The organism is Piscinibacter gummiphilus (assembly GCF_002116905.1).
GTDB classification, from domain to species: domain Bacteria; phylum Pseudomonadota; class Gammaproteobacteria; order Burkholderiales; family Burkholderiaceae_C; genus Rhizobacter; species Rhizobacter gummiphilus.
Window position 1 is genome coordinate 4161960 of sequence record NZ_CP015118.1, and the last position, 107688, is coordinate 4269647.

General features: G+C 69.0%; 121 protein-coding genes (1 of these 121 cut by a window edge). 52 read left to right on the forward strand and 69 right to left on the reverse strand.

The window, feature by feature from the left end; genetic code table 11:
• Window positions 1-21: 21 nt before the first annotated feature.
• On the reverse strand, window positions 22-609 hold the full coding sequence (locus A4W93_RS18775; RefSeq protein ID WP_085752053.1) for a YceI family protein: 588 nt from the start codon (window positions 607-609) through the stop codon (window positions 22-24).
• A 30-nt stretch (window positions 610-639) separates the two neighbouring features.
• Complete coding sequence (locus tag A4W93_RS18780; protein WP_085752054.1) at window positions 640-1131, reverse strand: hypothetical protein; 492 nt, start codon at window positions 1129-1131, stop codon at window positions 640-642.
• 220 nt (window positions 1132-1351) lie between these two features.
• On the opposite strand from A4W93_RS18780, the gene A4W93_RS29740 reads away from it, so the two are divergent.
• Complete coding sequence (locus A4W93_RS29740; protein WP_157131695.1) at window positions 1352-1522, forward strand: hypothetical protein; 171 nt, start codon at window positions 1352-1354, stop codon at window positions 1520-1522.
• A 21-nt stretch (window positions 1523-1543) separates the two neighbouring features.
• Here the strand turns inward: A4W93_RS29740 and A4W93_RS18785 are convergent, their stop codons facing one another.
• Window positions 1544-1954, reverse strand: a complete 411-nt coding sequence (locus A4W93_RS18785) for an OsmC family protein (protein ID WP_085752055.1) — start codon at window positions 1952-1954, stop codon at window positions 1544-1546.
• A 200-nt stretch (window positions 1955-2154) separates the two neighbouring features.
• Here A4W93_RS18785 and A4W93_RS18790 point away from each other — a divergent pair, with 200 nt between their 5' ends.
• Window positions 2155-3351 (forward strand): AGE family epimerase/isomerase, encoded by a 1197-nt coding sequence (locus A4W93_RS18790; protein WP_085752056.1) that lies wholly within the window; start codon window positions 2155-2157, stop codon window positions 3349-3351.
• 2 nt (window positions 3352-3353) lie between these two features.
• Window positions 3354-3848: a heme-degrading domain-containing protein gene (locus A4W93_RS18795; RefSeq protein WP_085752057.1), complete on the forward strand. Its 495-nt coding sequence runs from the start codon at window positions 3354-3356 to the stop codon at window positions 3846-3848.
• Between the two features lie 19 nt (window positions 3849-3867).
• Here the strand turns inward: A4W93_RS18795 and A4W93_RS18800 are convergent, their stop codons facing one another.
• Window positions 3868-4143 (reverse strand): metal/formaldehyde-sensitive transcriptional repressor, encoded by a 276-nt coding sequence (locus A4W93_RS18800; RefSeq protein ID WP_085752058.1) that lies wholly within the window; start codon window positions 4141-4143, stop codon window positions 3868-3870.
• Between the two features lie 44 nt (window positions 4144-4187).
• On the opposite strand from A4W93_RS18800, the gene dmeF reads away from it, so the two are divergent.
• Complete coding sequence (gene dmeF / locus A4W93_RS18805; protein WP_085752059.1) at window positions 4188-5147, forward strand: CDF family Co(II)/Ni(II) efflux transporter DmeF; 960 nt, start codon at window positions 4188-4190, stop codon at window positions 5145-5147.
• On the opposite strand, the gene A4W93_RS18810 is transcribed toward dmeF, so the two are convergent.
• Complete coding sequence (locus A4W93_RS18810) at window positions 5139-6200, reverse strand: DUF4126 family protein (protein ID WP_085752060.1); 1062 nt, start codon at window positions 6198-6200, stop codon at window positions 5139-5141. The genes dmeF and A4W93_RS18810 overlap by 9 nt on opposite strands.
• Before the next feature lie 31 nt (window positions 6201-6231).
• Between A4W93_RS18810 and A4W93_RS30095 the strand changes: the two genes are divergently transcribed.
• Complete coding sequence (locus A4W93_RS30095) at window positions 6232-6396, forward strand: hypothetical protein (protein WP_157782189.1); 165 nt, start codon at window positions 6232-6234, stop codon at window positions 6394-6396.
• A gap of 18 nt (window positions 6397-6414) precedes the next feature.
• On the opposite strand, the gene A4W93_RS18815 is transcribed toward A4W93_RS30095, so the two are convergent.
• The 3 genes from A4W93_RS18815 to A4W93_RS18825 all read right to left on the reverse strand — a co-directional run bounded on the left by A4W93_RS18815 (window position 6415) and on the right by A4W93_RS18825 (window position 8942).
• Window positions 6415-7560 carry an ABC transporter substrate-binding protein gene (locus A4W93_RS18815; RefSeq protein ID WP_085752061.1) on the reverse strand — a complete coding sequence of 382 codons (1146 nt, stop codon included), beginning with the start codon at window positions 7558-7560 and terminating at the stop codon, window positions 6415-6417.
• Between the two features lie 145 nt (window positions 7561-7705).
• Window positions 7706-8404, reverse strand: a complete 699-nt coding sequence (locus A4W93_RS18820) for an MOSC domain-containing protein (protein WP_085752062.1) — start codon at window positions 8402-8404, stop codon at window positions 7706-7708.
• A complete protein-coding gene (locus tag A4W93_RS18825; protein WP_085752063.1) occupies window positions 8397-8942 on the reverse strand; it encodes a thioredoxin domain-containing protein in 546 nt (181 codons plus the stop codon). Before A4W93_RS18825 ends, A4W93_RS18820 begins: the two co-directional genes overlap by 8 nt.
• A 169-nt stretch (window positions 8943-9111) precedes the next feature.
• Between A4W93_RS18825 and A4W93_RS18830 the strand changes: the two genes are divergently transcribed.
• Window positions 9112-10296 (forward strand): NnrS family protein, encoded by a 1185-nt coding sequence (locus tag A4W93_RS18830; protein ID WP_085752064.1) that lies wholly within the window; start codon window positions 9112-9114, stop codon window positions 10294-10296.
• A 7-nt stretch (window positions 10297-10303) separates the two neighbouring features.
• Window positions 10304-10711, forward strand: a complete 408-nt coding sequence (locus A4W93_RS18835; RefSeq protein ID WP_085752065.1) for a SirB2 family protein — start codon at window positions 10304-10306, stop codon at window positions 10709-10711.
• Window positions 10712-10824: 113 nt separating this feature from the next.
• On the opposite strand, the gene A4W93_RS18840 is transcribed toward A4W93_RS18835, so the two are convergent.
• On the reverse strand, window positions 10825-12399 hold the full coding sequence (locus A4W93_RS18840; protein ID WP_085752066.1) for an OpgD/OpgG family glucan biosynthesis protein: 1575 nt from the start codon (window positions 12397-12399) through the stop codon (window positions 10825-10827).
• Between the two features lie 198 nt (window positions 12400-12597).
• Here A4W93_RS18840 and A4W93_RS18845 point away from each other — a divergent pair, with 198 nt between their 5' ends.
• The 6 genes from A4W93_RS18845 to A4W93_RS18870 all read left to right on the forward strand — a co-directional run bounded on the left by A4W93_RS18845 (window position 12598) and on the right by A4W93_RS18870 (window position 19053).
• Entirely contained in the window at window positions 12598-13908 is a 1311-nt protein-coding gene (locus A4W93_RS18845) for an ABC transporter substrate-binding protein (protein ID WP_085752067.1), read from the forward strand.
• A 109-nt stretch (window positions 13909-14017) separates the two neighbouring features.
• Window positions 14018-14848: a carbohydrate ABC transporter permease gene (locus A4W93_RS18850; protein ID WP_237357808.1), complete on the forward strand. Its 831-nt coding sequence runs from the start codon at window positions 14018-14020 to the stop codon at window positions 14846-14848.
• 10 nt (window positions 14849-14858) lie between these two features.
• A complete protein-coding gene (locus tag A4W93_RS18855; RefSeq protein WP_085752069.1) occupies window positions 14859-15677 on the forward strand; it encodes a carbohydrate ABC transporter permease in 819 nt (272 codons plus the stop codon).
• Window positions 15678-15691: 14 nt separating this feature from the next.
• The gene (locus A4W93_RS18860) at window positions 15692-16735 is read left to right on the forward strand and encodes an ABC transporter ATP-binding protein (protein WP_085752070.1); all 1044 of its coding nucleotides are present in this window, start codon (window positions 15692-15694) and stop codon (window positions 16733-16735) included.
• Between the two features lie 2 nt (window positions 16736-16737).
• Window positions 16738-18132, forward strand: a complete 1395-nt coding sequence (gene dalD, locus A4W93_RS18865) for a D-arabinitol 4-dehydrogenase (RefSeq protein ID WP_174694890.1) — start codon at window positions 16738-16740, stop codon at window positions 18130-18132.
• Window positions 18133-18135: 3 nt separating this feature from the next.
• Entirely contained in the window at window positions 18136-19053 is a 918-nt protein-coding gene (locus tag A4W93_RS18870; RefSeq protein WP_085752071.1) for a helix-turn-helix domain-containing protein, read from the forward strand.
• Between the two features lie 22 nt (window positions 19054-19075).
• Here A4W93_RS18870 and A4W93_RS29745 read toward each other — a convergent pair whose 3' ends face one another.
• Entirely contained in the window at window positions 19076-20245 is a 1170-nt protein-coding gene (locus tag A4W93_RS29745; RefSeq protein WP_157131696.1) for an energy transducer TonB, read from the reverse strand.
• Between the two features lie 199 nt (window positions 20246-20444).
• Here A4W93_RS29745 and A4W93_RS18885 point away from each other — a divergent pair, with 199 nt between their 5' ends.
• From A4W93_RS18885 to A4W93_RS18895, 3 genes are all read left to right on the forward strand, one after another.
• Window positions 20445-21407 carry an alkaline phosphatase D family protein gene (locus tag A4W93_RS18885; RefSeq protein ID WP_085752074.1) on the forward strand — a complete coding sequence of 321 codons (963 nt, stop codon included), beginning with the start codon at window positions 20445-20447 and terminating at the stop codon, window positions 21405-21407.
• Window positions 21408-21426: 19 nt separating this feature from the next.
• Window positions 21427-21912: a hypothetical protein gene (locus tag A4W93_RS18890; RefSeq protein WP_085752075.1), complete on the forward strand. Its 486-nt coding sequence runs from the start codon at window positions 21427-21429 to the stop codon at window positions 21910-21912.
• 81 nt (window positions 21913-21993) lie between these two features.
• On the forward strand, window positions 21994-22281 hold the full coding sequence (locus tag A4W93_RS18895) for a hypothetical protein (RefSeq protein ID WP_085752076.1): 288 nt from the start codon (window positions 21994-21996) through the stop codon (window positions 22279-22281).
• Window positions 22282-22287: 6 nt separating this feature from the next.
• On the opposite strand, the gene A4W93_RS18900 is transcribed toward A4W93_RS18895, so the two are convergent.
• The 3 genes from A4W93_RS18900 to A4W93_RS18910 form a co-directional block, all read right to left on the reverse strand.
• Window positions 22288-23679, reverse strand: coding sequence for a M6 family metalloprotease domain-containing protein (locus A4W93_RS18900; RefSeq protein WP_085752077.1), 1392 nt, complete (start codon window positions 23677-23679; stop codon window positions 22288-22290).
• A gap of 94 nt (window positions 23680-23773) precedes the next feature.
• Window positions 23774-25576, reverse strand: coding sequence for an NAD(P)/FAD-dependent oxidoreductase (locus A4W93_RS18905; protein WP_085752078.1), 1803 nt, complete (start codon window positions 25574-25576; stop codon window positions 23774-23776).
• 148 nt (window positions 25577-25724) lie between these two features.
• Window positions 25725-27611: a sigma-54-dependent Fis family transcriptional regulator gene (locus A4W93_RS18910; RefSeq protein ID WP_085752079.1), complete on the reverse strand. Its 1887-nt coding sequence runs from the start codon at window positions 27609-27611 to the stop codon at window positions 25725-25727.
• Window positions 27612-27784: 173 nt separating this feature from the next.
• Between A4W93_RS18910 and A4W93_RS18915 the strand changes: the two genes are divergently transcribed.
• Window positions 27785-28762, forward strand: a complete 978-nt coding sequence (locus A4W93_RS18915) for a lysylphosphatidylglycerol synthase domain-containing protein (protein ID WP_085752080.1) — start codon at window positions 27785-27787, stop codon at window positions 28760-28762.
• Between the two features lie 7 nt (window positions 28763-28769).
• Here the strand turns inward: A4W93_RS18915 and A4W93_RS18920 are convergent, their stop codons facing one another.
• Together A4W93_RS18920 and A4W93_RS18925 are read right to left on the reverse strand one after the other, a co-directional pair.
• Complete coding sequence (locus A4W93_RS18920) at window positions 28770-30023, reverse strand: cation:proton antiporter (RefSeq protein WP_085752081.1); 1254 nt, start codon at window positions 30021-30023, stop codon at window positions 28770-28772.
• Between the two features lie 43 nt (window positions 30024-30066).
• The gene (locus A4W93_RS18925; RefSeq protein WP_085752082.1) at window positions 30067-30864 is read right to left on the reverse strand and encodes a plasmid replication/partition related protein; all 798 of its coding nucleotides are present in this window, start codon (window positions 30862-30864) and stop codon (window positions 30067-30069) included.
• A gap of 157 nt (window positions 30865-31021) precedes the next feature.
• On the opposite strand from A4W93_RS18925, the gene A4W93_RS30720 reads away from it, so the two are divergent.
• The 4 genes from A4W93_RS30720 (at window position 31022) to A4W93_RS18945 (ending at window position 36590) form a co-directional block, all read left to right on the forward strand.
• Window positions 31022-32575 (forward strand): methyl-accepting chemotaxis protein, encoded by a 1554-nt coding sequence (locus A4W93_RS30720; protein ID WP_085752083.1) that lies wholly within the window; start codon window positions 31022-31024, stop codon window positions 32573-32575.
• A gap of 162 nt (window positions 32576-32737) precedes the next feature.
• A complete protein-coding gene (locus A4W93_RS18935) occupies window positions 32738-35002 on the forward strand; it encodes an esterase-like activity of phytase family protein (RefSeq protein ID WP_085752084.1) in 2265 nt (754 codons plus the stop codon).
• A 78-nt stretch (window positions 35003-35080) separates the two neighbouring features.
• Window positions 35081-35413, forward strand: coding sequence for a cupin domain-containing protein (locus A4W93_RS18940; protein ID WP_085752085.1), 333 nt, complete (start codon window positions 35081-35083; stop codon window positions 35411-35413).
• 88 nt (window positions 35414-35501) lie between these two features.
• Entirely contained in the window at window positions 35502-36590 is a 1089-nt protein-coding gene (locus A4W93_RS18945; protein ID WP_085752086.1) for a cytochrome P450 family protein, read from the forward strand.
• Here the strand turns inward: A4W93_RS18945 and A4W93_RS18950 are convergent.
• Window positions 36581-36790, reverse strand: a complete 210-nt coding sequence (locus A4W93_RS18950; protein WP_085752087.1) for a hypothetical protein — start codon at window positions 36788-36790, stop codon at window positions 36581-36583. The two genes, A4W93_RS18945 and A4W93_RS18950, sit on opposite strands and share 10 nt — an antisense overlap.
• A gap of 197 nt (window positions 36791-36987) precedes the next feature.
• Here A4W93_RS18950 and dbpA point away from each other — a divergent pair, with 197 nt between their 5' ends.
• Both dbpA and A4W93_RS18960 read left to right on the forward strand, forming a co-directional pair.
• A complete protein-coding gene (gene dbpA, locus A4W93_RS18955; RefSeq protein ID WP_085752088.1) occupies window positions 36988-38379 on the forward strand; it encodes an ATP-dependent RNA helicase DbpA in 1392 nt (463 codons plus the stop codon).
• Between the two features lie 111 nt (window positions 38380-38490).
• Window positions 38491-38688: a hypothetical protein gene (locus tag A4W93_RS18960; RefSeq protein ID WP_157131697.1), complete on the forward strand. Its 198-nt coding sequence runs from the start codon at window positions 38491-38493 to the stop codon at window positions 38686-38688.
• Window positions 38689-38710: 22 nt separating this feature from the next.
• Here the strand turns inward: A4W93_RS18960 and A4W93_RS18965 are convergent, their stop codons facing one another.
• The 4 genes from A4W93_RS18965 to A4W93_RS18980 form a co-directional block, all read right to left on the reverse strand.
• On the reverse strand, window positions 38711-39547 hold the full coding sequence (locus tag A4W93_RS18965) for a metallophosphoesterase family protein (RefSeq protein WP_085752090.1): 837 nt from the start codon (window positions 39545-39547) through the stop codon (window positions 38711-38713).
• Window positions 39544-40506, reverse strand: a complete 963-nt coding sequence (locus A4W93_RS18970; RefSeq protein ID WP_085752091.1) for a diacylglycerol/lipid kinase family protein — start codon at window positions 40504-40506, stop codon at window positions 39544-39546. The genes A4W93_RS18965 and A4W93_RS18970 overlap by 4 nt, the downstream gene beginning before the upstream one ends.
• Window positions 40507-40772: 266 nt before the next feature.
• A complete protein-coding gene (locus A4W93_RS18975; protein ID WP_085752092.1) occupies window positions 40773-41420 on the reverse strand; it encodes a TetR/AcrR family transcriptional regulator in 648 nt (215 codons plus the stop codon).
• A gap of 255 nt (window positions 41421-41675) precedes the next feature.
• Window positions 41676-42170: a BON domain-containing protein gene (locus A4W93_RS18980; RefSeq protein WP_085752093.1), complete on the reverse strand. Its 495-nt coding sequence runs from the start codon at window positions 42168-42170 to the stop codon at window positions 41676-41678.
• Between the two features lie 113 nt (window positions 42171-42283).
• Here A4W93_RS18980 and A4W93_RS18985 point away from each other — a divergent pair, with 113 nt between their 5' ends.
• The 4 genes from A4W93_RS18985 (at window position 42284) to A4W93_RS19000 (ending at window position 45921) form a co-directional block, all read left to right on the forward strand.
• Window positions 42284-42922, forward strand: coding sequence for an RluA family pseudouridine synthase (locus A4W93_RS18985; RefSeq protein WP_218919154.1), 639 nt, complete (start codon window positions 42284-42286; stop codon window positions 42920-42922).
• A gap of 62 nt (window positions 42923-42984) precedes the next feature.
• On the forward strand, window positions 42985-44163 hold the full coding sequence (locus tag A4W93_RS18990) for an MFS transporter (RefSeq protein WP_085754237.1): 1179 nt from the start codon (window positions 42985-42987) through the stop codon (window positions 44161-44163).
• Window positions 44164-44239: 76 nt separating this feature from the next.
• Complete coding sequence (locus A4W93_RS18995; protein WP_085752094.1) at window positions 44240-45163, forward strand: Tim44 domain-containing protein; 924 nt, start codon at window positions 44240-44242, stop codon at window positions 45161-45163.
• 14 nt (window positions 45164-45177) lie between these two features.
• Window positions 45178-45921, forward strand: coding sequence for an SDR family NAD(P)-dependent oxidoreductase (locus A4W93_RS19000; protein ID WP_085752095.1), 744 nt, complete (start codon window positions 45178-45180; stop codon window positions 45919-45921).
• 41 nt (window positions 45922-45962) lie between these two features.
• Here A4W93_RS19000 and A4W93_RS19005 read toward each other — a convergent pair whose 3' ends face one another.
• Together A4W93_RS19005 and A4W93_RS19010 are read right to left on the reverse strand one after the other, a co-directional pair.
• Window positions 45963-46265 carry a hypothetical protein gene (locus A4W93_RS19005; RefSeq protein ID WP_085752096.1) on the reverse strand — a complete coding sequence of 101 codons (303 nt, stop codon included), beginning with the start codon at window positions 46263-46265 and terminating at the stop codon, window positions 45963-45965.
• 66 nt (window positions 46266-46331) lie between these two features.
• The gene (locus A4W93_RS19010; protein WP_085752097.1) at window positions 46332-47087 is read right to left on the reverse strand and encodes a 2OG-Fe dioxygenase family protein; all 756 of its coding nucleotides are present in this window, start codon (window positions 47085-47087) and stop codon (window positions 46332-46334) included.
• A gap of 76 nt (window positions 47088-47163) precedes the next feature.
• On the opposite strand from A4W93_RS19010, the gene trhA reads away from it, so the two are divergent.
• The gene (trhA, locus tag A4W93_RS19015) at window positions 47164-47778 is read left to right on the forward strand and encodes a PAQR family membrane homeostasis protein TrhA (RefSeq protein WP_085752098.1); all 615 of its coding nucleotides are present in this window, start codon (window positions 47164-47166) and stop codon (window positions 47776-47778) included.
• Window positions 47768-48061 (forward strand): VF530 family protein, encoded by a 294-nt coding sequence (locus A4W93_RS19020; protein ID WP_237357578.1) that lies wholly within the window; start codon window positions 47768-47770, stop codon window positions 48059-48061. Before trhA ends, A4W93_RS19020 begins: the two co-directional genes overlap by 11 nt.
• A 12-nt stretch (window positions 48062-48073) precedes the next feature.
• Here the strand turns inward: A4W93_RS19020 and A4W93_RS19025 are convergent, their stop codons facing one another.
• The 23 genes from A4W93_RS19025 to A4W93_RS19130 all read right to left on the reverse strand — a co-directional run bounded on the left by A4W93_RS19025 (window position 48074) and on the right by A4W93_RS19130 (window position 60561).
• Window positions 48074-48562: a hypothetical protein gene (locus A4W93_RS19025; protein WP_085752100.1), complete on the reverse strand. Its 489-nt coding sequence runs from the start codon at window positions 48560-48562 to the stop codon at window positions 48074-48076.
• A gap of 1 nt (window position 48563) precedes the next feature.
• Window positions 48564-49073, reverse strand: coding sequence for an HD domain-containing protein (locus A4W93_RS19030; protein WP_085752101.1), 510 nt, complete (start codon window positions 49071-49073; stop codon window positions 48564-48566).
• A 14-nt stretch (window positions 49074-49087) separates the two neighbouring features.
• The gene (locus A4W93_RS19035) at window positions 49088-49318 is read right to left on the reverse strand and encodes a DUF7661 family protein (RefSeq protein WP_085752102.1); all 231 of its coding nucleotides are present in this window, start codon (window positions 49316-49318) and stop codon (window positions 49088-49090) included.
• Window positions 49315-49770, reverse strand: a complete 456-nt coding sequence (locus A4W93_RS19040) for a GNAT family N-acetyltransferase (RefSeq protein WP_157782190.1) — start codon at window positions 49768-49770, stop codon at window positions 49315-49317. Before A4W93_RS19040 ends, A4W93_RS19035 begins: the two co-directional genes overlap by 4 nt.
• Window positions 49771-49796: 26 nt before the next feature.
• Window positions 49797-50468, reverse strand: a complete 672-nt coding sequence (locus A4W93_RS19045) for a phytanoyl-CoA dioxygenase family protein (RefSeq protein WP_085752104.1) — start codon at window positions 50466-50468, stop codon at window positions 49797-49799.
• Window positions 50469-51068 carry a hypothetical protein gene (locus A4W93_RS19050; protein WP_157131698.1) on the reverse strand — a complete coding sequence of 200 codons (600 nt, stop codon included), beginning with the start codon at window positions 51066-51068 and terminating at the stop codon, window positions 50469-50471.
• 13 nt (window positions 51069-51081) lie between these two features.
• Window positions 51082-51339 carry an Imm32 family immunity protein gene (locus tag A4W93_RS19055; protein ID WP_085752106.1) on the reverse strand — a complete coding sequence of 86 codons (258 nt, stop codon included), beginning with the start codon at window positions 51337-51339 and terminating at the stop codon, window positions 51082-51084.
• A gap of 118 nt (window positions 51340-51457) precedes the next feature.
• The gene (locus A4W93_RS19060; RefSeq protein WP_085752107.1) at window positions 51458-51868 is read right to left on the reverse strand and encodes a DUF3052 family protein; all 411 of its coding nucleotides are present in this window, start codon (window positions 51866-51868) and stop codon (window positions 51458-51460) included.
• 40 nt (window positions 51869-51908) lie between these two features.
• Window positions 51909-52499, reverse strand: a complete 591-nt coding sequence (locus A4W93_RS19065; RefSeq protein WP_237357579.1) for a 3-demethoxyubiquinol 3-hydroxylase — start codon at window positions 52497-52499, stop codon at window positions 51909-51911.
• A 132-nt stretch (window positions 52500-52631) separates the two neighbouring features.
• Window positions 52632-53333 carry an energy transducer TonB gene (locus tag A4W93_RS19070; protein ID WP_085752108.1) on the reverse strand — a complete coding sequence of 234 codons (702 nt, stop codon included), beginning with the start codon at window positions 53331-53333 and terminating at the stop codon, window positions 52632-52634.
• Window positions 53330-54031 (reverse strand): penicillin-insensitive murein endopeptidase, encoded by a 702-nt coding sequence (locus tag A4W93_RS19075; protein ID WP_237357580.1) that lies wholly within the window; start codon window positions 54029-54031, stop codon window positions 53330-53332. The genes A4W93_RS19070 and A4W93_RS19075 overlap by 4 nt, the downstream gene beginning before the upstream one ends.
• On the reverse strand, window positions 54028-54309 hold the full coding sequence (locus A4W93_RS19080; RefSeq protein ID WP_157131699.1) for a hypothetical protein: 282 nt from the start codon (window positions 54307-54309) through the stop codon (window positions 54028-54030). Before A4W93_RS19080 ends, A4W93_RS19075 begins: the two co-directional genes overlap by 4 nt.
• Window positions 54310-54398: 89 nt before the next feature.
• A complete protein-coding gene (locus A4W93_RS19085) occupies window positions 54399-55148 on the reverse strand; it encodes a CPBP family intramembrane glutamic endopeptidase (RefSeq protein WP_157782192.1) in 750 nt (249 codons plus the stop codon).
• Window positions 55149-55456: 308 nt separating this feature from the next.
• Complete coding sequence (locus A4W93_RS19090; protein WP_320409200.1) at window positions 55457-55915, reverse strand: GNAT family N-acetyltransferase; 459 nt, start codon at window positions 55913-55915, stop codon at window positions 55457-55459.
• Between the two features lie 15 nt (window positions 55916-55930).
• Window positions 55931-56188, reverse strand: coding sequence for a hypothetical protein (locus A4W93_RS19095; RefSeq protein WP_157131700.1), 258 nt, complete (start codon window positions 56186-56188; stop codon window positions 55931-55933).
• Window positions 56189-56246: 58 nt separating this feature from the next.
• Window positions 56247-56660: an excalibur calcium-binding domain-containing protein gene (locus tag A4W93_RS30630; protein ID WP_169726561.1), complete on the reverse strand. Its 414-nt coding sequence runs from the start codon at window positions 56658-56660 to the stop codon at window positions 56247-56249.
• Between the two features lie 50 nt (window positions 56661-56710).
• A complete protein-coding gene (locus A4W93_RS30100) occupies window positions 56711-57040 on the reverse strand; it encodes a hypothetical protein (protein ID WP_169726562.1) in 330 nt (109 codons plus the stop codon).
• 19 nt (window positions 57041-57059) lie between these two features.
• Complete coding sequence (locus tag A4W93_RS19105) at window positions 57060-57548, reverse strand: nucleoside 2-deoxyribosyltransferase domain-containing protein (protein ID WP_085752115.1); 489 nt, start codon at window positions 57546-57548, stop codon at window positions 57060-57062.
• 54 nt (window positions 57549-57602) lie between these two features.
• Complete coding sequence (locus tag A4W93_RS19110; RefSeq protein WP_085752116.1) at window positions 57603-58103, reverse strand: GNAT family N-acetyltransferase; 501 nt, start codon at window positions 58101-58103, stop codon at window positions 57603-57605.
• 63 nt (window positions 58104-58166) lie between these two features.
• Window positions 58167-58484, reverse strand: coding sequence for a hypothetical protein (locus tag A4W93_RS19115; RefSeq protein ID WP_085752117.1), 318 nt, complete (start codon window positions 58482-58484; stop codon window positions 58167-58169).
• A complete protein-coding gene (locus A4W93_RS19120) occupies window positions 58481-58975 on the reverse strand; it encodes an SMI1/KNR4 family protein (RefSeq protein ID WP_157131701.1) in 495 nt (164 codons plus the stop codon). The genes A4W93_RS19115 and A4W93_RS19120 overlap by 4 nt, the downstream gene beginning before the upstream one ends.
• A gap of 594 nt (window positions 58976-59569) precedes the next feature.
• Window positions 59570-60046: a GNAT family N-acetyltransferase gene (locus A4W93_RS19125; RefSeq protein WP_085752119.1), complete on the reverse strand. Its 477-nt coding sequence runs from the start codon at window positions 60044-60046 to the stop codon at window positions 59570-59572.
• Between the two features lie 89 nt (window positions 60047-60135).
• Window positions 60136-60561 (reverse strand): hypothetical protein, encoded by a 426-nt coding sequence (locus A4W93_RS19130; protein ID WP_085752120.1) that lies wholly within the window; start codon window positions 60559-60561, stop codon window positions 60136-60138.
• Between the two features lie 229 nt (window positions 60562-60790).
• Here A4W93_RS19130 and A4W93_RS19135 point away from each other — a divergent pair, with 229 nt between their 5' ends.
• On the forward strand, window positions 60791-61744 hold the full coding sequence (locus A4W93_RS19135) for an IS110 family RNA-guided transposase (protein WP_085752121.1): 954 nt from the start codon (window positions 60791-60793) through the stop codon (window positions 61742-61744).
• Window positions 61745-61810: 66 nt separating this feature from the next.
• Here A4W93_RS19135 and A4W93_RS19140 read toward each other — a convergent pair whose 3' ends face one another.
• From A4W93_RS19140 to A4W93_RS19175, 12 genes are all read right to left on the reverse strand, one after another.
• Window positions 61811-62395, reverse strand: a complete 585-nt coding sequence (locus tag A4W93_RS19140; RefSeq protein ID WP_085752122.1) for a 3'-5' exonuclease — start codon at window positions 62393-62395, stop codon at window positions 61811-61813.
• Between the two features lie 56 nt (window positions 62396-62451).
• Window positions 62452-62886 carry an ankyrin repeat domain-containing protein gene (locus A4W93_RS19145; protein ID WP_085752123.1) on the reverse strand — a complete coding sequence of 145 codons (435 nt, stop codon included), beginning with the start codon at window positions 62884-62886 and terminating at the stop codon, window positions 62452-62454.
• Between the two features lie 597 nt (window positions 62887-63483).
• Window positions 63484-63825 (reverse strand): hypothetical protein, encoded by a 342-nt coding sequence (locus A4W93_RS29750; RefSeq protein ID WP_157131702.1) that lies wholly within the window; start codon window positions 63823-63825, stop codon window positions 63484-63486.
• A gap of 66 nt (window positions 63826-63891) precedes the next feature.
• Window positions 63892-64269, reverse strand: a complete 378-nt coding sequence (locus tag A4W93_RS29755) for a hypothetical protein (RefSeq protein ID WP_157131703.1) — start codon at window positions 64267-64269, stop codon at window positions 63892-63894.
• Window positions 64270-65871: 1602 nt separating this feature from the next.
• Window positions 65872-66240, reverse strand: a complete 369-nt coding sequence (locus A4W93_RS29765) for a hypothetical protein (RefSeq protein ID WP_157131705.1) — start codon at window positions 66238-66240, stop codon at window positions 65872-65874.
• A 631-nt stretch (window positions 66241-66871) separates the two neighbouring features.
• Entirely contained in the window at window positions 66872-67222 is a 351-nt protein-coding gene (locus tag A4W93_RS30790; protein WP_085752124.1) for a YrhB domain-containing protein, read from the reverse strand.
• A 1179-nt stretch (window positions 67223-68401) separates the two neighbouring features.
• On the reverse strand, window positions 68402-68896 hold the full coding sequence (locus A4W93_RS29770; protein ID WP_157131706.1) for a hypothetical protein: 495 nt from the start codon (window positions 68894-68896) through the stop codon (window positions 68402-68404).
• 912 nt (window positions 68897-69808) lie between these two features.
• Window positions 69809-70114 (reverse strand): hypothetical protein, encoded by a 306-nt coding sequence (locus A4W93_RS19155; RefSeq protein WP_085752125.1) that lies wholly within the window; start codon window positions 70112-70114, stop codon window positions 69809-69811.
• 55 nt (window positions 70115-70169) lie between these two features.
• A complete protein-coding gene (locus tag A4W93_RS19160) occupies window positions 70170-70409 on the reverse strand; it encodes an RNA-binding S4 domain-containing protein (RefSeq protein WP_085752126.1) in 240 nt (79 codons plus the stop codon).
• A gap of 2 nt (window positions 70410-70411) precedes the next feature.
• On the reverse strand, window positions 70412-71407 hold the full coding sequence (locus A4W93_RS19165) for an LLM class flavin-dependent oxidoreductase (RefSeq protein ID WP_085752127.1): 996 nt from the start codon (window positions 71405-71407) through the stop codon (window positions 70412-70414).
• Window positions 71404-72240: an S-formylglutathione hydrolase gene (gene fghA, locus A4W93_RS19170; protein ID WP_085752128.1), complete on the reverse strand. Its 837-nt coding sequence runs from the start codon at window positions 72238-72240 to the stop codon at window positions 71404-71406. The genes A4W93_RS19165 and fghA overlap by 4 nt, the downstream gene beginning before the upstream one ends.
• A gap of 1 nt (window position 72241) precedes the next feature.
• The gene (locus A4W93_RS19175; protein WP_085752129.1) at window positions 72242-73348 is read right to left on the reverse strand and encodes an S-(hydroxymethyl)glutathione dehydrogenase/class III alcohol dehydrogenase; all 1107 of its coding nucleotides are present in this window, start codon (window positions 73346-73348) and stop codon (window positions 72242-72244) included.
• A gap of 289 nt (window positions 73349-73637) precedes the next feature.
• On the opposite strand from A4W93_RS19175, the gene A4W93_RS19180 reads away from it, so the two are divergent.
• A complete protein-coding gene (locus A4W93_RS19180) occupies window positions 73638-73853 on the forward strand; it encodes a cold-shock protein (protein ID WP_085752130.1) in 216 nt (71 codons plus the stop codon).
• Between the two features lie 68 nt (window positions 73854-73921).
• On the opposite strand, the gene A4W93_RS19185 is transcribed toward A4W93_RS19180, so the two are convergent.
• Window positions 73922-74536, reverse strand: a complete 615-nt coding sequence (locus tag A4W93_RS19185) for a lipocalin family protein (protein ID WP_085752131.1) — start codon at window positions 74534-74536, stop codon at window positions 73922-73924.
• 177 nt (window positions 74537-74713) lie between these two features.
• On the opposite strand from A4W93_RS19185, the gene A4W93_RS19190 reads away from it, so the two are divergent.
• Complete coding sequence (locus A4W93_RS19190; RefSeq protein ID WP_085752132.1) at window positions 74714-75745, forward strand: NADP-dependent oxidoreductase; 1032 nt, start codon at window positions 74714-74716, stop codon at window positions 75743-75745.
• Between the two features lie 184 nt (window positions 75746-75929).
• Window positions 75930-79019 carry a PAS domain-containing protein gene (locus tag A4W93_RS19195; RefSeq protein ID WP_169726563.1) on the forward strand — a complete coding sequence of 1030 codons (3090 nt, stop codon included), beginning with the start codon at window positions 75930-75932 and terminating at the stop codon, window positions 79017-79019.
• Here the strand turns inward: A4W93_RS19195 and A4W93_RS19200 are convergent.
• Window positions 79009-79377 carry a VOC family protein gene (locus A4W93_RS19200; protein ID WP_085752134.1) on the reverse strand — a complete coding sequence of 123 codons (369 nt, stop codon included), beginning with the start codon at window positions 79375-79377 and terminating at the stop codon, window positions 79009-79011. The two genes, A4W93_RS19195 and A4W93_RS19200, sit on opposite strands and share 11 nt — an antisense overlap.
• Window positions 79378-79452: 75 nt before the next feature.
• Here A4W93_RS19200 and A4W93_RS19205 point away from each other — a divergent pair, with 75 nt between their 5' ends.
• Together A4W93_RS19205 and A4W93_RS19210 are read left to right on the forward strand one after the other, a co-directional pair.
• Window positions 79453-80277 (forward strand): acyl-CoA thioesterase, encoded by an 825-nt coding sequence (locus A4W93_RS19205; RefSeq protein WP_085752135.1) that lies wholly within the window; start codon window positions 79453-79455, stop codon window positions 80275-80277.
• A 71-nt stretch (window positions 80278-80348) separates the two neighbouring features.
• Window positions 80349-80768 (forward strand): ubiquitin family protein, encoded by a 420-nt coding sequence (locus A4W93_RS19210; RefSeq protein WP_085752136.1) that lies wholly within the window; start codon window positions 80349-80351, stop codon window positions 80766-80768.
• Between the two features lie 9 nt (window positions 80769-80777).
• Here the strand turns inward: A4W93_RS19210 and A4W93_RS19215 are convergent, their stop codons facing one another.
• Window positions 80778-81050 carry a hypothetical protein gene (locus tag A4W93_RS19215; RefSeq protein ID WP_085752137.1) on the reverse strand — a complete coding sequence of 91 codons (273 nt, stop codon included), beginning with the start codon at window positions 81048-81050 and terminating at the stop codon, window positions 80778-80780.
• Between the two features lie 102 nt (window positions 81051-81152).
• On the opposite strand from A4W93_RS19215, the gene A4W93_RS19220 reads away from it, so the two are divergent.
• From A4W93_RS19220 to A4W93_RS19235, 4 genes are all read left to right on the forward strand, one after another.
• Entirely contained in the window at window positions 81153-81707 is a 555-nt protein-coding gene (locus tag A4W93_RS19220; RefSeq protein WP_085752138.1) for a YaeQ family protein, read from the forward strand.
• Between the two features lie 101 nt (window positions 81708-81808).
• Window positions 81809-82093 (forward strand): GNAT family N-acetyltransferase, encoded by a 285-nt coding sequence (locus A4W93_RS19225; RefSeq protein WP_085752139.1) that lies wholly within the window; start codon window positions 81809-81811, stop codon window positions 82091-82093.
• Window positions 82094-82190: 97 nt separating this feature from the next.
• Window positions 82191-84266 carry a prolyl oligopeptidase family serine peptidase gene (locus A4W93_RS19230; protein ID WP_099960076.1) on the forward strand — a complete coding sequence of 692 codons (2076 nt, stop codon included), beginning with the start codon at window positions 82191-82193 and terminating at the stop codon, window positions 84264-84266.
• A gap of 112 nt (window positions 84267-84378) precedes the next feature.
• Window positions 84379-85956: a carboxylesterase/lipase family protein gene (locus tag A4W93_RS19235; protein WP_157782195.1), complete on the forward strand. Its 1578-nt coding sequence runs from the start codon at window positions 84379-84381 to the stop codon at window positions 85954-85956.
• Window positions 85957-86147: 191 nt separating this feature from the next.
• On the opposite strand, the gene A4W93_RS19240 is transcribed toward A4W93_RS19235, so the two are convergent.
• Window positions 86148-86306, reverse strand: a complete 159-nt coding sequence (locus A4W93_RS19240) for a DUF3309 family protein (RefSeq protein WP_085752142.1) — start codon at window positions 86304-86306, stop codon at window positions 86148-86150.
• A 233-nt stretch (window positions 86307-86539) separates the two neighbouring features.
• On the opposite strand from A4W93_RS19240, the gene A4W93_RS19245 reads away from it, so the two are divergent.
• Together A4W93_RS19245 and A4W93_RS19250 are read left to right on the forward strand one after the other, a co-directional pair.
• Window positions 86540-87070 (forward strand): chemotaxis protein CheW, encoded by a 531-nt coding sequence (locus tag A4W93_RS19245; RefSeq protein ID WP_085752143.1) that lies wholly within the window; start codon window positions 86540-86542, stop codon window positions 87068-87070.
• A gap of 166 nt (window positions 87071-87236) precedes the next feature.
• Complete coding sequence (locus A4W93_RS19250) at window positions 87237-88994, forward strand: methyl-accepting chemotaxis protein (protein WP_085752144.1); 1758 nt, start codon at window positions 87237-87239, stop codon at window positions 88992-88994.
• Window positions 88995-89025: 31 nt separating this feature from the next.
• Here the strand turns inward: A4W93_RS19250 and A4W93_RS19255 are convergent, their stop codons facing one another.
• Complete coding sequence (locus tag A4W93_RS19255) at window positions 89026-90744, reverse strand: long-chain fatty acid--CoA ligase (protein ID WP_085752145.1); 1719 nt, start codon at window positions 90742-90744, stop codon at window positions 89026-89028.
• 208 nt (window positions 90745-90952) lie between these two features.
• Between A4W93_RS19255 and A4W93_RS19260 the strand changes: the two genes are divergently transcribed.
• Window positions 90953-92464: a PQQ-dependent sugar dehydrogenase gene (locus tag A4W93_RS19260; RefSeq protein WP_085752146.1), complete on the forward strand. Its 1512-nt coding sequence runs from the start codon at window positions 90953-90955 to the stop codon at window positions 92462-92464.
• 33 nt (window positions 92465-92497) lie between these two features.
• Window positions 92498-93064 carry a 3'-5' exonuclease gene (locus A4W93_RS19265; RefSeq protein ID WP_085752147.1) on the forward strand — a complete coding sequence of 189 codons (567 nt, stop codon included), beginning with the start codon at window positions 92498-92500 and terminating at the stop codon, window positions 93062-93064.
• A gap of 1 nt (window position 93065) precedes the next feature.
• Here A4W93_RS19265 and A4W93_RS19270 read toward each other — a convergent pair whose 3' ends face one another.
• The gene (locus tag A4W93_RS19270; protein ID WP_085752148.1) at window positions 93066-93413 is read right to left on the reverse strand and encodes a hypothetical protein; all 348 of its coding nucleotides are present in this window, start codon (window positions 93411-93413) and stop codon (window positions 93066-93068) included.
• A 46-nt stretch (window positions 93414-93459) separates the two neighbouring features.
• On the reverse strand, window positions 93460-95310 hold the full coding sequence (locus tag A4W93_RS30290) for a serine/threonine protein kinase (protein WP_218919155.1): 1851 nt from the start codon (window positions 95308-95310) through the stop codon (window positions 93460-93462).
• A 116-nt stretch (window positions 95311-95426) separates the two neighbouring features.
• Here A4W93_RS30290 and ppnP point away from each other — a divergent pair, with 116 nt between their 5' ends.
• On the forward strand, window positions 95427-95747 hold the full coding sequence (gene ppnP, locus A4W93_RS19280) for a pyrimidine/purine nucleoside phosphorylase (RefSeq protein WP_085752149.1): 321 nt from the start codon (window positions 95427-95429) through the stop codon (window positions 95745-95747).
• Between the two features lie 101 nt (window positions 95748-95848).
• Here ppnP and A4W93_RS19285 read toward each other — a convergent pair whose 3' ends face one another.
• Window positions 95849-96382, reverse strand: a complete 534-nt coding sequence (locus tag A4W93_RS19285; RefSeq protein ID WP_085752150.1) for a VUT family protein — start codon at window positions 96380-96382, stop codon at window positions 95849-95851.
• A 2-nt stretch (window positions 96383-96384) separates the two neighbouring features.
• Window positions 96385-97401, reverse strand: a complete 1017-nt coding sequence (gene murB, locus A4W93_RS19290; RefSeq protein WP_085752151.1) for a UDP-N-acetylmuramate dehydrogenase — start codon at window positions 97399-97401, stop codon at window positions 96385-96387.
• Between the two features lie 40 nt (window positions 97402-97441).
• Here murB and A4W93_RS19295 point away from each other — a divergent pair, with 40 nt between their 5' ends.
• The 8 genes from A4W93_RS19295 to A4W93_RS19330 are packed head-to-tail and all read left to right on the forward strand — an operon-like array spanning window position 97442 to window position 104664.
• Window positions 97442-97930 carry a YajQ family cyclic di-GMP-binding protein gene (locus A4W93_RS19295; protein ID WP_085752152.1) on the forward strand — a complete coding sequence of 163 codons (489 nt, stop codon included), beginning with the start codon at window positions 97442-97444 and terminating at the stop codon, window positions 97928-97930.
• Window positions 97923-98573 carry a retropepsin-like aspartic protease family protein gene (locus tag A4W93_RS19300; RefSeq protein WP_237357582.1) on the forward strand — a complete coding sequence of 217 codons (651 nt, stop codon included), beginning with the start codon at window positions 97923-97925 and terminating at the stop codon, window positions 98571-98573. Before A4W93_RS19295 ends, A4W93_RS19300 begins: the two co-directional genes overlap by 8 nt.
• Window positions 98574-98621: 48 nt before the next feature.
• Window positions 98622-101525 (forward strand): monovalent cation/H+ antiporter subunit A, encoded by a 2904-nt coding sequence (locus A4W93_RS19305; protein ID WP_085752153.1) that lies wholly within the window; start codon window positions 98622-98624, stop codon window positions 101523-101525.
• Window positions 101525-101869: a Na+/H+ antiporter subunit C gene (locus A4W93_RS19310; protein ID WP_085752154.1), complete on the forward strand. Its 345-nt coding sequence runs from the start codon at window positions 101525-101527 to the stop codon at window positions 101867-101869. Before A4W93_RS19305 ends, A4W93_RS19310 begins: the two co-directional genes overlap by 1 nt.
• Entirely contained in the window at window positions 101866-103569 is a 1704-nt protein-coding gene (locus A4W93_RS19315) for a monovalent cation/H+ antiporter subunit D (RefSeq protein ID WP_085752155.1), read from the forward strand. Before A4W93_RS19310 ends, A4W93_RS19315 begins: the two co-directional genes overlap by 4 nt.
• The gene (locus tag A4W93_RS19320) at window positions 103566-104054 is read left to right on the forward strand and encodes a Na+/H+ antiporter subunit E (RefSeq protein WP_085752156.1); all 489 of its coding nucleotides are present in this window, start codon (window positions 103566-103568) and stop codon (window positions 104052-104054) included. Before A4W93_RS19315 ends, A4W93_RS19320 begins: the two co-directional genes overlap by 4 nt.
• Window positions 104051-104329, forward strand: a complete 279-nt coding sequence (locus A4W93_RS19325) for a K+/H+ antiporter subunit F (RefSeq protein WP_085752157.1) — start codon at window positions 104051-104053, stop codon at window positions 104327-104329. Before A4W93_RS19320 ends, A4W93_RS19325 begins: the two co-directional genes overlap by 4 nt.
• Window positions 104326-104664, forward strand: a complete 339-nt coding sequence (locus A4W93_RS19330; RefSeq protein ID WP_085752158.1) for a Na+/H+ antiporter subunit G — start codon at window positions 104326-104328, stop codon at window positions 104662-104664. Before A4W93_RS19325 ends, A4W93_RS19330 begins: the two co-directional genes overlap by 4 nt.
• On the opposite strand, the gene A4W93_RS19335 is transcribed toward A4W93_RS19330, so the two are convergent.
• The 3 genes in view from A4W93_RS19335 to A4W93_RS19345 are tightly spaced (each overlapping or abutting the next) and all read right to left on the reverse strand, a layout consistent with a single transcriptional unit that may run on beyond the window.
• Window positions 104661-105062, reverse strand: coding sequence for a DUF2894 domain-containing protein (locus tag A4W93_RS19335; protein ID WP_085752159.1), 402 nt, complete (start codon window positions 105060-105062; stop codon window positions 104661-104663). The genes A4W93_RS19330 and A4W93_RS19335 overlap by 4 nt on opposite strands.
• A complete protein-coding gene (locus tag A4W93_RS19340) occupies window positions 105059-105709 on the reverse strand; it encodes an OmpA family protein (RefSeq protein ID WP_085752160.1) in 651 nt (216 codons plus the stop codon). The genes A4W93_RS19335 and A4W93_RS19340 overlap by 4 nt, the downstream gene beginning before the upstream one ends.
• Window positions 105706-107688, reverse strand: the 3' portion of a protein-coding gene (locus A4W93_RS19345) for a DUF802 domain-containing protein (protein WP_085752161.1). The gene runs 102 nt beyond the window's last position; only the last 1983 of its 2085 coding nucleotides appear in the window; its start codon lies off the right edge, out of view; it ends in the stop codon at window positions 105706-105708. Before A4W93_RS19345 ends, A4W93_RS19340 begins: the two co-directional genes overlap by 4 nt.

Consider the following 107688-nt stretch of genomic DNA (forward strand, 5'->3'; position numbering starts at 1 on the left):
TGACAAGCCGATCCGTTTGGCTCATTCAGCGGCGATGGCCTCGACCTGGATGCGCAACGTGACATCCATGCGGAAACCGTAGGGTTTGCCGGCATCGATGCCGAACTCGTCGCGGTTGAGCGTGCCGACCACGTCGGCACCACACAATTCGCGCTTGAGCATCGGGTGCGGAAGGCACTTGAACGAGTTGATCTTGAGCGCCACCGGCTTCGTCACGCCATGCAGCGTGAGGTCGCCCACCAGTTGCGTGGGCACGCCGTTGGTGAAGCCGTCGAGCTTGCCCTTGTAGGTGGCCTTCGGGTACTTCGCGGCGTCGAACAGCGTGGGCTTCTTCGCCTCGGCGTTCATGATGTCGAGGCCGAAGTCGATGCTGTCGATGTCGACGGTGAGGTCCACCTGGCCGGTGCCGGCGGCCTTGTCGAGCACGACCTTGCCCTCGGTCTTGTTGAACTTGCCGCGCCACACCGAGATGCCCATGTGGTCGGCCTCGAAGCTCGGGAACGTGTGCGTGGGGTCGAGGTTGTACGTGACGGGGGCCGCGGAAGCGGACGCGGCCGCGGCCGCGAGGGCGGTGGCGACGGATGCGGCGAGCAGGCTGACCTTGATCATCGTGACTCCAGAAGCGTGACGGGTCCGCGATTATCCGGCCGCCACGAACCGGTCCAGCCGCGCGGCGGCCACCACGTCGTCCGGGGTCACGTCGATCACCTGCACGGGCGCGCGCCCGCGCAGGCTGCAGTTCGACTGCAGGAACCACCGCGACAGCGTGACGCGGTCGAACACGCGCGAGAGTTCCGCGAGCACTTCCTGCATGCCGGGCTTCGGGCTCATGTCGGCCAGGTTGAACTGGAACAGCGGCAGCCACCACGTGCCCTGCCACGCGAATGCGAGCAGCGACCGCGCGGCGATGGCCGCCGCGGTGGGCACGGGCCGGCCCCGGGTCGCGGCGATCGACGCCACCTCGGCGAGGTTGGCCAGGCCCCCGCTGTCGCGGAAGCGCCCCAGCAGCTCGATGAATTCGGCATCGTCCGCCTCGTCGAGCAGGTGCGCGGGGGACGTCGCCGGCGGCACGAGGTGCAGCGCGGCGTGGGCAGGGTTGCGGTCGGCGGTGGACGGGAGGGGCGAGGGCATGGCGGGGCTCCGGCGGTGTGCCGCCACTGTGCGCGGCCGGCTGCCGCGCCGCACCACCCTTGCGGTCTCGCCGCGCCCCCCTCTTTCGGCGGACCGGGCGGTGCCCCGCAGCCAGTGCCTAGGCCTGAAGAGGGAGTTGTCAACACCCTGTGCGCTGGATGCGACACGCGAGACGGCGCGCGATGCTGTCGTCACTCGCCGTCATCCCGAAAGGGCTGCCATGAAACTCGTCCAGAACACCGTCCCGACCCCGTTCACCGCCCCGCAAGGTCCCGCCGCCCGGCGCACGCGCTCGAAACTCGTGCCGCGCCGCACGTTGCCCACGCTCACCCACATCCACGTGGGCGGCGGGCTGCTGGGCAAGCTGGCCGCGCTGTTCAGCCGGCGCTGACCTCGCGCGGCCGCGGCGCCGTCAGCCGGCGGCGCCCACCACCCGCGTGAGGGTGACGATCGACGACCCGGCCGTGAGCGTCTTGTGCACCGGGCACGCCTCGGCGATGCGCAGCAGGCTCGCCTGCTCTTCCTCGGTCAGCGTGCCGGTGACCTGCAGCGAGCGGGTCATCACGTTCTGGTTGCCGTTCTTCGCGTGCGACACCTCCACCCGCAACTGCTGCACCGCCATGCCCTTGCGGGCGATGTAGAGCTGCAGGGTCAGCGTGGTGCAGGCCGCCAGCGCGGCATCGAGGATGTCGTGGGGCGTGGGGCCGCCCAGGCCACCCACCGCCGGCTCGAGGTCGGCCGACAGTGTCTGTTGATCGGAGAAGGACACTTCGCAGGCGGTGGCGCCCGAAGCTTTGTCCCAGAAGGCTTGTGTGGTGGTCATGGCGGCGATGTCCGTCGTGTGTGGGGGCCAGGAGGGTCCGACTGTAAACCCGGGGCCAGGGCTCGACTGTCGCGCCGCCCGCCCCGACCCGCGCCCCCCTCACGGGACTTCCCCTGCCTGTCCGGAAGGGGGAGACCGGCCGCCGAGGAACGCTGCCGGCGGCTATGCTACGCAGCTTCCCTCCCTACCGTGGCCCACCCATGCCCGACTTCCGCAGCCCTGACTTCCTGCTGGCCCATGTCCGCCGCACCCTGGCGTTCTACGACGGCCGCGCCCTCGACCCGAGCGGCGGTTTCTTCCACTTCTTCAAGGACGACGGCACCGTCTACGACCGGCGCACGCGCCACCTCGTCAGCAGCACCCGCTTCGTCTTCAACCACGCCACGGCGTACCGCCGCTTCGGCCGCCCCGAGGACCTGCAGGCCGTGCGCCACGGCCTCGCCTTCCTGCAGACGGCCCACGCGCAACCCCAGGGCGGCTACGCGTGGCAGATCGACTGGCACGATGGCGTGGCCACCGTCCAGGACGGCACGAACCACTGCTACGGCCTCGCCTTCGTGCTGCTGGCCCATGCCCATGCGCTGAAGGCGGGCGTGACCGAGGCCGCCGCCGGCCTCGACGCCACATGGCGCCTGATGGAGCAGCGCTTCTGGGAACCGGCCCACGGCCTGTACGCCGACGAAGCCACGCCCGACTGGCAGGTGCTGCCGTACCGCGGCCAGAACGCCAACATGCACGCGTGCGAGGCCCACCTCGCCGCGTTCGACGCCACCGGCGACCGCAAGTACCTCGACCGCGCGCTGCTGCTCGCGCAGAACATCACCGGCCGCCAGGCCGCGCTGGCCGACGGGCTCGTCTGGGAACACTACGGTCCCGACTGGCAGGTCGACTGGGAATACAACCGCCACGACAAGACCAACATCTTCCGCCCGTGGGGCTTCCAGACCGGCCACCTCACCGAGTGGACGAAGCTGCTGCTGCAGCTCGAGGCCCACCTGCCCGAGGCCGAACGCCCCGACTGGCTCGTGCCCCGCGCCCGCCACTTCTTCGACACGGCGATGCGCCACGGCTGGGACCTCGGGAACGGCGGCCTCGTCTACGGTTTCGAGCCCGGTGGCCAGGTGTGCGACGCCGACAAGTACTTCTGGGTGCAGGCCGAAAGCTTCGCCGCCGCGGCGCTGCTGGCCGTGCGCACCGGCGACGCCGCGTACTGGGACGCGTACGACCGCCTCTGGACCTACAGCTGGGCCCACTTCGTCGACCACGACCACGGTGCGTGGTACCGCATCCTCACGCCGGACAACCGCAAGTACGGCGACGAGAAGAGCCCGGCCGGCAAGACCGACTACCACACGATGGGCGCCTGCCACGACGTGCTGCGCGCACTGGAAGCCTGACGATGACGATCACCCGCGACCTCGAACGCCTCGCCCTGCAGGAGCAGCGCCTGCAGTTCAAGCACTTCGACAACGACACCGCCTGGGCCCTCGGCACCCGATTGCGCGCCGACGCCGAGGCGCGTGGCACGCCCGTCACCGTGGAGATCCGCCTCGGCGGGCACACGGTGTACTTCCACGCGATGGCCGGCACGCAACCGGTCAACGCCGACTGGGCCCGCCGCAAGCGCAACACCGTCGAGCTGATGCACCGCAGCTCGTACCGCGTGGGCCGCGAGTTCGAACACGGGGGCAGCTCGCTCGAAGCACTGATGGGCCTGCCCACGCGCGACTACTGCGACCACGGCGGCGGGGTGCCGCTGGTGGTGGAAGGCACCGGCGTGGTGGGTGTCGTGACCGTCTCGGGCCTGCCGCAGCGCGAGGACCACGAGATGGCCGTGGCGGCCATCGCCGCGCTGTGCGGCGTGCCGCTCGACGGGCTCGCGCTCGACGACTGAGCCGGCCGGCCCGGGAGGGCTACTTCAGGTAGGAACGCACGGCGCCGGCGAGGGTGTCCACCTCCGCCAGGCGTTCCTCGGCCGTCAGCGTCTCCGAGCCCAGGTGCTCGCGGATGTGGCCTTCCAGCACCTCGGCCATCAGGCCGTTGACCGCGCCGCGCACGGCCGCGATCTGCTGCAGCACGGCGCCGCACTCGGCGTCGGTGTCGAGCGCGCGCTCGAGCGCCTCGAGCTGCCCCTTCATCCTGCGGACCCGCGCCAGCAGGGGCTTCTTGCTTCGGATGGTGTGTCCCATGGCCTCATTCTATGGGCCTCCATATACTGGGGTACAGTATCCGGATGGCCTCGCTGAACACCCCCCTCCCCTCGCCCTGGCACCACACCCACCAGTTCGACGAGGGCAACCCGCTCGCAGAGCGCAACACGCTGCTGGCTGTGGTGCTCACCGCGGTGATGATGGTCGTGGAGATCGCCGGGGGCTGGTACTTCAACTCGATGGCGCTGCTGGCCGACGGCTGGCACATGAGCTCGCACACGCTGGCCCTCGGCCTGTCGCTGGTGGCCTACATGGCCGCGCGCCGCCTCGCCGGCCATGCGCGTTTCGCCTTCGGCACGTGGAAGATCGAGATCCTCGGGGGCTACACGAGCGCCGTGCTGCTCGTGGGGGTGGCGCTGCTGATGGCCTTCCAGTCGGTGGAGCGCCTGCTGTCGCCCACGCCGATCCACTACGACGAGGCCATCGCCATCGCCGTGGTGGGCCTGCTCGTGAACCTCGCCTGCGCCTGGCTGCTGCGCGGCGCGCACCATCACCACCACGGACATGGCCATGACCACGGGCACGACCACGGCCCTCACCGCGAGGACCTGAACCTCCGGGCCGCCTACCTCCACGTCGTCGCGGACGCGGCCACCTCGGTGCTGGCCATCGCCGCGCTGTTCGGCGGCAAGCTGTGGGGGGCCGACTGGCTGGACCCGGTGACGGGCCTCGCGGGCGCCGCGCTCGTGGGCACCTGGGCCGTCGGCCTGCTGCGCGATTCGGGCCGCGTGCTGCTCGACGCCGAGATGGACGCCCCGGTGGTGCAGGAGATCCGCGACGTGATCGACACCAGCCCGATCCGGGCCACGATCACCGACCTGCACGTCTGGCGCGTGGGCACCGCGAAATACGCGTGCATCGTCGCGCTGTCCACCGACGACCCGGCGGCCACGCCGGACGCGTTCCGCCGGCAGATCGGCGTCCACGAGGAGCTGGTCCACATCTCCGTCGAGGTGAACCGCCCGGCTGCGGCTTCAGCCTGAGCGGTCCGCCGGCGCCAGCACCGCCAGGCACACCATCGCGGCGCCGCCGAAGGCCAGCAGGTCCTCGACGGCCGCCACGGGAAAGTCCCGCCCGAAGGCACGGGCCGTCTGCGTGCGGATCGAATGCCCCACGAACGTGGCGACCAGCGCCCCGGCCGCGCCCGCAAGCGCCGCCTGCGGCGAACGACCGCCGGCCAGCGCCGCACCCGACACCGCACCGCTCGCCACGCGCGCGGCGACGCCCACGGCCTGGGTGCGCGACGGCGTGGACGGCAGCTTGTCCACCACCAGCTCGCCGATCGCCATCGGCGTGGTCACCGACACCGCGCGGGCCGACCCGAGGAACGCGAGCGGCGAACCCTTCACGTCGATCCACCCGAGCCGCGCCGCCCAGCTGACAAGGGCCAGCGGCGCACTGGTGCGCGGGCCGGCGCAGGCACCCAGCAGAAAGGCGAGCGACAGCGGTGGCTGCGGGTCCCGCGCGGGAGGTTCGGTCACCACCGGCGGCTCGGGCTGCCGCAGCACGACGTCCGCACCGGACTGCACCTGTTGGAAGACGCGCCGGAACAGCTTGCGCGCCGCCTCGGTCACCGTGCCGAAGACCACGTGCGAGAGGTACGAATACGGGTGCGAGAAGAGCGGCGCCTTCCAGAAGGGGGCGCCGAGCCGGAACGCCGGCACCAGGGTTTCGTCGACGACGGTGGCCGCCACCGCCCCGAATGCCGCGCCACCACCGCGCGTGACCCGCGGGTCCACCTCCGCCGCGACACCGTAGGCGCCGCCCACCAGCGCCCCGACCACGTTGTGCACCGTCTCCCCCGCCGCCGGCCGCCGCAACCGGGGCATGCCGTGCCCGCCGGTGGCGAGCGCGAGCCGATCGGCTGCCTTTTCGGTGGACGGGGGACCCGACACACCGGACGTGATGCGCGCTCGCGCCAGCACGGCCTGGAAGGCCGTCATCGCGACCGCGCCGGCGAGGCCTGCCGCGAGGCCCGAGGCCGCGCCCAGCACCAGGCCGTTGCGTCGAGGATCGTTCGTTTCGGTGCGGTGCATGGCCTGCCATTCGTGTCGGGGTGGAGGGAGCATGGCTTCCTCTGGGCAAGGCGCATGCCTTGCCCCCCCGGAATGGCTGCGCGAGGCGTTCCGCGCGGACGACATCGCGGCGCGCGTGGGCCGTGTGTTCGAACGGTACAACGAAGGCAGCGGCAAGCCGTACCGCCACGGCTGCAGCATCGGCGGGCACGGCTGACGCCTGCACCCCGGGCCGTCAGGCCTTGAGCGTGCCCTCCGCCGAGAACTTGTAGAGCAGCTGCACCGACTGGTGCCCCACCTGCCGGTCGTCGAAGCGCACCGGGAAACCGCCCAGGTCCATCGTGCGGCCGCGCAGCGCGTTGGCCAGCGCCTCGCGCGTGGGCGTCACGGGGCGCATGGCCACCAACGTGCGCGTGAGCACGCTGCCGTACACGAAACCCTCGAACGCGGTGAACGAGCGGGTGAGCTGGTCGAGGTCGCGTTCGGTCATCGCGTCGCGGAAACGCGTGGCGAAGTCGGTGCGCGAGAACGCGGGGTTGCTGAACGGGCTCGCCACGCCGAGGCCGTTCAGCGCGCGCTCGCGGCTTTCGGCGAAGGACCGCGAAATCACGTTCGACAGCGTGCACACCGGCGCGAGGAACGCGGGGCCGTCGCCCCGCAGCGCCATCATCGTCTCGACGACGGCCTCGGCCGACATCAACAGCACGATGCTCTTGGTGCCGGGTGCCGACGCGACGCTGCGCGCGGCCGCGGCCAGCGCCGCGCGGTCGGCCACGTCCACGGACTGCACCATCGACACCTTGGCACCGGCGGCCTTCAGCTGCTGGATCAGGGCCGGGTTGCGCGGGTCCTGGTCGTGCAGGATGCCGACCGTGGCGAGGTTCATGCCCGACAGCGTCTTGAGCACGGCCTGCAGTTCATCGCCGGCGCTCGCACGCAGGTGGAAGGCCCAGGGGTTGTCGACCCCGCGCAACTCGTCGGCGCCCGAGCGCATGCCCACGACCGGCACGCGCAGCCGCCGGGCCACGGGCAGCGCGGCCAGGGCATGCGCCGTGGTCCACAGGCCGCTCACGGCCACCACGTCGCGCTTCGCCAGCGCCTCGACGTTCGCGGCGGCGCGTGCCGGGTCGAAACCGTCGTCCATCTCGATCACCTCGATGGCCTGGCCGCGGCGTTCCTGGGCGACGGCCATCTGGAAGCCGGCGAGGAAGTCGAGGCCGCTGTCGGGCGTGGCCGAGCGGCTGCCGATGTTCTGCGGGATGCCGGTGAGCGGCAGCGTGAGGCCGATGCGCAGCGGCGAGGGCGACTGCCCCCAGGCGAGGGGCGTGGCCGCGGCGGCCAGGCAGGTGGTGACGAAGCGGCGGCGGTCGAATGCGGGCATGGGCGGCGGGAAGGGATGGTTCCGGGGCGTCGCCTCGCCGCCCGGGTCAGGCGCGAGGCGGGGCAGAGCCTACGGGCCGCTCCGCCGCCCGCCCAGAGGGTTTTCGCGGAGTCCGGGGTGTCGAAGCTGAAATCGGTTCCAAACGTCACGCGCCGCCGTCCATCCGGCGGGACCACGGCTCCACCTGCCCGCTCGCCAGGCGGCCCTGGAACAGTTTCATCCACGACGACGGCAGCGGCAGCGCGACGATCTCCCCCAGCGTGACCGGATCGCAATCCCGTTCGGCGATCACACGCAGCAACCGGGCGATCGACCACGCGGGATGGGGGCGCGCCACGCGGTGGATGGGATCGCCGGCCCGCACATGCCCCGGCGCCAGCACCCGCAGGTACCAGCCGGCCCGGGTGCTCTGCTGGACACGCCGGGCCATGTCGGGCACGCCGAAGCGGTCGTTGAGCTTCCAGCACGGCTGGCGGCCCTGGCTCACCTCGAACAGCGCGTCGCCGATGGCCCAGCGGTCGGCGATGCAGACGCTGGTTTCATCGAGCCCGGGCTCGAGGCTGAAGTTCTCGCCGAACGCCCCCGGGCCTTCGTGCAGCACCGCCGACGCCGGCAGTTCGCGCCGCCAAGCCTCGACGTGCGACCACGGGTAGCAGTGCACCGCCTTGTCGGCGCCGCCGTGCACGCGCCGGTCGCCCTGCTCGTCGCCGTCGAGCCCCTCGGGGCCGACAGCGACGGCACCGTGCACGGGTCGCTTGGCGATGGCGCTCGTGCTGCCCGCGCGGGTGTACGGCACGGCTCGCCCCGTCAGCACCGCCTTCAGGCGACCGACGGCCTCAGACATGCCGGGCCTCGGGCAGGCGGCACCCGTCGTCGTCGCAACGCACCGCCTCGCCGTCATCGGGCTCGGCGATCAGCTGGCCGACCCGCGCCCCCACGAGGAGGTCGTCCGCACGCCCGAAGTGATGCAGGCGGATGCGCCCGCGCTTGTCGAGCAGCACCAGGCTCGGGGTGCCGCGCAGGCCCAGCGCCCGCATCGTCAGCGGCACCGCCCCGCCCTGCGGGTCGGCCTGGTCGATGCCGATCGGGAACGCCAGCCGGTACTCGTGGATGAAGGCCTGCAGCGCGGCGGCCGGCTGCATCACCTCGTGGTGCTCGAACACCGAATGCAGGCCCACCACCGCCAGCTGGTCCGGCGGGAAGGCCTCGTGCATCCGCGTGGCCTGCGGCAGGCCGTGCGCCACGCAGCCGGGGCACAGCATCTGGAACGCATGCAGCGCGACGACGCGGCCGCGCAGGTGCTCCAGCGTCAACGGGCCGGGGGTGTTGAACCAGTGCGACACCTGCAGGGGTGGCGCGGGAAGGTCGAGGGTCTTGGACATGGGGGCTCCATCGGGTTGGACACCAGTCTGTGCCGGATGGCCGCACCGCGGATCCCTCTTCGTCCGGATTTGATGGCGGATCGTCCGGCCATGTTGCCGTTCATGCGACGGTGTGTTGTTTGATGTGGATCAGCCACCCGACACTGGCCGTCGGTAGAGTGGAACCACCATGATCCCCCTGATGCAGATCGAAGACCCCGCCCGAGCCTCGCCGGTGCGCCCTCGGTGGTCCGCGTTCCTCGAACTGGGCTTCCGTCCGCTCTACCTCGCGGGCTGCGGCTGGGCCGCCGTCTCGGTGGCGCTCTGGATCTTCGCGCCGGGCTGGCTGACCGGGCAGCTCGGCGGGGTCGTGTGGCACGCCCACGAGATGCTGTGGGGGTTCATCGCCACCATCGCCGTGGGGTTCCTGCTCACCGCGGGCACCAACTGGACGGGGATCAACCCGCTCCAGGGCCGCGCACTCGCCGTGCTGACCCTGCTGTGGGCCGTGGCGCGCATCGGCTTCCTGGCGCCCGGTTCCGCGGCGTTCGGCATCGCCGCGGCCAGCGAGCTGCTGTTCTTCGCCGTGGCCGCCCTCGCACTCGGCCGTGTCATCGTGGTCAAGCGCAGCCAGCGCAACTACGGCGTGCCGCCGCTGGTGTTCGCGCTGGGCCTGGCCGATGCCCTGTTCCTGTGGGCGGCCTGGTCCGGCGACCACGCCGTGCTGATGCAGCGCTTCCACACCGGCCTGCTCTGCATGGCGGTCATCACGCTGCTGGTGGCGCGTCGTGTCATCCCGTTCTTCGCATCGCGTGCCGTGCAGGGCCTGTCGGTCCCGATGCACACGCGCTCGGGCCACTGGCAACTCGGCGCGGGTGTGTTCGCCATCGCCTGTGGACTGGCGGGGTGGCCCATCGCGATGGCGGCGGGCCTCGCCGTGGCCGGGATCATCGCGCTGGTGCAACTGGTGGCGTGGAGGCCGTGGGCCGTGCGCCGGGTGCCGCTGCTGTGGATCCTGTACGTGGGCTACGCCGCGCTCGGCGCGGGCCTGCTCGTCGCGGCCGCGCATGCGGCGGGCTGGGTGCTGCGCCTCGCCTGGCCCGCGCACGTGGTGGGCGTCGCCGGCTTCTCGGTGCTGATCATCGGCATGGTGACCCGCACCGCCCTCGGCCACCTGGGCCGCCCGCTGCGCACCGACCGCCTGATGGTCACCTGCTACGCCCTCGTGATCGCCGCGGCGGCGCTGCGCCTGCTGGCCCTGCTGCCCACGCCGTTCGTGCTCGCCTGCCTGCACGCATCGGCCACGGCCTGGGTGCTGGCCTTCGTGCTGTACCTGTGGCGATTCTTCCCGATGATGATCCGGCCGAGGCCCTGACGACCCGATGGCCCTCGCCGAGTTCTATCCCGCGATCAAGGCGAGCCACGTCGGGCTCGTGATGCTGAGCGGCACGCTGTTCACCGCCCGCGGCCTCGGCGTGCTGCTGGGTGGCGCGTGGCCCCTGGCGCCCCTCGCACGGCGCGGCAGCCAGGTGATCGACACGGCGCTGCTGGCCGCCGCCCTGCTGCTGCTGGCCACGCTGCACCTGAACCCGTTCACCACACCGTGGCTGGCCACCAAGCTCGGACTCCTCGTGGCCTACATCGGCTTCGGCACGTTCGCTCTGAAGCGCGCGTCCACGCGCGCCGGCAAGGCCGTGGCCTTCGCCGTAGCGCTGCTGTGTTTCGGGGCGATGGTGGCCATCGCGCGCACCCACGACCCGCTGGGCTTCCTGCGCTTCCTGGGTGCCTGAACGAAGGCGAGCACAGCGAAGCCGCACATCAAGCAACACGCGAGTCCGGGTCTCCCGGACGACCCGTGGCGCCCCCTGGGGGGCAGGAGGCGCCAGCCGACTGGGGGGCTCCATCAGATCTTCCGGTCCTTCTCGGCCGGCGGCACGTACTGGTACAGCCACGTCTCGGTCAGCGGCTTCCCGTCGCGCCGCAGGAACATGCGCAGCGTGATCGGGTCGGTCTTCGTGTCCTCGGGCTTCAAGTCGAACATCGCACGCCAGCCCCGGATGGCCTCCAGCGGCCGGGCCGACGTGATCTCGACCTTGCCGCGGCTCGCGGTGATCACGGCCTCGATCTTCTCGCCCGGGCCGTAGTTCGCGAGGTCGCCACCGGCGAAGTCCACCGCGAAGCGCCACGAAAAGTACTTGCGCGGCTGGCCCACGATGCCGCCGATGCCCGTGCGCGTGGCCACGCACTGCGCGAGCGCCGGTTTCGCCGGCGGCAGCGCGCCCCAGTAGAGGCGGTAGCCCACGAGCCACTCCTGCCCCGGTTCGGGCTTCTTCGCGGGGTTCCAGAACGCCACGATGTTGTCGAAGGTCTCGTCGTTCGTGGGGATCTCGACGAGCTGCACCGACCCCGGCCCCCAGTCCGACTTGGGCTCGACCCACAGCGACGGGCGGCGGTCGTAGAAGACCCCGTCGTCCTGGTAGTGGTCGAAGTTGCGGTCCCGCTGCACGAGGCCGAAGCCGCGCGGGTTCTCGTCGCTGTAGGCGTTGAACTGCAGGGTGGGCGGGTTCGTGAGCGGGCGCCACACCCACTCGCCGTTGCCGCGCCACATCTGCAGGCCGTCGGTGTCGTGGATCTCCGGACGCCAGTCGTTGGCCATGCGGTGGTCGTTCTCGCCGTGCTGGAACATGCTCGTGCACGGCGCCAGGCCCAGCCGTTCGATGGCCTTGCGCGGGTACAGCGCCGCGTCGATCTCCATCACCTGCGACACGCCCGGCGTGATCGCGAAGCGGTAGGCGCCGGCGATGCTCGGCGAGTCGAGCAGCGCGTACACCACCACCGTGTTCGAGCCCGGCGCGGGGCGCTCCAGGTAGAACGCGATGAAGTCGGGGAACTCCTCCGGCCGCTCCATGCCGGTGTCGATGGCCAGGCCCCGGGCCGACTGTCCGTACTGCCACTCCTCGCCCACCGCGCGGAAGTAGCTCGCTCCGAGGAAGGCCGCGACGTCGCGCACGGGGTCGGTGTGGAAGTTCAGCCGGAAGCCTGCGAAGCCGAGGTTGGCCGGCAGGGCCTTGGCCTTCAGGCCGCTCTTGGCGTAGTCGAACATCTCGGGGTCGTACGCCAGCTCCTGCGCGCGGCCGGCGGTCAGGTCGTACATGCGCACCGGTTTCTTGAAGAACAGGCCCAGGTGGAAGAACTTGGCCTTGAAGCGCAGGTCGGGCTCGGTCCACAGTGCGTGGTCGTCGCGGTAGCGGATGGACTGGTACTGGTCCCAGTCGAGGGCGGACACCGACGGCGGCAGCGTGCCCTCGTGGGTCTTGTAGGGTGCCGCAGCCAGCGCCTTCGCCTGCCCCTTGAGGCTCGCGAAGTCGAAGGCCTGGGGCGAGCCCAGGGGTTTGAGGGCGGCGAAGGCCTGGGTCCAGTTCAGGCCGAGGGTGCCGGCGGCGGCCAGCGCTTGGAGGAAGAGGCGTCGGTTCGTCATGGCCGCAAAGTTTGCACAAAGCGGACCAACCCCACGCCGGTCCGGTGTTGCCGAAAGTCCATACGCTGCCACGCACCCTGGGAAAAACCCCGGTGCTTCGGCGCAAGAAAGTATTCGAGGACCGGTCGTTCGTACCAAATCGGGCAACTGCATACGCGTATCTTCTGCACGTCGAACAACGAAGAGGAGAACCACGCCATGCCATCCCCCCGCGCCGCCGCCCTCGCAGTCGGGCTGCTCGCCGCCGCCCCGCTGTCCTTCGCAGCCGACCTCGTCATCGCGACCGTGAACAACGGCCACATGATCGAGATGCAGAAACACACCAAGGAGTTCGAGAAGGCGAACCCCGACATCAACGTCAAGTGGGTCACCCTGGAGGAAGGTGTGCTGCGCCAGCGCGTCACCACCGACATCGCCACGAAGGGCGGCCAGTTCGACGTGATGACCATCGGCCTGTACGAGGCCCCGATCTGGGCGAAGAAGGGGTGGCTGAAGGAGATCGCCACGACCCCCGCCTACGACGTGGACGACCTGCTCCCGTCGATCCGCAGCGGCCTGTCGAACGGCGGCAAGCTGTACGCCGCGCCGTTCTACGCGGAAAGCTCGATGACGATGTACCGCACGGACCTCGTCAAGGCGAAGGGCCTGACGATGCCGCCGAACCCGACCTGGGCGCAGATGGCCGACATCGTGTCGAAGATCCACGACCCCGCCAAGGGCGTGTACGGCCTGTGCCTGCGCGGCAAGCCGGGCTGGGGCGACAACATGGCGCTGCTGACCACGATGGTCAACACGCACGGCGGCCAGTGGTTCGACATGAGCTGGAAGCCGCAGATCGACACGAAGCCGTGGCACGACGCCATCAACCTGTACGTCGACCTGATGAAGAAGTACGGCCCGCCCGGCGCGTCGGCCAACAGCTTCAACGAGAACCTCGCGCTGTTCAACGAGGGCAAGTGCGGCGTGTGGATCGACGCCACCATCGCAGCCTCCTTCGTCAGCGATCCGAAGCAGTCGAAGGTGGCCGACAAGGTCGCGTTCGTGCAGGCCCCGACCGCCGTCACGCCGAAGGGGGCCAACTGGCTGTGGTCCTGGAACCTCGCCATCCCGGTCTCGTCGAAGAAGCCCGAGGCCGCGCAGAAGTTCATCGCGTGGGCCACGTCGAAGGACTACGTGAACCTCGTCGCGAAGGAAGCCGGCTGGCACGCGGTGCCCACCGGCACGCGCAAGTCCACCTACGCCAACCCCGAGTTCCAGAAAGTCGCGAAGTTCGCGGTCGAGGAACAGAAGGCGATGGGAACGGCCAACGCGAACGACAGCACGCTGCCCAAGTCGCCGTACACCGGCGTGCAGTACGCGGCCATTCCCGAGTTCCAGGCCATCGGCATCGCGGTGGGCCAGCAGATGAGCGCGGCCCTCTCCGGCAAGGTCACCGTCGACCAGGCGCTCAAGACGTCGCAGACCGCCGCCGAGCGCGAGATGACCAAGGGCGGCTACTACAAGAAGTGACGCGATGACCACCGCCACGCACCCCGTCATCCCGGCGAAGGCCGGGACCCACGGCCACGCGGCGGGCCAGGCGCCCCGCGCGCCGAGCCGCCGCCTGCCCCGCCTGCTGATGGCCCCGGCGGTGGTCACCCTCTTCCTGTGGATGATCGTCCCGCTCGTGATGACGATCTGGTTCTCGCTGATCCGCTACAACCTCATGCAACCCGGCGAACACGGGTTCATGGGCCTCGAGAACTACCACTACTTCATGACCGACCCGGACTTCTGGCCGTCGGTGCGCCACACGCTGATGCTGTTCGCCTCGGTGATCGCGATCACCGTGGTGCTCGGGGTGGGCCTCGCGCTGCTCGTCAACGAGCCCTTCCCGGGCCGCGGGATCGTGCGCGTGCTGCTGATCTCGCCCTTCTTCGTGATGCCCACGGTCAACGCGCTGCTGTGGAAGCACATGATGATGAACCCGATCTACGGCGTGCTGGCCCACGTGTGGCACTTCTTCGGCGCCACGCCCATCGACTGGATGACGGACCTGCCGCTGTTCTCGGTGATCCTGATGCTGTCGTGGCAGTGGCTGCCGTTCGCGTGCCTGATCTTCATCACGTCGCTGCAGTCGCTGGACCGCGAGCAGATGGAGGCCGCGCGCATGGACGGGGCCAATCGCCTGCACCAGTTCTGGTACCTCGTGCTGCCGCACCTCGGCCGGTCCATCGCCGTCGTCGTGATGATCGAGATGATCTTCCTGATGAGCGTGTTCGCCGAGATCTACACCACCACCTCGGGCGGCCCCGGCAACGAAAGCACGAACCTCGCGTTCCTGATCTACAAGCAGGCGCTGATGAATTTCGACGTGGGCGTGGCCTCGGCCGGCGCGCTGCTGGCCGTCGTGCTCGCCAACATCGCCGCCGTGTTCCTGATCCGCCTCGTCGGCAAGAACCTCGACTGAAGGGCCCGCCATGAAACAACCGCCCTTCCCCTGGATCCGCATGCTGTCGGCATGGGGTGTCGCGCTGCTGCTGTTCTTCCCGCTGTTCTGGCTCGGGCTCACCGCGTTCAAGACCGAGATGCAGGCCATCGCGGTGCCGCCGCAGCTGTTCTTCACGCCCACGCTCGACACGTTCGCCGAGGTCAACGAGCGCAGCGACTACCTGCTGCACGCGAAGAACTCGGTCATCTCGAGCGTCGCGTCCACGATCCTCGGCCTGCTGATCGCGGCCCCCGCCGCCTACGCGATGGCGTTCTTCCGCACGAAGCGCACCCGCGACATCCTGATGTGGATGCTGTCGACCAAGATGATGCCGGCCGTGGGCGCGCTGGTCCCCGTGTACGTGATGGCGCAGACCTCGGGCCTGCTCGACTCGCTGTGGAGCCTCGTCATCGTCTTCACGCTGTCGAACCTGCCGATCATGGTGTGGATGCTCTACAGCGCGTTCCGCGAGGTGCCCAACGACATCCTCGAAGCGGTCCGGCTCGACGGCGCCTCGGTGTGGACCGAGTTCCGCCACGTGATCCTCCCGCTCACGAAGGGCGGCATCGCGAGCACCGGCCTGCTGTGCCTCGTGCTCGCGTGGAACGAGGCCTTCTGGTCGCTCAACCTCACGTCGGCCAACGCCGCCACGCTCGCCGGGCTGATCGCGTCGTACTCGAGCCCCGAGGGCCTGTTCTGGGCGAAGTTGTCGGCGGCGTCGCTGCTGGCCATCGCTCCCATCATCGTCTTCGGCTGGTTCAGCCAGAAGCAGCTCGTGCAAGGGCTCACCTTCGGGGCCGTCAAATGAGAGGAATCCCACCCATGCCCTACCTCCAACTCCACGGCGTCGTGAAGGCCTTCGGCGAGATCCGCACCATCCGCGGCATCGACCTGGCCATCCACAAGGGCGAGTTCATCGTGTTCGTGGGCCCGTCGGGCTGCGGCAAGTCGACCCTGCTGCGGCTGATCGCCGGCCTCGAGACCACATCGGAGGGGTCGATCGAGCTCGACGGCAAGGACATCACCGACCTGCCCTCGGCCCAGCGCGACCTCGCCATGGTGTTCCAGTCGTACGCGCTGTACCCGCACATGAGCGTGTTCGACAACATGTCGTTCGCGCTCAAGCTCGCCAAGGTCGACAAGAAGGTCATCCGCGAGAAGGTCGAGCGCGCGGCCACCATCCTCAACCTCAAGCAGTACCTCGACCGCACGCCCAAGGAGCTGTCCGGCGGCCAGCGCCAGCGCGTGGCCATCGGCCGCGCCATCGTGCGCGCACCGAAGGTGTTCCTGTTCGACGAGCCGCTGTCGAACCTCGACGCCGCGCTGCGCGGCCAGACGCGCGTCGAGATCGCCAAGCTGCACCGCGACCTGGGCGCCACCACCATCTACGTGACCCACGACCAGGTGGAGGCGATGACCCTCGCCGACCGCGTGGTGGTGCTGCGCGACGGCCAGATCGAGCAGGTGGGCACGCCGCTGGAACTCTACGACCACCCGGCCAACCAGTTCGTCGCGCAGTTCATCGGCACGCCGCAGATGAACGTGGTGGCCGCGAACGCCCTGCCCGAACTCGCGCGCATCGTGGGGCCGTCGCTGCCGGCCGACGGTTCGGTGGGGGTGCGGCCCGAGGGCGTGCGCGTGCACCCCGGCGGCGAAGGCATCCCGGCGCTCGTCGAACTCGTCGAGTCGCTCGGCGCCGACACGCTGATCCACACCCGCGTGGGTGACCGCGCCCTCCTCGTCTCGCGCCAGAGCGAACGCACGTCGCTGAAGGCCGGCGCCCGCGTGGGCGTGTCGTTCACCGACGACGCGATGCACCTCTTCGATTCCAACGGCCGCCTGCTGGCCGCGCCCGCCTCCGCCTGATCATGAGCATCGAACCGAACGTCATCCTGCACCTCGGCCTCGGGTCGTTCCACCGCGCCCACCAGGCGGTGTACCTCCAGCGCCTGATCGACGGCGGCCACGCGGGCTGGGTGCTCAAGGGCGGCAACCTGCGTGCCGACATGGCCGACACCATCGCGGCCCTGCAGGCCCAAGGCGGGGCCTACACGCTCGAGACGGTGACGCCCGCCGGCGAGCGCCGCTACGAGCGCATCACCGCGATCCGCGAGGTGATCCCGTTCGACCCGTGGCTCACCGGCCTCGTGGGCGCGGGCGCCGACCCGGCCACGCGCATCATCTCGTTCACGGTGACCGAGGCCGGCTACTACCTCGACGAACACGACCGCCTCGACACCCGCTACCCCGACCTCGCCTCGGACCTGAGCGGCGCCACCTGCACCACGCTCTACGGCGCCCTCGCCGCGATCCTGGAGGCCCGGCGCGTGCAGGACGCGGGGCCGGTCACGCTGCTCAACTGCGACAACCTGCGCCACAACGGCGAACGGTTCCAGGCCGGTTTCCACGACTTCCTGGACCACCGCGGCGAGGACGAACTGCTCGCCTGGGTCAAGGCCAACACCACCTGCCCGAGCAGCATGGTGGACCGCATCACGCCCCGGCCCTCGCCCGAGGTGGCCGAACGCGTGAAGGCCGCCACCGGCGTCACGGACGGCGCGGCGCTGATGGCCGAGTCGTTCATCCAGTGGGTCATCGAGGACCGGTTCGCCGCGGGGCGGCCGGCATGGGAGACGGTCGGCGTCGAGATGGTCGGCACCGTGGTGCCTCACGAGGAGGCGAAGATCCGCATCCTCAACGCGAGCCACAGCTGCTTCGCGTGGGCCGGCACGCTCGTCGGCACGCGTTTCATCCACGAGGGGGTCGCGTTGCCCGCCATCCGTGCGATGGCCCATGCCTACGTGACCGACGACGTGATCCCGTCGCTCGTGCTGCGTCAGAACCCGTACCCGGTGGACCTCACCGCGTACCGCGACGTGGTGTTCGAACGTTTCGGCAACCCGCAGCTGCGCGACACCAACCAGCGCGTCGCGATGGACGGCTTCGCGAAGATCCCCGGTTTCATCGTGCCCACGCTGCGCGACCGCCTCGAACACGGCGCGTCCATCGCCAGCACCGCGATGCTGCCCGCGCTGTTCTTCGAGTTCCTGGCCCGCTGGCACCGGGGCGAGGTGCCCTTCACGTACGAGGACCAGGGCATGGACCCGGCCACCGCCCACGCGTTCTTCACGTCCGCCGACCCGCTGGGAGCCTTCGCCCGCGACCCGGTGCTGTGGGGACCGCTCACCGGCGACCCGCGCATCGAGGCGGCCCTCCGGGAAGCCCATCCCCGCGTGTTGTCCTTCATTCGCGGTAACGTATAGGCCATGAACCACCGCGCCCGCCCCCCCGAGCTGGAACACGACTTCCAGCGCGGCCCGGACCTCGGCTACGAGCCCGAGGGCTCCTACGGCTACGTGCGCTGCCTGGAGCACGGCTTCCCGAACCCGCTCGTGCGCTGGCACTACCACGACGAGTACGAACTGCACCTGATCGTGCGCACGCACGGCAAGGCGTTCGTGGGCGACTACATCGGGCACTTCGAGCCCGGCCACCTCGTGCTCACCGGCCCGCGCCTGCCGCACAACTGGATCTCCACCGACGTGCCGCCCGAGGGCGTGGCCCTGCGCGACCAGGTGCTGCAGTTCCACGACGAGCCGCTGCGCCGCGCCGCCGAGCTCATCACCGACCTGCGCGAGGTGCTGCCGCTGCTGGAACGCGCGCGCCACGGCATCGAGTTCTTCGGCATGAGCGACCGCGCCGCGGGGCGCCTGGCCCGCATCAAGGCCACGCACGGCCTGAAGCGCCTCACCGAGTTCCTCGAGTTCCTCGGCGAGCTGGCCGAGTGTTCCGACTACCGCCTGCTGTCGTCGATGCCGCTGCAGAGCTCCGAGGACGAGCCCGCGCAGGCGCGGGTCAGCAGCATCGTCGACTACATCACCGACAACGCCACCAAGCCGCTCTCCATGGCCGAGATCAGCGCCCGCGCGGGCATGAGCGAAAGCCAGTTCTCCCGCTTCTTCCGCAAGGCCACCGGCAACACCTTCACCGACTTCGTCAACCGCGTGCGGGTCACCCGCGCGTGCCAGCTGCTGATGGACACCGACCAGTACATCACCAACGTGTGCTACGACGCGGGGTTCAACAACGTGGCGAACTTCAACCGGCGGTTCCTCGAGATCAAGGGGATGACGCCGAAGGAGTTCCGGCGGCAGGCCGAGGCGCGCTTCGGCACGGGGCGCTGAACGCACGCCCGCGTGTCACGGCTCACTGCGTGCCGTCCGAATAGTTGAACGGGGCGACGATGACGAGGCGATCGACCTCCTCGGCCAGGTCGGCAGGGAACTTGCCGAACGGTGCCATGGATCGGATCAATCCGATCGAATGATCGGAGATCACTTGTGAATTCGATTTGAGCACCTCGATGTCGCTCACGTTCCCGTCCGGCCGCAACGTGAACGTCAGGACGGCCTTGCCGTACACGGAACGCCCCTCGCTTTTCGGGAACCGCTCGGTGCCTTCCGTCTCGATGCGCCGCATCACTTCGCCGAAGTATCCCTGGACGAGCGGGTCTTGGGTCCGTGGGTGCACATAGCGGGTCCGGGCCTCCTTGCGGCGGAACTCGACCTCATCGAGCAAGGCCTGCATCGACTCCCGCCGTGTTTCCCGCGCACGCGCCTGCGCCGCGCTTTCCGGGCGCTGGGCCGGCGGATGCGACAAGGCAGCGATCTCGACCCGCAGCCGTGCGATCAGGCGCTCCTCCTCGGCCCGCAAGGCGCGTGCTGATTCCCTGTCCGACTTCGGCGGCGGGCGAACCTCCGGAACGCCCCGGCGGCGAAGCGCGCTGACGGACACCAGGACGACTCGGTCCCTCGCTCGACCGTCCGCGGTGTCCGGCTGCGAGCCCCGCTCGACCGACGGACGGAACGTCACGTCGGCCGACATGCCGGCGGCTCGCAGATACTCGACCAGGTTGTCGACACGCCGGCGGGCCATGCCGAACTCCGGCCCGGCCGCCTCGACGGGATCCTGCCGCCCCACGAGCGTGACCGATTCGACCCGCCAGGTGGCATTCAACCGCTCGATGGCGGTGTCGATCTTGTCCCGCGCCTGGACGGACAGGTTCGCATCGAAGAGGTGGTAGTAGACCTCGAACTCGAACCAGACCCGCTCGGACTCTTCCAGCGGCGCGGGCGCCTGCAGCACGACACGCGCCGACACCGGCGTGGTGACCCCGTTCGCCTTCTGCAGGGCCCTCGCGTGACGCTCCAGGCCCTCGGTGCACTCCGCGGCCGACCAGGGGGTCTCGTCCTTCGAGGCGGGCGCCGGCAGCGCAGCCACCGCGGCGCAGAACGCGCTCGGTGCGGGTCGATCGGGGCCAGCCGCCCAGAGCGTCATCGGCAACACCAGGAACAACGGCAGCAGTCTGGATTTCATGGGCTCGTGCAGGCGTGTGGACGGCAGGCTGGCGACGCGCGCATTGTGCGGCATCGCTGCGCCTGCGAAAGACCGTCCTTTCGGAGGCCTCCCCCGGGTTCCTCCGCCCGGTGCCCCGTGCATCCTCTACAGGGTGGATGCGCCCCGGACTCGAACGATCCAGCATCCGCTGGAATCCCCTGGCCGGAACGAGCCCCCGATGCGAATCGCCTTCACGTCCTGCATGTTCAACCGCGTCTGCGCCGACCAGCCCGTGTGGGGCTGGATCGCCGACCAGGCGCCCGACCGGCTGCTGCTGCTCGGCGATTCGCTGTACCTCGACCTGGAACTCGACGGCGACGACCACCCGCAGGAGATGAACGCCGATCCCTTCGCCCGGCGCCTGTTCAAGCTCTACGGCGAGCTGATGTCGCAGCCGCAGTTCCGCGCCCTCGTGCAACGCATGCCCCCGGACAGCGTCGACGCCCTCTGGGACGACCACGACTTCCTCTGGAACGACGCCCACGGCGCCGAACTCCAGAGAATCCATGGCGACAAGATCCGCCTGAGCACCGCCTTCCTCGAAGCGTTCCGCTCGGCGCTGGCCCGGGGGTTCGCGCCGGGCAGCTTTCCCGCGCGCTACGACGACCCCGTCTTCTGGCAGCCCGCGCAGCCGTCGCTGTCCACCCCCACCGTGGCCCCCGCGCCCGACCTGCGGCTGCACCTCTCCGATGGGCGCACCTTCCGCACCCGCACCTGGCTGGTCGAGGAATCGAAACGCACGCTGTTCGGCAAGGCCCAGCGCGACCGCTTCACCACGGCCTTCGACGGATCGCCCAGCGAGGTGGTGCACCTGTGGGCCAGCGGGTCCACGGTGGCCGGCTACGAACGCTACGCCACCGACCTCGCCTGGTTGAACGGCCTGGCGTCGCAGCACCGCACCCTGGTGCTGAGCGGCGACATCCACCGCAACAAGCTCGACGCCTTCCAGACGGCCGGGTTCCCGCTGCACGAAGCCACGTCGTCCGGCGCGGGTGTGAAGGACGCCGTGGTGTTCGGCCGCCCGCGGCAGAACTTCGGCCTCGTCGACATCGACCCGTTCACCGTGACCCTCCAGCTGTTCCGCAAGAACGTGAGGGAGCACCTGCGGGTGCTGGACCGGCGCACCTGGTTGCCGGTGTGAGCACGACGGGAGCGACAGGATGGCCGACTCGAACACGAAGTCCACGGTCGAACTGGTGGTGTCGCTGGTGCAGGTGCTCAGTGTCGTCGTCGGCGTCTACCTGAGCGTCCAGAGTTTCAACCACACCCGCGACAAGGAAACGGAAGCACGCCACGCCGAGGCCGAGGCCCGCCGCCTCGAAGCCGAACGCCCGTTCCGGGAACTCCGGCGCACCGTCTATCTGGAAGCGGTGAAAACGGCCGCGGTCATCGCCACGCCCGAAGGCCGCACCGCGGAGGAACTCGGCAAGGCCAGGCGCCGCTTCCGCGAGCTCTACATCGCCGAACTGAGCATGGTGGAAGGCCGCGACGTCGAGGCGCGCATGGTGGCATTGGCCAGTGCGGTGGACGCCGACCTCGGCAACCTGAACCAGAGCCAGGCCGCCGCGCTCCAGCTGGCCCGGGCCCTTGGCCAGGGCTATCGGGGTGAAATACCCTCCGACGGCGCGGGCACCTCCTCCCGATGAACGCCGAGGCTCCTCTGCGTGGAAGCAGCCGCATCGGCAGGCCCCCTTCGCAGCCGGCAGGCTCGGATTTACCATGACCCCATGAAGTCCGCCCCCAGCCAGACCGTCGTCGCCGGCGTGCTCCGCCGTTGCGAACCCGCGCCTGACGGGTTCGGCGGCGACGTCGAGATCGAAGTCGAGGTGAACGAATCGCCCGACCCGGCGGGCGATTTCATCCGGCCGCAGCCAGGCACCGTGCTGACGGCCTTCTTCGGGGAGCTGGGACCGCCGGTCCAGCGCTTGACGGGATCGCCCGTGCGCGCCACGCTGACCTGGCTGGGCGGGCCCGGCGGTGGCCGGGCCGTGGTGCAGCGGCTCGTGAAACGCTGACCCCCGTCACCGCTTCACGGTGACGGTCACCACGCCGGCCTTCAACGCGATGCCGCTGAGGGACACTCCCGTGGCCGACCCATCGTGCGCGCGCGACGACGGGTTGGTGGTCGCGTTGAGCGACTTCTTCTTCAACCCGCCGGGGAACAGGTCGTTCGCATCGCCGGCGTTCTTCGCGAGTTCCAGCTCGCGTTTCCCGTCGGCCTGCAGGAGGCCCACCTTGTAGGCGAGCGGGTTGGTGTTGTCGGAGCGGGTCTCGTCGATGTGCCACACCGCGAGGCCCGACCCGGGCAGCGACACGTCGCGCCCGGTGGCCTGCCGGTTCTCGAGCATGAAGTACTCGGGACCCGCCTTGCCCTTCGTCCACACCCACAGGCATTCCTTCGGGTCGCCCTCCAGCGGGTCGAGCGTGTACTTCGCCGACTTCGCGGCCACGGGCTTGATCCACCCGAGCTTCGACAGGCACCAGCACGACATGCGCGTGGGCTTCTTTCCCTGGCCGCCCCAGGAGCCGCCGCCCATCAGGCACCAGTTGCCCACCCCTTCCGACCGGTACGAGGTGTCGTAGAGGTCGGGCAGCCCGAGCACGTGGCCGAACTCGTGCGAGAACACCCCGACGCGGCCGTCCTCGGGTTCCGTCGAGTACGCGAAGACCTTGACGCCCTGGTCCGTGAACGGCTTCGGGAGGGTCCACTTGTGGGACCAGATCATGTCCTTGCGCTTGGCCGGATCGGGTTCGGCCTCCGCGCCGCCGCCCGCGTGGATCAGGAAGATGCCGTCCACGAAACCGTCGCCGTCGGAGTCGAAACGCTTGAGGTTGTCGCTCTTGCAGAACTCGGTGAGCGCGTCGAGCAGCAGGCCGGGCGTGTTCTGCGGGAAGTTGGTGCCGGTGCCGCTGTCGCCGGCCGTGTAGAACGAGTAGGGCTTGGGCGCCCGCACGTACCCCACCACCTCGCCGCTCAGGTCGAGCGCGCCGTACGACATCTCCCGGTAGAGGCTGGTCATCGAATCCGGGTTCGCCGGGTCGAAGAGCATCTTGTGAAAGTCCGCCGCGGGGCGCTTGCCCTTGTTGTCGCTGAAGTCGACCAGCAGCGCCAGCGCGTGGAGCTTGCGCGCCTGCCCCGGCGCGCTGCGCGCCATGCGCGCTGCCCGCAGCGGGCGCTGCGCCGGGGCCGTCTTCGGGTCGATGTCGGACGGCGGGTAGAACACGCCGTCGTTGAGCCCGGTGACCCGCTGCACGTCGGCCGTCACGAGCCCCATGAACGACGCGAGGCGAATGTCCGCCGCCGACAGCGAATGGCTCGCCTTGATGGACTTCTTGATGTCCTTGAGCACGGCGGCCGTGGGCCGGCACGCCGTGGGGCCGTCCTCGTAGCGGTGGGTCTGGGTCTGCGACATGGCGGTTCCTCCCCGGGGGTGTCGACGTTCCGGGACCCACCGTACGCCGGTGGCGGCGGGCCCGCATCAACACGATGGAGGAGGAACCCGGCCCTCAGCGCCGGTGGTGCGACGCCGCCAGCCCGTACACCGGCGTCGCCATCCCCTCCGCCCGCGCCTTCAGCTGCAGCGCGAGGTACTGCGAGTAGTGCCGCGACTGGTGCAGGTTGCCGCCGTGGATCCACAGGTTGGGCACCTGCGTGGGCTTCCACATGTTGCGCAGCTCGCCTTCCCACGGGCCCGGGTCCTTCGGCGTGTCGGACCCGAGGCCCCAGCACTTGCCCACGCGGTCGGCCACCTCGGGCGAGATGAGGTCGGCGAGCCAGCCGTTCATCGAGCCGTAGCCGGTGGCGTACACGAGCAGGTCGGCGGGCAGCTCGGTGCCGTCGGTCAGCGTGACGGAGCGTTCGTTGACCCGCTCGATGTTCACGCCGCTCTTCAGCTGCACGCTGCCGTTCGCCACCAGTTCGGACGCCCCCACGTCGATGTAGTACCCCGAGCCCCGGCGCAGGTATTTCATGAACAGGCCCGACCCGTCCGCGCCGAAGTCGAGCAGGAAGCCGGCCTTCTCGAGGCGCGCGTAGAAGTCGGCGCAGCGGCGCTTCATCTCGTCGTACACGGGCACGTGGAAGGTGTGCATGATCCGGTACGGCAGCGACGCGAAGATGAGGTCGGCCTTGTGGTGGTCGATGCCGTTCTTCACCGCCTGCTCGGAATACAGGCCGCCGAGGGCCAGCTCCATCAGCGCGTCCGACGGTGCGATGTGGGTCGACGAGCGCTGGATCATCGTCACGTCGGCCCCGTGTTCCCACAGCGCCGCGCAGATGTCGTGGGCCGAGTTGTTCGAGCCGAGCACCACGCATTTCTTCCCGGCGTACGCCTCGGGGCCGGGGTGGCGGCTCGAATGGTGCTGTTCGCCGAGGAAGGTGTCGGCGCCCGGGAGCTTCGGCACGTTCGGGTAGCCCGACACCCCCAGCGCGAACACGAGTTGCTTCGGGCGAACCACGAGCTCCCGGCCGTCGCGGTTCACCTTCACTTCCCACCGCTGCGTGGCCTCGTCGAAGCGGGCCTTCGTCGCGGTGGTGGAGGTCCAGTAGTTCAGCTCCATCACCTTGACGTACATCTCGAGCCAGTCGCCCAGCTTGTCCTTCGGCGCGAACACGGGCCAGTCGTTCGGGAACGGCAGGTACGGCAGGTGGTCGTACCAGACCGGGTCGTGCAGGCACAGCGACTTGTAGCGGTTGCGCCAGGAGTCCCCGGCGCGCGGGTTCTTCTCGACGATCAGCGTGGACACGCCCAGGCGCCGCAGCCGCGCGCCGAGCGCGATGCCGCCCTGCCCGCCGCCGATCACCAGCACCTCGGGCTGCTCGGTGATGCCGAGCGACGCCTCCTCGTCGCGGCGGCGTTCGAGCCACGTCTTGCGCCCGCGGTGCACGCCGTGCTCCGCCCCCTTGATGCGCCGTTCGCCGGTCTTTTCCTCGTGGCCCTTCAGCTCGCTCATCGTCGTGAGGAAGGTCCACGCGAGGCCGTCGCGCAGCCGCAGGTGGCCGCGGCCGCGGGCCACCGCGGTCTCGAAGGTGAACCACGATTCGACCACGCCGTCGGTCTCGGTGGCCTCGCCTTCGGGCGTGAACGTGACCGGCAGCGTGTCGGCGAGCCGCGCCTCGAGCATCGCGCGGATCTCGCCGCGGCCTTCCTGCGTGCGGAGGTTCCAGGTGAAGGCGACGAGGTCGCGCCAGAAGCCCTCGGGCTCGAAGAGGTTCGTGGCGGCGTCGACGTCGCGGCGGCCGAGCGCCGCGTTGAACTCGGTGAGCCACGTGCGGGCCGCCTGGGTGGGAGAGGTGGTCGTGTCGGTCATGGGAATCTCCGTCGCTGGGATGGGAACGCGCCGTCGTGGCGCCCTCCCTCCAGCGCACCTTCCATGCCGGGCGGCCCGCCACGGTGGATCAGGCACTTGCACGCGGTTCTGTCGCAGCCGTCGCGCGGCGGGTGCGACAGGTGTCGCACTACCCTCGTTCGGGCACGACGATGTCGTGGCTCTTCATCTGCCGGTACAACGTGGCGCGGCAGATGCCCAGTTCGTCGGCCGCGGCCTTCACGCGCCAGCGGTGCCGGCGCAGCACGTCGACGAGGCGGGCCGAGTCGGCGGTGTCGTCCACCCGCGGCGCAGGCACGCCGGGACGGGCGGGCAGCGACACGTCCTCGCCACGCAGCACCCCGCCGTCGCTCAACGCGAGCGCGAGCCGCAGCACGTTGCGCAACTCACGCACATTGCCCGGCCAGTCGTGCGACAGCAGCCGGGCACGTGCCTCGGGCGACAGTGCGGCGCGCAGCTGCTGCGCCGCGGCCTCCTCGTGGAAGACGGTGTCGATCACATGGCCCCGGTCGGCACGCTCGCGCAGCGGCGGCAGCTCGAGCGTGGCGCCGCAGAGGCGGTAGTAGAGGTCCTCGCGGAAGGCACCGGACGCCACGAGCGCGGTGAGCGGCCGGTGCGACGCGGCGATCACGGCCAGGTCCACCCGCACCGGCGTGTCGCCGCCGAGCGGCATCACCTCGCCCTCGGCGAGCACGCGCAGCAGCCGCGTCTGCAGCACGAGCGGCATGTCGCCGATCTCGTCGAGGAACAGCGTGCCGCCGTCGGCCTGGGCGATCAAGCCCTTCGCGCCCTTGGCCCGACCGCCGGTGAAGGCGCCCGGCAGGTAGCCGAACAGCTCGCTCTCGATGAGGGACTCGGGCAGTGCCGCGCAGTTGACCGCGACGAACGGCGCCGCGGCCCGCGGACCACCGGCATGCAGGGCCCGCGCGAGCACCTCCTTGCCGCTGCCCGTCTCGCCCTGGACCAGCACCGGAATGCCGCGGCCGACGATGCGGCGCGCGCGGGCCAGCAGCGCCTGCATCGGCGGGTCGTCGCCGGCCAGGCGGTCCAGGGGCGATGCCGCGCGAACCTCACGGCGCGACACGGGCGCGGCCGTGGCTTTCGGGCGGGGCGCGCGCAGTGCGGCATGCAGCGGGCGCCCGCGGCACACCACCTGGCCGGCACCGCGTGCGAGGCGCCACACCGACGCCATCGGCGCTTCCAGCAACTCGGGCAGCGAACGGCCCGCGAGGTCCCCCGACGACCAGCGACCCGCATCGGCGAACAGGCGCCGCCCGCCGCTGTTGGCGCCGGCCAGGCGGCCGTCCTCGTCGAACGCCAGCATCACCTCGCCGGCCACCTCGGCCAGGCCCCAGGCGCTCCCGAGGCGCAGCACCCAGTGGGTGTCGAAGTGGCGCAGGAAGTCGGCCGACTCGATGCGTTCGGCCTGGATGGTCACGAGTTCGCGCACGAGGTGCTGGCTCGCGCGGTCCTCCGGCGAGCGCAGCGCGGACACGTCCAGCACCGCGACGAGCCGCCCCGCGTGGTCGAACAGCGGGGCGGTGGTGCAGGTCAACCCGATGTGGGTCGCGTCGAAGTGGTCGGTCTGGTGGCAGGTGAGCGGCACCTGCTCGACGAGGCAGGTGCCCACGCCGCAGGTGCCCGCGCGCGCCTCGTTCCAGTCGGCGCCGAGGTACAGGCCCGCGCGGCGCAGCTGGTCGTCGAAGGACGGGTGGCCGATGTGGTCGACGGTGATGCCCTGGGCATCGGTGAGCAGCACCATGTAGCCGAGGTCGGCGACCCGCCGGTACAGGTCCTCCATGCCGGCGCGGGCGACCCGCAGGAACTGTTCCATCGACTGCCGGTGGGCGCGCACCTCGTGGGCCGGCAGGATGCGCGCGGCGCTCGGGCGCGCCGGGTCCAGCCCGTGCTCGCGCACGCAGCGCGACCAGGAGCGCGCCATCAGGCCGGGGGCGCCGCCGGGGCCGGTGGCGACGGACACGACGTGGTCGATGTGCCGGGACTGCAGGCTGCTCATGGCCGCTCCTCTTGGACGTGAGTCGCGATGGTGGTCCGCACGCCCGGCCACGGCCAGAGACAAAACCCCGACGGGGTGTTCCAGATTGGAACAGTCGCCGGGTCGGACGGGACCTACACCCGAAACCGCCATCCCCGGCTGGCGACGTTCCTGCACGGCCCGCAAGATGGCGCATGGCCAGCTCGACGACCGCCCTCCGCGACCCGAACGGATCCGCGGCCACCACGTGGTGGCCGCGGCTGCGCCGTTGGGCCGTGCCGCTGCTGGGCCTGCTCGTGCTCGGCCTGCTGGCCGCGCACATCCACAAGGTCGACTGGGCCGGCGCCTGGGAGGCACTGCGGCGCTATTCACCGTGGGTGCTGCTGGCCGCGCTCGCGCTGTCGACCGCCAGCCACGCGCTGTACGGCTGCTTCGACCTGATCGGGCGCCGGCACACGCACCACACGCTGCCGTGGTGGCGCACGTGGGCCATCGCCGTCGCGAGCTACGCGTTCAACCTGAACCTCGGCGCCCTCGTGGGCGGTGTCGCGATGCGCGCGCGGCTGTACGCGAAGGCCGGGCTCGACGAGGCCACGGTGGCCCAGGTGGTGGGGCTGAGCCTCGCGACGAACTGGCTGGGCTACGGCCTGCTCGCGGGCGGCCTGTTCGCCGCGGGCGTGATCTCGCCCCCGCGCCAGGCCCACCTCGGCGACGCGGCGTTCCGCACGATCGGCGTCGTGATGGTGCTGCTGGCGGTGGCCTACGTCGTGGCCTGTGCGCTCGCGCGGGGGCGGGTGTGGGAGTTCCGCGGCCGGCGCATCAAGCCGCCGGGGCCGTGGCTCGCGCTCGTGCAGCTCGCCACCTCGGCCGCGAACTGGGCGCTGATGGGCACCGCGATGTACCTGCTGCTCGGCCAGAAGGTGCCGTTCGGCACGACGATGGGTGTGCTGATGGCCGCGTCCATCATCGGTGTCATCACGCCGATCCCGGCCGGCCTCGGCGTGCTGGAAGCGGTGTACCTCGCGCTGCTGTCGGGCCAGGTGCGCCAGGGGGCGCTCATGGGCGCGGTGCTCGCGTACCGGGTGCTGTACTACCTGATCCCGCTGGCCGGGGGCATCGCGCTGTACGCGCTGCTGGAGCGCCACGCGGCCACGCACCCGGCCGACGGATAGGTCGTTCTCAGGGTCGGCCGGGCTCGGGCGAACGCGCCGGCCCGGGCACACGCCCCGCCACCAGCGTCATCAGCGGCCCGGTCATCGCGGTGGTCACGAGCGCCATCACCAGCAGCATCGTGAACAGCTCGGGGCCGATCAGGCCCGCGTCGAAGCCCACCTTGATGACGATGAGTTCCATCAGCCCGCGCGCGTTCATCAGCGCGCCGGTGGCCAGGCTGTCGCGCCAGCCGTAGCCGGCCACCCGCGCACCGGCCGCGCCGCCCGCGATCTTGCCCACGGCGGCCACCACGAGGATCAACGCCATCGCCCCGAGGCTCGCGCCCGAGAACGCGCTGGCGCTGGTGCCGAGGCCGGCGAGCGCGAAGAACAGCGGCATCAGCACGACGATCGAGATCGGCTCGATCTTCTGCGCCATCGATTCGAGCAGCCGGTCGTCGCGCGGCAGGCAGGTGCCGAACAGGAAGGCGCCGAACACCGCGTGCAGGTGCAGCCATTCGGTGAGCAGCGCGCAGCCGAGCAGCCCGAGCATCAGCGCCGCGAGCACGGTGGGCGATGGCTCGCCGTCCGGCGCGTGCGTGCGCAGCAGCCACGCGAAGAAGGGCTTGAACACCAGGTAGACGAAGGCCACCAGCAGCGCCACGCCGATCGAGATCTTCGCGAAGCCGGCGTAGCCGTCGCCCGCGCCGGCGAGCGCGACCACCAGCGCCAGCAGCACCCACGCGAAGGCGTCGACCACCGCGGCGGCGCTCAGCGACAGCTGGCCGAACGGGGTGTGGGTCAGGCCGCGATCCTTCAGGATGCGGGCCATCACCGGGAACGCCGTGATGGACAGCGCGACGCCGATGAACAGCGCGAACGGCCAGAACGCCACGCCCGCAGGGGCGAGCGCCGGGTACAGCGCCGGGGAGATCGCCGCGCCGAGCCCGAACGGCGCCACCATGCTCAGCAGCCCCACCGCACCCGCGGCCTGGACCTGCTGCTTCACGCTGCGGTGGGCACGCAGTTCGAGGCCGATCACGAACATGAACAGCACGAGGCCGAAGGTCGCGAGCGACGACAACCCGGCGAGGGTCGACCTGGCGAACAACTGCGCGTGCCACTCGGGGAACAGCTGGCCCATCACCACCGGGCCGAGCACCAGGCCGGCCGCCATCTCGCCGACGACGGCGGGCTGGCCGAGGTGGCGCAGCACCCAGCCGCACACCCGGGCCGTGGCGAGGATGACGATGAGCTGGAGCAGGAGCGCGGTGGCGTTCATGGTGGGCGAGCGCGGGGAAACCCGCGCATCTTGGCGACCGGGATCAGCCTCCTCGCAGTTGCGCGAGCTCCCGGCGCAGCGCCTCGTTCTCGGCCGTGAGTTCGGCCACGCGCTGGCGCAACGCCTGGACTTCGTCCACCGGCTCGCCGCCGTCGCCAGCCGGGGCCTCGTCCTGCGGCGGCTTGCGCTTGCTCTCGCGCACGCGCTTGGCGGCCTGCTTGAGTTCGTCCTTGCCGGCCGTGGCGGCGGCCACCTGTTCCTCCGCGGGCAGCGAGGCCACGGCCGCGGCGGTGTTGATCGAGATCGTGCCGGATTTCACGGCCTGCACCAGTTCCGGCGCGGCCTGCTTCTGGATCTTCTCGATCATGACCACCTGGCTGCTGCTCAGGCGGGCCGCCTTCGCGATGGCTTCGCGGGTGTCGAGCTTCGGGGGCGGCGGCGGCATCGCCACCGGGGGGGCCGCCGGGTCGGCCGGCGTGGCCTCGGCGGCCGGTGCGGGCGCCGGGAATTCCTTCAGCGCCTTCGCGATGAGCTCCTTCTTGCGCAGCGCGAGCACGCCGCGCTGGTAGTCGGAGACGCTGCGGCGCCCGAGGTGCTGGTCGATCATCCAGAGGTGCACGTCCTCCATCGTCTGGAACCGTGTGTTCTGCACGGTCTGGAACGGCAGGCCGTGTTTCATGCAGATGCCGTAGCGGTTGTGGCCGTCGACGAGGATGTCGCCCCACAGCACCAGCGCATCGCGGCAGCCCTCGGCCAGCAGGCTCCGTTCGAGGGCATCGTGTTCGTCCTGGGTCAGTGGATCGATGTAGGCCTTGAGGTCTTCGTTGACGACGATGTTCATCGGGTGGAGCAGAAAAGCGGAAACAGGGGCGCGATTCTAGTGGCGTATTTCGCGGACGGCCGTGCACAACCGGGGTCTTCCCGACCTTCAGCCGCACGCCCGTGCACCGAAAACGAGTCACCCGCGGCCGGATGCCGCATTCCAAGAAGTACGACGAATGACGTCTCTCGCCTCCCTGACGATCGGCCGCCGGCTCGCGCTCGGCTTCGGCCTCGTGATCGCCCTCGCGCTCGCAGTGGCCATCTACGGCAGCCTGCAGTTCCGCCACCTCAGCGCCCAGACCGACCGCCTCGCGAACGACCGCATGGTCAAGCTGGAGCAGGCGAGCACGGTGCGCGACAACGTGGGCACCCTGTCGCGCAACCTGCGCGACCTGATCCTGAGCATGGACGAGGACGTCCGCCAGGCCCAGCTGAAGGAGGCTGCCGCGGCGACCGCGCAGAACACCGAGTTGATGAAGGCCCTCGACGAGTCCGTGCGCAGCGAGGAAGGCCGTGCCGTGATGAAGGCGCTCGCCGCCACCGGCGCCGAGTACGGCGCGGCCACGGGCAAGGTGATGGAGTTCGCGCGCCAGTCCGCGAACGAGCAGGCTCGCGACACGCTGTTCAAGGAAGTGGCGCCCGCCCAGGCGGCCTACCTGAAGGCGCTGAAGGACATGATCACGCTGCAGCGCGACCTCAGCCGCCAGGCCGCGAGCAGCGTGCAGGCCACCGCCAACTGGACCTCGCTGCTGATGCTCGTGCTGGCCGCGTGTTCCGGCATCGCCGGCGCCGTCGTCGCGTGGCGCCTCGCCCGCGCGATCGTGGGCCAGCTCGGCGGCGAGCCCACCTATGCCTCGTCCGTCGCCCGAGAGATCGCGGCCGGCAACCTGGCCGTCGCCGTGTCGTTGCGCACCGGCGACACCACGAGCCTGCTCGCCGGCATGAAGGACATGCGCGACCGCCTCGCCGCCATCGTGGGCCAGGTGCGCCACAGCTCGGACAGCATCGCCACCGGCTCGAGCGAGATCGCGAGCGGCAACCAGGACCTGTCGCAGCGCACCGAGCAGCAGGCCTCGAGCCTGCAGCAGACCGCCGCGTCGATGGAGCAACTCACCGGCACCGTGCGCACGAACGCCGACACCGCCCGCGCCGCCACGCAGATGGCGATGTCGGCGAGCGAGGTGGCGACGCAGGGCGGCAAGGTCGTCTCCGACGTGGTCGACACGATGGGCGCGATCACGGAGGCCAGCCGCCGCATCGGCGACATCATCAGCGTGATCGACGGCATCGCCTTCCAGACCAACATCCTCGCCCTCAACGCCGCGGTGGAAGCAGCCCGTGCGGGCGAACAGGGCCGCGGCTTCGCGGTGGTGGCGGGTGAGGTGCGTTCGCTCGCGCAGCGCAGCGCCCAGGCCGCCAAGGAGATCAAGACCCTCATCAACGACAGCGTCGAAAAGGTCGAGACCGGCAGCCGCCAGGTGCAGGACGCCGGCACCACGATGAGCGACCTCGTGAACCAGGTGCGCCGCGTGAGCGACCTGATCGCCGAGATCAGTGCGGCCACGGAAGCGCAGACGGACGGCATCGGGCAGGTCAGCGGGTCGGTGTCGGCGCTCGACAACGTGACGCAGCAGAACGCGGCGCTGGTGGAGGAAGCGGCCGCGGCGGCCGAGAGCCTGAAGCAGCAGGCGGGACGGCTGGTGGACGCGGTCGCGGTGTTCCGGCTCTGACCACCCAACCCTCACGTCATCCCGGCGCAGGCCGGGACCCCGGGCTTCGTTCACCGCCCAGGGTCCCGGCGTGCGCCGGGATGACAGCTTGCTGCTTGTCACGACTTTGACATTCGCTGTTCCTAGGATCGCGGGCTTTGCCCCGCCGACCAAGGAACCCCGATGCCACCGTTCAAGAAGTCCCTGCTCTCCCTCGTCGCCGCCACCGCCCTGACGGTCGGCCTCGCCGCCTGCGGGGGAAGCGATGACGACACGGTGACCCAGCCTCCGGCCTCGACGGCCCCCGCCGCCGCCGCGTTCGCGATGACCGCGTTCGTGCCGGTCAACGGCGTGGCCGAGATCGTCGCGGCGACCCCGGACGGCCTCACCCTGGTCTACACGAGCGCCGACGCCGGCACCATCGGCCTCGTCGACATCACCGACCCGGCCGCGCCGAAGACACTCCCGACCGTGGACGTGCGCAAGGCCGGCGTGGGCGAGCCCACCTCGGTGGCCATCACGCCGGACGGCAAGTTCGCCATCGTCGCCGTGCGCATGGGCGACGACGTGACGAACGCGAACCCCGGCCTGCTCCGCGTGTACGACCTCTCGAACAAGAGCGCCGTCACGTGGGTCAAGGACATCACCGTGGGCATCGGCCCCGACTCCATCGCCCTCGTGGGCAGCACCACCACGCTGCGCGCGGTGGTCGCCATCGAGGACGAGGAAACGCTCGCGAACGGCGATGCGAGCATCCCCGGCGTGCGCCCGGGCCGCATCGACGTGGTGGGCCTGCAGGACCTGCCCGGCTACGGCGGAACGTCCACCGGCGTCCAGTCGCTCGAGCTGGTCACCGCGCTGAAGGCCGCCGCGGGCGTGAACTACGCGGACGATCCGCAGCCCGAGTTCGTCTCCGTGCGCGCGGGCACGAACACGGCTGTCGTCTCGCTGCAGGAGAACAACGCCGTCGCGCTGGTCGACCTGTCCGACCCGAAGACGCCGAAGCTCACGTCGGTCCACGGCACCGGCACGGTCACGCGCACCGGCGACGCCGACATCAAGAAGGACACCGAGATCAGCTTCACCGACTCGTTCACCGGCCGCCGCGAGGCCGATGCCGTGGCGTGGCTGACCGACACCGTGTTCGCCACGGCCAACGAGGGCGACACCGCGAAGGGTGCCGACGGCGTCTTCCCGGGCGGCCGCGGCTTCACGCTGTTCGACACCACCGGCAAGGTCGTGTACGAAGGCGGTGCCAGCACCGAACTGCACGCCGTCCAGTACGGCCACTACCCCGACAGCCGCTCGGCCGCCAAGGGCGTCGAGATCGAAGGCGTGGCCACCGCCACGTACGGCGGCACGCCGTTCCTGTTCGTCGGTTCCGAACGCGGTGGCTTCGTCGAAGTGCACCGCCTCGACAGCGGCACGACGCCGACGTACGTGCAGATGCTGCCCACGGGCATGTCCCCCGAAGGCCTGGCCACCATCACGGGCCGCGCCGACGGCAAGCAGCTGTTCGTCACCGCCAACGAAGGCGACGGCTCGCTGAACCTCTACCAGTTCTACCCGAACGGCCCGACGCCGAACGCGGCCGAGCCGCAGATCGCCGCGAAGGACGCCACCATCCCCTGGGGCGCCCTGTCCGGCCTGACCACCGACGGCACCTACCTGTACGCCGTGCCCGACAACGCGTTCGGCCAGTCGCGCATCTGGCGCCTGAACGCGGCCGACGTCGCGAAGGGCCGCATCACGATCGACAAGGTGATCCCGCTGACGCTCGCCGGTGCGAAGTTCAACGCCGACGCCGAGGGCATCGCCGTGCTGGCCGACGGCAGCTTCTGGGTCGCGATGGAAGGCGCCAACGTCGCCGGCAACGAACTCGTGAAGGTGACGGCCGACGGCGTGGTGACGCAGCGCGTGAAGCTGTCCGCCGCGATCCAGGCGAAGTTCGCGAACGCGAACAACACCACCGGCTTCGAGGGCGTGACCGCGTCGGCCGACGGCAACACGCTGTACGTCGCGCTGCAGCGCGGCTTCGACATCACGAAGCCGTTCGCCGCCGTGCTCAAGTACGACGTGCCCACCGACACCTGGACCAGCGCCCAGTACCCGCTCGAGCAGCACAGCGTGAATCCGACGACGTACTGGATGGGTCTCTCCGAGATCCAGCTGACGACCGACGGCCGCCTGCTGCTGATCGAACGCGACAAGGGCGGCGGCGAAGGCCGTGCCATCAACGCCGAGGTCAAGCGCATCTACAGCGTGCCGGCGAGCGCGGTGGTCGACGGGGCCACCCTCACGAAGACGCTGGTGCGCGACCTCCGCAAGGACTACCGCTGGCTCCACGAGAAGGCCGAGGGCATGGTCGTCTTCAAGGGTGACCTGTGGGTCGTCAACGACAACGACGGCGGCGGCTGGACCCGCATGCTGAACACCGGCAAGCTGTGACCTGATCTTTCCCGGGTGGACGCGGCCGCCGCGGCGGTCTACAGTGGACGCGTCGTGTCTTCCCCGGGAGTCAGCTCGATGGCCACACCACACGCCCGTTCCGGCGAACTGCTCGAGATCCTGCCGTTCGCCGAAACCTTCCCGCTCGAACAATCCATCGCGCTGGTGCGCTCGGACCACTGGGAAGTGCTCCGGCTCGTGCTGCCCGCCGGCAAGATCGTGCCCGAACACAAGGTGGCCAGTGTCACGCTGCTGCAGTGCATCGAAGGGTGCCTCGAACTGACGGCGCACGGCAAGACGCAGAAGATGCGCGCCGGCCACCTCGTGTACCTCGCCCCGAACGAACCGCACGGCTGGAAGGCCATCAAGGATTCACAGGTGCTCGTGACGATGCTCGTCGCACGGGAGTGACCCGCACGGAGCCGTCACCCCGGCGAACGCCGGGGCCCACTGTCCCTTCAGCACGCTCCGGCCAGGGTGGATCCCGGCGTTCGCCAGGATGACGTGCCAGCGAAACGAACCGGAGCCCTCCATCGACATCCTGAAGGCCGCGAGCCATCCCGACCCCTACCCCGCGTACCGTCAGCTGCTGGCCGGTCCTGATCCCGTGTTCGACCCGGCCAGCGGCCTGTGGATCGTGACCCGCGGCGCGACCGTGCTCGACGCCCTGCGGCACCCCGACCTGCGCGTTCGCCCGCCGGTCGAGCCGGTGCCCCGCGCGCTCGTGGGCAGTCCCGTCGGCGAACTGTTCGGGCACCTCGTGCGCCAGAACGACGGCCCCGCACGGCACGATGCGCCCAAGGCGTCGTTGCAGCGCGCGTTGGCCGCCGTGCCGCTGGACGATGCGGCCCGCCGCACGGCCCGCGTGATGGCCGCGTCACTGGACCTCGACGACTGGCACCTCGAGGTGCCGGTGCGGTCGGTCGCCGACCTGCTGGGATTCCCCGCGGAAGATCACGCCGCGGTGGCCGGCTGGGTGCGCGACGTGGTCGCCGCGTTCGCACCGGGGGGTGACCTCACCGCGGGCAGTGCCGCGGCACGCACGCTCATGGAACGCTTCGACGGGTTTCTCGCCCGCGCCGCCGAGGGCCTCGTGGCGCGGGTGGCGGCCGAACCCTGGGAAGACGGCGCCGCATTGCGCGCCAACCTCGCCGGCCTGCTGGTGCAGACGTTCGAGGCCACGGCGGCCTTGCTGGGCAACACGGTGGTGGCGCTGGCGCGGGGTGGTGACGGATCGGACCTGCCCGGGCTCGTGGACCAGGTGATGCGCCTCGACGCACCGGTGCAGAACACCCGCCGTTTCGCGGCGGCGCCGTTGCGGCTCGGGGAGGCGGACCTGCCGCAAGGCGCGGCGGTGCTCCTGGTGCTCGCGGCGGCCGGTCACGACCCGGCATTCGACGCGGAACGGAACCCCCTCGGGTTCGGTTGGGGCCCGCATGCCTGCCCGGGAGCGGCGCTGGCCCGTTCGATCGTGGTGGGGGCGCTGTCGGAGCGGATGCGCCACCGGGCCGGATGGCCCGCCACGTGGCGCTACAAGCCGCTCGTCAATGCCCGCCTGCCGCTGTTCGCGGCGGGAGGTCAGTGGTAGCGGGGCGCCACGGCGGGCGTCGCGTATTCGCGGCCGACGACGGCCCGCGCGTAGAGGTAGTTGTCCCGTGCCCGGTCGCTCAGGGCGTCCATCTGCACGTGGCCTTCGGCGTCGCAGGGAAAGGTCAGCGCACGGCCTTCCTGGAACAAGGACTGGAAGCGGATCTCGTAACCCACCTGGTCAAGGCTCTTGGATTTCATGATGAAACCTTTCCGTCAACTCATTCCGGCTCACCGCGGGGTTCCCCTCCGCCCCCGGCACCTGGAATGGCAGTGCCGATGAGTCAAATCTACGCGTCCGGCATCGATCCTGCTGTCGGTTCGGCGCCGTGCGGCGTGTCAGCGAAATGCCCTACACGCCGTCGGCGCCGGGTACCCGGGGGAGCGGATAATCCCGCATGACCGCACGTTTCGACCAGCTGCCGCTGGCCCCTTCCCAGCTCGCGAACCTCGGCCAGCTCGGCTACCTCGCGATGACCCCCGTCCAGGCCGCCGCGCTGCCCCTGGCCCTCGCCGGCCACGACCTCATCGTCCAGGCCCGCACCGGCAGCGGCAAGACCGCCGCCTTCGCCCTCTCCCTCATCGCCCGCCTGGAAACCCGCCGCTTCGACGTGCAGGCCCTCGTGCTGTGCCCCACCCGGGAGCTGGCCGACCAGGTCACCCAGGAGATCCGCCGGCTCGCCCGGGCCGAGGAAAACGTCAAGGTGCTCACGCTGTGCGGCGGCACCCCCATCCGCCCGCAGGCCGAGAGCCTCGAACACGGCGCCCACGTGGTGGTGGGCACGCCCGGCCGCATCCTCGACCACCTGGAGCGCGGCACGCTGTCGCTCGCGTCGCTCAACACGCTGGTGCTCGACGAAGCCGACCGCATGCTCGACATGGGGTTCTTCGACGACATCGCCGCGGTCGCCAAGCTGTGCCCGCCGAAACGCCAGACGCTGCTGTTCTCGGCCACCTACCCCGACGGCATCGCCCAGCTGAGCGCGCGGTTCCTGCGCCAGCCGAAGGAGGTCAAGCTCACCGAGACCCACGCCGCCGGCCAGATCCGCCAGCGCTTCTACGAGGTGACCGAGACCGAACGGCTGCACGCCGTGGGCCTGCTGCTGAACCACTACCGTCCGGTCAGCACCCTCGCCTTCTGCAACACGAAACAGCAGTGCCGCGACCTCGTCGCGGTGCTGGCCGCCGAAGGCCTGTCGGCGCTCGCGCTGCATGGCGACCTGGAACAGCGCGACCGCGACCAGGTGCTCGTGCAGTTCGCCAACGGCAGCTGCTCGGTGCTCGTGGCCACCGACGTGGCCGCGCGGGGGCTCGACATCGCGGGCCTCGAGGCCGTCGTCAACGTCGACATGGCCGCCGACGCCGAGACCCACGTGCACCGCGTGGGCCGCACGGGCCGTGGCGACGCCGACGGCTGGGCCTTCAGCCTCGCGAGCCTCGACGAGATGGGCCGCGTGGGCCGTGTCGAACAGGAGCAGGGCTTCACCTCCGAATGGCACAAGCTCGATGAACTCACCCCGGCCGGTGGCGGCCCGCTGCAGCCGCCGCGCGTGACGCTGCAGATCCTCGGCGGCCGCAAGGAGAAGATCCGCGCGGGCGACGTGCTGGGCGCACTCACGAAGGACGCCGGCTTCGCCGCGGCCCAGGTGGGCAAGATCAACGTGAACGACTTCTCCACGTACGTGGCCGTGGACCGCGACATCGCGCGCGAGGCGCTGCGCAAGCTGAACGCGGGCCGCATCAAGGGCCGCAGCGTGAAGGTGCGCTTCCTCGAGGGCGGCGACGCCTGACGGAGGGCCGCACGGCTTTACGAACCGCAACACCCGGTGCGTCAACAGACGCAGGGCCGCCGCCGTTGTCAGTGCAGGGGTCTCCCTCGATGCCCCGATGGAGTGACAACGATGATTCGAACACGGTTGCGCGGCGGTGCCGCGCTGCTGGCCGCGGGCCTGCTCGCGGTGAGCCTCTCGGGTTGTGTGGTGGTGCCGGTGCCGCATGCGCGCGCACGCGGCGTGGTGGTGGTGGAACCGGGCTATGGCTACGGCCCGCCGCCTCCCCCGCCGCCGCGGTACCGCGACCGGCGAGACTGGCGCTATTGAAGCTCGAAGCGCCTCGGATCCGCTACTGCAGCAACGGTGCCGGCCGCGTGTCGTACGCGTTGAGTTCCTCGGTGGACTCGCACACGAAACGCTTCGCCGGCTCGTCGTAGTCCCAGCGCTCCACGCAGATCGTGCGGCGCCCGTTGACCGATTCGCCGGGCCGGATCAGGTTGACCGAATTGCCCGCGCCGCGGCGCAGCCGCGACGACACCGCGGAGCCCGCCTGCACGGCCCACATCGTGTGGCTCAAACCCTCGTAGCGGCGGTGCAGCGGCACGATGAACGGCAGGTGGATGTGCCCACCCAGCACCACGTCGGCCCCCGCCTCGGCCCACGCCTGGATGGCCGCGCGGTGGTTCACCAGCAGGTTCTTGCGGTCCTCCGGCTTCGTCACCGCGACGGGCTGGTGCGTGACCACCACCCTCACCTGCTCGCGCGACGCGTGTTCCAGGCGGCGTGCGACGCGGTCGATCTGCCGTGACGACACGACGCCGTTTTCATGGCGCAGCCGCCGCGTGGTGTTCACCGTGACCACGAGCATGTCGTTCGACTCGAACTCGGGCTCGAGGTTGTCGCCGAACACGCGGCGGTGGTTCGCATACGGCGCGAAGAGCCGCGCGGCCAGGTTGAACAGCGGGATGTCGTGGTTGCCCGGCAGCACGAGCGCGCGCGGCACGCGCAGCCGCTCGATGAACGCCTTCGCCGCCGCGAACTGCGGCGCACGTGCACGCTGGGTGACGTCGCCCGAGAGCACCACCACGTTCGGTGACTGGCTGTGGGCGAGGCGCACGAGCGCATCCACCACCGCCGGCCGTTCGGTGCCGAAGTGGGTGTCGGAAACCTGCAGCAGCAACGTCATGCCACGGCCTCCACGGCGTCGGGCTTGAGCAGCATCAGCGGCTCGACCGCGACCCCGAATTGCAGCGGCGGACGCATGCGCATCACCTCGCCGTCGGTCGCGACCTTCATGCGGCGTCGGCCCAGAGGCCACCGCGGCTTGACGAGGATGCGACGGAACGCGAACGTGTGCACGTTCTCCGCATCCCCCAGCCGCCCGAACGCGCCCCGCAGCATCAGCCAGAACATCGAGAGCGTTCCCACGGGGCGCAGGGCCAGCGCGGCCAGCATGCCGCGGTCCAGGCATTGGGCCTCGGAGAGGCCGATCTGCTGCAGCTGCAGCAGGTTGTTGCCGACGAACAGCGTGGGTGTGCGCAGCTCGCGCACCTCGTCGTTGCGTTCGATGCGAAGGCGCAACTGCCGGTGCTGCCGCAGCAGCGTGACGAGGCCGGAGATCAGTGCGATGAAGCGGCTGCGGCCGTACTGCTGCTTGAACGCTTCGCGGTCCTCGAGCAGCTGCGGGTAGAGGCCCACGCTGGCGTTCACGAGGAAGACGCGGTCGTTCACCTGGCCCACCTGCACCGGGTGGGCTCGCGCCGACAGCAGCAGGCGCACGGCATCCTCGGTGTCGGTGGGAATGCCGTGGGTGCGGGCGAAGTAGTTGAACGTGCCCTGCGGCAGCACACCGAATGCGCAGCCGCTGCCGAGCGTGGCGTGGGCCATCGCGTTGATGGTGCCGTCCCCGCCGGCCGCGACCACCACGCCGCCCCGCGCCTGGGCCTGCTTCACCGCGGACCGCGCCGCCGCGGCCAACCGCGACGCATCGGTCACCACGTGGACCGTGTGCTGGCGGCCCGCCTCGGCCATGGTGCGTTGGATCGTCTGCTGCACTTCGTTGACGTCATGTCGGCCCGACCCGCCGTTCATCACGATGAAAAAGGGGGCGTCGGGCGGAATGGGACAAGGCGACGTGGAGGTCATGGACTGCAGGGTATCCCCGGCGCAATCCGACCGGGCGTCGACAAGGATCAGAACAGGCTTCCGCACGGAACGCCAGCGGGAGGGTTTCCCACCCTTTCGTAAGACAGCACCGATAGACATGCGTTCACCCCTCCCCGCAGGCTCCGTTCTACCGAACGAGGGCGCGGGGATCCAGCACGTGTCTGCGGGGGTGGCCCGTGGAATGCGACGAAAGTCACCGATGGCGCGCCACGCCCCGCGCGAATGCGGGGTGCGGCAGCGCGCGATCACATGCCGAAGGCGATGTACGTGGAGCGGGTGCGCATGTAGGCCGCGATGGCGCGGGCCTGATGGCGCGGGTCCTGCGACATGCGGGTGTCGTACAGGTAGCCGAGCATGAGACCGAAGATCTCGAAGACGAACTGGCCGGGGTCGGTGTCGGCGCGCAGCTGGCCGAGCGTGGCCGCGTGGGCCACGAGGCCCTCGAGGCGCTTGCGCCAGTTGCTCATGCCGCTTTGCAGGCGGCGGCCGAGTTCGCTCACGTCCTCGCCGGTCTGCGATTCGTAGTGTGCGCCGAGCAGCGCCTTCATGGTGCCGCCGTGGGCGATCCAGAGGCGCACCACCGCGTCCACCTGCGGCAGGCCGGGCTTCTCGGAGAGCGTGGGGATCAGCACCAGGTCGCGGAACTGGCGTTCGCATTCGTCGACGACGAGCAGCTGCAGCGCCTCGAGCGAGCCCACGCGCACGAAGACGCCGCTCTTGCTGATGCCCAGCTGCTTGGCGATGTCGCCGAGCGCGAGGTTCTGCAGGCCGTGCCGTGCCGTGAGGTCCATCGCCGCGCCGACGATGGCCGCCAGCGTCTGTTCGCTCTTCTCGCGCTTGCGTCCGGTGCCCGTCGCCGCGCCCTGTTTTTCGACTGCCAGTTTTTCGACCATCGCCCCGTGGGGCACGGGTGCCCCATCCCTCTGATTCTCGACCCGCTATGAAAGCATGATTCATCGGCGGTCACGGTGCGGGGTACTGCGTACAACGACGCGGTCCGCACGCGGGTGCCAGGTTCCGGAAGCGGTATGGCCGGAACACCATCCCGACATGTTAGCGTTCATTTCAGGGGTTGGCGCGCCGCTCGTCCGGGAAAATGCACGGCTGTGCGCGCCGATGAGGGGTCGGGAGGCTGTCCCGCCCGGTGGTCACATCTTCGCGGGCTCGATGGTCAGCTGGTTGTCGACGCTAAGCACGCCCTTCACGTGGGCGGCGATCTGCGTGGCCCGGTCGCGGGCGCTCTGGCTCGGCGCGGTGCCGCGCAGCGCCACGTTGCCACCCGCGGTGTCCACGTCGATCTTCGTGGCGCTCAGGCTCTTGTCGCGCGCGAACTCGGCGTTCACCGTGGTGGTGATGACCGCATCGGCCACCTTGTCCCCGGCCTGCTCGCCCAGCCGCTTCACGTCGGCCGAGGCCTGCTCGCCGCCGGCCTTGGCCTCCTGGCCCACCTCGCGGGCCTTCTCGCGCGCCTCGGCGAACTGCTTCTTCGCGTCGGCCCGCATCTCGTCGATCTTGCGCTCGGCCTTCTCGGCGACGCTGTCGGGCTCCACCTTCGGTGCGGCGGGCACGTCGCGCTTCTCGCAGGCGCCGAGGGCCATCGCGGCCAGCAGCAGGCTGGCGGCGGAGAGGGTCGTTCGTTTCATGGCGGTCTCCTTCTGTCGGGCATCCGACGCCCCCTACCGTAGGCCCGCCGCCCGGGCTCGGCCATCGGCCCGCGGGCCGTCCGCCCGTCGGACAATCCCCACAGCCTGCGAAAATGGCGGCGATGTCTCCCGAACTGGTCCACGTCGACGACCACCTGATCGTCGCCCTCAAGCCCGCCGGCCTGCTGTCCGTGCCCGGCCGGGGCGAGGACAAGCAGGACTGCCTCTCCGCGCGCGTGCAGGCCGTGCTGGCCGACGCCCTCGTGGTGCACCGGCTCGACATGGGCACGTCCGGGCTGCTCGTGTTCGGCCGCGGCAAGGAGGCGCAGCGGCGCCTGGGCGACGCGTTCGCGGAGCGGCAGGTGGACAAGCGCTACGTCGCCGTCGTCGCCGGCCGCATCGCCGAACCCACCGGCGAGATCGACCTGCCCCTCATCGTCGACTGGCCCAACCGCCCCCTGCAGCAGGTGGACAAGGTCAACGGCAAGCCGTCCCTCACGCGCTGGCGCGTGTTGGGGCATGATGCCGCCTCGGACACGACCCGCGTCGAGCTCGAGCCCGTCACCGGGCGTTCGCACCAGCTCCGCGTGCACCTGCTGGCCATCGGCCACCCCATCGTCGGCGACGCGCTCTACGCGCCGCCGGACGTGCAGGCGCGCGCCCCCCGGCTGCTGCTGCACGCCCAGTCGCTGGCCCTGCCCCATCCGGCCGATGGCCGCATCCTCTCCTTCGTCGCCCCCGCCCCGTTCTGACTGCCGCCGTGTCCTCCCTCGCCGCCGAACCCGTCCCCTCCCTCTACGCCGTGCCGGCGTTCATGCGCTTCTGGTACGCCCGCCTCGCGGGCACCATGGGCAACCAGATGCTGATGGTCGCCGTCGGCTGGCAGATGTACGACCTGACCGGCAGCGCCTGGGACCTCGGGCTCGTCGGCCTGTTCCAGTTCCTGCCGGCCCTGCTGCTGACACTGGTGGCCGGCCACGTCGCGGACCAGGTGGACCGCAGCAAGGTGCTCGCCACCTGCATGGCGGTCCAGGTGGTCATCGCGGCCACGCTCGCGGCCGCGACCTGGCACACGGTCGCCACGCGCGAGCTGCTGTTCGTGCTGTCGGTGGCGCTCGGCTGCGCGAAGGCGTTCCAGATGCCGGCGCAGCAGGCCCTGGTGCCGCTGCTGGTGCCCCAGTCGATGCTCGCGCGGGCGCTCGCCTTCAGCTCGGCCGGCATGCAGGCCGCCATCATCGGCGGCCCCGCGATCGGCGGCTTCGTCTACGCGGCCGGGGCCACGGTGGTCTACGTCGTGTGCGGCGTGCTGTTCCTGCTGGCCGTCTGGCTCTTCCTGCGCATCGGCCACCCGCACGTGCCGCGCGCGAAGGAACCGGTGAGCCTCGCCACGCTGCTGGCCGGCGTGAAGTTCATCTGGCAGCGGCCCGTGGTGCTGGGCGCCATCTCGCTCGACCTGTTCGCGGTGCTGCTGGGCGGGGCCACCGCGCTGCTGCCCATCTACGCGAAGGACATCCTGCACACCGGGCCCTGGGGCCTGGGCGTCCTGCGCGCGGCCCCGGCCGTGGGGGCGCTGCTGATGTCGGTGGCACTCACCCGCTGGCCCATCACGCGGCGGGTCGGGCGGGTGATGTTCGCGGCCGTCGCGGTGTTCGGCGTGGCCACCATCGTGTTCGCGCTGTCGCGCAGCTTCGTGCTGTCGTTCGTGGCGCTCTGGGTCACCGGGGCGGCCGACATGATCAGCGTCGTGATCCGCCAGAGCCTCGTGCAGCTGGAGACGCCCGACGAGATGCGGGGGCGGGTCAGCGCGGTGAACTCGGTCTTCATCGGGGCCTCCAACCAGCTCGGCGAGTTCGAGTCGGGGGCCACGGCGGCGCTGCTGGGCCCGGTGGGTTCGGTGCTGCTGGGGGGCATCGGCACCCTGGTGGTGGTGGCGGTCTGGATGAAGATCTTCCCGCCACTTGCACAACGACAGAACTTGTCGGGGTCGGATTGACTCACAATCCACTTGATCCACGGCAAGGCGGTCCCATCTGCCGGCCGTGGGAACTTTTCCCGTTCGAGGACTCGCGATGAAACGACTGCTGTCGACTGTTTGCCTGGTGCTGGCCACCGCCACCGTGCTGGTTCCCGTTGTTGCCGAGGCCAAGCGCCTCGGGGGTGGTGGCACGTCCGGCATGAAACGCACCCTGCCGCCGAAGGCCCCCGACTCGGTGCCCGCCAAGCCGGGCCAGACCCCGCCGGCCAACGCCGCCGCGCCCACGGCCGGTGCGGCCCCGGCCGCCGCCGCAGCCGCAGCGGCGCCCAAGCGCTCGTGGATGGGCCCCATCGCGGGCCTGGCCGCCGGCCTGGGCATCGCCGCGCTGATGAGCCACCTGGGCATGGGCGCCGCCATGGGCAACATCCTCACGATGCTGCTGATCGCCGCCGTCGCGTTCTTCGCCATCCGCTTCCTGATGCGCCGCTTCGCCCCGCAGCAGCCGGCCTCGAACCTGCAGTTCGCGGGTGCCGGCGCCGGTGGCAACAACACCCCAGCCTGGCAGCCCGCCCAGCCGGCGCCGGCGAGCAGCGGCTCGTCGTCGTTCGCTCCCGCCGCCCCGGTGGCCGCGGCCGCCGGCACCCTGCCGGCCGGCTTCGACACGGAAGGCTTCGAGCGCACCGCCAAGCTGATCTTCATCCGCCTGCAGGCCGCCAACGACGCCGCCGACCTGAACGACCTGCGCGCGTTCACCACGCCGGAGATGTTCGCCGCCGCCCGCCTCGACCTGCAGGACCGCAACGGCGCCACGCAGCAGACCGACGTGGTGCAGCTGCACGCCCAGGTGGTCGACTACGCCCAGGAAGCCGCCCAGCAGGTGGTCAGCGTGCGCTTCCACGGCCTGATCCGCGAGGAGAAGGACACGGCCGCCGCCCCGTTCGACGAGGTCTGGCACCTCGTGAAACCGAACGACGGCAGCCGCGAGTGGGCCATCGCGGGCATCGCCCCGTACGCCTGATCTCGCGCTGACCCGTGGCCGGCCACCTCTACGTCGTCACCGGTTCGTCGCGCGGCCTCGGGGCCGCGCTGGCGCAGCAGCTCGCCGCACCGGGCCACACGGTGCTCGGCATCGCGCGCCGCACGAACGACGCGCTGGCGGCCCGCGGCGGGTCGCTCGAACAGTGGGCCGGTGACCTGGCCGATCCGGCCCCGGTCGCCGCGCGCCTCGAGGCGTGGCTCGCGACGTTCGACGGCGCCGCGTTCGACAGCGCCAGCCTGATCAACAACGCCGGTGTGCTCTCGCGCATCGGCCCCATCGACGAGACCGACAGCGCGGACCTGGCCAACGCCATCCGCGTGGGCCTCGAAGCCCCCCTGCTGCTGACGGCCGCGTTCCTGCGCGCCACCCGCCAGTGGACGGGGCAGCGCCGGGTGCTCAACATCTCCTCGGGCCTCGGACGCCGTCCCATGGCCGGCAGCGCGAGCTACTGCGCCGCGAAGGCCGGGCTCGACCTCTTCACGCGGTCCACGGCCCTCGACGAAGCCGGGCGGCCGAACGGCGCGAAGCTGGTGTCCCTCGCGCCCGGCGTGATCGACACCGAGATGCAGGTGCAGCTGCGCGGCAGCGACCCGAGCGGTTTCCCCGACCGCGAGCGTTTCGTGGGACTGAAGACGGGTGGGCAACTCGTCACCGCCGAGGACACGGCCGCACGCGTGCTGGCGATCCTGCACCGCAGCGACTTCGGCGCGGAACCCCTCGCCGACGTGCGGGACTGACGTTCCTTTGCGGCCCCGCTCCCGCGGGGCCGGCCGCGCGTTCAGTCGCGGCGGTCGGGCACTTCCCGCGCCTCGATGTCGATCACTTCCACCGCCTGCGGACGCCGCGGCTGCTGACGCGGCGCATGGGCGTTCGCGCGGGCACGCATGCCCGCCATGGTGGCCCGCGGGTCGAGCCCCGCGAAGCGGAACACCGGCTTGCGGCCGGTGAGCAGGCTCCACACGAGCAAGCCGGCCCCCATCACCAGCGCGAGGAGCAGCACGAGGCCGCCCACCACGAGGCCGGAGACGATCAGCACCAGGCGGATCAGCGTGGAGAACAGGTCATTCAGGAACTGGGTCAACGAGCAACCTCGACAAAGTAGCGACCGGAAAGGCCTAGACCGAACGTTGGGGCGGAAGTTCCCGATTCAAGCTTCCGGCCCTTGGAAGCCGCCGGCACGGAACGTCAGCACCAGCGTGTCGCGGTGGCCATGGTCCGCGACCGGCTGGATGGGCGTACTTTCGTGGATCACCTTCGCGTCGTCCAGCATCAGCATGGTCCACGGGTCGGTCATGGTGAAGCGGATGCCGTGCGGGCCGGCCGCCTCGAACACCCGCGTCTCGCCCCCCTTGATGCCCTCGCGGCCCACCAGCACCACGGCCACGAAATCGACCCCGTCGCGATGCGCCCCCTCCGGGGTCGGGCGGCCGATGCCGTCCGTGGTGTCGATGCGGAACTGGTGCGCCTCGACATACCAGGGCCGCGCGCCCTTGAGCGCCGAACACGTGGCCGACAGGCTCAGCAGCAGGCGTGACCACACCGGCTGCGCCACGACCTCCGGTTTCATCGGCTCGAACCAGCGCTCGAGCCCGCCGTGCAGCGCGTTGTACTCGACCGGTTGCCAGTGCGCGCGGTGCGGCACCCCCTCGAGGCGGTCGCCGTCGGCCACGAAACACGCATGGCGGCGGCGCCGGTAGCGGCCGCCGTCGCGCAGGTAGGCGTCGGGGGGCAGGTCGTCCCAGGACGGGCGCAGCGCGTCGAGGGCGGCCCGCTCCGCGCCGATCAGGCCGCACAGGCCCTCGGCGCTGACCACGGCGTGGCCGGTGGTGGCGATGGCGCGCCCCACCTGCAGCGGCGGGGCGTACGGAGGCAGCAGCGAGAACGAAGGCGAAGCGGTGGTCATGCCGTCATGATGCCAGCACGGCCGGAGGGCCGCTTTGATCTGGTAGCCTCCACGGCATCTTTTTCCGGAAATCCCCATGTACCACGGAGAGCGTTTCAACAGCTTCACGCACCTCGCCGGCCTGCTGGCCGCGGTGGTGGGCTCGGTCGTGCTGATCGTGCAGGCCGCGCGCGCGGGCGACGCCTGGCAGGTGGTGAGCTTCAGCATCTTCGCGGCCAGCATGGTGCTGCTGTACGGCGCGTCCACGCTGTACCACAGCGTGCGCGGCGCGGCCAAGCGCGTGCTCGTCAAGTTCGACCACTGCGCCATCTACCTGCTGATCGCCGGCACCTACACGCCCTTCACGCTCGTCACGCTGCGCGGCCCGTGGGGCTGGTCGCTGTTCGGGGTCGTGTGGGGCCTCGCACTCATCGGCATCGTCAAGGAACTCGCGCTCGGCCGGGAGCGCGTGCCGTCGGTGCCGCTGTACGTGGCCATGGGCTGGCTGGGCGCCATCGCCGCCGTCCCGCTGTACGAGCAGCTGCCCGGTGCCGCGCTCTACTGGCTCGTGGCCGGCGGCGTGTTCTACACGGCCGGCATCCTCTTCTACGCCAACGACGAACGCTGGCGCCATGCCCACGGCATCTGGCACCTGTTCGTCCTCGCCGGCACGGTGTGCCACTACGTCACGGTGCTGTACTTTGTCGGCTGAAACTCCTCCCCCTCCCTCTCCTCCTGCACCGCCCGTCAAGCAGGCGCGCAACCCGCTGCACGGCATCACGCTCGAACGCATGCTCAACGAACTCGTCGAGTTCGGCGGGTGGAACGGGTTGGCAGGCCAGATCGACATCCGCTGCTTCAAGAGCGACCCGAGCATCTCGTCGAGCCTGAAGTTCCTGCGCAAGACGCCGTGGGCGCGGGAGAAGGTGGAGAGCCTGTACCTCTACATGGTGCGGGAGAAGGCGCGAAGGGCCCGGACCGGCGGCGGGCGCTGAGCTGAGCTGAGATCAGTCGCAGGCGTCTTCCACGCGGACGAGCATCCAGCCACTTCCGAACGGTCGGAAGGCCGCGCCGTGCACGCAGGCCTCGTCGACGAAGAACGAGAGGGACACCTCCGGATGATCGTCCCGGACGGTCGTGTCCCAGGCGCGCCCGGCGTGCGGAGCGATCGTGCCCCGGCTCTCGACGAGCCGCGTGGTGGTGTCTTCTCCGGTGCCTGACAGGACCTGGGTGATGAAGCGAGGGGCGGCGCGCAGCAGCGCCTGCTCGGCACGAGTCCCCTCGCCGCAGACGTAGGTGCGAGCGAGCGCCTCGAGACGGTCCGGTGCGCGTTCGCCGGCGGCCTGGTGGAGCTGCTGCGCGATGCCGGCCCACGCGGCCTTGCTGCAGCCGGGTGGGTGTTCGACGTCGCCGATCGTCAGGTTGCCCGCAGCCGCGGCATGGGAGGCCAGGAGCGCCAGCGTGAGCGTGCACACGGCACCGGCCTTCATCGACACGTCAACCCTCCGCATCGGCGGTCCCCGGCGTCAACAACCCATCGAGCTCCGACCACAGCGGGTCGCAGAGGCCGGGCCGGTACGCGGCCGGGCGGAAGGTCGCGTGTTCGCCCTGGTAGACCTGCCAGAGGCGCTGGTTCCCGTCGCGAACACAGGCGCGGACGTTCGCGAGGCGATCCGCCGCCTTCACCAGCAGCGCCAGTTCGAGCGGGCCGCTCACGGTCGCCAGCTTCGCGTAGGTCTTCGCCTTGCGTTCCTTGCGCGTCGCCCCGGGCTCGTCGGTCAACAGGGCCACGCACGCCGCGACCTTCGCCCCGAACCGGGCCTCGACGTCGGCGAGCGTGACGTCCGTGTCCTCCACCGTGTCGTGCAGGTACGCCACCACCTCGGCCTCTTCGCCATACGGCCGGGCCAGGGCGGCGACCTCGTCGAGGTGGTCGACGTACGGCCGCGTGCCGTACTTCTGGTCGCCGTGGGCGTGGATCGCGAATGACCGGGCGTCCTGGTGCATGAGGGGCTGAGGTTTCAGAGTGATTGTGGAGGCCAGGCGAGGCGTTTCACTTCGTTCCGCTCCGGCGTCGCCTCTTCGTGGAAGAGGATGGCCAGGTACGGGCCGATCTCGCTTTCGGCCGTGTCCGTGGGAATGATGAAGTCGGCATCGCGGCGCTTCCCCTCGTTCCCGAGGTAGTACGGCTTCCACTCGCCGTGCTTCCATTCGACACCGACGAGGGTTCCAAAGACATTGAATCGGATCATGGCGTGGACTTCATGGGCTGGAACGAAACGCCGTGCACGCGCTGCACCTCGCCCACGCGAGCGAAGCCGAACTTCTCGTAGAGCGGCACGGCATCGAGGCTGGCGTTCACCGTGAACACCCCGGGATTCCCGGCCTGCAGGGCTTCCGACTCGACGAGCTGCCAGAGCCGCCTGGCGAGCCCCCGGCCCTGGAAGTCCTCGGCGACGAACAGGTGGAACAGGTGGGCATTGTCGCGGAGCGCCACGACACCGACGATGCGGGCACCGGCCCTCGCGACGCGGTACGTGAAGTTGCTCGCGGCCAGGTACCCACGCTGCGCCTCGGCAGCGATCGATGCGAGGAACGGCTCCGCGCCCTCGCGCGAAGGCGACAGGAAGAACGGCTCGCTGAGGCCGACGATCAATGCGCTGATCTCCTCGGCGTCTGCAACCGAAGCAGTTGCGATCTTCATGACATCGGGTCCACCGTCAACAGGGGTCAGGCTGCATGTTGCCATCGAAGTCCGTTCGGAGGGTCCGCAGGACCGAACAGGAAGTGAAGCACACGGCGCCGGCTCTCGCCCGACGCCTTCGACGAAGCGTGGAGCAGCAACGGCCGCAGAACCAGCGCTGCCCCGACCGGCGCCACGCAGTCCACCTCCGCCATCTCCCGCCGAACCCGTGGCGCGGCCTCCGCGTCGATGACCCCCAGGCGATGTGAACCGGGCACCACCCGCAACGGCCCGTCCTGCGCCGTGCAGGCGTCGAGGTGGAGGCGGACGGCAACCATGCGCTGCAGCAGTTCGGCGGGCGCCTGCACGAAGTGCGTGCCTTCCTTGAGCGACCAGCCCGCCAGGCGCGGGTCGGGCACACGTGCGGCCACGGGAATGCTCAGGTCCTGATGGATGGGGACCAGCCAGTTGCGGGAGGCCGACTTCTCGAAACAGGTGCACTGGACCGCGACGTCGTCGGCGCCGATGAGCGTCGACAGCGCCGGGTGGTGTCGAAGGCGCGCCGCGAGGTCGATGCACCAGGGATTGGCCAACAGGCCTCGGCTTCCAACCGACTCGCGGCCAGGGTCGACCCGAGCCGCGATCGCATCGCACTCGTCGGGCGGCAGGATTCCCGGAACGATCGCGTAGCCGAAGTCGTCGAAGGATTCAGGCTTCATTCATCTGGCCAGTGGGGGCGGACACCATCCCGGGCGAGTGAGCCAGATCGGCACGTTGCCCATCGTCGCTGACCGGCTCGTCTTCAACTGCTGCGGCCACAAACTTCCCGCTTCCGCCGCCGCCCACACGGCCTGGAATTCCTGAGCGGAGACCTCCTCCGACCGGCCCCACGACCCTGCGGGTCGATTCCTGTTGATCTTGGCGTCGCCCAACATTCCATACGCATCGACCCAGTGCTGCCTGTCGTAGCGCAACGTACATGAATTCCCGAAAAGATCCACCTGCCTCTTCGGCTGGAGATCGGCATCGACTTCAATGTAGCGTGTGAACGTTCCCCACCCGTTCACAGGATCGAGCAACGAAGGCCCCTGCGCATGGACCTTCAAGCAGTACTCGCCGACGAGCTGAACGCGGTCTTTGCCCACGTGCCGGATCACCTCTTCGGCACCTGCTGCGGCATCCGCGACACGGATGGTGATCCGCGTCGGCCCCATCTTGACGATCCACCCCCGATAGGGAAAGTCGATCGAGCCACTGACGCGGCGCCACCAGTAGACCTCGCGACCGGGCTGCATCGGATCCTCCTCCAGCATGTTCACAGCCTCCTGAGCCTCAGCGGGTGGGAGCATCGGGCTCGGCACCGCAGACCACGACGTGCGGCGAGGTGCCGTCGAACTCCTTCATCCGGTCGCCCAGATGAACGTGGTCGTACGCCTCGCCCATGCGCTCCATCTCTTCGGCGCAGGCCACCATGAACTGCGCCATCCGCCGGAGTTCCCCGGGCGTTGCGCACAGCGTGATTTCCGCGAGCGCCGTCGAGGACACGAGCGCGGCATCCTGTGCCCCTGTCGCGTAGCCGTAGATCTTCATCGCATTCCCTGGAAATTGGACGAGGTTCCCTCGATGGGCTGCCATGGCACGGACCGGCACCTCGCCAGGAGGCCGTGCAGGCCCGGCTGCTCATCGCTGAAAAAGTCCGGCGACATAATCAGCGCAGCTCCTTCCGAACCACCAGCTTCAGCCCCGACCAGACGTCACTCACCGCACACACCTTGATGTCGACGAACCCGATGGGCAGTGCCAGCTCCCGGATCGTGTCCTCGGTGACCGTCGAGGGCACCTTGGACGACTTCTTGGGCCAGGACACCCAGAGCGCCGCGTCCGGCCGCAGCTGCTTCCGCAGCGCGATCAGCTGGCGGCTCAACGACTCGCGCTGGGTCACGAACAGGTGCACCAGGTCCACCGAATCACCAGGCCGGTCGACGAACTGCACGCCCTGCGGCAGCGGTTGAAGAAGTGCCGCGAGCACTTCGGGCGCATCGATCAGCAGGACGCGATGGTTCTCCTTGATGCCGAGCTTCCTGGAAAGCGGCGTGCCCGAGTAGCCGGCGACGGTCATGTGGCAAAACTCCCTTCGAAGGACGGGCAGCGCCGCTCGCTCACAGGTGCATCCCGAGCCAGATGACCGACTCCGTCGAGGCCGCCACGACCGGCGTCAGGAGCTTCGGCCACAGCGGGCTTCCGGTCAAATGGGACGCCGAGTGGTCGTGATGCTGCTGTTCTTCCGCCACGATCTTCCGGATGGCTCGAACCGCCGGTTCGTCCTGCCCGGCCAGCAGTTCCAGCTGATGTTCGAGGTGACGAAGCACCACGTGCTCGACCGCCACGGTCGTCGCGGCGATCGCCGACCGTCCGAACAGCCCCGTCACCAGCCCCAGGACATAGCCACCGGCGGCACACAGCCAGTAGCTCTTGCAGCGAGGCTTGCCGCGGCGATCGAGTTCTTCCCGGAAGATGGCACGGTGCTTCTCTTCATGCGCCTTGAACTCCCGCAACTCGGCAACCATGGACGGCGCCGTGAGGCGAGCCATGACGAGCTGGCCGGCATAGATGTGGATGGCCCCGTTTTCGCCGGCGTGGTTCACCTTGAGGATGCGGCTTCCCAGATCGGTGTGGTCGGCGGGCACGATGCCGCTCTCCCGCCGCTCACGCATGCCGGACATGGCGCTCGAGCCGGCGTCGTTGAACATCAAGGAAACAACCTTCGACCATGCGACCTCCCCAGGTGCAGTTTCGGTTCCGTGACCAAGCCTGACTCTACGGCATTTCCCGGGCTCAACCGCCCCGGGCAATGCAGTCGTTCCTGCACCGGCGACAACGGCTCATCTGGGTCGCGACCACAAGGCCATCACGATGCGGAGAGGCGCGGTGCCGTCCGAATCCAGCGGCAGCACCTCCGTCTTCTCCACGGAACCGAGCACGGCGGCATCCCATGCCTCGATGCCACTCGACTTGATCAGTCGATAGCCCACGATCCGCCCGGTTCGGTCCATGTCGACTTCCACCTCGGCGAAGACATCATCGGGCCAATCGCCTGACACGGGGAGATTCGCCCGGAACGCATCGATCAACCGCGAGCCATAGCCGGAACTCCAGTCTCTCGGAGGTACGGCCCGCAGGGTGCCGACCACTCTCTTCAGCATGATGGGTCCGTCCATGCCCGCGAACAATTCAAGAAGCTTCTCGCATGCGGTGGACCTCTTCTCGCAGAGGATGGCCATCTCGCTTCGCCCTTGACCGTTCACCGGAGAAATCCGTCTCACCACCGCAGGGTGTGCGGCGTGCTTGAACGAGGTGAAGAACCATTGGGTTCTGCCGTCGGCCTGCCTGAAGGAATATCCCTGCGCCTCATCGCCACTCATGGTGGCCCCGTCCAGGTTCTTGAGCGCCTTGAACGCCTCGGAAACCCGTTTGTACGGAATCGCCTGCGTCCCCGCGGCAGGCTCCTTCCACGGCGCTGCAACCACCACGTCGCACAGGAGCAGCGCAACGGAGGCGACCCAAGGGAGCGGGTTGATCTTCATGTGTCGGGCTTGCAAGGCACGCCGAAGTCGACGTGGTAGTGCTCGTCATGACGAACCCAGGGCGTGCCCTTCATGAACGGCAGCGTCCTCTGAAGGTGCGGCCCGCGCGCCGTGGCGAACAGCTGGGGCAGATAGGCCGGGTCCAGGATGACCCGCGAGAGGCCCGAGCCCTTCGCGCGGGCCGCCTGCTGGAGCTGGTACAGATGCTCCGCCAGCGCGGGGAAATCGATCGTGTACTCGCCGTACCGGCCCGCCTTGTCGAACTCGATGTCGTAGCCGAGCTTGTTCGTGAGGCCCGTTGGCAGCGGAACCGACTTCCCCTCGGCATTGCGCACCGGGACGAAGAAATCGACGGACAGGCCGTTCTGGTGCGTCCGGTGCGGGCGCAAGCGGCCACCGGAAGCCCAACCCGTTTCGCCGTACACGTAGGTGGCCCGCGGCTGCACCTTCGCCAGCTCGCCATACGCCGTCAGCACGATGTCGGCGACCTTGGCGTGGACGTGGGTCCGGCCCGCGGCGGCCCCCAGCGAGCTGTAGGCAGTGAAGTTCGGCCCCGAGGTGGGCAGCTTGACGCTGTTCTCGATGCGTCCGTGGCCCACGGTGCCGTAACACTGGCTCTCCGCGGCCCAGGCTGGACTGGAGAGGATGCCGAGCGAGCAGAGCAGAAGCGCTGCATGTCGGGCCATCGGCGGGCTCACGGAGAAATCCTGAAGGTGAGCCGGCTGCCGCGGCACGTGACGTGCAGCGTGTCGTCGACCCGCTGGATCTCCGTCCAGAGCTCCAACCGCTCCTCCTCCCGCCACAGCTCGATGCTGGTGTCGCTGACGACCCGGTACACCCAAGCCGGAGCACAGACCGGTCCGTCCTTCATGCCGATCGTCACGGACACGGAGCCGTCCGGACCGAACCGGTATTGGCCCACGGCCGTCTCCGAGACGAGTTCGAGTGTGCAGTCTGCCGGAACCACGGTGGTCATGGACATCGTTCCTCGATGAAGGTCAGGCCCAGGCTTCGGCAAGGAGATCACCGTCGAACGAGCAGGCCCGAACCTTCAATGCACCCGTGTCAGGCAGCATCCCGCACTCCCGACCGACGGCCCAGCAACCGGCGCAGGACCCACGTCCCGACAGCAGCGGCTGCAGCTGCAGCGAACCAGACCGATGCGGGGACCGCGAAAGGGTCGTCGCTGGCGAACGATCCCTTGCCGAGGCTTCCCCACACACTGACGCTCACGTTCAATGCCCCATGCAAGGCCATGCAGGGAAGAAGCGAACGCGAGCGCTCGTAGAGCCAGCCGAGCAGGAGCCCCGCCAGGAAGGCCAGCACGAATTGATAGAGGTTGAGGTGCGCCGCTCCGAAGTAGAGCGCCGAGTAGCCGATCGCCAGACCGCGCGGGTAGCGTTCCAGGAACGCCCTCAAGAGGATGCCGCGGAACAGCATCTCCTCCAGGACCGGCGCCAGGATGCATGCCGCCACCACCGCGGGCAGGGTCGACTCCGCCATGCCGTTGAACGCCTGCTGCTCCCACGACGAAACGGGAAACACGGCTTCGATCGCACCAACCACGACGATGTCCAGCAGCAGCACCAGTGGCAGGAGAAGAAGCACTGGCGGAACCAGAAAGACGAAGGTGGCCGCTGGAGAGGTCGTGCTCGGGTGCAGGATGTCGCGATAGCCGAGTCCGAGCACGTGCACCACCGCGGCGATCAGCAGTCCGTTGGACAACAGCATCGTCATGGTGCCGCTCTGTGCGCTCGTCAGGCCGGACAGCTGGCGAACGTCGTGCAGCAGGGCGCTGACGAGGTACTGGAACAAGAATCCTGCCAGGAGAAGCAGGGCCGCTTGCGAGGCCGACGGGAACGGCCCTTTTGTCGATGGCATGGGGCGCACTCGATGCTGCCTAAGCCGCGACGTGAGCGGCGGCACACAGCGGGCGGAACCCGCTGAAGCACGTCCGCACGATGCCCGGTACGGCCCGGTGAGCCCATGCGGTCGAAGCCCGGCCCTGCTGGCAGTGCGCCAGCGCCATCCGCTCGATGTGAGAACAACCTTCGACCACGCGACCTCCCCAGGTGCTGTTTTCGTTCTTGCTCGGCCTCGCCTCCACGGCAAGGCTCGGACACTCATCCACGCGGGCAGGACAAGCGAGCCGTGCCGGCGTGGCGAACATAGTAGTTGTCGAACTCGGCCTGCTCGAAGAGGACGAACCCGTGCCGCACGTAGAACCGGTTCGAGTCACTCTCGCGAAGGGCTCCGACACGCACGGGGCACCCCAGGGTGTCCGCCCGGGAGAACACGTCCGCGAGCACGATGGCGCCCACACCCAAGCCCTGATGGCCTGGCTTGATGTAGAGGTGGTCCAGCCACAGTCCCCCCTCTTCCGACCTGACGACGAAGAATCCGATCCTCTGCCCGGCCAGCAGGATGAGGCGGGTGTGTTCAGGCGAGAACCCCGACAGGAACCGCGTCCTGGCTCGCTGCGCATCGAACCTGCCGATGCGCTCCAGACTTTCCCGCATCGCTTCGATCCGGAGGGCGGCCAGCTCTTCGGCGTCGGACGGCGCTGCGACGTGGAACGTCACGTGAGGTTGCATGGCTCAGGAATGCTGCTTCCATTCGACATCCCGCAAGTCGCCCTCAAGAATGAGCAGGGTGTTCTCAACCGGGTTGTGGCAGTGCAAGCCAAGACCCACCACCGAGACGTCGAACTTCACCAGAACGCGGGACCGTTCGTTCGTCGGTTCCAACGCCGTTCCAGACTGCCCGACGAGGAGCCAGTAGTTGTCTTCCGGCTTGCAGCCGCTCGGGGCCGAAGTCGAGCCATTGAACGAATGGAGTATCACGCGACGGTTCATGCGGCGGCCGCTGCGAAAGTGCCTCGGGTTTCCCGCGAGAGCCATGACCCAGGTGCCATCAACGAGTGCACCATTGCTCCTCGCAAGGGATGCCATCCCTGTCGCCGTCCATCCTCGGGTCCGGGCAGTTCGCAAGGAAGTACTTCGCCTCGTCGCACGACCTCATCTGAGAGCAGTACTGCCGCCCGTCGCAGCTGAATCGGCCCGAAGTGGCCGCTGTCGCGGGAGCGCTCGGCGTGCGGGTTCCGGCGCCAGTTGCAGCGGACGCAGCCGCGGCACGCTTTTTCTTCTCCGCGGCATTCAGTTCTTCGAGCGTCGGTTCCTTTCGGGGCTGGGTCGAAGCACATGGCGCCTGTTGATAGGTGACCGTGCCATTGACAACGCACTTGTGCAGCGGTGCGGCGTCGGCCCGGAACCCTGCGGCCGACAGAACCGCAACCATGAGCAGTGATGAGACTTTGGGCATTTCCATTTTTCTGACGTTTCGGATGAGAGACGGTGCACGGCGCTCCGGGTCACGTCTCAGTACTTGGCAAGCGCTGATTTCATTTCTGCCCGGGTGCGATCGACACACGCCCGGTGGGCTTTCCCGGCCTCCGGCGGAACGGGCTTGCTGACGGTTCCTCCGGCCGCCGCCGTCTTCTCGAAGAAGCATTGAGCCTCCTGATGGTCTCGCCACGAGCGCCGCAGCCTGGCGAGCGCAAGAACCATGGTCTTGTTGCCGGTGTACTTGGATTCCAGGCGGTTGATCTCGACGTCGACATCGTCTTCAATGGGGTGTGCGGAGGCGGAGGATGCGACGGTGACCGCGAGCAACGCCACGCAGAGCCATGGGAAGTTGACCGTTGGCATGGGCCTTCTCCGGGCAAGATCAGGCCGCAGCATCGGAAGGTCCTGCGCCAAGAAGGTAGGCTCTGATCTCTTGCGCAAGCCCTTCGATGCCTGGAACGGTCTTGATGCCATGGTGCTGACAGACCACGTCGACGTTTCCCTTGCGCCAATAGCCTTGAGGACAGCAGACGATGGCCTTCCCGGTGCGCGCGGCCAAACCCAACTCCAGGAGGGTGACTGGCGCCTGTGAACCCGGGGCGAAGTAGAAGGCGATCATTCCCGCCGCCTCCATGGCATTCAACTCCCACTCGACCTGCTCCCGGAAGATCGGGAAGGATGCGTCGGGAGGCCAGTCGGCACTCCAGTGACTGCGTCGTGGATTCAGCACCACACCACGCGCCGATGAGAGCTCGGCGACCAGGTCCGCCTGCCAATCCTGCGATCCTCCCATGTCGATGGTTCCGGCAAGAAAGACTGAACGCTCTTTGCTGTCGAGGTCGACGGGCTCAGGAGATTGAATCACACGCATCTGTTGGGTTTCCTGACGTTGGGTTTGAACGGCGGTTGGCAGGCGACCCGATTCCTACGCTTGCCCGATGGAAGGGTCCGCCACCGAGCCGCGCACGGCAGCCTCGTTCGCCAGCCTGGACATGCTCTCACCTGAGAGCCGGTGGCTGATCCGTTCGACCTGGCGCTCGGCTCCGAGGCCTTCGTAGAACGCGATTCCCCGATGGTTCGCGGCGTTGACAGGCCAATCGATTCGGCAGCAGCCATGCTCGAGTGCATGACGAGCCACCCACGACACAATCGCCTTGCCAACGCCCCGACTCCTCGCCGCGGCACTCACGAAGAGTTCCTTGAGCGTACATTGGCGAGACCTCTCCGGGTTGGGTTCGACAAGCGAGTGAACGAAGAAGAAGGCCGCGAACCCGAGAACCTTGCCATTCTCTCCAGTCGCTGCGGCAAGAAGAAGCGGAGATGCTGGCGCGATGAGGTTCCTGAAGAAGTGATCGCAGACGGCTTCCCGCGAGGCGGGGTCCGCTTCGTGGTAGTAGGCGTTCAGCTCGCAGAGCAAGTCGACCATGGACTCGTGCTGGTCCGGAGTGAGAAGAGCGACACGCACTTGGGTCTCCCTGTTGCCAACGCTTCACTTGGGCAGCACCAGCAACTCGGCACCGAGCAAATGCAGCAACTCAGCCCCGTTCGGCATCACCGTGATCGGGCCTCGCGGAACGACGCACTCGCAAGTGATGCGCGCCCCCGCGGAAGTCGCCGCCTTGAGGACGCGCCTTTCGTGCTGAACCATGCCCCAGAGCCAGACCAGGTGTTCGTTCAACGGGACCTCCGGGCCGAGCTGTGAGCGGACCACCACGACACCCTTCTCCAGGATCGCGAACGGGAGCTTTCCGCGAACGGTCTCGGCGTACGCCCCTGCGTCCAGCACCTTGAGTTCGACACGTGTCATCGGGCACCTGACCCGATGCTGCCATCGTAGACAGCATCGACGTTCCATTGATACGGCGTCAGTTCAACCGAATCCGCCCAATCCACGACGTTGAAGTCCCGGTCGGCGAGTTGCTGCAGGAACTCGCGGAAGTTTGTCGCCAGCACCGCAAGACCCGGCTCGGAGCGAGCGAAGAAGACGATTCGGCCGTCGGTCGGCATGAACCCGTAGAAGCGTCCGAGGATGTCCTGGGCGAACAGCACCGCGCCAGCCAGCTGCCCCGGGTCCAGCGCGTTGAACCATTCGGCCCGAAAACTCAACTCGTCGTCGATGTCGCAGAACCCAACGGTCGAAAGCCAGGCGCGCAGATCCGACGGCAATGCACAGCCGATCCGTTGCTCCAGCGAAAGAAGCTCACGCTCGGACGGCAACCCGCGCTGCGCAACGACGGGGCGCGTGCGGAACCAGCGTTTTCGGCGAGCCAGTAGATAGCGGTCGGCGAGGTCTTGCATGGGCGGGGCCTGACGTTCCATGGGCGCGGGGACGGATCAGGTTGCACAGCGAAGTTCGTTCGTTCTCCAGTTCGCGAGCCAGTACAACCCACTCAGCTCTCCGTAGCCGAGGGGTCGCCCATCAGCAGCTTGAACGGTGGACACATACCGGATCGGGAACGGTGATCGACACACCTTCTCGAGACCCCGAGCAAAGGCTCGTACCTCTGACTTCCTGGGTTCGAACGAGCCGTTGTAGAAGGACAGATGCTCCCTCCCCTTCTTCCCCACAAAGAGGACCGGCTGATGACCGGAGGGATCGTCTCCCGCAATGAGAGTGATCATTCCCATCCGGACTCGCCCATTCGGGAAGAAGAACACCGCCTGAACCATGACCTGGTGGCGCGTCGTCGGAAGGCTGGGCAAGTCCAGTGGTCGGACGGTGCACTCGTCTTGCCCCTTCCGGCCCTCTTCATCGCTGGCGTACTCCCAGCACGGAGACGCATCGAGGTCCGCGGCGTGAAGGTCTTGCACTTGCTTTCTGGTGGGACGTTTCATTGTTGGGGCCTCATGTTCGAGTTGAGCGGTGCCGCCAGGCGCCGCGTTCAATGGGGGTCAGGCGGCATCTTCTCCGCCGGCAGCGAGTTCGTACAGGACATCCGGGCATCTCTCTTCGTTCATGCTGCCGTCGCTGAACGCAACCGCGCAGAAGCCATGCCTCTCGTAGAAGTGGCGCGCCCCGGCATTGGCCTGGAACGAGTAGAGCCTGACCGGCCGAGCCAGAGACACAAGCCCATGTCGAAGGAGCAACGCACCAAGGCCCTTCCCCACGAAACCTGGCAGCAAGTAAAGCTGGTCGATCCAGGAGACTCCATCTGCTTGAGACGTGGCCAACACACCGACCACGGCCCCGGAACTGCATGCAACGGTGACACCTCCGGATGGGATGAGCATGCTCTCCACCCATGTGCGGACTTCTGAAGCGCCATGGGCGATTGGTGCATAGGGAATGAACGTCTGTCTGGAAGAGATCAGAACTTCAGCGACTGCCGCGGCATCGCTCTTCACGGCCTTTCTCAGAATCGGCTTCATGCTGCTTCACACTGCATCAGTGGCGGGACACAGCCGGCGAAGCCCGCCGTGGCACGTCGGCTCGATGGATGGGTCGGACACAGACAGGATCATTGCACCATCAACGTCACCGGCCCGCGATCGAGCGGCGCGAGCACGCCGAACGCACCCTGCCACCACTCCCAGCCAACGGGCAAAGCCCCCAGCAAGGCGAGAAGACCGAACGCCAGGAAGTGCGAGACGGCGAGCACGGCTGAAACCAGCCAAGCCCTTCGACCAGATTCCAGAACCTTCGCGCGCCGATGGATGCATGAAATGGCAAGGCTCGTGAGAACAACCGCTGAGGTGAACAGCGCAGCGAACCCGAAGCCCGCCACCACGGCAACCCCACCCGCGCCCATCAGCTCGCCGCAGACCCAACGATCAACGCCGCAATCGACGTCGGCGCTGATCACCCAGAAACAACAAGCACTCGCCACGACGGCCAGCGTCAGCAGGACGACGAGTGTTGCTCGGGACGGACGCAGGTTCGGCATGCCCAAACTCACTCGATCGAGCCTTGTATGTTCAAACCACCGATTCCGCAGAAGAATCGGCACCTGAGCAGGCGGCAGTTGCACCTGCGGTTGCCGACCCGGCAGCCCGTTGAAGCCTTGGGCCAACCAGCCCGCACGTTAGCGCGGGGCGCCGGGTCGGATGTTCTTGTAACCCGAACAGTTGATCGGGCCCTCTGGAGCCCGGATTCTTGCAAGGCAGGGTACCTGAATGAACAACCCAGATTCTTTCCTCGGCATCGACATCGCCAAGGACTGGCTCGATGTCGCCTGGCTCTCGGGGCAAACGCTTCGCATCGACTACACCGACGAGGCCGTGGCTGGCCTCACCGAGCGACTGCTGGCCGATCCCCCTTCCCTCGTGGTGATGGAAGCCACCGGCGGCCTGGAAACCGCTGTGGCCAGCGCGCTCGCCGCCGCTGGCCTGCCCGTGGCCGTCGTCAACCCACGCCAGGTGCGTGACTATGCGAAGGCCCGTGGCCGACTGGCCAAGACCGATCGCATCGACGCCCTCATCCTGGCCGCCTTCGCCGCGGCCATCCGTCCACAGGTGCGCGAACTCCCGGACGAGCACACCCGTGCCCTCGGTGACCTGCTGGCTCGCCGTCGCCAGCTCGTCGAGATGCGCGTGCAGGAAAAACTGCGCATCCAACGCGCCTCCGCGCTCCAGAAAGCCAGCTTGCGCGAGCACATCGCTTGGCTGGACGAGCGCATCAGCCGTCTCGACATCGACCTCACCCACGCGCTCCGAACGTCGGACGCCTGGCGCGACAAAGACGATCTGCTCAAGGCCATCCCCGGCGTGGGCTCGCTCACGCGTGCCACCCTGGTGGCCCTGCTCCCTGAACTCGGAACGCTCACCCGAAGGCAAATCGCCGCGCTGGTCGGCGTGGCGCCCTTCAACCGCGACAGCGGCAAGCACCAGGGCGATCGCGTCATCTGGGGTGGCCGTGCCCAAGTACGCCGAACGCTCTATATGGCCGCCGTCAGCGCCATGCGCTGCAACCCCGTCATCCGGGCCTTCTACAAACACCTGCGCAGCCAAGGTAAACCCGCCAAGGTCGCCCTCACCGCCTGCATGCGCAAGCTCCTCGTGATCATGAACGCCATGCTCAAGCATCACTCCCCCTGGTCTCCGGAGCTTGACTTGCAACACAGTTGCTAACGTTCTACATGAGCGGCGGGACGCAGCGGGCGAAGCCCGCTGGGGCACGTCCGCTCGATGGAAGGGTTAGGCGCCGACGCGCGCCTCGCCGAACGCATAAGGCAGCAATCTAGCAATGTTCCGAGCATCGTCGATCCCGCGGTGATGCGTGCCAGAGAACTCGAACCCAGCGAGTCGAACCGCCTCGCCGAGTCCCGGCTTCTTGGACAGACCTTGCCTCTCTGCCATCAGACGCTTCACGTTCACGTGAGGTGCGCTGATCGGATACGGGACTTTATGAAAATCGCAGTCTTGCCGAAGCTGCTTGAGGTCATAGTCCCCCCAAGAGCAAAAGACAAAACCGTTGTGCCGATAGAGCCAGGCTTTGAAACTGCTGACGGCATCCTTGAAGACCGGCGCTGCATCAACGTCTCTCTGATTGATGGACGTGAGCTTGGTGCAGAAGGCAGTGAGCTTTGGATGCCTCGAGGGGCGCACGAAGCTCTGGAACTCATCAACGATCTGCAAGGTAGATGCGCTAACCATCACTGCCCCAAACTCGATGATCTCCATGTGCTCACGCGGGACCGTTCCTGCATCGCAACAAGTGGCTTCGAAGTCTATGACTAGGTAGTTCTGAGGCTGCATTCGGCGACGCCTAACGTTTGACATGAGCGGCGACTGTAGGCGGGCGAAGCCTGCCGGAAGGAGTCCTCTCGATGGAAGGGTTAGGCATCGCGCGCGTAACCCGGTTGAGGCCTTCGCAGTATTGTGACCATGGTTGATGAGTTGTAGCTCTCTGCGAAATCGAGTGCTGTTTCACCTTGATCAGTCTTTTTGCCGAGATCCGCTCCATGCTTGAGTAACCAAAGAACAGCTTCTGTTGGCTCCTCTCCAGGTGTTCCACCCTTCTGGATTGTTGAGTCGATAGAGTGATCGACGGCAGCGTGAAGGGCGGTCCATCCATCTTTGTAAGAGCGATTGACCTCCGCTCCATGAGCAGCCAGCAGCTCTAAGGCGGAGGTACTTCTGGACATGGCTGCCACCATCAAAGGCGACTCCCCGAAGCCATTTGGCTGATTTGGATCTTCTCCGCTGCGGAGGAGACGTGCAGCTAGTTCAAGGTCGCCGCGATCGATTGCGTCGGTAAGCGGTGTTTCCATTGCCGATGCCTAACGTACTACTTGAGCGGCGGGACGAAGCTGGCGAAGCCAGCTTTGGCACGTCCGCTCGAAGGACGGGTTAGGCCGCATTGGTCGCCTTGCCTTCTGCAAGCTTGGACAACATTTGCTCCATAGACCAGTTCCGCGTAAGCCAAACGGTAAGCGCCGCTCCAGACAAGTGCCACCAATGCATGCCCCTGTAGCGCCGGTTCTCTTGAAGATGCCGCGCGGCAACTTGCCAAGCAACCAATATTCCGGCCCGTGCGTTTACTCCTGCCGGTGACGCAAGGTACGTGTATGGATTCAGCCGGTAGACCTCGGGCCGCCCAACCCCACGTGAGGCGCGCCAAATTTCCATCTGTTCCACGTCCGTGGCAATACGATCTGGCAGCTGCGGCTTGCCCAGTACTCCGTGAAGCCCAATGCCATATAGCAGCCAAGGGCTGAACACGATGATCATACTGACCACCAGCGCCCCCAAAATGAACGCACGCCGCAGAGCGAGTGAGTTGCGCATGTCTTCCAGCCTAACGTTTGACTTGAGCGGCGGGACGAAGCTGGCGAAGCCAGCTTTGGCGCGTCCGCTCGAAGGACGGGTTAGGCACTATCGCCTCCCCCGACATCAAGGAAGCCACACTCGCGAAACGCTTGCATGTTGGCCAACCAGGATTTGTATTGCGGGCTGGCAAACTCGACGTCGCCTTCGCCATTCTTGGGAGGCGACGGCTCATTGCCCGCCAGGAAGCCTTCAACCCACGCCGCGGTTTCTGGTGAGCATTCCTCGATCTCGTTCTTAGAGAAGAAGAACGAACGCTGCTTCAGCAAACACCAGCCAAGCATACGGCCTGGAAATGTGTGCGGGTTGCCGACAACGAAGTGCGTGCCGCTACAGCCTTGATGCGTGAACCAAAGACGCTCGTTGTATTCCTGTGTTGCCATGGGGCCTAACGTTTGACATGAGCTGCATGACCCGGCTTGCCGGGGCATGTCAGCTCGATGGAAGGGTTAGAGCGCATTTTCAGTGCCCGTGGGATTGATGGCCACCGGGATATGAGAAAAGCCGATAGCCAACGAAATGTAGTAGCGATGAAAGCCGTGATAGAGCTTGAATCTGCGAGCGGCTAGGGACGCTGTCTGTTCGTAAACGTTCACTGGATACAGTGGCTTTTTCTCGAAAATCTCTAGGAGGATGGCGTTCGCACGCGCAGCAACGATGCCTGGCAAGCCAGGCGCCCGCTCGAATGGCTCGACTTCATCGATAGGAACGACTGCCAAAGGGAACAGGCTCTGATCCACGTGAGAGAAGGCGAGGTCGGCTGGTAGGTCGTAGTTCCGCCGGAATGCGGTGACAAGCGCCTGAGCATCGGATAGCGCGATGTGCATTGATGCGCCCTAACGTTGGAGTTGAGCGGCGGGACGCAGTGGGCGAAGCCCACTGTGGCACGTCCGCTCGAATGACGGGTTAGACCGGTGGTTTGCAGCACAAGGCCCAGACGACGCAGACCATGCGCACCGCGGCCGGCGTGACGCCGACTCCTGCTGCTGGATGTGAGAACAAACTTCGACCACGCGACCTCCCCAGGTGCTGTTTCGTTCTTGCTCAGGCCTCTACTCTACGGCACCGCCCGAACACTCTCCACCGCCCCACGTTCGCAGCGAGCGACCTCACGTGCAGCGCATCACACCGGCCGCCCGCTGACCGCCAAAGGACGGGCAGCCCGCGCCGATGCAGAAACGCAGAGCCTGGCCGCAGCGAGGCCTTTGAACACGACTTCGCGGAGAACCAGACAGACCATGCGCGACCTCAGCTGGCACGCCTGAGCGGGCTGTGGCATTTGGTATTTCGCTGCTCGCACCTCGCTGACCAGACGCGGAACACGCCGGTTCACCGCATCGACAAGCACACGAGCGACGGCATGGCACGGCCCCACTGGCTCGCGGGCTCTAACGTACTACTTGAGCGGCGGGACGAAGCTGGCGAAGCCAGCTTTGGCGCGTCCGCTCGAAGGACGGGTTAGACCGGTGGTTTGCAGCACAAGACCCAGCCGACGCCGACCATGCGCGCAGCAGCCGGCATGACGCCGATGCCTGCGGCTGGATGTGAGAACAACCTTCGATCACGCGACCTCCCCAGGTGCTGTTTCGTTCTTGCTTAGGCCCCTACTCTACGGCACGGCCCGAACACTCTCCAACGCTCCACGTTTGCAGCGAGCGTCCGCACGTGCAGCGCTTCACGCCGGCCGCCCGCTGACCGCCGAAGGACGGGCAGCCCACGCCGATGCAAGCATGTGGAGCCTGCCCGACGCGAGGCCTTTGAACTCGGCCCGTCCCACTTCGACACCGCCACAACGAAGCCACTGATCTTGCCCTTCTAGCGAGCGCCACTGACAGCGCAGTGCGCATCTGAAAGCACACGGGCGCCGGCATGACTCGGCCCCACTGGCTTGTGGGCTCTAACGTTTGACATGAGCTGCATGCCCCGGCTCGCCGGGGCATGTCAGCTCGATGGAAGGGTTAGGCGCCACTGCAAGCTGCCTATCGGATGGAAATTGACTTTTCTTCGCGAATTAGGTCTAGCGTGAAGCTCTCTTCTTGCTTAGAACTTGGCTCGATGACGCGCCAACGCAGCCAAAAGCCACCGGCTCCGCTATTGAATTTAATCTTTCGAACTTCTCCAGCGGAAAGGGGAAGCACTTGTTGCTGGATGAGCAGGTCTGGTGTGAAAGCTTTTGGTCGCGTGCCATCGAAGCCGTGCGAGTGGAACTGGCCAATTTCAACTACGACCGGATTAGCCGTTTGGTTGGCTACGAGTACCTCGAACTCCACAACGCATCCCCCAAGGCAACTCAGACACAAGGTGAGAAGAGAACCAAGTAGTGTGCGGCGATTCATCTCGTGGCGCCTAACGTTTGACATGAGCGGCGGCGCCAAAGTGGCGAAGCCGCTTTGGAGACGTCCGCTCGATGGATGGGTTAGGCCGCCGACTCACAGTTCGTGCTGCTGCCATTGAGGCAGGAATTCTTCAATGACTGTTTTTGCGGGAACTTCCAGCGACCTCAGCGCTTTGCGTAGGAACTGGAGACCTGCCTTTCTGTCTTTGATGTAGACGTCGAGCCCGCAGTACAAGATCTCGTTTCCGTTGCCCATTTGTTCGCCACCGCCTGCGACTTCTCCTAGCCCAGCACCCTTGAGTGCTGCATCAAGAGGCTCCTCGAAACGATTCTCGCGCTCGAGCGGATTGATGTCTCCTGGGATGCGAACATAAAAGAGAGTCTCTCCAGTCCTCTGCGCGTCAACTGCCATTTCGGTCAGAAAAGCGATTCGGCTTGACATGGCGCTCGACTGACTACTCATGTGTTCGCTCCTCTACGGCCTAACGTTTGACATGAGCGGCGGGACGCGGTGGGCGCAGCCCGTCGTGGCACGTCCGCTCGGTGGATGGGTTAGGCGCCATTGTGTGCATTCATTTTCTCCTAGCAATTTTCTAGTGCCTGCCTAGGGAACGTGCATTGGCTTCGGACTGAATCCAGGTTACGTGGTGAGCCGCAAGACCGAATGCAGCGAGAACTTCCTCGATGGCACTCGCAACTTCTCGAGCTGCCAGATCGGCGTATTCGAGCAGCACAGTAGCTCCTTTTTCCCCGAGATGCTCGCGTGCGTGCTCTAGTTCTTGGACTAAGACTACGAAGCCGGATGGAAGGCGGCACGCGAAGCCATGGGCTTGACCAAGGCCGTCTTCACTCCAGGATTGAAGGGGGATTCCAAATGCCTGCGCGAGCTCGGATGCCGAGACGCTCAGCGAGAGAAGCGGAAGCTCAGGAGAGCTCCATTGATGCTCGGTGACAGCGACGGGCGTATTCATAGCACCTAACGTTTGACATGAGCGGCGGGACGCGGCGGGCGAAGCCCGCCGCGGCACGTCCGCTCGATGGAAGGGTTAGGCGCTCGGCACAGAAAAGCCGACGATTCGCCGTGGGTCGAACGACTATTCAACGTCCCAATCTGGAAGCTCAGGGCGCATGCCGAGTCTTGCTGGGGGAATTGTCTTCTCATACTCAGAGAACCAATCGGCGCTCCTGGGGCCAGGGCAATAGACCTCTCCGTTGACTCGATCGACAAATATTGGGGCATTTCCAACAAGAGCCTCCTCGTCTCGGGATCGATCGGCCAGGTAAGTCTTGCTGTTCCAGCAGAACAACCATCCGTATGGCTTGACTTTCGTTCGCTCTCGGTCGAGGGTGCCACTGCCATCCGAGACGATATCGACCCATGCCTCGGCGATCTTTCGTGCTTGAACAAAGGTGACCATATGGTTGGAGCGCCTAACGTTTGACATGAGCGGCGGGACGCGGTGGGCGAAGCCCGCCGTGGCACGTCCGCTCGATGGATGGGTTAGGCCTCATTGCTCGACCTGGCAGTGCCAGTACGTCGCAGCGAAGACCACAAGCCCATGACAGCGTAAAACAAAAGGATCGCAACTCCTGAAATTCCCACGATAGCGGGCCCCGTCGCATGGAACCGATCCACTGTGAGAGACAGACCAACGGGAGCGGCTGCAACGACGCCCAGCAGTGCTTGTGAAAGCAGTTTCAACGGAGCGCCTCCCAATGCCCAGCAGCGAACTAGTTCGGCAAGCAGAATCATTGCGACAACAGCTGCAGCAAACATCATGGCGAGGACTAGGAGAACACCTGGATCCATGTTGGGCAAGTACCCGCTTGCGGCGTTGGCGACCCTGCTCGCATCAACTGCGGCGTCAACCGGCGCGACAGCCCCCGCCCACACGCCGACGAGTGTGGCCGCGATCCGCGACGCGCTCGCGGCCGCAGAACGAATCATCTCGGCAGTAGAAGCGATGTAGGCCACCCGCTGCGCCTAACGTACTACTTGAGCGGCGGGACGAAGCTGGCGAAGCCAGCTTTGGCTCGTCCGCTCGAAGGACGGGTTAGACCGGTTTGCAGCACAAGACCCAGACAACGCAGACCATGCGCGCCGCCGCCGGCATGACGCCGATGCATGCTGCTGGATGTGAGAACAACCTTCGACCACGCGACCTCCCCAGGTGCTGTTTCGTTCTTGCTCAGGCCCCTACTCTACGGCACGGCCCGAACACGCTCCACCACTCCACGTTTGCAGCGAGCGCCCGCACGTGCAGCGCATCACACCGGCCGCCCGCTGACCGCCGAAGGACGGGCAGCCCGCGCCAATGCAGGAACGCAGAGCCTGGCCGCAGCGAGGCCTTTGAACACGACTTCACGGAGCACCACGCAGACCATGCGCGACCTCAGCTGGCACGCCTGAGCGGGCTGTGGCATTTGGTATTTCGCTGCTCGCACCTCGCTGACCAGACGCGGAACACGCCGGTTCACCGCATCGACAAGCACACGAGCGCCGGCAGGAGGCAGCGCACTGGTTCGCGGGCTCTAACGTTTGACATGAGCGGCGACGCAAAGCCGAAGGCTTTGGGGCGTCCGCTCGATGGAGGGGTTAGGCTTTACTTTGCTCTTCCGTGCCATCAACTGCCTCGTTGGAAAACTTGCCCGTTTGACAAAGCAAGGCAGACATAGAAGTCAAGGGCCGGGTCGGCACAGAGTTGCCCCTCTGTGAGATCGATGGGAACAGGAAGCGATTGGCTCACTCTGTGCCTTCTGACAATCTCGTCGTGGCGGCGGCTTGCGTAGTCGCGAAAATCTTCGGGGCTGCCATGAAGCGCGAGCGCCTGATAGTAGGCGGACACAACTTGGAATGCCGCTTCGCCAACAAGAATGAATTTACTTCCAACCCTCACTGACTTATCGGGGAACTGCTGCTGAACACCTGTACGCCTCACATTGAGATCATTGCGTTCTTCTGGCCCACAGTGGTACAGCGCGAAGTAGTATCGCTCGAAGGCAGCATCGGACCCATCGAGAGCTTGTTCAAGCGCGACTGTTGACGCGAAGACAAGGCTCTTGGGCACCTCGTCCGACTTGGGCGATGCGGATTTCCGGCTGAAGAGATTCTCGAACATAGCGCGATGACTGTTTGCGGGGCCTAACGTTGTACTTGAGCGGCGGGACGAAGCTGGCGAAGCCAGCTTTGGCACGTCCGCTCGAAGGACGGGTTAGACCGGTGGTTTGCAGCACAAGGCCCAGACGACGCAGACCATGCGCACCGCGGCTGGCATGACGCCGATGCCTGCTGCTGGATGTGAGAACAACCTTCGACCACGCGACCTCCCCAGGTGCTGTTTCGTTCTTGCTCAGGCCCCTACTCTACGACACGGCCCGAACACTCTCCACCGCTCCACCTTTGCACCGAGCGCCCGCACGTGCAGCGCGTCACACCGGCCGCCCGCTGACCGCCGAAGGACGGGCAGCCCGCGCCGATGCAGAAACGCAGAGCCTGGCCGCAGCGAGGCCTTTGAACGCTGCATCGCGAAGCACGGCGCAGACCATGCGCAAAGTTTCCACGCCCCGTTCTAGCGAGCGCGGCTGACAGCGCGGAGCGCCTCTGCCAGCGCACGGGAGCAGGCATGACACGGCCCCACTGTCTCGTGGGCTCTAACGTGAGATAGACATTTTGTTTTCCTTCCGACCGCACCGCCTATTCAGCTCTGCCGTCGCATAAGCCGCCAGCACAAAAGCTCAAAGCGACCGCACGAATCCTACAGCCCCGCCGGACTCGGGAGCACGCGTCGTTCCCCCTAAGTGTTTAGGCGTAGCAACATAGGCTGCCTAAAATTTCTCGGATGGGATCGCGTGACGATCCATGGAGGTTTGCCGCTCGGTCGAGCGGTCCAGCGTGTCGACCGGCGCACTGTCCGGACTCGCTCGCTGCAGCAGAAGGCCCACCTCTTTCACTTGCGCCCCCCCCGGCCCTGCTCGAAGTTCAAGCAACAGACCAGACTCCGTGTGAAACAGATCCCCCGCCGAGGGAGCGTTCAGGCGACCTGGTGACTCACCCACACCACCAGCAACACCGCACCCACGGCGAGTTGCACGCGCAGACCCCAACGCACCACCTGCCGGGCAAGCGGCCGGGCCCGTGCCAGCCGGCCGGCCCCGAATCCCAGGACGGAAACAAGGAGGAAGATCACGGCCCAGGCGAACCATGCCACGCCGATGCCGGTGCAACCGAACCCTTCGCACCGGAGGTGCCAGACGTACGCGGCCGACATCAGGAGCGCTGCCACCAGCAGCGCATGCAGGATGGCCAGCGTGTCGGCGAGAGCGCGGCTCACAGGCATGGGGCGGTCGGCAAGCGCACGCCTCGGGCCCCACCCCGCCCGAAACCCACCGGCGTCAGTCCAGCGGCGCCGGCATCGTCGGCGCATGCACCCGCACGCACGCCCCCGACACGGCCACTTCCTGGCCCGCGCGCACCTTGCAGGTCTTGCGGAGTTCCCGCTCGCCGTCGACCGCGACGAGGCCGTCGGCCACCATGGCCTTGGCGGCACCGCCGCTGCCGGCCATGCCGGTCGCCTTCAGCAGGGCGTCGAGGGGGATGAATTCGCCACGCAGTTCGAAGTCGATGAAGTTCATGATCAGGTCCCGCTCGTCAGGTCAAACTCTCGCGCCAGCAACTCGTAGGAACGGCGGCGCACGGAAGGATTGTGCGCCCAGCAGTTGATGACGAGTTCTTCGAGCTCGAAGTCCTGTGCCAGTTGTCTCAGTTTCTGCGCGACCTGTGGCCCGCTGCCCACGAATCCGCGTTCGCGCATCGGCCCCACGGTGGCCATCTCGGCTTCGGTGAACGGCTGTTCGGCCACCACCGCCGGCGACTGCAGCGGACGCAGCACGCCCCGGCCGCGATCCACCCGCCAGCGTTCGCGGCTCAGCGCGTGGTACTGCGCCTCCGCCTCCGTGTCGGCCGCCAGCGCCCAGACGCACAGCGTGGGTGATGCCTTCGGATGGCGTTCGCTGCCGCGGTACAGCTGGCGGTAGAGGTCGATGGCCTGGCGCGCGCCCTGGCCGTCGGAGAAGAAGTACGCGAAAGCGTAGGGGAGGCCCATGTGAGCGGCCAGCTGTGCGCCGTAGTCGGAACTGCCCAGCACCCACACCTCGGGCGAGAACTCCCCGCGCGGGTGGGCGTCGATGCCCTTGTGGCGCCGGCCGCCCGTCCACGCGATCAGGTCCTGCACCTGGCCGGGGAAATGGTCGGCCGTGCCGAAGGTGTGCGGGTTCAACGCCTGGGCGGTGCGCATGTCGCCGCCGGGAGCACGCCCCACACCCAGGTCGATGCGGCCCGGCGCCAGCGCCTCCAGCACGCGGAACTGCTCGGCCACCTTCAGCGAGGCGTAGTGCGGCAGCATCACGCCGGCGCTGCCGATGCGGATGCGGCTGGTGCGAGCCGCCACCGCGGCCATCAGGATCTCCGGCGCGCTGCCCACGATGGTGGGCAGGCTGTGGTGTTCGCTGAGCCAGAAGCGGTGGTAGCCCAGGCGCTCGCAGGTGACCGCGAGGTCGAGGGTGTCGCGGATGGCCGCGTCTTCCGTCGAGCCCGCGAGGGACACCGACTGGTCGAGCACCGAGAGCTTCATGCCGACAGCTGCTTCGCGTGGTGCGCCATGTGGTCGCCCACCACCGTCTGGATGAAGTAGTAGCCGTGGTCGCAGCCCTCGTGCCGGCGCAGCGTGAGCGGCTGGCCGGCCGCGCGGCAGGCCTCCTCGAACAGGTGCGGGTGCAGCTGCTCGGCGAGGAACTTGTCGGCGAGGCCCTGGTCGACGAGCAATGGCGGCGCCTTGGCGCCCGACTTCACCAGTTCGGTGGCGTCGTGCGCGGCCCACGCCGCGCGGTCGTCGCCCAGGTAGCCCGAGAACGCCTTGTGCCCCCACGGGCACTGCGACGGCGCGGCGATGGGCGCGATGGCCGACACGCTGCGGTACAGGCCCGGGTTCCTGAGCGCGAGCGTGAGCGCGCCGTGCCCGCCCATCGAGTGGCCGAAGAGGCCGGTGCGGGCGGTGTCCGCCGGAAACTCGCGCGCGACGATCGACTGCAGCTCCAGCGTGACGTACGTGGCCATGCGCCAGCGCTGCGCCCACGGCGCCTGCGTGGCGTCGAGGTAGAAGCCCGCACCGTCGCCGAAGTCCCACGCCGCATCGGCGCCCGCCACGCCCGTGCCGCGCGGGCTGGTGTCGGGCGTGACCAGCATCAGGCCGTGGCGTGCCGCGTGTTCCTGCGCGTGCGCCTTGATCGCGAACGTCTCCTCGGTGCACGTGAGGCCCGCGAGGTAGACGAGCACGGGCACGGGGCCTTTCGCCGCCTGCGGCGGCAGGTACACGCCGAACTTCATCGGCAGGCCGATGACCTCGGAGTCGTGCCGGTAGAAGCCCTGCGTGCCGCCGAAGCAGGCGTGTTCGCTCAGGCGCTCCACGTCAGAACTCCACGACGGAGCGGATCGACTCGCCGCGGTGCATCAGGTCGAAGCCCTCGTTGATCTGCTCGAGCTTGAGCTTGTGGGTGATCAGGTCGTCGATGTTGATCTTGCCGTCCATGTACCAGTCGACGATCTTCGGCACGTCGGTGCGGCCGCGCGCGCCGCCGAAGGCCGAACCTTCCCACTTGCGGCCGGTGACGAGCTGGAACGGGCGGGTGCTGATCTCGGCACCAGCTTCGGCCACGCCGATGACGATGCTGCGGCCCCAGCCCTTGTGCGTGCACTCGAGGGCCTGGCGCATCACCTTCGTGTTGCCGATGCACTCGAAGCTGTAGTCGGCGCCGCCGTCGGTCAGCTGCACGATGGCGTCGACGACGTTCTCGGTGTCCTTCGGGTTGATGAAGTGGGTCATGCCGAACTGGCGGGCCATCGCCTCGCGCGCCGGGTTGATGTCCACGCCGATGATCTTGTCGGCGCCCACCATCTTGGCGCCCTGGATCACGTTGAGGCCGATGCCGCCGAGGCCGAACACCACGACGGTGGCGCCCGCCTCCACCTTCGCGGTGAACAGCACGGCCCCGATGCCCGTGGTGACGCCGCAGCCGATGTAGCAGACCTTGTCGAACGGCGCGTCGGACCGGATCTTCGCGAGCGAGATCTCCGGCGCCACGATGTGGTTCGCGAACGTGGACGTGCCCATGTAGTGCAGGATGGGCTTGCCGTCGAGGGAGAAGCGGCTCGTGCCGTCGGGCATCAGGCCCTTGCCCTGCGTGCCGCGGATCAGCTGGCACAGGTTGGTCTTGCGGCTCAGGCAGAACTTGCACTGGCGGCACTCGGGCGTGTAGAGCGGGATCACGTGGTCGCCCTTCTTGAGCGACGTGACACCCGGACCCACGTCCACGACCACGCCGGCGCCTTCATGGCCCAGGATCGCGGGGAACAGGCCTTCGGGGTCCGCGCCGGAGAGCGTGTACGCGTCGGTGTGGCAGATGCCCGTGGCCTTGATCTCCACCAGCACTTCGCCGAAGCGGGGGCCGTCGAGGTCGACGGTTTCGATGGTGAGGGGCTGGCCAGCCTTCCAGGCCACGGCGGCGCGGGTCTTCATGGGGAATTCCTTCGGTTCGGGGGATCGGCGCATTGTGTCAGCGTCGCGCCGATGCTGCAGGCCACGCGTGCGAACTGCGGTTTGTGCGGGGATCGCCCGGACGATGGTGTATGATTCCGCGCACAGGGACCCGCAAGTCGGTTCTGGTGAGTGATTGATGTGATGCCGCCTGGCCCCCCCAGGCGTTTGTTGGTAAATCCCCCCCCGATCCATCCTCTTGAGTGTGACTGCACGCACGGCATGTTGCTGCGCGTGACTTCGTGATTGATTGACAGAAAGACATCGTCCCATGACGACCCAAATCCAAACCGGTACCGTGAAGTGGTTCAACGAGAGCAAGGGCTACGGCTTCATCGCTCAGGACGCCGGCGGCGCCGACCTCTTCGCGCACTTCCGTGACATCGCCGGCTCCGGCTTCAAGACGCTGCTGGAAAACCAGCGCGTCGAGTTCGAAGTGAAGCAAGGCCAGAAGGGCCTGCAGGCCGCGAACATCCGCGTGATCTGATCGCGCGTTCGCCTGGCGAATGAGAAACGCGGCCTCCGGGCCGCGTTTTTTTTCGCCCGGGCGCCGGGTCAAAGCGCCTTCGAGCGGTCCGGCGGTGCCGGGATCGTCGCCGTGGGCGGCGGCACCACCGCGTGCGGCGTGCGCACCAGGCGCTCGACCGGGTAACCCGCGGCCCGCAACTGCTCGATCAGCGAGTCGTACACCGCGGCGTCCATGGACGGTGCCCGGGCCAGGATCCACAGGTACTCGCGGCCGGGCTCGCTGACCACCGAGTAGCGGTACTCGGGATCCAGCAGCACGACCCAGTAGTCGCCCCGCCCCAGCGGGAACCACTGCAGCCAGCTCGGCAGGAAACTCACCTTCAGCTGGGCGCCGGTGTCCACGCCGGGCGCGGGTGTCGCGCGACCTTCGCTGACCTGGTACTTGCCGCTGCTTTCGCGGCAGCGGTTGACCACCCCCACGGACCCGTCCGGATTGGGCGTGTACGTGGCCGTCACGTCGCCGGTGCACCGCTCCTGGAAGCGGTTCGGCAGCCGGGCCAGCTCGTACCAGGTGCCGGCGTAGCGGGCGAGATCCACCTTCGGCACGCTGGTGACCGGCGGCGCCGCGAACACCGCGTTCAGGGCCAGCAGCCCGGCGAGGGTCACGGCACCGGACAGGCGCTGCAGGAAGGTGGTGCTCATGGGGGAAGTCCCGTGTTCTGGTGATGGCTTCGACTATAGAAACGAAGGGTGCCCGGTGGTGTCGGGCGCGCGCGCCACCCGGTGTCGGCGTCCTCTGACATCTGCGCGACACGGCGCCCCCGGTGCCACCGCTACCATCCCGCACCCCTCGTCAGAACCTTTGCCGGAGACCCGCCCATGGCCACCTCGCTGATGAACCACCAGATCCGCCTCGCCGCCCGGCCCACGGGCCTGCCCACCCGCGCCAACTGGCAGGTCACCGACGAACCGGTGCCCGCCCTCGCCGACGGCGACGTGCTGATCAAGGTGCTCGTGCTGTCCCTCGACCCGGCCATGCGCGGCTGGATGAACGAAGGCAAGAGCTACATCCCCCCGGTGGGCATCGGCGAGGTGATGCGCGCCGGCGGCATCGGTGTCGTGATCGACTCGAAGAACCCGGCCTACCAGGTGGGCGACCACGTCACCGGCACCATGGGCGTGCAGACCCACGCCCTCGTGCCCGCGAGCGAGATGCGCCGCAACGGCCTCGCGAAGATCGACGCGAAGGCCGGCTCCCTCACGCAGTGGCTCAACGTGCTGGGCATGCCCGGCATGACCGGCTACTTCGGCCTGATGGACGTGGGCCAGCCGAAGGCGGGCGAGACCCTCGTGGTGTCGGGCGCCGCCGGCGCCGTGGGCCAGACCGTGGGCCAGCTCGCGAAGATCCTCGGCCTGCGCGCCGTGGGCATCGCCGGCGGCAAGGCCAAGTGCGACTGGGTCGTCGACGAACTCGGCTTCGACGCCTGCATCGACTACAAGGCCGGCCCCATCAAGGACGCGCTGCGCCAGGCCTGCCCGAACGGCGTCGACATCTACTTCGACAACGTGGGCGGCGAGATCCTCGACACGGTGCTGACGCGCATCAACCGCAAGGCCCGCATCGTGATCTGCGGTGCCATCAGCCAGTACAACAACACCACGCCGGTCAAGGGCCCGTCGAACTACATGTCGCTGCTCGTGAACCGCGCGCGCATGGAGGGCATCGTCGTGTTCGACTACGCGGACCGCTACCCGCAAGCCATCGCCGAGATGGCGGGCTACCTGCGCGACGGCCGCATGAAGAGCAAGGAGGACGTGGTCGACGGCATCGACACCTTCCCCGAGACCCTGCTGAAGCTCTTCAACGGCGAAAACTTCGGGAAGCTGGTGCTCAAGGTCGCGGACGCCTGAACACGCCCCCCGGGGAGTTGCACACTTGTTCACATTCCCCGGGTCATACAACGACAGAACACCCGTTTCGCGGGGGCTTCCCCGGGGGAACGGGTGAGTCGAAAGGACTAGACTGGCGCGGCGTCACCACTCCACGAACCGCGCCTGTTCAATGGCCTCACCTCGCCTCACTCCGCCTGCGAGCATGGCCCTGCCCGAGGGGGCCGCACTGCTCGATGCGGTGTCCGACCTTCTGGCACTGCTCGACGCCGAAGGCCGCGTGCTGTGGGTCAACCGCAGTTTCGAGCGCATCGGCGGCCGCCCCGCTGCCGACGTGGTGCAACGCCCGTTCGTCTCCCTGCTGCACGCCGAGATGCCGCCGCCGGTCACCAGCGAACCCTGGGACCCGGTGCAGGCCGCGCTCGACGGCGGTGACGCCCTGCCCCCCGACCACCTCGTTCCCTGGACCGACGGCACCGGCGCCCGCCGCTTCGGCACCCTCACGCTGACACCCTTGGCGGGCGGCGCGGGCCTGCCCGAGGCCGCCCGGTGGTACGCGGTCCTGCGCGACACCACCGCGCACCGCGAACTCGACGCCCACGCCACCCACCTCGCCGAGCTGCTCGACACCGCCCAGGACTTCGGCCGCCTGGGCATCTGGGAGCGCGAACTGCCGCTCGGCAAGGGCCGCTGGGACCGCCACATGTACCGTTTCTTCGGCCTCGACCCGGCCGACGGCGTGCCCGACTTCGAGGTGGTGGCCAGCAAGATCCACCCTGACGACCGCCCCGGCCAGCGCTACCGCGCGTCCAGCAACGCGGCCGGCCGCTACTCCAGCCGCTACCGCATCGCCCTGCCCGGCCAGCCGCACCGCCACGTCCACGCCCAGTGGGAAGTCAAGAACGGGCTCGACGGCAGCCCGGCGCTCGTCACCGGCATCATGGTCGACGACACCGAGGTGTACGACCTCGCCGAGTCGTTCAACAAGACCAGCGCCCAGTTGAAGATGGCCGTCGACCTCGGCAACATCGCCATCTGGCGGCACGACCTGCGCAGCAACCGCTTCTTCTACAACGACCGCGCCTTCGAGGTGGTGGGCATCCCGCCGCGCCCCGAGGGGCTCGACGCCGAGGAAGTGCGCGCCCTCATCCATCCGGACGACCTGCCGCAGGTGTTCGCCGCCGCCGAGGCCGCGCTGCACTCCGACCGCCCCGTCGACATGGAGGCGCGCTACCGGCGCTCCGACGGCAGCTGGCGCTACGTGCTCACGCGCCGCATGCTGCGCCGCGACGAACACGGCGACCCGGTCGAGTTCGTGGGCGTGGCGCTCGACGTGAGCGAGCAGGTCGAGAAGAACCGGCACGCGAGCGAGATGGCCAAGCGCCTGGAAATCGCCGCGTCGGCCTCGGGCATGGGCGTGTGGAGCCGCGACCCCGTCACCCGGCGCGCCGAGTGGAACTCGCAGATGTACGAGATCGTCGGGCGCTCGCCGGCCCAGGGCCTGCCCTCGCGCCACGAATGGGTCGAGGAGATCATCCACCCCGACGACCGGGTGCTGATGCGCAACGCCCACGCCGAGATGCTGGCGTCCAACGGCACCACCATCGAGCACCAGTACCGCATCCGCCGCCCCGATGGCGAGGTGCGCTGGCTCGTCAACCGCGCGCGCCACGAGGTGCGCGACGGCCACTCGATGCTCTTCGGCATCACGATGGACATCACGCAGCGCGTCGAGACCGAGACCGCGCTGCGCCAGGCCAACGAACGCATCGCCCTCGCGGCCCACGGCGCCGGCATCGGCACCTGGGAGCGCGACGTGCGCACCGACGCGGTCCAGTGGGACGCCCAGATGTTCCTGCTGCGCGGCCTCGACCCCGACGCGGGCGCCGACGTGGACCGCCTGCGCATCGAGCTGTGCCACCCCGACGACCTGCCGCGCATCCTCGAGGTCAACGAGACCTCCGTGCGCGACCACCGCATGTGCACCTACGAGTTCCGCGTGCGCCTGCCCGACGGCAACTGGCGGTGGCTCGCCTCGCGTTCGGTGCCCGTCTACGACGCCCACGGCGAGGCCGTGCGCCAGATCGGCGTGAACTGGGACATCCACGAACGCGTGATGGCCGAAGCCGAACGCCAGGACAAGCTCGTCGCCCAGCGCGAGAGCGAGGCCAAGTCGCAGTTCCTCGCGCGCATGAGCCACGAGCTGCGCACGCCGCTCAACGCCGTGCTCGGCTTCGCGCAGCTGCTGCAGCTGGGCGCGGGGCTCGATGCCGAGCAGCGCGAAAAGCTCGAGCACATCCACTCGGCCGGCGAACACCTGCTGTCCCTCATCAACGACGTGCTCGACCTGTCGAGCCTCGAGCAGGGCCAGCTGCGCGTGGACCTGCAGGCCGTGCCGCTGCACGACGTGCTGCAGGAATCGCTGCCCCTGGTGGACTCGCTGGCGATGCGCCACGGCGTGACCATCGCGCTCGGCTCGCTGCCTGGCGTCGCGTTCGGCGACCGCACCCGCATCCGGCAGGTCGTCATCAACCTGCTCACCAACGGCATCAAGTACAACCGCCGCAGCGGCGGCCGCGCCAGCGTGCGCTCCGAAGTGGGCGACACGCAGGTCACGCTGCACGTGAGCGACACCGGCCGCGGCATGACGCGGCAGCAGCTCGGGCAGCTCTTCGAGCCGTTCAACCGCCTGGGCGTCGAGCGCGAGGGCATCGAGGGCACCGGCATCGGCCTGGCCGTCGTGAAGGCGCTCGTCGAGCGCATGGGCGGATCCATCTCGGTGGAGAGCGAACCCGGCACCGGGTCCACCTTCACGGTGAGGCTGCCCCGGTTCAAGGAGATGCCGCCGGTGAAGGCCAGCGACCTCCCCGCCGCCGCCGCCACCGCGCCGGCCGGCCCGCGCCGCGCCGGGCAGTTGCTCTACATCGAGGACAACCCGATCAACCAGATCCTGGTCGAGGAACTGGTGCGCGGCCACGCGGGCCTCGCCATCGAGTCCAGCTCGAACGGCATGGCGGGCGTGCGCCGCGCGGCCGAGCTGCGCCCCGACCTGATCCTGATCGACATCCAGCTCCCCGACATCGACGGCTTCGAGGTGATGCGGCGCCTGCGCGAACAGCCGGCCACGGCCAACATCCCGTGCATCGCGCTGTCGGCCAACGCCATGCCGGAAGACATCGCGCGGGCATTGGCCGCGGGGTTCGAGGACTACTGGACCAAGCCCATCGCGTTCACCAACTTCCTGTCGGCGCTGGAGCGCCTGTTCCCCGAGGGCCTGGCGGCGGTCACGCGCTGATCTCCTGGGCCACGCGCCACAGCACGCCGGTGGGGTCCACCAGCGGGAAGTCGCGCAGGCCCCAGGGCTGGTCCTGCGGCGGGTCCACGCGCACCCCGAAACGTTCGACCACGCCGGACGCCATCACGTTCGCGTACCAGTCGTCCACGTTCTCCACGATGAGGTGCATCATGAAGTTGTGCGCGTGTTGCTCCACGAAGAACTCCTGCAGCAGGAACGCGGTGGACCCGAAGCGCACGAAGGCCATCGCGTCCGACATCCGGTCCACCTCGAAGCCGAGGGCACTGTAGAAGTCGGAGGACTGCGTCAGGTCGCGCGCGGGCACGTAGGCCTTCATTTCGAGGGTCTGCAAGTTCATGGCGGCTCCGGTGAAGAGGACGTGGCATTGTCGCGCCGCGAGGATAATGGACGCCCGTTCACCGCGTTGCCCGCCATGTCCGACCTCACCTCCTTCGCCGCCCTCCTCGCCGCCCGCACCCACGAGGCCGGCAGCGCCAGCGTCACCTTCACGATCCCCGAGGACTGGCAGCAGGGCCGCACCACGTTCGGCGGCCTGATCGCCACGCTCGCGGTGCAGGCCATGCGCGACGTGGCCGGTGGGGCGTGGGACGCCGGCGTGAAGCTGCGTGCGCTGCAGGTGAGTTTCATCGGCCCCGTCGACAAGGGCCCCGTGCGCGTGGACGTGCAGGTGCTGCGCGAAGGCAAGAGCGTGCGCCAGGTGCAGGCGCTCGTGGTGCAGGGCGGGCAGACGGCCGCGTTGCTGCTGGGCGTGTTCGGCGCCGCGCGCGAGACCACGGTGCCGGTGATGGCGCCCGAGCGGCCCGCGGTGGCCAGGGCGCCGGACGATTCGCAGCAGCTGCCGTTCATCCCCGGCGTGGCCCCGAACTTCACGCAGCACTTCGACTTCCGCTGGGCCGAAGGCCGCCTGCCGTTCACCGGCGCCGACAGCTGGTCGAGCCGCATGCACCTGCGCCTCAAGAGCGAGCCTGTCGATGCCGAGCTGCTCACCGTCCTGCTCGCCGACACGCCGCCCTCCCCGGTCATCAGCCGCTTCACGCGGCCCACGCCGGCGAGTTCGGTGTCGTGGGAGCTCGAGTTGCGCCCGGTGGCCGACGCCGCGCAGGGCGAAGCCTGGTGGCGCGTGGACACCGACGTGATCGCCGCGGCCGGCGGCTACGTCAACCAGGTGACGAAACTGTGGACGCCGGCGGGTGAACTGGCGTCCATCGGTTACCAGGTGGTGGCCGTGTACGGCTGAGGCCCTACACTCGCGCATCGACACATTCCGAACCCCGCACGCCGACGGGGCTTCCGAGGGAGAACAGGCTCATGCGTCTTGGTAAATGGCTGCTCGGCGTGCTGGTGCTGGGCCTTCTGGTGGCGGCCTATTTCGCCATCGTGATCAACTGGAACTACGCGAGCGGCGAACGCGCCGGCTGGGTCCAGAAGCTCTCGAACAAGGGCTGGCTCTGCAAGACGTGGGAGGGCGAACTCGCCCTGGTCTCGCTGCCGGGCAGCACGCCCGAGAAGTTCCAGTTCACGATCCACGACGACGCCGTGGCGGCCCAGGTCAATGCCGTGATGGGCCAGCGCGTGTCGCTGCACTACGTGCAGAAGGTGGGCCTGCCCACCACCTGCTTCGGCGAGACCCGCCACTACGTGACCGGCGTGCGCGTGCAGGACGAGATCCCGCTGGCGCCGGGCGTGGTGGTGCCGAAGCGGCCGCCCCCCGCCGCCTCGGCGCCCTGAGTCGGCGGCTCAGCCGAGCCCCTTCTCGATCGCCTGCGCCACGAGCGCATTGACGCCGCCCTCCGTGGTGGCCGCGCGCTCGTTGAGGCGCCGCACCAGGTCGGCCGGCAGCTTGCACGCGAACGGCACGAGGCCGGCGGCCGCATCGAGGCGGCGCTGCTCCCGCTTGTCGACCACGGCGTTCGCGCCTTGCGCGAACCGGTCGGGCACACCCGCCCCCTTCATCCGGCCCTCGATCTTGTGGGCCAGGTTCTTGGTCAGGTCGAACTTCTTCATCGTCATCGGTATACCTGCATGTCCATCGTCGTCAGCCTGCATTGTCGCCGGGCGGCGGAGGCATCTGGTCTAATCCCCGATCCTTTCTCTCCACCGACCGGTTCCGCCATGGCGCTCAAGGCCACGATCTACAAAGCCAACCTCCAGCTCGCCGACATGGACCGTAACGTCTATGGCGACCACGGCGTCACGATCGCCCGGCACCCGTCCGAGACCGACGAACGCATGATGATGCGGGTGCTGGCCTTCGCGCTGAACGTGCCGGCCGACAACCACAACGGCGACCTCGACTTCGCGAAAAGCCTGTGGGACACCGACGAGCCCGACCTCTGGCAGAAGGACCTCACGGGCCAGATCGTCCACTGGATCGACGTGGGCCAGCCCGACGACAAGCGCATGATGAAGTCGAGCCCGAAGGCCGAACGCGTGTCCGTGTACGCCTTCGCGTCGAGCACGCCGGTGTGGTGGAGCGGCGTCGCCACGAAGATCACGCGCGCCCGCAACCTCACCGTGTGGCAGGTGCCGGCCGAGCAGAGCCAGGCGCTCGCCGAACTGGCGCAGCGCACGATGCAGCTGCAGGTGACGGTGCAGGACGGCACCGTGTGGATCGGCGACGGCCAGCGGTCCGTCGAGGTCACGCCCGAGCGCCTCACGCCGGTCTGAACGGCGCGGCCACCGCACCGCGGTCAGGGAAAAACCGGGACCCGGAGGGGGTGTCCCGGCGGGATGGACCAGAATGGGCCCCTCACCGACCTCGACACGCCATGCCAGACACCGCACCCGACGTCATCCACAACGCCCACGAACAACGCTTCGAGTCCACCATCGACGGCCACCTGAACGTGGCCGACTACGTGCTCTCCAACGGCACCCTCGTGATGACCCACACGGCGGTGCACCCGTCGCTGCGGGGCCGTGGCGTCGCCGCCGCCCTCGTCGAACGCGCCCTCGAATTCGCGCGCGCCGAGGGGCTCAAGGTCGACCCGGTGTGCTCGTACGTGCAGGGCTACCTGCAGCGGCACCCCGAGTCCCGCGGCCTCGTCGCCTGACTGCGCCGCGCACGTGCCCCGGCCGATGCCGGTCCCTTTCGTCCGCCGGGCCTTCGGGCTCCTCGCGGGCGCCCTTGTCCTGTCCGCCTGCACCCACATGACGACCTCGCCCGCCGCTCCCACCCCCACCGCCCCCGACGCCGATCCCCTGCTGTGGCTGGAGGACGTGTCGGGTGACGCCGCCCTCGACTGGGTCCGCGGACAGAACCAGCTCTCGCAGGCCGAGCTCACCGCGCGGCCCGAGTACGCCCCCACGCGTGCTCAACTGCTCGAGGTGCTCAACGCACGCGACCGCATCCCGTACGTGGTGCGCCGCGGCCCGTGGCTCTACAACCTGTGGCAGGACGACGTCCACAAACGCGGCCTCTGGCGCCGCACCACGCTCGCCCAGTACAAGCTGGCGGCGCCCGACTGGGAGACCGTGCTCGACCTCGACGCCCTCGCCACGTCCGAGAACGAGAACTGGGTCTGGGGCGGCGCCGCGTGCCTCGGGCCCGACTACCGCCGCTGCCTGATCCTGCTGTCGCGCGGCGGTGCCGACGCCAAGGTCATCCGCGAGTTCGACGCGGTCGAGAAGCGCTTCGTCGACGGCGGCTTCTTCCTGCCCGAGGCCAAGTCCGATGTGGACTGGATCGACGAGGACACGCTCTACGTCGGCACCGACTTCGGCCCGGGCTCGCTCACCGACTCCGGCTACCCGCGGGTCATCAAGCGCTGGCGCCGCGGCACGCCGCTCGCGGACGCCGTCACCGTGTTCGAGGGCGAGGCCCGGGACGTGGCCGTGGGCGTGTCCGTCGACAAGACGCCGGGCCACGAGCGCACGCTCTTCAGCCGCGCCACCGACTTCTACAACCAGAAGTACTTCCTGCTCGACGGCGACCGCCTCGTGCCGCTCGACATCCCGAGCGACGCGTCGCCCAGTTTCCTGCGCGACACGATGCTGCTGGGCCTGCGCTCCGAGTTCCAGGGCTTCCCGAGCGGCGCGCTGCTGCACACCGACGCGGCCGCCTACCTGCGCGGCGAACGCCGGCTGCAGGCGATGTTCACGCCCAGCGCCACCCGCTCGCTGTCGGGCTACGCGTTCACGCGCGACCACGTGGTGCTCAACGTGATGGACAACGTCGCGAGCCGCCTCGAACTGTTCCGCAAGGACGGCGCCACCTTCACGGGCCGCCCCATCGAGGCCCCCTTCCCCGGCAGCCTGGGCGTGAGCCCGCTGCACGACCCGCTGCTGCCGTCCGACGACCTCGCCGAGAGCTACCTGCTCACGTACACCGACTTCCTGACGCCCGACTCGCTCTACCTCGGCAGCACGCGCGACGACCGGCGCGAGCCGCTGAAGTCGCGCACGGCGCTGTTCGACTCCGGCGGCCAGCGCGTGGAGCAGCGCTTCGCCACGTCCAGGGACGGCACCCATGTGCCGTACTTCGTGGTGTGGCCCGAGGGCGCGCAGGCCGACGGCACCAACCCCACGCTGCTCTACGGCTACGGCGGCTTCGAGATCTCGCTCAAGCCCTGGTACTCGGGCGGCTTCGGCCGGGCGTGGTACCGCCGCGGCGGCGTGCTGGTCGTCGCCAACATCCGCGGCGGCGGCGAGTTCGGCCCGGCGTGGCACCAGGCCGCGGTGAAGGAGCACAAGCAACGCAGCTACGACGACTTCATCGCGGTGGCGGAAGACCTCGTCGAGACCGGCGTCACTTCGCCCGCGCAGCTCGGCATCATGGGCGGCAGCAACGGCGGCCTGCTCGTGGGCGCCACGTTCGTGCAGCGGCCCGATCTGTTCAACGCGGTGGTGTGCCAGGTGCCGCTGCTCGACATGCGCCGCTACCACACGCTGCTCGCGGGGGCGTCGTGGATGGCCGAGTACGGGAACCCCGACGTGGAAGCCGAATGGTCCTTCATCTCGAAGTACAGCCCGTACCAGAACGTCAAGGCGGGCGTCACGTACCCGAAGGTGCTTTTCACCACGTCCACGCGCGACGACCGCGTGCACCCCGCCCACGCCCGCAAGATGGCCGCCCGCATGATGGCGCAGGGACACCCGGTGCTGTACTACGAGAACATCGAGGGCGGCCACGGCGGCGCGGCCGACAACGAGCAGCGGGCCCACCTGCAGGCGCTCGAGTTCAGCTACCTCTGGCAGCAGCTCGGCCGACGCGTCAGCGAAAAGTGAACCCCCGTGTTTTCCGCAGCTTGAGGAGCGTCGGGTCTCCGTCTTAGACTGGACACGCAGCGCCGCGCACGCGCTGACATTCCAAAAAAGACGGAGACTCACAATGAAGGTTATGCCCGCCACCCCGGGGTTGGGGAAGTTGATCCTGTCGTGCGCACTCGCCGCATCGATGTCCGCCACGCTCGTGGCCTGCGGTGACGACGACGAGCCCGCGGCGCCCCAGGGCCCCCTCGTCACCACCACCTCCGGCGCCGTCCGCGGCAACGACGGAACCACCTCCCAGTCCTTCCTCGGCATCCCGTACGCCGCGCCCCCGGTCGGCGCGCTGCGCTGGGCGCCGCCGGCCGCCGTCACCGCCTGGACCGGCGAACGTGAGGCCAAGCAGTTCGCCGCGCACTGCGCGCAACCGGCCAGCCCCTTCGGCGTGGCGTCCACGTCGGAAGACTGCCTCTACCTGAACGTCTACACGCCCAAGACCGCCGGCCCGCACCCGGTGATGGTGTGGATCCACGGCGGCGCCTTCTACCTCGGCCTGGGCGACGGCTACAAGCCCGACGCGCTGGTCGCGCAGAACACCGTGGTGGTCACGCTCAACTACCGCCTCGGCGCGCTCGGCTTCATGTCGCACGCCGCGCTGGCCGCGGAACAGGGCGGGAAGTCCGGCAACTACGGCCTGATGGACCAGCAGGCCGCGCTGAAATGGGTGCGCGACAACATCGCGAAGTTCGGCGGCAACAAGGACAACGTCACCATCTTCGGCGAGTCGGCCGGCGGCTTCAGCGTCAACGCGCACCTGGCCTCCCCGGGCTCGGCGGGCCTGTTCCACAAGGCCATCGCGATGAGCGCCGCGTACCCGTTCAGCCTCGGTCAGGACGCGCCCGCCGCGGCCGAGGCCAAAGGCACCAAGGTCGTGGACGCCACGTCCTGCAAGGCGACCCCCACGACCGCCTGCCTGCGCGCGCTGCCCGTGGCCTCGCTGCTGCAGGCCCAGATGGCGGCCTGGCCGAGCGGCCCCATTCCCTCCGTCGACGGCGTCGTGCTGGCCAAGGACGTGAAGACCGTCTTCACCGAGCAGACGCAAGCGAAGGTGCCGGTCATCCAGGGCACCACCCACGACGAATGGCGCCTGTTCGTGGCCCAGAGCGAACTCGCCAACGGCCCGCTGACGGCCGCCACGTACCTGCCCACCATGCAGGCCACGCTCGGCCCCATCGCCAACGCCGCGCCGTACTACCCGGTGCCGGCCACGGCCGACGGCTACAGCGTGACGCTCGGCGCCATCGGCACCGACGCCGTGTTCGCCTGCAACGGCCGCCTCGCCACGAAGCTGCTGACCGCCGGCGGCAACACCGTCTACGCGTACGAGTTCAACGACCCCAGCGCCCCGCAGACCCTGCCGGGCACGCTGAGCTTCAAGACCGCGGCGGCGCACACCAGCGAACTGCAGTACCTGTTCTCGATGGGCGGCGCCTCGACGTTCACCCCGGCCCAGAAGTCGCTGTCGGACACCATGGTCGGCTACTGGTCGCGCTTCGCGCGCACGGGCAACCCGAACGGCGGCACCGCCCCGGGCTGGACGGCCTACGTGTCCGCGCAGGACACCTTCCAGAACCTGGCCCCGACGGTCGCGCCCATCGGCACGTTCGCGGCCGACCACAAGTGCACGACGATCTGGACGCCGGGCGTCTGACGGCAAAACGCCCCGTCGCGACGGGGCGTGAGGAACAGGGAACCGGGTGATCGAGAACCCACCCGGTCCCGACGAGGTATCGAAGGTGCAGGGGAAAGCTCGGCGGACCCTTCACCTTCCATACGACGGCAAGTTCACCTTCGCGGTCCCACAACGGGCCGCGAAGGTTTTTTTCTGGTGCGAGCCGGAGCCTAGATCCTGCCGAGCAGCAGCAGCACGATCACGATCACCAGCACCAGCCCGACACCGCCGGTGGGACCGTAGCCCCAGCTGCGGCTGTGCGGCCAGCTCGGCAGCGCCCCGATCAGCATCAGGATCAGCACGATCAGCAAAATGGTACCCAAGGTCATGGTCTCGCTCCGGTGGTTGTTTCAGGCCTCCACGGTAGGCATTCGGCACCGCACGCGACAGCCCGCGGCGGCCCGTCCGGATGTCGGTGCGCGGCCTTCCCCGGTGTCGCTGCCCTCCTACATCCGTGACGTCTGCCGCAGAAACATGGGTTTCCACTCGTCCGATCCGCGGCGGGGTTTCGTAACCTTCGGTTAACGTGCGCCATCCGCGCTCCTGCCCGAAAGCCCAGTCGATGTCTCCAGCGATCACCCTCGACGACACCCCGTTCGAGCCCTCCTCCGGCGCCAGCAGCCCGGCCACCACGGCGGGCACGCTGGCCAACGGGTCGGAGTTCCTGACCTTCAAGCTCGGTGGCGAGGACTACGGCCTGGACCTGCTGCGCGTGCAGGAGATCCGCTCGTTCGAGGAGCCCACCCGCATCGCGAACGCCCCGGCGGGCGTGCTGGGCGTGCTCGACCTGCGCGGCGTGATCGTCCCCGTGGTGGACCTGCGGGTGCACCTCGGTTTCCCGCAGGCGCCCCGCGACGGCAACACCGTCGTGATCGTGCTGGCCATCACCGGCCGCGTGGTGGGCGTGGTGGTGGACGGCGTGTCCGACGTGATCGCCATCGGCCCGAAGCAGCTGCGCCCGGCCCCCGAGTTCAACGCCCGCCTCGAGCGGCGCCACGTGATGGCCATCGGTGCGGTGGACCGCCGCATGCTGATCCTCGTCGACATCGACGCCCTGCTCGGCGAACCGTCGCTCGGCCTCCTGTCCGTGTAGGCCACGGAGGGTCCCGGCCGGCCTCACGGGCCACGCCAATTCAAGTCCCGGCCCTTTCGGCCGAAGAATCTGCCAAGCCCTGTCCGCCCACCGGTCGGCAGGCGCGGCGGGTGTTCATGGGGAGCGTCCGACCGAGGTTTTCTACCGGTCGGTGTGAAAGCGCTCCGTGAATTTCAAGACCCTCAGCATCGGCAAGCGCCTCGGCCTGTCTTTCCTGGCCACACTGACGATCACCGCCCTGATCGCCGCCACCGGTGTGTGGCGCCTCGAAACCCTGAAAGACGCCAGCGCGCACCTGGCCACCGTCGAGATGGAGCGCCAGGCGCTCACCCAGGGCTGGGCCGCGCTGATCCGCATGAACTGGGTGCGCGCCTCCGCCGCCCTGACCTCCAGCGACCGCGCCGTGCAGGACGCGCTCAAGATCGAGATGGACACCGCCTCGGCCCAGATCGGCGAGAAGCAGAAGCGCCTCGAGGCGATGGTGGACGACGACACCGGCCGCAAGCTGCTGGACGAGGTCGCCCGCACCCGCGAGGCCTACCGCGTCAAGCGCGCCGCGCTGCAGAAGCAGAAGCAGGCCGGCGAGGACGTGGTGGGTGCGGTTCACGGCGAACTGCGCCCGCTCGCGGACACCTACCTCGCCTCGCTCGACGCCATCGAGAAATCCATGAGCGACCGCCTGGCCGAAAGCCAGGCCGCCACGGCCTCGGCCGCCACCGCCAGCCAGTGGCTGCTGGGCCTGGGGGCCGGCGCGGCGATCGCGCTCGGCGTGCTGCTCGGCTGGCTGACCAGTCGCTCGATCATCCGCCCGGTGCGGCATGCCGCCCGGTCCGCCGAAGCCATCGCCCAGGGTGACCTGACCCTCGCCATCGACCCGGTGGGGCCCACCGAGACGCGGGTGCTGCTCACCGCGGTGCGCGACATGCGTGACCGCCTGGCCACGATCGTCCACGGCGTGCGCCAGAACGCCGAGTGCGTGGCCATGGCCTCCGGCGAGATCGCCGACGGCAACAACGACCTCAGCGCACGCACCGAGGAACAGGCGAGCGCCCTGGAGGAGACCTCCTCGTCGATGGAACAGCTGTCGGGCACGGTACGGCAGAACGCCGACAACGCGGCCCAGGCGAACCAGCTCGCGATGCACGCCTCCGACGTGGCCGCGCAGGGCGGCGAAGTCGTGTCCCGCGTGGTCGAGACGATGAAGGGCATCAACGACAGCTCGAAGAAGATCGTCGACATCATCGGCGTGATCGACGGCATCGCGTTCCAGACCAACATCCTCGCGCTGAACGCCGCGGTGGAAGCCGCCCGGGCCGGGGAACAGGGCCGCGGTTTCGCGGTCGTGGCTGGCGAGGTGCGTTCGCTCGCGCAACGCAGCGCCGAAGCGGCCAAGGAGATCAAGACGCTGATCTCGACGAGCGTGGAGCGCGTCGAACAGGGCACGAACCTCGTGGACCAGGCCGGCGGCACGATGGAGGAGGTGGTCACGGCCATCCGCCGCGTGACCGACATCGTGGGCGAGATCAGCTCGGCCAGCAGCGAACAGAGCCTGGGCGTGTCCCAGGTGGGCGAGGCCATGGCCCAGATGGACCAGGCCACGCAGCAGAACGCCGCGCTCGTCGAGGAGTCGGCGGCCGCCGCCGAAAGCCTCAAGGCCCAGGCCCAGCAGCTGGTGGCCGCGGTGGCGGTGTTCCGTCTCGCGTCCGGCGGCACCCCGGCCCCGGTGGCGGCGCCCGCCCCCGCACCGCGCGCACCCGCGCCGGTGATCCAGCGCACGATGGGCGGCGCCCCGCTGGCGCCGGCACCTCAGCCGGCCAAGGTGGTGCGTTCGACGGTCAAGGCACCGGCAGCGCCCGCCCCGGCACCGACGCCCGCCCCCGCCCTCGCGACCACCGCGGCAGGCGACGACTGGGAAACCTTCTGATCCCCACGGCGGACCGGCCCGCGGCTGAACCTCAGCCCTTCTCCTGGTCCTGCAGCAGGCGCCACATGACCTTGCCCGAGCCCGACTTGGGCAGCGAGTCGACGAACTGCACGATCTTCGGCACCTTGTAGGCGGCCATGTGGTCCTTGGCCCAGTTCGTGATGTCGTCGGGCGCGGTCTTGCCCTTGGCGTCGGCGCGCAGCACGACGACCGCCTTCACGGTCTCGCCGCGGTAGCTGTCCTGGGCCGAGATGATGCAGGCCTCCTGCACCGCGGGGTGCTTGTAGAGCAGCATCTCCACCTCGGCCGGCCACACCTTGAAGCCGCTCGCGTTGATCATGCGCTTGAGGCGGTCGGTGATGAAGAAGTAGCCTTCCTCGTCCATGCGGCCCAGGTCGCCGGTGCGGAAGAACTTCTTGCCCTCGAACTCGACGAACGCGGCCGCCGTGGCCTCGGGCTGGTTCCAGTAGCCCTTGAAGACCTGCAGGCCGTGGCTGATGATCTCGCCCACCTCGCCCACCGGCATCTCCTTGAGCGTGACCGGGTCCACCACGCGCGAATCGACGCCGAAGGTGGGAATGCCCAGGCACTGCTGCTTCGCCCGCTCGGGCGGGTTCGCGTGCGTGGCGGCGCAGGTCTCGGTGAGGCCGTAGCCTTCGGCGAACACCAGGTCGAACTCCTTCAGCAGGCGCTCGGCCACGGCCTGCGGCATGGCCGCGCCGCCGCCGTTGAGCGCCTTCAGGCTGCTCAGGTCGAAGCTCTTGTAGTTCGGGCTGCCGAACAGGTCGATGATCATCGTGGGGATGCACGTGAAGTGCGTGACCCGGTACCGGGAGATCATGCGGCCGGCGAGTTCACGGTCCCAGCGCGGCAGGATCACGACCGTGCTGGCGGCGAACACCGCCGCGCACACGGTGCCGGTCATGCCGGTGATGTGGAACATGGGCACCACGCCCAGGCTCACCGCCTCGGGGCCGCCGTGGGCCCACTGGATGCCCACGGTGTTCGACATCACCGTGGCGTGCGTGTGCATGCAGCCCTTCGGGTTGCCCGTGGTGCCCGAGGTGTAGGGCAGCACGGCGAGGTCGTCCGGACCGGCCGTGTGCGGGCCGGGGACGCGCTTCGCGGCGAGCACGTCGGTCCAGCGCACGTACTGCGTGGCCGGGGTGGATTCGGGCATCGGCGGGTCGAGGCGCAGCCACGCCTCGACCGGCGCGGGCGGCGCGAGTTCGGGATCGATGGGGCCCTCGGGCATCGCATCGGTGAACCGGCTCACCAGCACGTGTGTCAGGCGCTGGCCCTCGGGCACCGCGGCGTTGGCCGCGGCGACCACCGCCGCGCCGTCGGCCGTGCAGATCGCCACGCGGGCCGCCGGGTCGGTGATGTAGTGGCCGAACTCGTCGGCCTTGTTCATCGGGTTGACCGGCACCACCACCGCGTCGGCACGCAGGATGCCGTAGTACGCGGCGACGAACTGCGGGCAGTTCTGCATGTAGAGCGCCACGCGGTCGCCCTTCTTGACGCCGACTTCCTGCAGCCACCCGGCGATCGACTCCGCCTGCTGCTGCAGTTCGGCGTACGAGAGGGGCTTTCCGAAGAACACGTATGCGGCTTTCTGCGGGTAGCGGCGTGCCGAGACCTCGAGGTTGAACCAGAGGGACGTGGACGGCACGACGAGTTCGCGCGGCAGGCGCTTGGGCCAGACGGCTTCGTGCGGACGGGGGGCTTTCACATCGGCGGACACGGGCATCTCCAGAGCGTTTTTGTGGGTCCCTGAGATATATCCGAATGCAGCGATTTCGCGTGTCACGGTCACGACCCGAAGCCCTGGTAAAAACCCGGAGAAAGCACCCTCAAGCGCCTTTGCGAGGCAGGGCCTAGAACATCTGGTTTCCCGAGCCTTCGGGTTCTGTGGCACAACTCCGGACCCACCCTTCCGTTCCACGAGCACGCAGCCCATGAAACCCACCGTCTCCCGCTTTCGCCTGATCGCCCTCAGCGCCTGCATCGGCGCCCTCATGGTCGCCTGCGGTGGCGACGATGCCGCACCGCCCGACACCACCGGGGGTGGCGGTGGCGGCGGTGGCGGTGGCGGTGGTGGCGGCAGCACCGGGGGCAGCGGGGGTGGCGCCGACAACGTGAAGCCGGTCGCCCAGCTGACCTCGCCCGCCAACCTGGCGGACGCGCTCACCGGCACCCTGAACCTGCAGGCCACGGCCACCGACAACGTGGGCGTCGCCTCGGTGGAGTTCCAGATCGACGGCGTGGCCATCGGCACCGCCGACACCACGGCCCCGTACGCCGCCACGGTCAACGTGGCCGACCACCCGGCCGGCCAGCACATCCTCCGGGCCCGCGCACGGGACGCGGCGGGCAACCTCTCCGACTGGTCGACGTCCACCGTGCGCTTCGGCGGCTCCGCTACCGTGCCGAAGGGCTTCTCGCAGAACAACGCCTGGATCACCGGGCTCCACAGCGCCACGTCGATGGCGCAGGCACCCGACGGCCGGCTCTTCATCGCGCAGAAGGGCGGCACCATCCGGATCGTGAAGAACGGCGCGCTGCTGCCCCAGCCCCTCGTGGACAACAGCGTCAACACCGACTCGGCCGGCGAACGCGGCTTCATCGGCATCGCCATCCACCCGGACTTCGCCACCAACGGCTACGTGTACGTGCACTACACGAACACGGCCGGCGGCTCGCACGGGCGCATCAGCCGGTACGTGGTGAGCGGCGACGTGTCCGACGGCGTCGAAACCGTGCTCGTCGACCTGCCGGTGCTGAGCAGTGCCACCAACCACAACGGCGGCGCCATCCACTTCGGCCTCGACGGCAAGCTCTACGTGGGCGTGGGGGACAACGCGGACCGCACGCGGTCGCCGCTGCTCACCAGCGTGTTCGGCAAGGTCCTGCGCTTCAACGACGACGGTTCGATCCCCACCGACAACCCCCACTACGCCACCCAGACGGGCCAGGCCCGGGCCATCTGGGCGCGCGGCCTGCGCAACCCGTTCACCTTCGCGGTCCAGCCCGTCACCGGCACGCTCTACATCAACGACGTGGGCGAAGGCACCTGGGAGGAGATCGACGTCGGCGCGGCGGGCGCCAACTACGGCTGGCCGTCGAGCGAAGGCCCCACCACGGATGCCGGCATCACCGCCCCGCTGTTCGCCTACAACCACGCCGCGGCCACCCCGCCGGGTTCCGGCCCGGGCGGCTTCCTCACCGGCTTCTCGATCGCCGGCGGCGCCTTCTACCCGGCCAGCGGCCCGTTCGCGGCCAACTACCGCGGCAACTACTTCTTCGCCGACTACGTGAGCCGCTGGGTGGGCCGCCTCGACCCCGCCAACGGCAACGCGGCCAGCACCTTCGCCACGCTGGCGGCGAACCCGGTGGACCTGCTCGTCGGGAACGACGGTGCGCTGTACGTGCTCGGCCTCTCGGGCATCACGCGCATCGCCGTCAACTGATCCACCCGGGCCGACTTATTGCTTTGCAGGACCATGGCCGCCGTCATCGCCCCCGCCCCCACCCCGCCGCGCACCCGCGCCGGGGTGCCGGCCATCCTCGACATCGAGGCGTCGGGGTTCGGGCGGGCCAGCTACCCCATCGAGATCGGGTACATCCTCGCGGACGGCAGCACCTTCTGCACGCTGGTGCGTCCGGCCCCGGGCTGGACGCACTGGGACCCGTCGGCCGAGGCGGTGCACCACATCTCCCGCGCGGCCCTCGAACGCCACGGCCGGCCGGTGAACGAGGTGGCGCGGCTGCTGAACGACCGGCTGCGTGGCCAGACGCTCTACACCGACGCCTGGGGCCACGATTACGCGTGGCTCTCGTCGCTGTTCGAGGAAGCGGGCCTGGTGCCGCTGTTCCGTCTCGACAGCCTGCGCAAGCTGCTGACCGACGACGAGGCCGCCCGCTGGAAGCGGGCGAAGGACCAGATCACCGGCGAGTTCTCGGTGGCACGCCACCGCGCGAGCGTGGACGCGTGGCTGCTGCAGCAGACCTGGCTGCGGCTGCAGCACCGGCCGGGTGGCGAATGCCTCTTCTGCGACCTGCCCGAGTAGGTCACTGACGCCGGGTCGCCCCGGACGTCCAGCCCGCCGGCTCGTACACATCGACCATCGGCAGCCGGTTTTCCGTGTAGTGCACCTCGGTGAGCACCGGTGCACCGAGCGTCGGCAGCACCTGCCGGAACAGCGCGCGGGCCGAGGCCAGGTCGTTCACGTCGACGTCGATGCGGTGGAAGGCCACGCGGCGTGCACCGTCGGGGCCGGAGTCCCCGAGCGACTCGCCCGAGCTGATCACCTCGCCCAGCCGGAGGTCGGCCAGCGCCTGTGCCACGCCATCTTCCAGCGTCCGGTCGCGGACCTCGGCATGGCGGGCGGCGGGCACCTTGATGTAGACGAACGGCATGAAGGGCGACTGTACGCCCGTTGCCGTCCGCGTGCCGGTCAGCCGCTCACCACTCCGAGTCGCGGCGCAGCTGCACGCACTGGGGATGGTCCACCAGGGCACCCTGGGTGCAGACGCGCTGCATGCAGCTCGACATCGACCCCGTGGCGCGGGCGTTGCACACGTCGCGCGGCGTCTGGGCCGCGGCCGCCGGGGCGGCGGGGGTGGCGGCCGGCGTGCGGGGGCGCGCGGGCTGCGGATTGGCGCGGGGCGCCGGCGTGGGCGCCACCGCGGTCACGGGCGGGGGCGTCACCGGGGTTGTCGCGGGCGGCGGGGCCACGGCCGGGGCGACCGCGCTGGCGGACCAGTTCGGCACGGCGACGACGGGCGGCGGGGCAACCGCCGCTGGCGCGGGGTCGACCGCCGGCGTGGCGGGCGTCGCCGGCACGGTGGCCGGGGCCACGATCACCGGCACCGCGGCCGACGCGGCCACGGCGGGCGGCGTGACGGGTGCGGCCGGCTTGCCCAGCCGGTCCTTGAGCAGCAGGTAGCCCAGGGCCACCACGACGAGCAGCACGGCGCCCAGCACGCCCAGCATCAGCCCGGTACGCGAGCCCGACCCGGTGGCCTCGGCGGGTGCATCGGCCCCGTCGAACATCGGTGGCAGCGCGCGCGACGTGCGCGGCGGCGGTGCGGGAGCCACGGGCGGGGCCGACACCGCGGGCGGTGCCGGCGGCGGCGGCGGCGGTGGCGGCACGGGCACGGCAGCCGCCGGCGGACGCACGGGTGCCGTCCCGGTGGCGCCGCGGGGCGGTGCGGCGATGGTGGCATCGGCCGGCGTCGCGGCCGGCTTCGTGACCACCGTCAGTTCGAGGTCCACCGGGGCCGCATCGTCGGTCTGCTGGGTGCGGTCCCAGCCCGCGGCCGGCGGGGACACCGGAACGGCGGGGGCGGCCGGCACGGGGGCGGGCTGCTCGGGCGGGTCCACGCGCCCTTCGAGCGCATCGCGGAACTGCTGGACGTTCTGGGGCCGTGTGTGCGGGCTCACGGTCAGCGCCCAGTCGATGGCCTTGAGCACCTTGAGCGGCATGCTGCCCGTGACTTCGCGGGGCAGCGTGGTGAGCGGCACGTGGTCGTCGTGCACCGCCCGCGACGCCGACGGCTTCGGCGGGCGCCCGGTCACGACGAAGTGCAGCACCGCGCCGAGCGCGTACAGGTCGGTCCACGGGCCCTGGCGCAGGTGGCCCACGTCGGCGTACTGCTCGATGGGCGCGTAGCTCGGCTTGAGCACGGCCGTCAGCGACTGCGTGCGGTCCCCGATCACGGCGCGCGCGGCGCCGAAGTCGAGCAGCACCGGCGGGCCGTCGGGCAGCAGCAGGATGTTGTCGGGAGCGATGTCCCGGTGGTACACGCTCTCCTTGTGCAGCACCTCCATCGCCCCGAGCAAGGGGTCGACGAGGCCGCGCAGCCAGCTTTCATCGGGCGTGTGCAGCATCGCACGGCGCTCGTCCTTGAGCGTGCGGCCCGGGTAGAACGGCATCGCCATGTACGCCGTGCCGTTCGCCTCCCAGAACCGGTACACCTTGACGAGCGACGGGTGGTTGAAGCGGGCGAGCAGCTTGGCCTCGTTCACGAACGAACGCAGGCCGATGTTGAACGTGTCCTGGTGCATGCTGGAGCGCAGCGACACCTCGGTGCCGCGCCCGCGGGCCGCCATCATCGACGGCATGTACTCCTTGACGGCCACGAGGCGGTCGAGGGCGTGGTCCATCGCGAGGTACACGATGCCGAAACCGCCCACACCCAGCACCTTCAGGATCTCGAACTCGCCCAGGCGCGTGCCGACGGGCAGCGCGTCGTGCTCGTCCTGCAGGGGCGCGCTGCCGGTGCTGGTGGTGGGGGGGAGACTGCTGGTCATGTGGCGCGCGGGGCGGGTCCGGACATGGGGCGAGAGCTTATCGCAGCGCACCCGCCTCCCGGCCCCCTCTTTCCGGTGTCTAGAATCGCGATTTCCTCACGAAACCGCCCACTGTCATGAGCAACATCACCCAGAGCCTGGCCGGCAAGGTCAGCACCAAGGCCAACGTCTACTTCGACGGCAAGTGCGTCTCGCACAGCATCGAACTCGCCGACGGCACCAAGAAGAGCGTGGGCGTGATCCTGCCCGCCACGCTGAACTTCGGCACCGGCGCCCCGGAAATCATGGAACTGATCGACGGCAGCTGCCGCGTGAAGCTCAAGGGTGAGAGCGAGTGGAAGACGTACTCGGGTGGCCAGTCGTTCTCGGTGCCCGGGAACTCGTCGTTCGACATCGAAGTGACGACCGCCCTGCACTACATCTGCCATTTTGGTTGAGCCCCCCAGTCGCTTCGCTCCTGCCCCCGAGGGGCGCCACGGGTCGCCCGGGAAACCCGGGCTCGCGTGTGGCTTGATGGCGGGCGACGCTTCGCTGGCCCTCAGCGCGCGGGGGCCCAGGCCTGGAGGTGGGGCAGCATCCAGCGGTACGGCAGCAGCAGCACCGCCGCCATCAGCCACTTGATGCCCAGGTCCCCGGCCGCGAGCTGCATCCAGTCCATCCCGGTCCCCGCGAACGCGATCGAGAAGAACACCGCGGTGTCGACGACCGACGCCACCGCCGAGCCGATCAGCGGGGCCTTCCACCAGCTGCTCTGGCGCCAGCGGTTGAACACGGCCACGTCCATCAGCTGGGCGATCAGGAACGCCGCGCCCGAGGCCACGCCGATGCGCCACGGCGCAAGCGCCAGCGACACGGCCACCGCCACCGGGAAACCGATCCACACCACCCGCCGCGCGCCCTGGGCGCCCACGGCCCGGTTCGTCAGGTCGGTGACGAGGAAGGCCACGGGGTACGTGAACGCCCCCCAGGTCAGCCAGTCGTTGATGGGGAACTGCACCAGCCAGTTCGAGGAGACGATCACGGCGACCATGGCCGCGATGGGGCGCCACAGGCGCACGAAGGTGTCGCCCATCGTCAGACCACCACCGGTTCGGGTTCGAGGCGGATGCCGAAGCGGCCGTACACGCTCTCCTGGATGGCCTTGGCCAGCAGCATCACCTCGGAGCCGATGGCACCGCCGCGGTTGACGAGCACGAGCGCCTGCTTCTCGTAGACGCCGGCCTTGCCCACCGACTTGCCCTTCCAGCCGCAGGCATCGATCATCCAGCCCGCCGCGAGCTTCATGGTGCCGTCGGGCATCGGGTAGTGCACGATCTCGGGGTCGCGGCCGATGATGTCGCGGCACTGCTCGGGCGTGACCACCGGATTCTTGAAGAAGCTGCCGGCGTTGCCCACCACCGCCGGGTCGGGCAGCTTGGCGCGGCGGATGGCGCAGATCCAGTCGAACACCTGACGCGGCTCGGGCCGTGTCACGCCGTGTTCGGCCATCTTCCGTTCGAGCTCCAGGTAGCCCAGCACCGGCTGCCAGGGTTTCGGCAGGCGGAACCTCACGCGGGTGATGACGACCCGTCCGGCCAGCGAATGCTTGAAGACGCTGTCGCGGTAGCCGAAGGCGCAGAACTCCCCGTTCAGCGTGACGCTGCGCCCGGTGAGCAGGTCCACGCCGTCGAGCGACTCGAAGCGGTCCTTCACCTCGATGCCGTACGCCCCGATGTTCTGCACCGGCGACGCCCCGACGGTGCCCGGGATCAGCGCGAGGTTCTCGAGGCCCGGCAGTCCCTGGTCGAGCGTCCACGCGACGAAGTCGTGCCACGTCTCGCCGGCGCCGGCCTCGACGATCCAGGCGTCGGCGCGCTCCTCGACCACGCGGAGGCCGCGCACCTCCACCTTGAGCACCACCTGGGGCATGTCGCGGGTCAGCACGATGTTGCTGCCCCCGCCGAGGATGAACTTCGGCGTGGTGCCCAGGTCCGGGTGGTCGACGACCTGGCGCACCCCGGCATCGTCCGTGATGCGGACGAGTGTCTGGGCCACCGCCGGCAGGCCGAAGGTGTTGTAGGGTTTCAGGCTCACGCCGGACTCGATTTGCATGGCAGAATTTTCGCTGATTAAGCGAACCCGAGAAAATTCCATGCCCAGCTTCGATGCCGTCCTCGATCCCAACCTCGTGGAAGTGCGCAACGCCGTCGACAACACCGCCAAGGAAATCGGCACGCGTTTCGACTTCAAGGGCTCGTCCGCCAAGGTCGAACTCAAGGAGAAGGAACTCACCGTCTTCGCCGACAGCGACTTCCAGATCGGCCAGGTCCTCGACATCCTGATCGCCAAGCTCACGAAGCGCAACGTCGACATCCGCTTCATGGACCGCACCGCCAAGATCGAGAAGATCGGCGGCGACAAGGTCAAGCAGGTGATCACCGTCAAGAGCGGCATCGACGCCGACACCGCGAAGAAGATCCAGACCGCCATCAAGGGCAGCAAGCTCAAGGTGCAGGCCTCGATCCAGGGCGACACCGTCCGCGTGACGGGCGCCAAGCGCGACGACCTGCAGGCCGCGATGGCGCTGATCCGCGCCGACGTGCCCGACGCACCGGTATCGTTCAACAACTTCCGTGACTGACGCCGTGCGCCGCCTGGCCGCGGGCCTCGCCCTCGCGGGCTGCGCCGGCCTCGCGGCCGCCCAGCAGGTCTCGATGAGCGGCAGCCTCGGCGCCAGCAAGGCGCTGCTGATCATCGACGGCCAGCCGCGCACGGTCGCGGTGGGCAGCACGGTGGGCGGCGTGCGCCTGATCAGCACCGGCCCCGACCAGTCCGTGGTCGACGTGGGCGGCCGCCGCCTGACGCTGATGATCGGCGCCGCCCACGTGGGCAACAGCCCGGACACACCCGGCGACGGCACCCGCATCGTGCTCTCGGCCAGCACCGGCGGGCACTTCTTGGCCACGGGGTCCATCAACGGCTCGAGCACGCAGTTCATGGTCGACACCGGCGCCACGTCGGTCGCGATGAGCCAGGCCGAGGCCGACCGCCTCGGCGTGAAGTACCAGCAGGGACGCCAGGGCAAGGCCCACACGGCCGGCGGCGAGGTGACGCTGCACCGGGTGCGCCTGGCCGCCATCCGCATCGGCGACGTGACCGTGCGCGACGTGGACGCGGTGGTGCTGCCCACGCCGATGCCCTACATCCTGCTCGGCAACACCTTCCTGTCGCGGTTCCAGATGACCCGCCAGAACGACATCATGACCCTCGACCGGCGCTTCTGACCGGTCTTCCTCGGGACGCCGGATTTCATTCCTTAGAATGGACCGGAGATGCCCCTTGCCTACCTCGTCCTCCTCCCCTTCCTCGGCAGTGTCATCGCGGCACTGCTGCCTGCCAACGCACGCAACCGCGAGTCGACGCTCGCCGGCCTGATCGCGCTCGCCGGCGCGGTGCAGGTGGCGATGCTGTTCCCGCGCGTCGCGGCGGGCGAGGTGATCCGCGAGCAGATCGCGTGGCTGCCCTCGCTGGGCATCGACATCGTCTTCCGCATGGACGGCTTCGCGTGGATGTTCTCCATGCTCGTGCTGGGCGTGGGCGCGCTGGTCGTGATGTACGCGCGGTACTACATGTCCCCCGCCGACCCGGTGCCGCGCTTCTTCGCGTTTTTCCTCGCGTTCATGGGCGCGATGACCGGCGTCGTGCTGTCGGGCAACCTCGTGCAGCTCGTGCTGTTCTGGGAACTGACGAGCCTCTTCTCGTTCCTGCTGATCGGCTACTGGCACCACCGCACCGACGCCCGCCGCGGCGCCCGCATGGCGCTCGTGGTCACCGGCACCGGCGGCCTGTGCCTGCTGGTCGGGGTGCTGCTGATCGGGCGCATCGTCGGCAGCTTCGACCTCGACGTGGTGCTGAAGTCCGGGGACCTGGTGCGCGCCCATGCGTTGTACCCCGTCGCGCTCGTGCTCGTGCTGCTGGGCGCGCTCACCAAGAGCGCGCAGTTCCCGTTCCACTTCTGGCTGCCACACGCCATGGCCGCGCCCACGCCCGTGTCGGCGTACCTGCACTCGGCCACGATGGTGAAGGCCGGTGTCTTCCTGCTCGCGCGGCTGTGGCCCGTGCTCTCGGGCACCGACCTCTGGTTCTGGACCGTGGGGGGCGCCGGCGCGTGCACGCTGCTGCTCGGCGCGTACGCGGCCATGTTCCAGAACGACATGAAGGGGCTGCTCGCCTACTCCACCATCAGCCACCTCGGGCTGATCACGCTGCTGCTGGGCCTCAACAGCGACCTGGCCGCCGTGGCCGCGGTCTTCCACATCATGAACCACGCCACCTTCAAGGCGTCGCTGTTCATGGCCACCGGCATCGTGGACCACGAGACCGGCACCCGCGACATCCGCCGCCTGAACGGCCTCTTCAAGGCCCTGCCCATCACCGGCACGCTCGCGATGGTGGCCGCGGCCGCGATGGCGGGCGTGCCGCTGCTCAACGGGTTCCTGTCGAAGGAGATGTTCTTCGCCGAGACGGTGTTCGTGTCGTCGGCCCCGTGGGTCGAGATCGCGCTGCCGCTGGCGGCCACGCTCGCGGGCATCTTCAGCGTGGCCTACTCGCTGCGCTTCACGGTGGACGTCTTCTTCGGCCCGCTGGCCGAGGACCTGCCGCGCACGCCCCATGAGCCGTCGCGCTGGATGCGCGTGCCGGTCGAGCTGCTCGTGCTGGGCTGCCTCGTGGTGGGCATCGCCCCGGCCTGGTCCGTGGCGGGCTTCCTGGCGACGGCGGCCGCCCCGGTGGTCGGCGACCACCTGCCCGCCTACAGCCTCGCGATCTGGCACGGCTGGAACGCGCCCATGTTCATGAGCATCGTCGCGCTCGCGGGCGGCACGGTGTTCTACCTGCTGCTGCGCAAGCAGCTCAAGCGCGGCCGCTTCCCCGCGCCCCCCGTGGTCTCGCTGCTGAGCGGCAAGCGGTTCTTCGAACGCACCCTGGTGTTCCTCAGCTGGTTCGGCCGCCGCGGCCTGCGCGCCTTCGGCACCGCGCGGCTGCAGTCGCAGATGTTCCGCATGGTGCTCGTCGCGGTCGTCTTCGCCATCGCCTCGCTGTGGGGCCAGCAGCTCGTGTGGGGCGACCGGCCGCGCATCCCGATGTCGCCAGTGTTCGCGGGCATCTGGGTCATCGGCATCGTCTGCGCCATCGGCGCGGCCTGGCAGGCGAAGTACCACCGGCTCGCCGCGCTCACGATGATGGCCGGCGCGGGCCTGTCCACCTGCATCACGTTCGTGTGGTTCTCGGCGCCCGACCTCGCACTCACCCAGCTCACCGTCGAGGTGGTGACCACCGTGCTGATCCTGCTCGGGCTGCGCTGGCTGCCCAAGCGCATCGAGGTGAACGCCCGCGAGCTGCGCACCGACCTGCGCGCCCGCGCCCGCCGCACGCGCGACTTCGCGCTGTCCGCCGTGGTGGGCGTCGGCATGGCCGGCCTGTCGTACGCGTTGCTCACGCGCGCGGCACCGCAGAGCATCTCGCCGTTCTTCTTGTCGCGTGCGCTGCCGGAAGGCGGCGGCACCAACGTCGTCAACGTGATGCTGGTCGACTTCCGCGGCTTCGACACCATGGGCGAGATCACCGTGCTGTCGGCCGTCGCGCTCACGGTCTACGCGCTGCTGCGCCGGTTCCGCCCGCCGGGTGAAAGCATCGAGCAGCCCGCGCAGCAGCGCGCGGTGCCGCGCGACCTGGTCACCGACCTCGTGAACGCCCGCACCTCCAGCGACACCGCCCAGGGCTACCTGCTCGTGCCGGCCGTGCTGGTGCGGCTGCTGCTGCCGCTGTCGTGGGTGATCGCGATGTACCTCTTCATGCGCGGCCACAACGAACCGGGCGGTGGCTTCGTCGCGGGCCTCGTGGTGGCCATCGCGTTCATCGTGCAGTACATCGTGGCCGGCACCACGTGGGTGGAGGAGCACATGCGGCTGCGTCCACCGCGCTGGATCGCCGTCGGCCTGCTGTTCGCCCTCGGCACCGGCCTCGGCTCGTGGTGGTTCGGCTACCCGTTCCTGACCACGCACACCGCCCACCTGCACCTGCCGCTCGTCGGCGAGATCCACGTCGCGAGCGCGATGTTCTTCGACATCGGCGTGTTCGCCGCCGTCGTGGGGTCCACGCTGCTGATCCTCACCGCCATTTCCCACCAATCGGTCCGCAGCCACCGCAAGGACCGTCCCGCCCCAGGAGCCGCCTGATGGAAGAAATCATCGCCATCGCGATCGGCGTCCTCGCCGCCTCGGGCGTGTGGCTGCTGCTGCGCCCCCGCACCTTCCAGGTCATCATGGGCCTGTCGCTGCTGTCGTATGCCGTGAACCTCTTCATCTTCAGCATGGGCAGCCTGTCCATCGGCAACGAACCCATCATCCGCCCTGGCCTGCCCGCGGACCTCGAGCACTACACCGACCCGATGCCCCAGGCCCTCGTGCTGACGGCCATCGTCATCGGCTTCGCGATGACCGCGCTGTTCCTCGTCGTGCTGCTCGCGTCGCGCGGCTTCACCGGCACCGACCACGTCGACGGCGACGGGGGGCACGGATGATCCATCCGACGCTGCAGGCCCTCGCCCCCGGGCTCTGGCCCCACCTCGTCATCGCCCCCATCCTGCTGCCGATGCTGACGGCGGCGGTGATGATGCTGCTCGGCGAAAAGCGCCGCCGGTTCAAGGGCTGGCTCAACATCGCCTCCACCCTGTGCGGCCTCGTGCTGTCGATCGTGCTGATGCGCTGGGTCGACCACTCCGGCGTGCCCGGGGTCGTGGGCGTCTACCTGCCGTCGAACTGGGACGTGCCGTACGGCATCGTGCTCGCCGTCGACCGCCTGAGCGCGCTGATGCTCGTGCTGGCGGGCGGCGTCGCCCTCGGTGCGCTGCTGTTCGCCGTGGCCCGCTGGGACCGCGCCGGCGTGCACTTCCACCCGCTGTTCCAGATCCAGCTGATGGGCCTGTACGGGGCCTTCCTGACGGCCGACCTCTTCAACCTCTTCGTGTTCTTCGAGGTGATGCTGTCGGCGTCCTACGGGCTGATGCTGCACGGCTCGGGCCGCCAGCGGGTGAGCGCCGGCCTGCACTACATCGCGATCAACCTCGTGGCGTCGTCGTTCTTCCTGATCGGCGCGGCGATGATCTACGGCGTCACCGGCACGCTGAACTTCGCCGACCTCGCGGTGAAGATCCCGCACATCCCGGTGGACGACCGCGGCCTGCTGCACGCCGGCGCCGCCATCCTCGCCACCGCTTTCCTCGCGAAGGCCGCCATGTGGCCCATGAACGCGTGGCTGGAGCCCGCGTACTCGGGCGCCAGCGCGCCGGTGGCCGGCCTCTTCGCCATCATGACGAAGGTGGGCGTCTACGCGGTGCTGCGCCTGTGGACGCTGATGTTCTCCGAGCAGGCGGGGCCGTCCGCGCAGTTCGGCGGCAGCTGGCTCGTGGTGGGCGGCCTGCTCACCGTGGGCTTCGGCTCGCTCGGCATGCTGGGCGCCAAGCGCCTCGGGCGGCTCGCGAGCTTCAGCGTGCTGATCTCCTCGGGCACGCTGCTCGCGGCGTTCGGCTTCGGCCAGCCCGCGCTCACCGCGGGGGCGCTGTACTACCTCGCGAGCTCCACGTTCGCGGTGAGCGCGTTCTTCCTGCTCGCCGAACTGGTGGAGCGCTCGCGCGTGGCCGCCGGCTCGCGCCCCGAGGGGGACACCGTGCCGGGCGCCGCCGACGACGAGTCGCAGTTCGAGGGCATGCACATCAACCTCGACGAGGACGAGGAGCCGTTGATCGGCCGCGCCATTCCCGCGGCCATGGCGTTCCTGGGCCTGAGCTTCATCGCCTGCACGCTGCTGCTGAGCGGCATGCCGCCGCTGTCGGGCTTCATCGGCAAGCTGGCGATGCTCACCGCGCTGCTGAACCCGGTGGAAGGCGACACCGTGCCCGTCGTGACCGCCACCGGCTGGGGCCTCGTCGTGCTGATGGTGGGCTCGGGCCTCGTCTCGATGATCGCGCTGTCGCGCGCCGGCATCCGCCACTTCTGGGCGCCCCAGGACCGCCCGGCGCCGAAGCTGCGCATCGCCGAATGCCTGCCCATCGCGATGCTCGTGACCGCGTGCTGCGTGCTCGTGGTCCAGGGCGAGGCCGTGGTGCAGTACGGCCGGCTCACCGCCTGGTCGCTGGTGAACCCCACCTCGTACATCGATGCGGTGATCACCGCGATGCCGGTGCCCTCGCCTCCGAAGGCCGCCGGGGGGGCCGCGCCATGAAGCGCCTGTTCCCCGCCCCGCTCATCTCGCTGTCCATCCTCGTGCTGTGGCTCGTGCTCAACGGGTCGCTCGGTTTCGGCCAGTGGCTGTTCGGCCTCACGCTCGCCGTGGTCGTGCCGCTCGCCACCGCGTCGCTGCGGCCCACGCCGGCCCGCATCCGCCGGCCGTGGACGGTGTTCAGGCTGATCTGCCTCGTCGGGCGCGACGTGATCGTCTCGAACCTCGTCGTCGCGAAGGGCGTGTTCCGCGCCCGCCGCTCGCCGCCGAGGGGCACCTTCGTGCGCGTGCCGCTGCAGCTGCGCGACCCGCACGGCCTCGCCGCGCTCGCCGCCATCATGTGCGTGATCCCCGGCACCGTGTGGTCCGAGCTGTCGCTCGACCGCGGCACGCTGCTGCTGCACGTCTTCGACCTGGACGACGAGGCCGCGTTCATCGAACACCTCAAGTCCCACTACGAGAAGCCCCTCATGGAGATCTTCGAATGAGCCCTCTCCTCTATGGCGCGAGCGCCGTGGCGCTGGTGTGCCTCGCGCTCGCGATGGCCTTCGCGATGGTGCGCGTGTTCCGCGGCCCGTCGGCCCAGGACCGTGTGCTGGCGCTCGACGCGCTCTACATCTGCGGCATGCTCGTGATGCTCGTGCTGGGCATCCGCTACACCAGCGAGATGTTCTTCGAGGCCGCGCTGCTGATCGCCCTGTTCGGTTTCGTCGGCTCCGCGTCGATGGCCAAGTTCCTGCTGCGCGGGGAGGTCATCGAATGAACGCCGTGCCGCTGTGGGCCGAGGCCATCGTGGCCCTGCTGATCGTCACCGGCGCGCTGTTCGCGCTGGTGGGCATGTGGGGGCTGCTGCGCCTGCCCGACTTCTTCCTGCGCATGCACTCGCCGGCGCTCGCGTCCACCATCGGCGCGTGGTGCCTGGCAGGCGCCTCGGTGCTGTACTTCTCGATGCTGGAAGGCCGGCCCGTGCTGCACGTCTGGCTGATCCCCGTGTTCCTGTCGATCACGGTGCCCATCACCACGTCGCTGCTGGCGCGTGCCGGGGTGTTCCGGGCGCGCGAGGCGGGTGAGAAGCAGGTGCCGCCCGCGGTGGGCTAACCCTTTCGGGGTGCCCGCGCGGCGGGCTTGCGCGGCACGAGGTCGGCCGCGTCGATCGTCTGCTCCAGCCACTGCAGCGTGTCGATGTGCGACATGAACGCGTCGAGGTACTCCGGCGACACGTCGTTGATGGCCTGCAGCGCGCGGTTCACGAGGTGCGACGAATTGAGCGGCCCGGCCGACGCGGGCACGTGCGCCAGCACCTGGCGCAGGCGCTGCTCGGCCCGCATGCGGGACCACGTGCCCTGGAACGCGCTGACGGCCTTGAGCGGCGGGGGTGACACGGTGCGCGACAGCGGCACGGCCGCGGCCGACGGCAGCGCCGGCGCACGGCCCAGCCGGTCGACCAGCGCCCGCAACGCGGCCAGCCCCTTCGACGGCACCCCCGGCTCACTCATGGCGCACGCGGCTTCGGCGTGGGCGCCATCTCGACGCGCCGGTTGAGCGCGCGGCCCGCGGCGTCGGCGTTCGACGCCACCGGCTGCTGCGACCCGAACGCCGCGGCGAACACGGCGGACGACGGCACACCCTCCTCGATCAGCCCACGCGTGACGGTCAGCGCCCGCTGGGCCGAGAGTTCCCAGTTGTCGGCGAACTTCGCCCGCGTGGTCTCGCGCACCTGCCGGTCGTCGGTGAAGCCGCTGACCATCAGCACCTCGTCGCGCGACGCCAGGTAGGCGGCCAGCGGCCCCGCCAGGTCCTTGAGCACCTGGCGGCCTTCGGGCTGCAGGTCGGCCGAGTTGAACGCGAACAGCACGCTGCCGCTGATGTGGATGCGGCCGTTGGCCACCGTGACACGGCCGGCCGCGAGCGGGATGGCCAGCGCCCGTTCCAGCTCGGCACGGCGCTGGGCTTCCGCCTCGCGCTGCTGCACCTCGGACTTCAGGCGTTCGGCGAGGTCGAGCTGCATGCCCATCACGCACACGAGGATCAGCACGAACGCGCCCAGCAGGCCGGCCATCAGGTCGCCGAAGACGGCCCAGACCGGCGTGGTGGACTCGAGGCCGTCGTCCAGCCCGTCGTCGAGGTCCGAGGCGATCGTCATGCGGACTCGGCCTCGGGTGCCTTGGCCCGCGACTGCAGGCCTTCGAAGATCTGCTGGTGCGAGCCGAGCGTCAGGTCGACGATCTCGCGCGCCTGCGCCACGTAGTAGGCCAGCTGCTCGTCGCTGCGGGCCATCGTGTGCGACAGCGCGCCCTCGATGCGCTGCAGCTGGGCCATCAGGTCCTCGCTCGCGCGGCTGAACTGCTGCACCGCCACGCCGAAGCCTTCGCCCAGGTTCGCCACCTCGGCGGCGCTGCCCGTGACCTGTTCGGACACGGCCTGCAGCGCGCGCGACTCCGTCTCGACGCTGTCGGCGAAACGGGTGCCCGCGCGCTCCAGCACGTCGGTGGTGGTGGCCACCAGCGCGTCGATGGCGGCACGCTGCTCGGTGCTCGCGTGGTTCACCGCGTCGAGCAGGCCGGAGAGCGTGGACATCAGCCGGTTGCGTTCGTCGAGCGCGGTGTTGTCGCGCACCAGGCTGTCGGACAGCGCGGTGCGCAGTTCGCCGATCACCTCGGCGGCCGCACGCGGCGCCTCGGACGCGGCCTGCACGAGGCGGGCGATCTCGCCGATGGTGGCGCGGGCATGGGTCTCGGTCTGCGCGGCGATGGTCTGGGCCGTCTGCTCGAGCGTCGTGCAGATCTGGCGCTGGCGCTCGGCCAGCGCGGCGCCGTCGTCCTCGGCCTGGCGCTGCATCGCGGCGGTGAGGCGGGCGATGCCGTCGTGGAAGGCGGTGGACCGCTCCTGCTCGCGGCGGACCGCGGCGGCGTCGGCCTCGGCCTGCGACTCGGCCACGCGGCGCAGCAGCGAGGCCGCGTGCGTCTCGAAGCCGGCGACCATCGCGGCGGCCGCGTCGCGGCCATGGGCGGTGAGCGCCTCGTGGCCCTGCCGCTGCTCGTCGAGCGCGCGGCCGAGCGATTCGCTCCAAATCTCGGCGCTGCGGTCCATGCGGGTGGACACACCGTCCACCAGCGCCGTGGCGCGCTGTTCGAAGGACGCGGTGAAGCGGTCGAGGCCGGCCTTCAGGTCGGCGGCGACGGCCTCACCCTGGCGCTGCTGGCTGGCGAGCGCAGCCTGCCACTGCGTGGCGAGGGACGCCGCGGTGGTATCCAGCCGTGCGGCCACGCCGTCGAGCTGCTGCTGCACGGTGGCCGACAGCGTGTCGCGCAGCATGGCGGCTTCCGTCGCGAGGCCGGCCATCGTGGCCGTCACCGCCGGTTCGATGGCGGCGCCCGCCAGGCGCGCGCTCTCGGCGAGGCTGCTCTTGAGCGAGCGGTCCACCGACTCGGCAAGGCCCGTGTAGGCGCGCTGCGCCTCGTCATGGAACTTCGCCTGGCCGGCCACCAGCTGGTCGTGCAGGGCCTGGCCCTGGCGTTCGATGTGGCCCACGAGGGCCTGCAGCTGCGTCACCACCGCGGGCAGCGTGTCGGCCTGCGCGCGCAGCAACGCGAGCGATTCCTCGCGCTGGTGCACACGCGAGAAGCCACGCAGCGTGGTGGTGACCCGCGCGTCGAGTTGCTGCACCACCTGCTGGCGCTCGCGCCGCGCCAGCGCCGACATCAGGCCCAGCATGGCCGAGGCCGCGACGCCCGCCACCGAACAGCCGAACGCGAGGCCCAGGCCCCGGACCGGCGCGGCGAGCGAGGCGCGGATGGCCTCCACGTTCGTCGCGCTCTCGAGCGCGAGGCCGGTGCCCTTGAGCGTGACCACCATGCCGAGGAAGGTGCCCAGCATGCCCAGCAGCACCAGCAGGCCGGCGAGGTACGGTGTCAGCGCGGGGCCCGGCAGACCCACCCGCTCGCCTTCCACGCGCAGGCGCACGGCATGGCGCAGGCCCGCGGGCACCGAGGCGAGCCAGGCGCCGAGGTCCGCCGGGGCCTCGCCCGCGCCGGCCACGGCCTGCGACAGCCCCACCGTCGACGTGTGGAAGCGGTGCAGCTCGAGCGCACCCATCAGGTAGAAGGCCCCGATCAGCAGCAC

Coding starts and splice junctions, on each gene's coding strand:
- A4W93_RS19215 (WP_085752137.1), bottom strand. CDS start 81,050: ATGACGATGAAGAAGTTCGACCTGACCAAGAACCTGGCCCACAAGATC.
- A4W93_RS18920 (WP_085752081.1), bottom strand. CDS start 30,023: ATGAACGCCACCGCGCTCCTGCTCCAGCTCATCGTCATCCTCGCCACG.
- A4W93_RS18800 (WP_085752058.1), bottom strand. CDS start 4,143: ATGGGACACACCATCCGAAGCAAGAAGCCCCTGCTGGCGCGGGTCCGC.
- A4W93_RS18795 (WP_085752057.1), top strand. CDS start 3,354: ATGACGATCACCCGCGACCTCGAACGCCTCGCCCTGCAGGAGCAGCGC.
- A4W93_RS18835 (WP_085752065.1), top strand. CDS start 10,304: ATGGCCCTCGCCGAGTTCTATCCCGCGATCAAGGCGAGCCACGTCGGG.
- A4W93_RS19030 (WP_085752101.1), bottom strand. CDS start 49,073: ATGCACCAGGACGCCCGGTCATTCGCGATCCACGCCCACGGCGACCAG.
- A4W93_RS18790 (WP_085752056.1), top strand. CDS start 2,155: ATGCCCGACTTCCGCAGCCCTGACTTCCTGCTGGCCCATGTCCGCCGC.
- A4W93_RS18925 (WP_085752082.1), bottom strand. CDS start 30,864: ATGAACATCGTCGTCAACGAAGACCTCAAGGCCTACATCGATCCACTG.
- A4W93_RS19295 (WP_085752152.1), top strand. CDS start 97,442: ATGCCCAGCTTCGATGCCGTCCTCGATCCCAACCTCGTGGAAGTGCGC.
- A4W93_RS18910 (WP_085752079.1), bottom strand. CDS start 27,611: ATGAGCAGCCTGCAGTCCCGGCACATCGACCACGTCGTGTCCGTCGCC.
- A4W93_RS18825 (WP_085752063.1), bottom strand. CDS start 8,942: ATGTCCAAGACCCTCGACCTTCCCGCGCCACCCCTGCAGGTGTCGCAC.
- A4W93_RS29745 (WP_157131696.1), bottom strand. CDS start 20,245: ATGAAATCCAGACTGCTGCCGTTGTTCCTGGTGTTGCCGATGACGCTC.
- A4W93_RS30790 (WP_085752124.1), bottom strand. CDS start 67,222: ATGTCAAACGTTAGGCGCTCCAACCATATGGTCACCTTTGTTCAAGCA.
- A4W93_RS19065 (WP_237357579.1), bottom strand. CDS start 52,499: ATGTTCAACGACGCCGGCTCGAGCGCCATGTCCGGCATGCGTGAGCGG.
- A4W93_RS18945 (WP_085752086.1), top strand. CDS start 35,502: ATGACGTGCCAGCGAAACGAACCGGAGCCCTCCATCGACATCCTGAAG.
- A4W93_RS19260 (WP_085752146.1), top strand. CDS start 90,953: ATGAAACCCACCGTCTCCCGCTTTCGCCTGATCGCCCTCAGCGCCTGC.
- A4W93_RS29765 (WP_157131705.1), bottom strand. CDS start 66,240: ATGAGTAGTCAGTCGAGCGCCATGTCAAGCCGAATCGCTTTTCTGACC.
- ppnP (WP_085752149.1), top strand. CDS start 95,427: ATGAGCAACATCACCCAGAGCCTGGCCGGCAAGGTCAGCACCAAGGCC.
- A4W93_RS19340 (WP_085752160.1), bottom strand. CDS start 105,709: ATGACGATCGCCTCGGACCTCGACGACGGGCTGGACGACGGCCTCGAG.
- A4W93_RS30095 (WP_157782189.1), top strand. CDS start 6,232: ATGGCTTCCTCTGGGCAAGGCGCATGCCTTGCCCCCCCGGAATGGCTG.
- A4W93_RS19220 (WP_085752138.1), top strand. CDS start 81,153: ATGGCGCTCAAGGCCACGATCTACAAAGCCAACCTCCAGCTCGCCGAC.
- A4W93_RS19240 (WP_085752142.1), bottom strand. CDS start 86,306: ATGACCTTGGGTACCATTTTGCTGATCGTGCTGATCCTGATGCTGATC.
- A4W93_RS19160 (WP_085752126.1), bottom strand. CDS start 70,409: ATGAACTTCATCGACTTCGAACTGCGTGGCGAATTCATCCCCCTCGAC.
- A4W93_RS19120 (WP_157131701.1), bottom strand. CDS start 58,975: ATGCAAGACCTCGCCGACCGCTATCTACTGGCTCGCCGAAAACGCTGG.
- A4W93_RS19095 (WP_157131700.1), bottom strand. CDS start 56,188: ATGAACCGTCGCGTGATACTCCATTCGTTCAATGGCTCGACTTCGGCC.
- A4W93_RS18965 (WP_085752090.1), bottom strand. CDS start 39,547: ATGACGTTGCTGCTGCAGGTTTCCGACACCCACTTCGGCACCGAACGG.
- A4W93_RS19330 (WP_085752158.1), top strand. CDS start 104,326: ATGAACGCCGTGCCGCTGTGGGCCGAGGCCATCGTGGCCCTGCTGATC.
- A4W93_RS18850 (WP_237357808.1), top strand. CDS start 14,018: ATGGCCCCGGCGGTGGTCACCCTCTTCCTGTGGATGATCGTCCCGCTC.
- A4W93_RS19045 (WP_085752104.1), bottom strand. CDS start 50,468: ATGAAGCCTGAATCCTTCGACGACTTCGGCTACGCGATCGTTCCGGGA.
- A4W93_RS18775 (WP_085752053.1), bottom strand. CDS start 609: ATGATCAAGGTCAGCCTGCTCGCCGCATCCGTCGCCACCGCCCTCGCG.
- A4W93_RS19070 (WP_085752108.1), bottom strand. CDS start 53,333: ATGAAGATCAACCCGCTCCCTTGGGTCGCCTCCGTTGCGCTGCTCCTG.
- A4W93_RS18990 (WP_085754237.1), top strand. CDS start 42,985: ATGCGCTTCTGGTACGCCCGCCTCGCGGGCACCATGGGCAACCAGATG.
- A4W93_RS30720 (WP_085752083.1), top strand. CDS start 31,022: ATGACGTCTCTCGCCTCCCTGACGATCGGCCGCCGGCTCGCGCTCGGC.
- A4W93_RS18855 (WP_085752069.1), top strand. CDS start 14,859: ATGAAACAACCGCCCTTCCCCTGGATCCGCATGCTGTCGGCATGGGGT.
- A4W93_RS18860 (WP_085752070.1), top strand. CDS start 15,692: ATGCCCTACCTCCAACTCCACGGCGTCGTGAAGGCCTTCGGCGAGATC.
- A4W93_RS30290 (WP_218919155.1), bottom strand. CDS start 95,310: ATGACCAGCAGTCTCCCCCCCACCACCAGCACCGGCAGCGCGCCCCTG.
- A4W93_RS18780 (WP_085752054.1), bottom strand. CDS start 1,131: ATGCCCTCGCCCCTCCCGTCCACCGCCGACCGCAACCCTGCCCACGCC.
- A4W93_RS18885 (WP_085752074.1), top strand. CDS start 20,445: ATGCGAATCGCCTTCACGTCCTGCATGTTCAACCGCGTCTGCGCCGAC.
- A4W93_RS18985 (WP_218919154.1), top strand. CDS start 42,284: ATGGCGGCGATGTCTCCCGAACTGGTCCACGTCGACGACCACCTGATC.
- A4W93_RS29770 (WP_157131706.1), bottom strand. CDS start 68,896: ATGTTCGAGAATCTCTTCAGCCGGAAATCCGCATCGCCCAAGTCGGAC.
- A4W93_RS19305 (WP_085752153.1), top strand. CDS start 98,622: ATGCCCCTTGCCTACCTCGTCCTCCTCCCCTTCCTCGGCAGTGTCATC.
- A4W93_RS18870 (WP_085752071.1), top strand. CDS start 18,136: ATGAACCACCGCGCCCGCCCCCCCGAGCTGGAACACGACTTCCAGCGC.
- A4W93_RS19210 (WP_085752136.1), top strand. CDS start 80,349: ATGCGTCTTGGTAAATGGCTGCTCGGCGTGCTGGTGCTGGGCCTTCTG.
- A4W93_RS18895 (WP_085752076.1), top strand. CDS start 21,994: ATGAAGTCCGCCCCCAGCCAGACCGTCGTCGCCGGCGTGCTCCGCCGT.
- A4W93_RS18975 (WP_085752092.1), bottom strand. CDS start 41,420: ATGGTCGAAAAACTGGCAGTCGAAAAACAGGGCGCGGCGACGGGCACC.
- A4W93_RS19230 (WP_099960076.1), top strand. CDS start 82,191: ATGACGACCTCGCCCGCCGCTCCCACCCCCACCGCCCCCGACGCCGAT.
- A4W93_RS19335 (WP_085752159.1), bottom strand. CDS start 105,062: ATGAGTGAGCCGGGGGTGCCGTCGAAGGGGCTGGCCGCGTTGCGGGCG.
- dmeF (WP_085752059.1), top strand. CDS start 4,188: ATGGCCTCGCTGAACACCCCCCTCCCCTCGCCCTGGCACCACACCCAC.
- A4W93_RS18830 (WP_085752064.1), top strand. CDS start 9,112: ATGATCCCCCTGATGCAGATCGAAGACCCCGCCCGAGCCTCGCCGGTG.
- A4W93_RS19110 (WP_085752116.1), bottom strand. CDS start 58,103: ATGGTCGACTTGCTCTGCGAGCTGAACGCCTACTACCACGAAGCGGAC.
- A4W93_RS19185 (WP_085752131.1), bottom strand. CDS start 74,536: ATGAGCACCACCTTCCTGCAGCGCCTGTCCGGTGCCGTGACCCTCGCC.
- A4W93_RS19125 (WP_085752119.1), bottom strand. CDS start 60,046: ATGAAGCCGATTCTGAGAAAGGCCGTGAAGAGCGATGCCGCGGCAGTC.
- A4W93_RS19285 (WP_085752150.1), bottom strand. CDS start 96,382: ATGGGCGACACCTTCGTGCGCCTGTGGCGCCCCATCGCGGCCATGGTC.
- A4W93_RS18980 (WP_085752093.1), bottom strand. CDS start 42,170: ATGAAACGAACGACCCTCTCCGCCGCCAGCCTGCTGCTGGCCGCGATG.
- A4W93_RS30630 (WP_169726561.1), bottom strand. CDS start 56,660: ATGGAAATGCCCAAAGTCTCATCACTGCTCATGGTTGCGGTTCTGTCG.
- A4W93_RS19205 (WP_085752135.1), top strand. CDS start 79,453: ATGTCCGACCTCACCTCCTTCGCCGCCCTCCTCGCCGCCCGCACCCAC.
- A4W93_RS19315 (WP_085752155.1), top strand. CDS start 101,866: ATGATCCATCCGACGCTGCAGGCCCTCGCCCCCGGGCTCTGGCCCCAC.
- A4W93_RS19165 (WP_085752127.1), bottom strand. CDS start 71,407: ATGAAGCTCTCGGTGCTCGACCAGTCGGTGTCCCTCGCGGGCTCGACG.
- A4W93_RS18995 (WP_085752094.1), top strand. CDS start 44,240: ATGAAACGACTGCTGTCGACTGTTTGCCTGGTGCTGGCCACCGCCACC.
- A4W93_RS19255 (WP_085752145.1), bottom strand. CDS start 90,744: ATGCCCGTGTCCGCCGATGTGAAAGCCCCCCGTCCGCACGAAGCCGTC.
- A4W93_RS19225 (WP_085752139.1), top strand. CDS start 81,809: ATGCCAGACACCGCACCCGACGTCATCCACAACGCCCACGAACAACGC.
- A4W93_RS19135 (WP_085752121.1), top strand. CDS start 60,791: ATGAACAACCCAGATTCTTTCCTCGGCATCGACATCGCCAAGGACTGG.
- A4W93_RS29755 (WP_157131703.1), bottom strand. CDS start 64,269: ATGCACATCGCGCTATCCGATGCTCAGGCGCTTGTCACCGCATTCCGG.
- A4W93_RS19270 (WP_085752148.1), bottom strand. CDS start 93,413: ATGCCGTTCGTCTACATCAAGGTGCCCGCCGCCCGCCATGCCGAGGTC.
- A4W93_RS19130 (WP_085752120.1), bottom strand. CDS start 60,561: ATGCCGAACCTGCGTCCGTCCCGAGCAACACTCGTCGTCCTGCTGACG.
- A4W93_RS18900 (WP_085752077.1), bottom strand. CDS start 23,679: ATGTCGCAGACCCAGACCCACCGCTACGAGGACGGCCCCACGGCGTGC.
- A4W93_RS19195 (WP_169726563.1), top strand. CDS start 75,930: ATGGCCCTGCCCGAGGGGGCCGCACTGCTCGATGCGGTGTCCGACCTT.
- A4W93_RS19055 (WP_085752106.1), bottom strand. CDS start 51,339: ATGAAGATCTACGGCTACGCGACAGGGGCACAGGATGCCGCGCTCGTG.
- A4W93_RS19105 (WP_085752115.1), bottom strand. CDS start 57,548: ATGCGTGTGATTCAATCTCCTGAGCCCGTCGACCTCGACAGCAAAGAG.
- A4W93_RS19175 (WP_085752129.1), bottom strand. CDS start 73,348: ATGAAGACCCGCGCCGCCGTGGCCTGGAAGGCTGGCCAGCCCCTCACC.
- A4W93_RS19040 (WP_157782190.1), bottom strand. CDS start 49,770: ATGAAGATCGCAACTGCTTCGGTTGCAGACGCCGAGGAGATCAGCGCA.
- A4W93_RS19190 (WP_085752132.1), top strand. CDS start 74,714: ATGGCCACCTCGCTGATGAACCACCAGATCCGCCTCGCCGCCCGGCCC.
- A4W93_RS18950 (WP_085752087.1), bottom strand. CDS start 36,790: ATGAAATCCAAGAGCCTTGACCAGGTGGGTTACGAGATCCGCTTCCAG.
- A4W93_RS19200 (WP_085752134.1), bottom strand. CDS start 79,377: ATGAACTTGCAGACCCTCGAAATGAAGGCCTACGTGCCCGCGCGCGAC.
- trhA (WP_085752098.1), top strand. CDS start 47,164: ATGTACCACGGAGAGCGTTTCAACAGCTTCACGCACCTCGCCGGCCTG.
- A4W93_RS19035 (WP_085752102.1), bottom strand. CDS start 49,318: ATGATCCGATTCAATGTCTTTGGAACCCTCGTCGGTGTCGAATGGAAG.
- A4W93_RS18785 (WP_085752055.1), bottom strand. CDS start 1,954: ATGACCACCACACAAGCCTTCTGGGACAAAGCTTCGGGCGCCACCGCC.
- A4W93_RS19145 (WP_085752123.1), bottom strand. CDS start 62,886: ATGGAAACACCGCTTACCGACGCAATCGATCGCGGCGACCTTGAACTA.
- A4W93_RS18935 (WP_085752084.1), top strand. CDS start 32,738: ATGCCACCGTTCAAGAAGTCCCTGCTCTCCCTCGTCGCCGCCACCGCC.
- dbpA (WP_085752088.1), top strand. CDS start 36,988: ATGACCGCACGTTTCGACCAGCTGCCGCTGGCCCCTTCCCAGCTCGCG.
- A4W93_RS18890 (WP_085752075.1), top strand. CDS start 21,427: ATGGCCGACTCGAACACGAAGTCCACGGTCGAACTGGTGGTGTCGCTG.
- A4W93_RS18905 (WP_085752078.1), bottom strand. CDS start 25,576: ATGACCGACACGACCACCTCTCCCACCCAGGCGGCCCGCACGTGGCTC.
- A4W93_RS19320 (WP_085752156.1), top strand. CDS start 103,566: ATGAAGCGCCTGTTCCCCGCCCCGCTCATCTCGCTGTCCATCCTCGTG.
- A4W93_RS19245 (WP_085752143.1), top strand. CDS start 86,540: ATGTCTCCAGCGATCACCCTCGACGACACCCCGTTCGAGCCCTCCTCC.
- A4W93_RS19010 (WP_085752097.1), bottom strand. CDS start 47,087: ATGACCACCGCTTCGCCTTCGTTCTCGCTGCTGCCTCCGTACGCCCCG.
- A4W93_RS19155 (WP_085752125.1), bottom strand. CDS start 70,114: ATGCCTGTGAGCCGCGCTCTCGCCGACACGCTGGCCATCCTGCATGCG.
- A4W93_RS30100 (WP_169726562.1), bottom strand. CDS start 57,040: ATGCCAACGGTCAACTTCCCATGGCTCTGCGTGGCGTTGCTCGCGGTC.
- murB (WP_085752151.1), bottom strand. CDS start 97,401: ATGCAAATCGAGTCCGGCGTGAGCCTGAAACCCTACAACACCTTCGGC.
- A4W93_RS18815 (WP_085752061.1), bottom strand. CDS start 7,560: ATGCCCGCATTCGACCGCCGCCGCTTCGTCACCACCTGCCTGGCCGCC.
- A4W93_RS18845 (WP_085752067.1), top strand. CDS start 12,598: ATGCCATCCCCCCGCGCCGCCGCCCTCGCAGTCGGGCTGCTCGCCGCC.
- A4W93_RS19080 (WP_157131699.1), bottom strand. CDS start 54,309: ATGACCACCGTGGTTCCGGCAGACTGCACACTCGAACTCGTCTCGGAG.
- A4W93_RS18960 (WP_157131697.1), top strand. CDS start 38,491: ATGATTCGAACACGGTTGCGCGGCGGTGCCGCGCTGCTGGCCGCGGGC.
- A4W93_RS19180 (WP_085752130.1), top strand. CDS start 73,638: ATGACGACCCAAATCCAAACCGGTACCGTGAAGTGGTTCAACGAGAGC.
- A4W93_RS29740 (WP_157131695.1), top strand. CDS start 1,352: ATGAAACTCGTCCAGAACACCGTCCCGACCCCGTTCACCGCCCCGCAA.
- A4W93_RS18820 (WP_085752062.1), bottom strand. CDS start 8,404: ATGTCTGAGGCCGTCGGTCGCCTGAAGGCGGTGCTGACGGGGCGAGCC.
- A4W93_RS18840 (WP_085752066.1), bottom strand. CDS start 12,399: ATGACGAACCGACGCCTCTTCCTCCAAGCGCTGGCCGCCGCCGGCACC.
- A4W93_RS19265 (WP_085752147.1), top strand. CDS start 92,498: ATGGCCGCCGTCATCGCCCCCGCCCCCACCCCGCCGCGCACCCGCGCC.
- A4W93_RS18810 (WP_085752060.1), bottom strand. CDS start 6,200: ATGCACCGCACCGAAACGAACGATCCTCGACGCAACGGCCTGGTGCTG.
- A4W93_RS19310 (WP_085752154.1), top strand. CDS start 101,525: ATGGAAGAAATCATCGCCATCGCGATCGGCGTCCTCGCCGCCTCGGGC.
- A4W93_RS18970 (WP_085752091.1), bottom strand. CDS start 40,506: ATGACCTCCACGTCGCCTTGTCCCATTCCGCCCGACGCCCCCTTTTTC.
- A4W93_RS29750 (WP_157131702.1), bottom strand. CDS start 63,825: ATGGCAACACAGGAATACAACGAGCGTCTTTGGTTCACGCATCAAGGC.
- dalD (WP_174694890.1), top strand. CDS start 16,738: ATGAGCATCGAACCGAACGTCATCCTGCACCTCGGCCTCGGGTCGTTC.
- A4W93_RS18940 (WP_085752085.1), top strand. CDS start 35,081: ATGGCCACACCACACGCCCGTTCCGGCGAACTGCTCGAGATCCTGCCG.
- A4W93_RS19235 (WP_157782195.1), top strand. CDS start 84,379: ATGCCCGCCACCCCGGGGTTGGGGAAGTTGATCCTGTCGTGCGCACTC.
- A4W93_RS19325 (WP_085752157.1), top strand. CDS start 104,051: ATGAGCCCTCTCCTCTATGGCGCGAGCGCCGTGGCGCTGGTGTGCCTC.
- A4W93_RS19140 (WP_085752122.1), bottom strand. CDS start 62,395: ATGTCAAACGTTAGGCGTCGCCGAATGCAGCCTCAGAACTACCTAGTC.
- A4W93_RS18915 (WP_085752080.1), top strand. CDS start 27,785: ATGGCCAGCTCGACGACCGCCCTCCGCGACCCGAACGGATCCGCGGCC.
- A4W93_RS19115 (WP_085752117.1), bottom strand. CDS start 58,484: ATGACACGTGTCGAACTCAAGGTGCTGGACGCAGGGGCGTACGCCGAG.
- A4W93_RS19060 (WP_085752107.1), bottom strand. CDS start 51,868: ATGACCGTCGCCGGCTACTCGGGCACGCCGCTTTCCAGGAAGCTCGGC.